This is a genomic window from Azospirillum doebereinerae (assembly GCF_003989665.1).
Lineage (GTDB): Bacteria > Pseudomonadota > Alphaproteobacteria > Azospirillales > Azospirillaceae > Azospirillum > Azospirillum doebereinerae.
Map to the genome: position 1 here is coordinate 115343 of NZ_RZIJ01000013.1, position 94005 is coordinate 209347.

Genomic DNA, 94005 nt, shown 5'->3' on the forward strand with positions numbered 1-94005 from the left:
ATCCAATGCGGACACGCCCGATACGCTCTTCAGGCTGATGCCGGAGCTGTAGTAGTTCACCTCGCCCTGGCTGTTGTAGGACGCTCCCCAAAGAATGTTGGTTTCGATCACGCCATTGTAGAGCCGTGTTTCAAGCGTAAGACTTCCACCACCTTGGAAGCGGATTTCCGTTTCGGTCGAGGCGGACGCGACGGCGCCCCCGAAGCTTTCGGAAAGGTCGATCTTGTCGATGCCCGACTGGAAATCCAGGATCGCTTCGTCGGTGCGCGGGGTGCCTGGATACAGGGGGCGCGCCGGACTGTCGCCCCTTTCGTACAGGAACACGTCGGCTCCATCGCCGCCGATGAGCACGTCGGCGCCCAGCCCGCCGATCAAGGTGTCGTTTCCCGCTCCACCGATCAGCGTGTCGTTGCCATAGCCGCCCCGCAGCGTGTCGTTGCCGCTGCCGCCGGTCAACGTGTCGTTCCCTGCGGCACCGAGCAGGCTGATGTTGCGCTGGGCCATGCTTCCATCGATCGCACGGCCCAGATAGTGGGCTTCACGCTGCTCGCGCACACCGGCCAATGCGTAATGCTGCAGCCCCGACTGGAAGGAGCCGCTCTGGACAGCCGCCGCCACGTCCGGGTGCCGCCGAAGGTAGTCCGCCTCGTCGAAGGCGGTGCCGCTGGCGTTGCGTCCTTCGGCCTTGCCCCACAGGTCGTAATGCGCCTTGCCCGATGGCAGCGCACCGGAAAAAACCGCGGCTGCAACATCGGGGTTCTTGGCAAGATACCCATCTTCGCTGAACGCTTTGGCTGACGGCAGACGTCCCTGGAAATTTCCCTCCGTGAGAAAATTCTGGGTAAAATACAGCGCTGGGGTGTCTCTGGTCAAAAGATCGGGATTTTCCACTTTGTAATAGGCGGCGTCGAAATAGCCGTATGGCGAGGATAGCCGGCCTTCATCCTTGCCCAGGGTGGTGTAGTGCTGATAGCCGGTCTGGTAGACGCCGGCCCGCACCGCTGCCGCGACGTCCGGGTTGGCGGCAAGATAGCTGACCTCGTTGTATTCCAAAGTGCCGCTGCCCCAGCGCCCTTCGGCCGCACCGATGCGGAGATAATGGTCGAGGCCACTGTTGACGAGCCCGTCTTGGACGGCGTTGGCTGCATCCCGATACATGGCCAGATAGAACTGCTCGTCGAAAGCCGCCATCGCTATCCCCCCCCGACAGATCGGACGTTGCACCGGTTGTCCCCGCAGGGATGGTTCTGTTATTAAACCACAGGTTGCTTTTTGAAGGCCAGCTATGCTTTCTGGCGCCCGCCGAAATCATCTCGGGTCAAGAGCGGGGAAGCCGCCGCTCCAGCCGAGTGGCTTTTCGGACGCTTGGCTCATGCGTGAAAATGCTGGACGGTGCGCCCGTCCTGCCCGCATTCAAGAGGGCGGACAGGGCCGGGGCGGGGCGCATCGACCGTAAGCCGCAAGAGACCGACACCGCGGGAGCGATGCGGCCGGCGGCGGTTTTCGACAACGGGATGGTTGCCCGGACGTGAGTTCCGGTGGCCTTTACAGCCGCCACAGCCGGACGCCGTCCGGCGTCGCCGCGCGGTCCAGGCAGGCGCGGACGTCCACCGCCAGCCCGCGCCCGTCCTTCAGCAACCCGGTGATCAGCGGCCAGCCGCCGCGCCGGAACTCGTCGTGGGCGACGGCCAGGATCACCGCGTCGGCGGGGGCCAGGGCGTCGGCCGGAGCCAGTTCCAGACCGTATTCGTGGCGGCAGGCCTCGGCGTCGGCGTGGGGGTCGTGGACCGCCACCGCGATGCCGAAGCTCTCCAACTCGCGCACCACGTCGATGACGCGGGTGTTGCGGATGTCGGGGACGTTCTCCTTGAAGGTCAGGCCGAGCACGGTCACCCGCAGGTCGCGCCCACCCTCCTTCAGCAGAATCTTCACCGTTTCCCGCGCGATGCGGGACCCCATCGAATCGTTGATGCGCCGCCCGGACAGGATGACCTCCGGGTGGTGGCCGACCTGCTGGGCGCGGTGGGTCAGGTAATAGGGATCGACGCCGATGCAGTGCCCGCCGACCAGACCTGGGAAGAAGCGCAGGAAGTTCCACTTCGTCCCGGCGGCGGCCAGCACGTCCTGGGTATCGACGCCCAGCTTGTGCAGGATGACCGACAGCTCGTTCATCAGCGCGATGTTCAGGTCGCGCTGGGTGTTCTCCAGCACCTTGGCGGCCTCGGCCACGGCGATGGAGGGCGCGCGGTGGACGCCCGCCTTGACGACGCTGCCGTAGACCGCCGCGACCGTGTCCAGCGTCGCCGCGTCGGAGCCGGAGACCACCTTCACGATGGTCTCGAAGCGGTGCTCGCGGTCGCCGGGGTTGATGCGCTCGGGCGAGAAGCCGACGCCGAAATCGGCGCCGAAGCGCAGGCCGGACTCGCGCTCCAGGATGGGCACGCACTCGCGCTCGGTGGCGCCGGGGTAGACGGTGGATTCGTAGACAACGATGTCGCCGCGCTTGAGCTGGCGCCCGACGCTGCGGGTCGCCGACAGGAGCGGCCCCAGATCCGGCAGCTTGGCGTCGTCGATCGGGGTCGGCACGGCGACGATGTGGAAATCGGCCCCGGCCAGAGCCGCCGGGTCGGCGGTGAAGTTCAGCCCGGCTTCGGCGAGTTTGTCGGGTTCGACCTCCCCGGTGCGGTCGCGGCCTTCGCGCAGCTCGGCGATGCGGCCGGCGTCGATGTCGAAGGCGACCACGGAGGCTCCGGCGCGGCCGAAGGCGACGGCGACCGGGAGGCCGACATAGCCGAGACCGATGACGGAAATCCGGCGGGGGTGGGTCATGATGGAGGTCACGGTCGATTCAGTGGAGACGGCGTGGCGGGAGATTCCCCGCCCGGACGCACAAACTCAACACGAATCTTCCGGAAGGCGCGGCTTATCGGTGGCCGGCCGGGGCGATCAGGCGGCGGCGCTCATCATTGGGGCGAAGGCGAGGTAGGTGTCGCGCTGCTCAGTGAGGTTGGCGAGCAGGTCGGTCAGGCTGTCGCGCAGGAAGGCGTCGTCCGTCGCGGCCAGCTTGCCCTGCACCACGGCGATGAACCCGTCGAGCACGTCCAGGTGAAGGGCGGCGGCGCTGACGATCTCGGAGGCGATGGCGGTCTTCATGATCTGGGGCTTCCTGTGCGTGGCGGGCGTTGACCGAAGGAGCGGCGGCGGCGGAAAGGATCAGGCGGCGGTCGCCATCGGGACGGCGAAGGCCATGTAGCTGTCGCGCTGCTCGGTCAGGTTGGCGAGCAGGTCGGTCAGGCTGTCGCGGGCGAAGGCGTTGTCGGTCGCGGCCAGCTTGCCCTGCACGATGCCGACGAACTGGTCGAGGATGTCCAGGTGCAGGGTGGCGGCGCTGAAGATCTCGGAGGAGAAAGCGGTCTTCGTCATGGTCGTCATCCCTGCGTTTCAAGTGAAGACCGGTGCGGTCTCGATGAACTCATTGAGCCATCCGGCCAGTTAACGAGGAGTTAACATCGCCTTTTGGTCCTAGGTCCATTGGTGATTACCACCTTCATGAAAGTTAGGTGAGAAAGTATTTCTTGGAAGGGTTACCTCTTTCGGATTTTCGAGAAGCGATGCTTCCGGTCAGGACTGGCTCAGCATGCAGGTGCGGTCGTTCGGCATCGGCAGGACCATCGGTTTGCCGTCGGGTCCCTTGCCCACAACCTCGCGCCCGCCGGCCGGCTTGTCCCGGATGTCCGGATCGGTGATGCGGCCGGACACGCTCCACTGGCGCGTCGCCGGGTCCTGGCAGCGGAGTTCGTAGCTGCCCTTCATCGGCTCGGCGGTGGCGGATCCGGCCGCGAGCAGGGCGGCCAGAAGGAAGGCGGCGGCGATGCGGGTCATGCGGGGTCTCCCAGTGCGTTGGTGGGGGCGGTGGCAAGGGTGGTGGGCGGCTGGGCGACGGCGCGGGCGATCTCGGTCTGCCAGACCATGCTGACCAGCGCGATCTGGGTCAGCAGATGCATCTCGCCCCGGCCGATCCCGGCGAGCAGCTCGTCGTGGGTCAGGTGCAGGATTTCGGTGTCCTCCAGGTCGTCGGACAGCGGCTCGGCGACGCGGCGGCAGCCGGTGGCGTGGAACATGTGCGACACCGCCCCGCCCTGGTTGGCGTTCACCATGTAGCCGCCGAGGTCGGTCCAGGCTTCCGCCTCCATCCCGGTCTCCTCCAGCAGTTCCCGCTTGGCGGCGTCCAGCGGATCCTCGCCGGGCGACAGGTGGCCGCCGGGAAAGACCAGCCCGACGCGGCGTGTCCCGTGCCGATACTGCCGGTAGACGACGATCCGGCCGTCCTCGGTCTCGGCGAAGACGCAGGCGAAGGACGGCATGTCGAGTTGGTAGTAATCGTCGATCCGCCGGCCGTCGGGCAGTTCCACCGTCTCGACCCGCAGCTTCAGGAACGGGTCAGCGTCGACCAGGTCGCGGCTGTCGAGCACGGTCCAGGGGCGGTGTCGCGTCATGCGCGGTCCTTATCGGGCGTGGTTGCGGGACGCCCGAGACCTAACCGGAGCGGCCGGCCCGGCACAAGCCCCCGGACGGAGAGGGCGCTTGGCAAGGCCGCTCCGGGTCTGCAAGGCTGTGGCGGTGATTAGGAAGGGTTTGGCCATGGCCTCCGCGCCGGACATCGAGCATCGGGTTCTCTACCGCGACCCGCATTTCTACGCCTCCTTCCCCTCGGTGGCGATGCGGGGCGACGGGACGACGCTGCTCGCCTTCCGGCGCGCCCGCGACCACCGCTGGCTGCGCGGCGAGGCCTACCGGCGCAGCGAGGACGGCTTCAACCACGTCGACCATCTCGACGCACGCTCGCAGACCGTGTTGCTGGCGCTGGGTCCCGACGGACTCCCGCAAGGCGAACCGTGGACCGTTCCGCCCGACCCCCAGGCGGCCGACCAGGACGCCAGCCTGCTGGTGCTGCGCGACGGGCGCATCCTGCTGGCCGGCTTCTGCTGGTATCCGGTGCCGGCGGAGGACGGGCAGGCGCTGCGCGACCTCGGGCTGGGGCTGGTGGGCAGCCCGCTGAAGACGGGGGACCTCTACCTGTTCTGGGGCGGCTACACCCGCCACAGCGACGACGGCGGGCGGAGCTGGTCGCCGCACCGCTTCCTGCCCGCCCTGCCCGGCCACCCCGACCTCGTGCCCGGACAGCGCCCCTTCCACGGCGGCGCGGTGCGCGGCCGGGCGGTGGAGGCGCCCGACGGCACGCTCCTGCTGACCGGCTACACCCATCACCCGGTCACAGGCGTCTACGCCAGCCACCTCTTCGCCTCGGCCGACCGGGGGGAGAGCTGGCAGCACCGCTCCGTCATCGCCTTCGATCCGGAGGGCGAGGCGGGGTTCTGCGAGACGGCGCTGCATCTCGACGCCGGGGGAGGATTGACCGCCTTCCACCGCACCACCGGACTGGAGGATTCCCTGGCGACCTCGCGCTCCACCGATCTGGGGCGGAGTTGGGAGCCGTGGCGGCGCCACGCCGTGGTCGGGCACCCCTACGACGCCTGCCCGCTGCCGGACGGCCGGCTGCTGGTCTGCCGGGGCTACCGGCACAAGCCCTACGGCATCCGGGCGCGCGTCTACGACCCGCTGACCCAGGCCATCGACGACGCGCCGGAGATCATTGTTCGCGACGATGGGCCGGCGCCAGACCTTGGCTACCCCTGGGCCGGCGTGCTGCCGGACGGCCGGGCGATGATCACCTGCTACATCGCCGATTCCCTGGGCGTGCGCGGCATCGAGGCCAGCCTGTTCGCGCCGGGCTGAGGGCGGCATGCGGTCGCATCCGGGACGGGCGCTGCGCCCTGGACCGCCCGCCGCGCCGCCGCTACCCTGCCCGCCATGGACAACTCCCCCCGCGCGCCGGGCTTCGCGCCCGCCAAGGCCGTCCCCGGCATTCCCCCGGCCGCTTACCACGACCCGGAGGTCTTCCGGACGGAGGAGGAGCGCCTCTTCCGCCGCTGCTGGGTCTTCGCCGGCTTCACCGACGACCTTGTCCACCACAACGACTACCTGACCCGGCGGATCGGCGGGCTGGACGTGGTCGTGCAGAATTTCGACGGGGAGCTGCGGGCCTTCCGCAACGTCTGCACCCACCGCTTCGCCATCCTGAAGCGGGAGGCGCGCGGCAACGGGATGCTGCGCTGCGGCTATCACGGCTGGACCTACGACCGCGACGGCGTGCCCTACGGCATCCCCGGCAACGAGGCGCAGTTCAGCCTCGACAAGGCGGCCCGCTGCGTGCGGGCGCTGACCCCGGTGGCGGTGGCGACCTGCGGGCGCTTCGTCTTCCTGCGGGTGGCGGCGGACGGCCCGCTGCTGGAGGACTGGCTGGGCGTCTACGCCGAGGTCCTGCGCCACGCTTCGGAGGTCTTCGTCCGCTCCTTCGACGAGCGGGAGGCGGTGTGGGAGGCCAACTGGAAGATGGGCGTGGAGAGCGTGCTGGAGGTCTACCACGCCGACATGGTCCACCCGACCACCTTCCGCAAGCTGGTCAAGGGCGACTGGCGCTGCGACTACGATGGGGATGCACGTGGAGCCGGGCCGCATTCGCGCGGCGTCACCTCCGTCTCGGACAAGAGCGCCCGCTGGTGGGACGGGGTCTCGCAAAGGCTGGGCTTCCGCCCGAGCGGGTCCCTGCGCGAGTACGACCACCTGCACATCTTCCCCAACCTGGAGATCGGCTTCACCCGCGGCGCGGTGATGAGCGTGCAGACCTACGACCCGCTCGACCCGGCCCGCTGCGCGCTGCGCCTGCGGCTGTTCCTGGCCGATCCCGCCGGGCTGGAGGGTGTCGGCACGGCGGCGCGCCGGCTGATCGAGGATACCGCCCGCGACCTGAACGTCGCCCTGCTGCGCGAGGACCAGGAGGAGTCGGAGCAGGCCTTCCGGGGCGTGCGGCAGGTCGATTTCCCGGCGATGCTTGGGCTTGGCGAGGAGCGCATCCAGCATTTCCACACGGTCTGGCGCGACGCGATGGAAAGGGCCTGACCCGTCCGGTCCGGCGGTGAATCACTCCCAGACCCGTCCGTCCATGTCCTCGTAAATCCGGAAGCGCCCGCGCGTGGCGCGCCAGTCCTCGGCCAGCATCTCGAAGATGTGCAGGTCGATCTCCTGCCCGCCTTTCACCACCTGCCGGGCCAGCACGCCGACCGGACGGTAGCCGATCAACGGCTGGCCCTTCAGCAGGCGCGGGCTGTTGGTGCCCAGGATGTGGTTGACCACCTTGCGCAGGCCCATCGCGTAGAAGACGTGGTTCAACATGTAGGCGAAATTCAGCGGCGCCGCCCCCGTCCGCCCGGCCCGTTCGCCCATCAGCACGCCCAGCGTGGCGATCCCCCAGGCGGGGTCGGTCACGGTGATCGAGACGTGGCCCGCCGGCGCCCCGTCGACGCAGAGGATGCGGTGAACGTAATCGTCGCGCGCCTCGCAGCGGCGCAGCCACGCCTTCTGGCGCTCCACGTCGTAGGGGACCTCGGACAGCATCTGGCCGGCGATGTCGGGCCGGGTGCGCCAGTCGAGCAGGAGCTGGGCGTGCTCCTCGGTCGGGACGATGAAACTGAGGCCGCTCACCCGCAAGGCTCCATCACGGGGGACTCGGCCAACTGCGCCAGAATCGCCACGTGGAAGTCCAGGATGCGCCGCTCCCGCCGGCCGTAGACGCCGTTGCCGAGGATGCCGGGTCGGCCCTGCTGCACCGCCTCGCAGACCGGGCGGTCCTCATTGATCACGCCCGTGGCCGACTCCAGCAGATAGGCGGCGGCCGAGCGGTGGAAGGCCCGCTCGCGCGGCGTCTCCAGCTGGGTCGTCGGCAGGAACAGCTGCCACCGCAGCACCGCCGCGTCGGGCGCCACCGGATCGACCCGGTGCGGGATGACCGTCGCGCCGTAGAACCCCGCCAGATAGAAGTTCGGGAAGATGAAGATGTGGCGGTAGGTCGCTTCCTCGGCGAATTTGGCGAGGCGCATCTTGGCGTCCAGCTTCGCCCACCAGCCGGCGGTGCCGTCGGCCAGCCGCCAGCATGAATCGCTGTTGGCGCCGAAGCGTTCGGTCTTCAGGTGGCTCTGCCAGTCCGGGTGGACGGCGGGATGGATCGTCTCCGGATGGACGGTGGAGCCGTGGAAGTCGTCCATCGTGTTTTCGATCAGCGCCTTCCAGTTGGCCTGGAAGGGGATGCCGACCGGCGGCTCGGGGTTCACGCAGTTGACCGACATGGTGGCGAGCCGTTCGGCGTAGGGGTGCAGATGCTCGGCGAGGGTCGGGCCGCCATCCTGCGCCACGCGGGCGAAGACCAGGGCGCCGCAGCGGTCGACCTCCAGCGGGCGGGCTTGGGCGCCGTCGAGGCAGACGCCCGACAGGCCGGCGGTGTCGCGCCGGACGGTGAAGCGAAGCCCGGCCATGTCGGCGGTCAGCTCGGCCGGCGAGGCGCTCGCGTCGAGCACGCCCATGTAGAGCCAGCAGCGGCCGAAGACGCGCTCGCGCTCCAGGGCGAGGCCCTCCTCGGTCCAGAAATGTTGGTGCGGCAGGAAGCCACCCGCTTCGGGGAAGAGCGCGGTCATGCGGGCCGCTCCGTGTCGGTGTGGGCAGGCAGGAAGTTTCCGGTCCGGGCGAAGCGTTCGGCCGCGCCGGGTGGCGGCAGGGCCTCCAGGCGCAGGGCTTGGCCGGGGCGCAAGGCGACGCGCAAATTGGCGGCCTCGAACCGCTCCCAAGCCTCGCCGGAGCCGTCGTCGAGACCGTCCCCGGTTTCCCCCGGTTCGCCGGACCGGGGGAAGTCCTCCGACAGAGCTGACAGCCGGGCGAACAGGCCGCTGCCCAGCTGCTCCTCCAGGCTTGGTCCCTCGGTCGCCACGCGGACGAAGACCAGCCGGCCGCAGCGCGCCAGCGAGGCCGGATTCAGCGCCAGCCGGCGGCGGCCCTCCGCGTTAAGCTGGAAGTCGGTCGGGTTGAAGGGCAGCCCCACTGGCACGCCCTCGGCGTCGAAGGTCCAGCCGTGGTAGGGGCAACGCAGCGGGCCGCAGCCGGACGGATCGTCGTGGATGACGGCGAAGCGGTGGGTGCAGACGTTGCGGAAGGCGACCACCCGTCCCTTCAGGTTCTGTGCCACCAGCGGCACGGCGCCGACGCGGGTGGTGACGAAGGCGTTGGGCACCGCGAGGTCGTCCTCGGTGCACAGGTAGAACCAGCGGGTGTCGGGCATGGCCTCGGTCATGGGTAGTCCGGTTCGGGGGGCGGGAGGTCAGGCGGTGCGTCCGCCGTCCACGGTGACGATGGACCCCGTCATCCAGCGGCTGGTGTCGGCGAGCAGATAGGCGATCATGTGGGCGATGTCGTCGGGGTGGCCGAAGCCCAGCGGCTGGAGCGTGCGTAGATGCTCGTACTGTTCGGCCGTCAGTTTCTGCTTGCCGCGCTCGATCAGCTCGGTCTCGACGATGGAGGGGACGACGCAGTTGACGCGGATGCCGTCGCCCAGCAACTCCACCGCCAGCCCCTTGGTGGCAGCGATGATGCCGCCCTTGCTGGCGGCGTAGACGACGTTGCCGGGCGAAGCCGCCGTGGCGGCGGTGGAGGAGATCAGCGCGATCGCCGCCCGCTCCGCGTGGCAGCCCTTCTGCCGCAGCCCGCGCGCGAGGGCGAGCGCGCTGCCCAGGTTGGCCCGCATCACCTCGTCGAAGAAAGCGGCGGAGAAGATGCGGATCGGCCGCAGGGTCTGGATGCCGGCGCAATGGGCGATGCCGTGCAGCGGCCCGTAGGCGGCGGCCTGCGCCTTCACCCAGCCGGGCACCGCCTCCAGATCCGACAGGTCGAAGGGGGCGGCCGCGTGGCCCTTCCCCGCCAGCAATCCGGCGGTCTCCTCCAGCCGTCCGGCGTCGCGGCCGTTCAGCAGGACCCGCGCCCCCAGCCGCGACAGCATCACCGCCGTCGCCCGGCCGATCCCGGCCGAAGCCCCGGTCACCAGCATCAGGCGGCCGGACAGGTCCATCGGGTTGTAGACGGCGGTCATGGGCGGCGTCATGGGCGGCGGAATCCGGTCACGTGGAGGATGGGCGACCTTAGCACAGGCGGTCTTTCCGTCACGGTATAGAGGGTTCGATATTTGCCGGTCGTTAGGGCATTTTGTCGTAGGCTGGCCTCCGGTTCCGACCAAGCTTCCTCTGGAAGCTCCAATACGTAAGGACATGATATCATGAAAGCGATCGTCGACGGTGTCCGGATCGCGGGCTTGCGCGCCGTGGTGCCGCCGCAGCGCCATTCCTTCGTCGAGGATCCCGGCATCTTCACGCCGGAGGAGGTGAGGAAACTGGCCGCGACCATCGGCGTCCACGAACGCCGCGTCCTGCCCCCGCCCTACTGCGCGTCGGACCTTTGCGTCGCGGCGGCCGAGGGGCTGATGGCCCAGCTCGACTGGGATCCGGCCAGCGTCGAGGTGCTGGTCTTCGTCTCGCAGGACGCCGACTACGTGCTGCCGGCGACCGCCTGCATCATGCAGAAGCGGCTCGGCCTGCCGACCAGCGCGGCGGCCTTCGACGTTCCGCTGGGGTGTTCCGGCTACGTCTACGGGCTGTGGATCGCGTCTCGGTTGCTGGGCGGCTCGACCGCCAAGCGCGCGCTGGTGCTGTGCGGCGACAACGCGACGCGCCACCTGCACCCGGAGGACCGCGCCACCCTGCCCCTGTTCGGCGACGCCGGCTCGGCGACCGCCCTGGAGGTCGATCCGGACGCCACGCCGATGCCGGTGGTGATCGGCACCGACGGCGCCGGCGCCCCCCACATCTTCGTGAAGGCCGGCGGCAAGCGGCATTCCCTGATCCCGCCGGTCGCATCCGCCGCCACCGCCCGCGACCCGGAGGCCGAGGCCCGGCTGGAGCGCGAGTCCCGCCTGACCCTGAACGGGGCGGAGGTCTTCGCCTTCACGCTGCGCGCTGTCCCGCCGCTGCTGCGCGAAACGCTGGAGCACGCCGGCACCGACGTCGACGGCATCGACTGGTTCGTCCTGCACCAGGCCAACGCCTTCATGCTGGAGCACCTGCGCAAGCGCGTGAAGGCGCCGGCCGGGAAGTTCGTGATCGACATGCAGGGCTTCGGCAACACCAGCTCCGCCTCCATCCCGCTGGCCATCTGCAACGGCCTGGGAGCCAGCGTGGCGACCGGCCGCCGCCGGACGCTGATGGCCGGCTTCGGGGTGGGGTGGTCCTGGGGCGCCATGGTGGCCGACATCGGGCCGATTCCGGAGCCTCGGGTGGTCGATCTGCCGGAGGGCTATCCGGTGCTGGTGGTGTGAAAGCCGTTCCGACGACTTGACTGAAGCGCCTCAACCGTCAACTGATTCGCGGTTTTCTGGCCGATGGTCCTTCAAAGCAAGGATCAAAACCGGTCTGGAGGCAAGCGCAGATCAAAGACTTCAGCCCGCCAGACCGGAGTTGCAATAGGAACTCCAGGCTTCTGCTGGAAAAAGAACCAAGGGGATAGTGGGAAAGGGTTGGATATGCAGGAAAGGTTGAACTTCCCGTCGATAAATCTGCCGTCTCTTTCAAAATGGTTCTCTATTTCCAAGATTAGGGCAAAAATCATATATTTTACTTGAAATCCGTGATGATAATTTTTAATGCTTTTCAAAAGAAGGCTCGTTCAGAATGCGCATTCTCATGGTCAGCATGGCCGATCGGGGAGGTGGAGCGGAAAGAATTGCGCTCCGGCTTACCGTCGGTTTGCAAAATGCAGGTCATGAAGCGGTGCTGGCTGTTGGTTTCAAGCATCTCGCTTATCCCTGGGTGCATCCTCTGTCGCGAGATCGCAACCAACCAGCCCGCAACCGGGATGCTCCGCCCCCTGCCGGCCCGGACGACCGCAAGTGGTCTCTGCGCGCCGGAGTTGAAGATTTTTTCTATCCTGGGAGCTGGGACCTGTTGGAGGCCATGGATGGGTGGCCGGATCTCGTCCATCTGCACAACCTCCACACCGGTTATTTCGACCTCCGCGTTCTTCCCTGGTTGAGCGCGCAGGTTCCCGTGGTGATGACCCTTCACGATTGTTGGTTGTTGAGCGGGCATTGCGCCCATCCGCTCGGCTGCGAACGGTGGCGTGGCGGATGCGGGGCCTGTCCTGATCTGTCGATCTATCCACCGCTCCTCCGGGACAACACGGCAAACAACTGGGCGCGCAAGCGTGAAATTCTGGCCTCCAGCCGTTTCTCCCTGATCGGACCATGCGACTGGCTGCGCAAGCGGGCGGAGGACAGCCTTCCGAAATCGTCTCTGCACGTCACCGCTACCGTTCCGAACGGCATCAACACCAGCGTCTTCCGGCCTGCCGATCAAGCGGCGGCACGCGCGCGCCTTGGGTTGCCCAAGGATGCCGCTATCGCGCTCTATGTCGCCAATGGCGGACTCGCCAACCCCTGGCGCGATCCAGAGAGCCTATGCCAAGCCATCATGGCCGCAGCGATCACCCTGGCGCCGCGTCGCCTCATCCTCCTCGTCGTCGGCGGCACGGCGGAGGGAGGGGGCTTTACCCCGCCGCAAGACATAGAGATCTGGCAGTGCGCCTTCACGGATGATGCCAGTCAGCTTCTGGATGCCTATCACGCGGCCGACCTGCTCGTGCATCCGGCATGGGCGGACAGCTTTCCGACCGTGGTCCTGGAGGCCATGGCCTGCGGGCTTCCGGTCGTCGCCACCGCCGTCGATGGGATTCCAGAACAGGTCATTGCCGGGGAAACTGGATTGCTCGTCCCGCCCGGTGAGGGCCTGAAGCTCGCGCAGGCCATCTTGACGGTGTTGCAGAATGACGCCATGCGGAGCCGGATGAGTGTGGCTGGGCGTCGCAGGGCATTGGAACATTTCGATGAGCGTGTGATGATCGACCGCTATCTTGCACTCTACGCCGATATTCTGGCCTCATCCGGAGGCAGCGCATGAATCGTGACCGCCGCTGGATCGAAATCCTGTCCGATGCCCTTGCGGACGGACGCCCCGTTAGCCGCGTCTTTGGTCTCGACCGGGGCCGCCCCATCGATCGCTATTACATAGAGAACTTCCTCAGCGTCCACGCGCCGGCAATCCGGGGTCGGGTGCTGGAGGTTGGAGACGCCACCTACACACGGCGTTATGGTGGCGAGCGGGTGACGCAGGCCGACGTTCTTCACGCCACGGGGGACGGGACCAAAGACGTCATTGTCAGCGATCTGGCCACCGGCGCCCTCGAAATCGCCTCCGAAACCTATGACTGCATCATCCTGACGCAGACCCTTCATTTCATCCATGATATGCGCGCCGCTTTGGAGGCGTTGCGGCGCATCCTCAAACCGGGCGGAACGCTGCTCGCCACAATGGCCGGCATCACGCAAATCAGCCGCTACGACATGGATCGCTGGGGAGACCAATGGCGATTGACCATCCGTAGCGCGCAGGAACTGTTCGACGCCGTCTTCATCGGGGACGGCGTGAGGATCGACCGTTTCGGCAATTCCGTTGCCGTCACGGCCTTCCTCAACGGCCTCGCCATCGAGGACATGCCTCCCGGCAGCCTCGATCCGATCGACCCCGATTATGAAGTTACGATCACCGCCGCCGTCACAAAGGCCCAACTGCCGCCAAAACCGCGCGCCGGCAACCCAGGGCGCGCGGTGGTCCTGATGTACCACCGCGTCGCCCTTCTGGAAAGCGACCCACAGCTCCTGGCGGTAAACCCGGAGCGTTTTCGCGAACACATGGCGGCGCTGCGCAGCATCGGCACTCCGGTCCCCCTATCCCGAATCGCCGATGGGCTGCGCACCGGCACCCTGCCCGAGCGGGCCATCGCCGTGACCTTCGATGACGGCTACGCAGACAACCTCCATGTCGCCAAACCTCTGCTGGTGGATGCCGAAATTCCGGCCACAGTGTTCGTTTCCACCGGGACGCTGGGAACGGCGGCGGAATATTGGTGGGATGAACTGGAGCGCCTCATCCTGCTGCCCGAGCACCTGCCGTCGACACTGCACCTGAAGATCGGCAACGGGATGATCGAAGCTGATCGGATTGGGACATCTCCACCGGAAAGAGGGGGATGGAATGTCCTGGATAAGGGCAGCCCGACGCCGCGGTCCGCACTCTACCGAAAGCTTCACGCCTGTCTCCTTGGCCTGAACGAGGCGGACGAAAGAATGCAGGCTCTTTTGGACCTTGCCCATTGGTCCGGTTGCCCTCTGCGTGGGCGTGACTCACACCGTCCGCTGGATGGTGACGGCGTACGCTCCCTGGCGAGGGAGGGTCTGATCGAAATCGGAGCGCACACCGTTTCTCACCTGAATCTCGGACGCCTTGGGCTTGCCAAACAGCGGGAAGAAATTCTGCGGAGCCAGAAACATTTGGCCAGTGTCGTCGGCCGCCCGATCCGCGCCTTTGCCTATCCTTTCGGAAATTCCGGCAGCTTCGATGCCGGTACCGTCGCCTTGCTGGATAAGCTCGGTTTCACCGCCGCCGTCACCACGCGTCCGGATCCGGTCCGGGACGGGGATCATCCTTTGCTGGTGCCCAGGCTGTGCGTCCGTGATTGGCCGACAGAGGAACTGGTCGCAAGAATTGCCGCATGGCTGGACTGACTGCGAGATTGTCATGAACGGCGATATGACCCTATATACGGCCCGATGATGCACAGAGATTGCAGCTTTCTTAGGAAGACAAAGAAATGAAAATTGAAACAGACTCTCTCGACGACCTGAGAAGCATTGCTATGCAAGCTCCGCGCAGGCAGTCAGGGATTTTAGTATTCAGAAATTTTGAGATTGAATATGATGATTTGCTGTCGTTGTATATGGAAATAAAAAATATATTCGAGAATCGAATTTATGATTTTCGACCTGTTCCCGAGCGCTCCATGGTGATTGTGGACGGTGGCGCGCATCTTGGCCTTGCTGCCCTGCGTTTCCACAGCCTCTGTCCGGAAGCCCGCATTCGCTGCTTCGAACCCGATCCAGGGATTTGTGCGATGTTGCGGCGGAACTTGGCACGCAACGGGCTCGCTAGCGTCGAGGTTGTGGAAAGCGGGTTGAGCGACTGCGAAGGCTTGAGCCGTTTCGAGGCCGACGGCGCGGATGGGGGCCGGATGATCGACGCCTCGGCTCCCCCGTCCGGGTCGATGACCATACACTCCGAACGTCTGTCCGCTCACATCGCGGCGCTGGGTGGACGGCTCGACTTTCTGAAGCTCAACATCGAAGGCATGGAACTGCCCGTTCTTCGGGAGCTTGAGGCGGTGGGGCAACTCGCCAGCATTGACCGGCTCGTTCTCGAATATCATGGCTGGGCGGGGGGAGAACAGCGGCTCGGGCCAGTCCTCGATCTACTCGACCGGAACGGCTTCCGTTACCTCGTCCATGATTTCGACCATGAAACCAACGCGGCAAGCAAGCCGCCCTTCCGCAACGCGGGCCAAACCACATGGTTCGCTCTTGTCTACGGATCGCGGGTCGATGCACCCCTTGGAGAAACGAGGACTTAAAGATGAAGGGCCCCGCACCGGCCTCGGTTTTGCGTTGATTCAAACCAGCGCGGACCCAAGCCGGCCGATGCTACCTGCGGCATTCGATGGCTTCGCGGAACTGTTTTTCCACCAAGGCGGCGGTATGGGGAGTGAGTAAAAAAAGATTTTCTTTACCTTTGTCGCCAAGCATGCCCGATTGAGTCGAGCAACCGTCGGTGTATTCCACCCCGTCCACTCCGGTCGCGGCAGCCAGGGATTTGCAAATGCGTGTCGGTGTTTACAGGCAGGTTCCCATGTCGAGTGGAGGGGCCTTCCAATATGAGGCAGGCTTGCTTGACGCTCTGTCTGACATAACGGGAAGCGTTTCTTACGAACTGGTCTGCATCAACCATGCGAACGAGAGCTTGCGGGGCATTCTGCAATCCGGACAGTTGCGTTATGGCAACCTGCCGCTCCGGCCCCTGGGAGAGTTCCGGATTTCACAGCCCCCTCCGGAAAGTTTCCTGCAGGCTCCTCATGAGGATGCCTTGCCGGCTTCCTTCACCTTGTCGGACGAGATCGTGCCCGATCCCATCGTGGGAGAAGCCCTGAGGGATGAAGGCATCGATCTTCTGTTTTCACTCCATGCAACGACGGCCGGTCCTGACTCCCTGCTCCCTTTCATCGCCCCAATCCATGACCTTCAACACCGCATTCAGCCTGAATTTCCAGAAGTGAGCGCCGGTGGAATTGCCGAAGCGCGCGAAGCGACTTTCCGGCGCATCTGCCGCTACGCGACCTTGGTGCTGGTCGATTCCGATGCAGGACGGAATGATGTGCTCCGCTACTACGGTGATTTGATCGATGGTGACCGTATCCGTGTCCTGCCCTATTTTCCGCCTGCCAGACGGGTACCGTCACCGGGGCCAAAGGACATCGCACGGGTCCGTAGCCGTTACTCCCTGCCCGAGCGTTTCTTTTTTTACCCGGCCCAATTCTGGAAACACAAGAACCATCGCCTGATTGTCGAGGCTCTCGCGCTTCTCGAAAAGACGAAAGGGGAACAGCTTCACGTCGTGTTCGCCGGCACTTACACGGAGCGGGAGCGGGCAAGGAATTTTCTTGAGACGATGGCGCTTGCCGAAAATCTGGGCGTGCTTGCCCGGGTCCATTATCTGGGCTTCGTGCCCGATCGGGATATTCCGGCCCTTTACACACTGTCGGCCGGCCTCGTCATGCCCACCTTCTTCGGGCCCACCAACATGCCGCCACTGGAAGCGTGGAGTTTCGGCCGCCCGGTCATCATCACCGGGCTGCCCAGCATCCGCGCGCAGTTGGGGGATGGCGCCCTCTACATCGATCCGAGAGAACCGGCCTCATTGGCCCAGGCAATGCTTGCCCTCTGGCATAACGATGCTTTGGCCGAAAAGCTGGTAGCCAATGGAGCCCAACGCCTCGCCCTCTATTCCTACGAGGATTTCGCAAACGTTGTGCGCACTATCCTGGATGAGGGCGTCGACCGGGTCCGCCGGAACCGCAATCCGGCTTACCCGGTCACTTGGGCCCAAGCGTGCACAGAAAGGGGCGAATGATGGCTCTGTCTTGCTTCGAGGCACTCTTCCGTTCCGACTGGTGCACGCCATGGAGCGTGGCATCGGTTTTCCGGCATGCGGATGACGTTTGGAAAATGGGTTCGGATTTCATCCTGACCCTGCCCGGATTGTATGAAGAAGGCAGGGGATGAGCCGGCTTCGCTTTTTGCAGATCGACAGGCTCTATCCAGCCTATCTGCGCCAATTTTATACGGCTCACCAGAATTTGAGGGATGCCTCCTCACAGATCCAACAGGCTGCACTTGCCAACGACCACGCCGACGCCGTTCATCGCATCGCTTTTCAATTGGAAGAACTGGGATACGATGCGCATTGGCTTCCGGGAAACGCCGTTTCCCTTCAAGCCCGCTGGCTTGCCGAAAGCGGTTCCTTTGCCCGGGGCATGACTCTCCCCGCCCTTGGGGAAGCGGACATGGTGGACGTCGTGCGTCAGCGCATAGACGAAACCGCTCCGGACATCCTCTACATCACCGACACGCAGGTCTTCGGCAGCGCAATGGTGCGGCAACTGCGCCGACGCCCCTCGCTCGTTGCGGGCTTCCACGCCTCTTATGTCAGTCCCGACCTCGATCTTTCGGCCTTCGATCTTATCCTGTCGCCGCTTGACGGTCTGCGCGACGCCGCAACCCGGATCCACGGGGCCAAGGCGTCGGCTTTCTTCATGCCCGGTTTCCCACGCCGCCTGCTCGACAGGGCAGAGCCGGTCGCCCGCGTGCACGACGTCTTCTTTTCCGGCCAATGCACCGCAAGTCAGCACCCCCGCCGCAACCGGCTGCTGGCCACGGTCGCGGCGCATGCCGAACACGCTGGGTACAACTATCACTTCTGCCTATCCGGCGATATTTCCATCCTGCCTTCGCCGCTGCGCGACGGTTGCCGGCCGCCGGTCTACGGAAACGCGATGCTCCAGGGCCTGCGCAGCGCCCGGATCGCGTTCGACGCCCGTGGAGAGATCACCCTCGGGCAGCCGGGCTTGGCTGGCACCATAGATCTCGCGGGACGCCAAACGGCAAACATGCGGATATTCGAGGCGACGGGTTGCGGCGCCATGCTGTTGACCGAACCCTTTGATAATCTTCCCGAATTCTTCCGTGCGGGTTACGAGGTAGAAACCTACGGCTCGGAAGAGGAACTGATCGACAAAATCACCTATTACACAAATCATCCTGAGGAGCGCGATGCCATCGCCAGCCGGGGGCAGGAGCGTTGCCTGAAGGATCATTCCCTTGAACAGCGGGCGATCGGTTTCGACCGGCTGATGCGCGCAGCACTGGACGGCCGTTTCCCAAAGGCCTCCGGTCACCAATAAGCAAGCCGTTTCATGCCTGTGTCGGATCCATGCGCTCTCCCGCTGGCGTCTGCCGCCGCCGGATTGAAAAGGAACGATGCCTTCCGTTCCAGAAGAGCAGCATCGGCGTTCGCTTCGATGATCCTGCAAACTCCTGCGACGGATGGCTTGATCGCGCCGACGGGCTGCTGGCATGATGCGCGCAACGTCCTTCCCGGAAGGGTGCGATGACGCTGGCGAACGTGCAGGGCAGCCCTTTGTGGGTGGGAAACGGACATCTGGATGACCAAAGGCACGGCCATGCCCTCCGGCGATACTGACAGCAGCCCGGACGCCAGCATCTCCCAGGATGTCGTGCAGCGTTGGCGTGAGGCCATCCGCCGGGACACCTTCTGCAATTATCACCACCAGATGGGCGTGGCCCTCCTCGCCCAGGGGGAACGCGCACCCGCTCTGGCCGCGTTTGAACGGGCCGTGGCAACGGATCCCCAGCGTTTCTCGTCCGCGCGGCATCTCGCCCGCCTCCTGGTCGACGATGGCCAGCCGGACCGCGCGCGCGTGGTCCTTGAACAGGCCCGCGCGCATGATCCCGCCGCCGATGCACTGGCGCTGGTCGAGGACGCGGACGATGCCTTCGATGCTGGAAAGGTGGACCAGGCGATCGCGCTTATGCGGGAGGCGCTTGCCATGAGCGCGCAGGCCGCGGCCCATAGGCCGGACAGCCTCGTCAAGCTTGCCGGGGAATTGCGGAATCGCGATCACCTTGACGAGGCGCTCCGATGGTGCGACCTCGCGACCCCCTCCGCGCAGGATCGTGGGCACTTTCACTACCAGCGTGGCCTGATCCTTATGACGCAGGGGCGTCATGACGAGGCTGAGAGCGAGGTCCGTGCCGCGATCCTTGCGGCGCCCGAGCGGACGCCCGCCCGGTTCCTTCTCGGCCACTACTCCCGAATTGGGCTCGAACTGGACGCCGCGCTCGAGTTTTACGGCCAGGTTCGGGACAGCAGCGATCCCATGCGGCTCTGGGCCGGCCTGATGACCGCGTATACGCTTCTGTTGGCAGGCCGTCGCGGCGAAGCGATGGCAGCCTGCGAGGCGGTGCGCCTGCTTGATCCCGGTTTTGCGTGGGTCGCCGTTTATCGTGGCCTGACCCATCTTGCCATGGACTCCTTCGAAAAGGCGGCCGCGGATTTTGAGGAGGGTTCCAGGCACCTTCCAAATTACATGCTGCCGCGTTTGGCCTCCGGCATCCTCAAGATTGCTCAAGGCTGTTTCCGCGAAGCGCTCGACGATCTTCCCGACCAAGCCGGGGATCTCAATAATCTAGCGCTGGGCCGTCTCGGGCGGGCTCTTGCCTTGCTCGGGTTGGGAGAGGTTGCGGAAGCCGACCAACTGATCCGCAAGGCTCTGGCCGAAGAGCGACTCTTGATTGCGGCATCGCTCCGGCTGCTCGGACGGCATGGCGAGGCGCTGGGGCCTCTGTTGTCCGCAGCCGGATACAGCGAATTGATGGGGAATGCCGCACGGCCTAGCACCAACGCTTCCTAACCGTTTTTCCACAACGGCACGCTCTGGATTCGCATGATGTTCGGCTTGGCTTCCGCATCATGGCGGCGACGGTCGGAAACGGTGGTGTTCGGACTCCCGCAAGGAAATGCCGTTGCTCCAGGTCGATGATGCCCTCGCTCCCCGGCAGGCTGGCGATGCGGTGACCGTCGCCAGCCTGCCGGGAGAGGTCCGCTTTCAATTTTCGAGCTTGGCGCTGACCGGTGTTCTGAGCCGAAGAGTGTCGACGGGGCGCTTCGCCCGACAGGTCGCCGTCAGAGAAGGGGCGGAAAAACGGCGAAAAGACATTTGTTTACCTTTCTGGCCAACAATGTCGCGGGCGTTTCGATGTCCCGTCCAAGCACATCCGCTTGTCGTCGCCGATGAGCAGCCCGGAGGTTTGAACAAGGGTGCGGTGTTTACAGACAGGTCTTTCCTGTAGAGCCGGGGGATGCCTTCCGATGGGAAACCAATGTGGCGCGAAGTGACTAGGAAGAGGAAGTGATGGGGATTTTCAGTGGTCCTTACGCCAGCCTTGCGGTAGCCGAGGCGCGCTCTCAACGATACGACGATGACCGAATCGTTTCCAGATTGGTGGAAACGCGGCTGGCAAGCCTCCAATGGGAAGGGATGCTTCACCCTCTGCACCAGCAACTTGCGGCAGCTCTCCTGGCGGGCGCGCTGCGTGGAGGTTCGGCTGAAAAGCCGTTGCGCGTCTGCGACTTCGGCGGCGGTTTGGGAGCCGCCTATACGATTCTGGACGCGATTCTGGGACCCAGCATCGAACTCGAATGGGATGTCGTCGAAACGCCTGCCATGGCACGCGCCGGGAGCGCACAATTCGCCCAGAAAGGTCTGCGCTTTTACGAATCGATCGACGCTTTGGGAGACAGGGAACACGATGTCATCATCGTGTCGGGCGTATTCCAGTATCTGCCCGAACCGATGGAAAACCTTTGCGCAGCTTGCCTGCCGGCCTCATCACCATATGGTCGTGAACCGCTTTCCGATCCGCGAGGGCAGCGAAGAGGTCTTGGAGGATGCGTGCCTCGTTCAGGATATGACGCTCATCGAAAACGGCATGTTTGTGCCTCATTGGGGCTTCTCTCGACAACGCTGGCGAACCGTTTTTGGCACCACCCATGACACCGTCTATCATTGGACGGATGGCTTCAATGGATGGCATTCGCTCGACGACGGCAGTGAAATGCGGTTCATCGGCCTTTTGCTCGCTCGACACCCCTCTTCTTCAGCTTGAACCGCCAAATTATGATCGAAACGGTCGAACACCAGGAAAAAGCCCTGGAAACCCTCGCTCTTGCGGTGTCCGCGAGCCTGGGAACCGCCGCCCAGCTTTTCCAGCGGCCTGGCTTCATGCGCCAACAAGCAGGAAAGACGATCGTGCCGCATGATCACAATCCATCGGGTTGCGAATTCGGCTGCAACCAGAAGGCCCTTCTGTTGATGCGTGGAGTTTTGCGTGTGGATTTCTGCGAGGACGATCAGGCATGCAGGTACAGCCCCCTCCCTGCTGCGCGCAATGTTTCTCCGCTGGTCTCGGGCGGGCATGATGTTCGGGTGATTGAGGATATCGGGATGAAGGCGCTGATGCGACGCGAAACGGGCGGATCGCAACCGACCATGCGGTGGTTGGCGGTTCATGGATGCGAGGGGATGGGGGTATGAGGATTTTGGCGCTTGGCGCGCATGCCGACGATGTCGAACTGGGATGCGGCGGCAGCTTGCTGCGCTGGGCTGCGGAAGGGCATGAGATCGTCCTCTATGTGGCTACGGATTCCGCCTATGCGGACCCCGATGGCAGGCCCGTCCGCACCGCCAAAGCGGCGGCGCGCGAGGCGGAAGCCTCCGCCCGCCGCTTGGGTGCCCAACTGGTGATCGCTCCCTTTCGAGCTTTGGAACTCACCTTCGCGGAGCCGCTGAACACGGCACTGGCAGCGCTGTTCGAAGAGGTGCGGCCGGATCTGGCGTTGGTGCACCACAGCGCTGATACCCATCCCGACCACCGCGCCCTGTCTCTGGCCACGTCGCACGCCAGCCGTCGCTGTCACCGCCTGCTCGGCTATGCCAGCAACTGGTATGTAAGCCCCGAGGTCTTCGATCCCAGGATGTCGGTGGACATATCGGAGACGCTTGAGGAAAAGCTGGCGCTGATCGAACTCTTCGAGTCCGAGAACGGACGAACCGGCGGCGTCTGGCAGGAACACGCGCGCGCTCTGGCCGCAGTCCAGGGACGGCGCTGCGGTGTGCGTTACGCGGAAGCCTTTCAAGTCGTCAAATATCGTCTTTAGACCGAGCCGGTGGAGCCTTCTGCAATGGCCCAATACCCCATCACGTTGTCGGACGGCCTTGAGACGATCGCCGCGTCTCTTCAGGAGATCTTCCATACCCGGACACGCCAGGACACGATGCGCCATGCGCTGATGCTTCTCGATGCGATCGCGCGCCACGCCGACGGAGACACCGTCACCGTCATGACCAAGAACGGGGCGCTCGATCTCTATTTGCCTGCCGATCCCTTGCTCAAACTGGTTCGGGACAATGAGCGCCTGCGGAACCGCCATGCCGGAGAGCGCTGCTTCATCGTGGCGAGCGGCCCGAGCCTGAAGCGGATCGACCTGAAAGCCCTGGCTGGGGAAACGGTGATTACCCTGTCGCGCGGGTATTCGCATCCCGATTTCGACGCCATCGCACCGCGTTACCACTGCGTAACGCGCATTTTCCGTGAGCACTTGAGCGATACTAAGATCAGAGATTTCTTTATTGATATGGATAGAAGAATTGGTTCTGCTGAGTTATTCTTAAGCACATCGGAAGAACCGATTGTCCGGGAGAATGGAATTTTTTTGGGGCGTACTATGCATTACCTGCATCAACTGGACGATGTGCCTGTCCCTGTGGATGGCCGGATGTATGATCTTTGCCGTTGCCTCCCCAGCGTCCAGTCCGTTCCCGTGCTTGGGCTGATGATTGCAATGTATATGGGTTTCCAGGACATCTATCTGCTAGGTGTCGATCACGATGAGGTTTGGACACGGACCTACTATTATGCCCATGAGCCAAGCTTCAAGTTCGTTGATCCTTCGGTCGGAGCGAACGGCGAGGTCGTAACGACGACATACGACCTCTTGCAGAACTATGCGGTTCTGTGGCGAGAGTACCGGCGGTGCCGAATGATGGCCGAAAGGAACGGGTGCCGCATCTACAACGCATCGCCAGAAAGCGCGCTGGATGAATTTGAGAGAGTGGATTTCGGCGGGTTGATGCTCTCGCCCTCCCCCCGCCTCCTCGTGCAGGAATCATAAGGCATGCTGAAGATGGAAGCACTCCAGACGCTTTCGAGCGAACCGCGCCCGGCATCCGATCCGACGTTGATCGGGCGCCCCTTTTCTGTCTTCAACATCGAGTTGACCAACCGTTGCCCCTTCAAATGCGTCATGTGCGCCCGGACCAACAACATGACGCGCCCGCAGGGCGTGATGGATTTCGCCTTGTTCCGGAAGATCATCGACGAGTATGTGGAGGCAAATCCGAAACGCGCGGCATCGTCGGAATGCTGGCTCCACCATTTCGGAGAGAGCCTCGTCCATCCGGACTTCGATCGTTTCATCGCTTATGCCTCGGCCCGTGGCGTATTCACGGCGCTGTCGCTGAATCCCTTGGTGCTCAAGCGGCCCTTGGCATTGGCGCTGCTGCGCGCCGATCCCGGCAAGCTCTATTTCTCGCTCGATGGCCATGACGACGCGTCGTTCGAGAAAATCCGCGGCGTCAAGGACGCCTATGAGCCGTCCGTCCGGAATCTCCTGAATTTCCTGGCTCTGAAGAAATCCTTCGGATCGAAAACTCAGATTTTTGTCTCGATGATACATTTCGGCCTTAACGCAGACAGCATCAACCGGATGCGTGAACACTGGTCAAATATGGATGGAGTCGATCATTTTCTGGATAAGGAGTTCATCACTTGGGATGGTAATGCGCAGGATGTCAAAAATCTGAACGAGCATGGCCCGGTGCCACAGAAAGACCATGTGACCTGCCAGTTTCCCTGGGACAAGATGACGGTGACCTGGGATGGGGACGTGGTGCCCTGCTGCTACGATTACGACAAGCGTTATGTCTTGGGCAATGCGTCCCAACAGTCTCTGTCCGAGATATGGAACGGTGAACCGATGCGACACTTGCGCCGGGAGTTTCTTGATAATCAAGTTGATAACCCTTTGTGCCGGAACTGCGAGTATCTTCGGGCCTGACGCATTGCCGCTGATGACCCGTCGACGGGGACGCCCGTTGAACCGCTTCGTAGAGGATTCTTCATGCCCGTCGAATTGGACGATCTTACTCCCCTGTTTCGTCAACTGCGCGCCTTGGCTTGGCAGCAACACCGGGAACGCCTGTCGATCGCCGACCGCCAGCTCATGCTGACCGCCAGCACGATGAGCGAGGCGCTGCGGGCGCGTCGGCAGATCCGGCATCTCTCCGATGTCGAATTCCAGGTATTCTCGCAGATGGGGGAGGACGGCATCATCGAATGGCTGATTCAGAATCTTCCAATCCGCTCCGAATCATTTGTCGAGTTCGGTGTTGAAGACTATAAGGAGAGCAATACTCGCTATCTTCTGCGCCACAGGAATTGGAAAGGCTTTGTGATTGATGCCAGCATTCAGAATGTGGAAGAAATCACCAAGGATTCTATTTTCTGGAGACATAGCCTCATCGCGAAATCTTATTTCATTGATCGAGAAAATATTAACGACATTTTGAAAGAATCTGGGTTTAACGAAGACATCGGCCTTCTCAGCATCGACATAGATGGAAACGACTATTGGGTGTTCGACGCGATAGAGACCGTCAAACCGGACATCGTGATTTGTGAATACAACGCGGTCTTCGGCGACCTGCATGCGGTGACGGTTCCGTATGATCCGGCGTTCCAGCGTCGGATCGCCCATCCATCCTGGCTGTATTTCGGGGCTTCGATCCGGGCGCTCGAAATGGCGGCGGCGCGCAAAGGCTATGTTCTGTTGGGCAGCAACCTGGCCGGTCACAACGCTTTCTTCGTCCGCGGCGATCTCGCTTCCACCCTGTCCATCGAGGATCGCCGGGCGCGCCCGTCCCTGATCCGCGAATCCCGCGACGAGGATGGGGCGCTGTCCTATGCGGACGGACTCGATCGCGCGGCGCTGATCCGCGATATGCCGGTTCTGGACCTTGAAACCGGCCAGACTGTGGCGTTGGGAAGCTTCGGGGCACTTTACGGCCCTGATTGGCACGCGCGAATTGCCAGCCCGAAGAGCTGAACCGCATATGGCAACGCCAAGCAACCTTTCCTGCGCCATCCTGACCCCACCCGATGACAATGCCCGCCTGGACACGGCCCACCGGTTGCGCCGGGCGCTGGAGCCGCACGGTTTCGCCACGGCGGTTCTCTGCGATGCCGACTCGGTCCACGACGGTGGGTTCGATTTCGTGGTGGCGATGACGGCGCTCCAGCCGAAACTGTCGGCCTGCCCGTCCTACGCGCTGTTCGACCGGGCTGATTTCGCCGACGTGCCGGGAGCCGAGGCGATGGGGCGTCTTCTCAGCCATGACGCCTATTTGGTCACCGGTCCGGCGGAGGAGGCCTATCTGGCGGACGTGCTGTTCGGCACCCGAAAGCGCGGCAGCCGGATCCTGCCCTGGCCGGTCCTTGCCGTTCCGGCCGCGCTTGCAGCCCGCCGGTCCGAAGTCCTTCTGGTGCCCTTCTCCGCGCCGCCGTCCCCTGAGCAGAGGGCATTTCTGCAGGCGCTTGCAGCGCGGCGGGCCGTGCGGGTGGTGGCGTTCGAATCCGCCGCCGGGGCGGTGAGCGAGGCGCTGGACACGGCGGTCGAACCGGTTCCTGCCGACGGCCGCGCCTTGAGCGTCCTGGCGCAGGGGCATGCCGAGGCGCTGCTCCTGCTTTCCACCTTGGCCTCCTGCCGCCTTCCCTTCGCCTTGCTGCGCGCGACAATCGCCGAGGCGGGGTGCCGCCTGCTCGACGGAACGGTGGACGCGCCGGTCGCGGTGCTGCTGCGGAGAATCGAAGCGGAGGCGAAGGAGGTCGAGGAGCGGAAAGCGGACTCGGATTCCGCCGCACAAGCCCTTCGCGCGCTGCACGAGGCCACGCTCGAGGCCAAAGGCTATCGGCCCGGCCCCACGGCCGCCGGTCCCGAGCCTTCCGTCGCCTATCTGGTGCGGACCGGTGGGCGGTCGGCTTGGTACCTAAAGCGCGCCCTGACCAGCCTCGCCGCGCAGGGATACCCGGCTCTGCGCGTGGTCCTGGTCGTGTGGCAAGGATCGGAGGAATTGGACGGGGTTCTGGGGCAGCCTTGGCCGTTCCCCATCGTCGTCGTCCATGATACCGGCGCCAATCGGAGCCGGACCCTAGCGACCGGGTTGCGGGCCATCGCAGACAGCGACGCCGCCTATTTCGGGATCCTCGACGACGACGACGAGGTGCATCCCAACCATGTCCGCAGCTTGTTGGCCTGCCTGGAGCAGCGGAGGCGTCTGACGGTTCCGAGGGCCGAGGTTGCTTATGCCGGCTCTGTGGAGATCGTGGAGGATCAGAAGGCCGCGCCTTTGCCACGCCACCAAGTTCCCCTGCCTGTGCCAGCACGCCGGCTGCGTCCCGGAGCCTTCTTCTTTCCCAATCCTGCGCGCCTGTGGAGTCCTGCCGTCCATATGCCGCCCCATGCCTTCCTGGCCGCGACGCGCCTGATCGACGACGACATGCTGATGGACTGCCGGATGCCAGTGGGAGAGGACACGCACCTCCTGAACCTCCTGGCGGAGCGCAGCGACTTCGCGTTCTCCTGCGAGGTGACTGCGGTTTATCACTTCCACGGGGAGGGCCAATCGAGTTGGTGGGAGCGTCCGGTGGAGGACAGGGTCGCGGAGCGCCTCGGCCTGCGGGTTCTGGGCCGGGTTTCCGCGATGCGGGCGATGTATGGGGGCGTTCCCTTTCCATCCGTCGACCACCCGCTGGGAACCGGCGTTCCCGAAATCCTCTTCGTCCCGCCAGCCGAGGCGCGCCCCGCGACTGACGGTCCGGCGGTGTCGATGGGGGACGGCGTCGCCAACGGGGAAACGCTGGTCCTGAGCGTGGGCGGCTACCAAGCCCTGTGGTATTTCGACGGTCTTCCGGACGAGCGGCCGGCGAGCGTGCGGCTGCCCAATGGCTGTGGGCTTCGCGTCGATGCTGTCCCGGCGGTGCTACCAGGGCGGCGGAGCTGGCGCATCGCCCATCGCTTCCTGGTGGAGCGCGACCTGCGGCTTGCTCCCGGTGAACTGCGCCTGGAATGGCCGGGCGGTCCTTATCCCGCACCCTTGGGCCTGCGCGTGGAAGCGGTTGCGGAAGGCTGGCGCCTGCCCTGGAGCCGTTTCGCCGAGACGTCGGGCCGAATCTGGATTTTCGGTGCCGGCAGCGCGGGCCGGGCGGCCCTGGGACATCTGACTAGGCTTGGGCTTGCGAGCCGCATTGTCGGCTTCATCGATTCCCACTGTGGTGGCCACATCGACGGATTGCCGGTCCGTCCGCCGTCGGATCTCGAAGCTCCCTCCGCTCAAACTGATGTGATCCTGATTGCCAGCCAGCACTGGGAAGAGATCAGGCGCCAGTTGGCCAAGGCGGGGCGGCGGGGCGTCTACAGCAGCCATCCGATCAATCCCGCATGCCTGTGGTTCCTGCCGTGAGCCCGCCATCCGCAAGACTGCCACGCTGTGTCCACATCGTCGATCCGATGATGATCAACAGTGTCGGCCATCACCATCACATGGTCGTGGATTTGCGGGCGGAACTGGCGGGGCGCGGGTGGGACGCGAAACTGTATGCTTCGCGGGATTGCGATCCCACCATCCGGGCGATGGCGGCGGCGGCCTGTTTCGATCATCTTCCGCGGATCCGAATCTATCCGATGCCCGAAGCCGACATCGGCGCGGTCAATTACCGGTTCCAGCAGAGTTTGGAGAGCATCACCCCGCGGATCGAGCCCGGCGACACTGTGTTCGTCACCCTGGCCGGCCATCGGAACCTGTTCGGCATCCTCGGATGGTTGGAGGCGATGGAACCGGAGCGCCGGCCGCGGGTCGCGTTGATGCTGGCGGCGGCGGAATGCTTCGTTGACTTCAAAGACACGGTGCACAATCGCAACAGCCGGATCTTTCAAACCGTCTGCCGGGCCATCGCCGGCCTTTTCATCGGAACGGGGATGCCGGCGCCGCTGTTCTTCACGCCGTCGGCTTTCTACACGGACCATTTGGCCAGTCTTTTCGGTCCGGACGTTGCGATCGGCTCCTTTCCCTATTCCTTCCAGCGCTCGACCGGCGTCGTGGCGGCGCTCGCCGTTCCGCCGCGGGTCGGGCTGTTCGGCAACACCGGTTGGGTGCAGAAAGGGCTGGAGCGTTTTCTGGAGGCGGCGCAAATCCTTCTCGCGGAGAGGGAGGGTGTCCGGTTCTTCACCCAGATTGACTTTTCACTTGAACCCGCCGCAGCTTCCGCCTCGGCCGGTGGGCGGCTCGCCGGTTATCGGGATGTTCTCGACCATTCCGCCGTAACCGTCTCATCCGGTCCGCTGGAGCCGGCGGATTACGATGCGCAGCTCAGTCGTTGTGCCCTGGCCGTTCTGCCCTACGGGCCGTCGTACCGGAGAATGCACTCGGGGATTCTGTTCGAGGCGTTGCACCGCGGAAGGCCGGTGGTGCTGCCGGCGCATTCCCAGGTCGCTTGCGACGCCGCGGCTTTGGGGATTGCCATGCCGGTCTTCACGGAATGGTCGGGAGCCGGAGTGGCGGCCGCCATACGGGATGGGCTGGACCACTACCCCCTCTATGAGGCTGAGGCACGTAGGGCATCGAACCTTGTGGACCGGCTCCCTTCAGGTGGCGAGCGGCTGGCGGCTCTGTTGACAGGCACGGAGGGGTTATGACAACTCTCTCTTGTTGCTGAAAGTTTGTTCCGACTCCCGCCTCGCCTGAAAGAGGGTATTTCCACCGCGCGAAGGGCAGGTTCGAAGGGAAAGAATGGCTAAGCTTCGCTTCTTGCAGGTCGTTGAACGTCGTCCTGCTTATTCGCGCCAATTCAATACGGCTCGCCCGAATTTCCTGGATGTGCGCCTGTTTTCCGTGTTGCAACGCGGGTGAGCATGCTTTCTCTCTTCTCCACCCCCAAGCCTTTTCATGGGCATATCGGGCTGATCCAGCGGAACGCCGTTGCGAGCTGGGCGCGGCTGTCCCCCGGTGTCGAGGCCATGCTCGTGGGAGACGATCCCGGGGTAGCCGATGCGGCGCGAATGTTCGGACTGCTCCACTTGGGCAGCGTGGCGTGCTCGGCGTGGGGAACGCCCTTGGTTTCGGACATCTTCGCCAAGGCGGAGGATGCAAGCCGGTCCGCGCTGATGGCTTACGTCAACGCCGACATCGTGCTGTCGCAAGCGTTCACGCGGTCGGTGGAGAGTCTGGCCGGATTGCCTCAGCCCTGGATCGCCGTCGGCCGCCGTTGGGACGTGGATATCACCGAGCCACTCGACTTCACGAACGGCTGGGAAGAGCAGCTGCGGATCCTGGCGCGCAGCCGGGGGCGCCTGCACGAGGCGACCGGCATCGATTACGTCGTTTATCCAAAGGGGCTTTACCGCGGCATCATGCCTCCCTTCGCCATCGGCCGGGTGGCTTGGGACAATTGGATTCTCTTCTTTGCCCGGACGATGGGCGCGATGGTCATCGACATGACCGACGCGGTCGATTGCTGGCACCAGAACCACGATTACGCTCACATTCCCCTGGCGCCTGGGGAAACCGATCCTCACGCCACGGACGAGCAGAACGTTGGCCGCATGCTGAGCTTCGTTGATCGTATGGCGTTCACAATTGACGATGCCACCCATGTTCTTCTGCCGGACGGCGGCTTGGTCGAGGCTCGTTCGCTCGGACGGAACCCGCGCGATCCGGGAACGGTGTGTCTTCCCCATGGAGCGCTTTGGCTTCCCATGCCGGGCGAGGTTGGAACCGGTGTGTGCGATAACACCTACGAACCCGGTGTGACGCGGTTCCTGGCCCGCTGCCTGCAGCCCGGCATGACGGTTCTAGACGTTGGCGCGCATCATGGTTGCCATGCCTTGGCCGCGGCTCGGGCGGTGGGACCGCAAGGGCATGTCGTCGCCTTCGAGCCAAGCCCTCGCGAGCTTTTGGTGCTGCGCATGCACCGTGCCCTGAACCGCCTGGACAATCTTGAGATCGAGGCTCTGGCAATCGGCGGCCATGAAGCAACCATGATGCTCCACATCAACCGGACGCTGGAGAATGGCCGGAACGCCTTGACCCCGCCTGCCGGGGCTGCACGCCTCCGTCCTTGGCCGGTGTCCGTCACCACACTGGACGCTTGGTGGCAGACCCACGGCCACAACCCCATTGATCTGATCAAGATCGATGTCCAAGGCGACGAAGCCTCGGTCCTTGCCGGCGCGCGCAAACTGTTGCGTGCCCGGAAGCCTGTCCTGATTTTCGACGGAGCGGCCCCTCGCGCAAGTGTGGCCGTTGGTCTGGAGGAAGAGGGTTTCACCCTAAAAAATCTTCAGTCAGATGGTTCCACCACGCCGTTCGAGACAAACTCCAATGCACCATTCCTGGCCATTTCTAGGGGAAATCTTTTGGCTGCTCAATATTGTTATTAAATTATATCGATTTAGTATTTATATGAAATTTAATATTCATAATTACTTTAATAATCGGAATAAATTTTTTATGTTTACTTCATGGTTTCTCTGATTGGTGAGCAAGGAAAATTTATTCTTCCATCGTTTCCCTCAAGGTTGCCGCCAAGCGCCGGAACGTCTCCTTCCGCCCCGAACTCCGCCGCCACGCCAGGGCGATGCGGCGGCCGGGACTGCCCTCATCCAGCGGGCGCGCCACGAGGTCCAGCCCGCGCAGGATGCCCGAATCCACCGCCATCTGCGGCAGCAGCGTCACCCCCAGCCCGTTGGCCGCCATCTGCACCAGCGTGTGCAGGCTGGTGCCCTGGAAGGTGGTGTTGCGCGGCGCGCTCTCCAGCGCACAGGCAGCGAGCGCGTGGTCGCGCAGGCAGTGCCCGTCCTCCAGCAGCAGCATGTCTTCCCGCGCCACCTCGGCCGGGCGGGCCGTTTCCCCGCTGCTCAGCCGGTGGCCGGGTGGGCAGACGAAGGAGAAGCGGTCCTCGGCGAGGTCTACCGTCTCCACGTCGCCGCCCACCGGGTAGGGCAAGGCCAGCAGGGCGGCATCCAGTTCCCCGGCGTTGAGCTGGGCCAGCAAGCGGGCGGTCTGGTCCTCGCGCAGGTACAGCTTCAGGTCGGGAAAGGCGGCGCGCAGATCCGGCATCACGCGGGGGATCATGAACGGCCCGATGGTCGGGATCACCCCCAGGTGCAGCGGCCCCGCCATCGGGTCGGCGGCCGAGCGGGTGATGTCCACCAGATCCTCCGCTCCCTTCAGCAGGACACGCGCGCGGTCGGCGATCTCGCGGCCGAGCGTGGTCGGCATCACCGAGCGCCGGGTGCGTTCGAGCAACGGCGTGCCCAGCAGTTCCTCCAACTCCTGGATGCCGGCGCTCAGCGTGGACTGGCTGACGAGGCAAGCCTCCGCCGCTTGGCCGAAATGGCAGCGGTCGACGACGGCGACGAGGTAGCGGAGCTGGCGCAGGGTGGGCAACGGGGTCATGCCGGTATAATTGATCGTTTTTTCCGATCACTGCAATCGGTATTTTGTGTTTCTCTTGATTACAGATTTCCCCTATTCCTCCAACGGTCAACGAACCAAGGGGATGTCGCGCCGGTCCAAGGAACCTCGTCATGCCGCCCGAAGCGCCCGCAGGGGCGCCGCCGCGGCCGCGATGCCAAGCTGGCGCGTCTTTCATTCATTGCTCTTCCGGAGAACACTATGTCCTTGATCAACACCGAAATTAAGCCGTTCAAGGCGACCGCCTTCAAGAACGGCAAGTTCATCGACGTGTCCGATGCCGATCTGAAGGGCAAGTGGTCGGTCGTCTTCTTCTACCCCGCCGACTTCACCTTCGTCTGCCCGACGGAGCTCGAGGATCTGGCGAACAACTACGCCGAGTTCCAGAAGCTCGGCGTCGAGATCTACAGCGTGTCGACCGACACCCACTTCTCGCACAAGGCTTGGCACGACACCTCGCCGGCGATCGGGAAGATCGAGTACACGATGGTCGGCGACCCGACCGGCAAGATCACCCGCAACTTCGAGGTCATGATCGAAGATGTCGGCCTCGCCGACCGCGGCACCTTCGTGGTCGACCCGGCTGGCAAGATCCAGATCGTCGAGATTACCGCCGGCGGCATCGGCCGTGACGCCCTGGAACTGCTGCGCAAGGTCAAGGCCGCCCAGTACGTCGCCGCCCACCCGGGCGAGGTCTGCCCGGCCAAGTGGCAGGAAGGCGAGAAGACCCTCGCCCCGTCGCTCGACCTGGTCGGCAAGATCTAAGGTCTTTGACCGGCGGACGGTCCCGCATCCGGCGTTTTCCGGATCCGGGGCCGCCCGCCTCCCCTCTCCTCTCCTCTCCTCTCCTCTCCTCTCCTCTCCTCAACCCCCTGCCCCGCCCGGACCAACGCCGACGTGCGCACCGGTTCGCTCCGAAAACAACAAGCTCGGGAACCATTGCCATGCTGGATGCCACCCTCAAGACCCAGTTGAAGGGCTATCTTGAGCGAATCACGCAGCCCGTCGAACTGGTTGCGTCCCTCGACGACACCCCCAAGTCCCAGGAGATGCTGGGCCTGCTGGAAGACATCGCGTCCCTCTCGGACAAGATCACGTTGCTGCGCGGCGACGACGCGCGCACGCCGTCCTTCGCGATCCAGCGCGCCGGCACCGACATCGCCGTGCGCTTCGCCGGCCTGCCGATGGGCCACGAATTCAACTCGCTCGTCCTGGCCCTGCTCCAGGTCGGCGGCCACCCCTCCAAGGAGGCGGCGGACCTGATCGCCCGGATCAAGGATCTGGACGGCGACTTTCGCTTCGAGACCTACTTCTCGCTGTCCTGCCAGAACTGCCCCGACGTGGTGCAGGCGCTGAACCTGATGAGCGCGCTCAATCCCCGGATCAAGCACGTCGCCATCGACGGCGCCCTGTTCCAGGCGGAGGTCGAGGCGCGCCAAGTGATGGCGGTGCCCAGCGTCTACCTGAACGGCGAGCCCTTCGCCCAGGGCCGCATGGGTCTGGAGCAGATCGTCGCCAAGCTCGACACCGGCGCCGCCGCGCGCGCCGCCGAGGCGATCAAGACCAAGGCCCCCTTCGAGGTGCTGGTGATCGGCGGTGGCCCAGCCGGCGCCGCGGCGGCGATCTACGCCGCGCGCAAGGGCATCCGCACCGGCGTCGCGGCGGAGCGTTTCGGCGGCCAGGTGCTCGACACCATGGCCATCGAGAACTTCATCTCGGTGTCGCACACCGAGGGGCCGAAGCTGGCGGCCGCGCTGGAGCAGCACGTCAAGGACTACGACGTCGACATCATGAACCTCCAACTGGCCGAAGCGCTGGTGCCGGCCCCGGTGCCGGGCGGTCTGATCGAGGTGAAGCTGGCCAACGGCGCCACGCTGAAGTCGCGGACGGTGATCCTGTCCACCGGCGCCCGCTGGCGCTCGATGAACGTGCCGGGCGAGGCCGAGTACCGCAACAAGGGCGTGGCCTACTGCCCGCACTGCGACGGCCCGCTGTTCAAGGGCAAGCGCGTGGCGGTGATCGGCGGCGGCAACTCCGGCGTCGAGGCGGCGATCGACCTCGCGGGGCTGGTGGCGCACGTCACCCTGATCGAGTTCGACAGCCAGTTGCGCGCCGACGCGGTCCTCCAGCGCAAGCTGCACAGCCTGCCCAACGTGACGGTCATCACGTCCGGCCAAACCACCGAGGTGCACGGCGACGGCGCCAAGGTGACCGGCCTGTCCTACAAGGACCGCGTCGGGGGCGAGCTGCGCCAGGTCGATCTGGAGGGCATCTTCGTGCAGATCGGGCTGGTGCCGAACACCGAATGGCTGAAAGGCACGGTGGCGCTGTCGCCGCGCGGCGAGATCGAGGTTGACGCGCGCGGCCAGACCTCGCTGCCGGGCGTCTTCGCCGCCGGCGACGTGACCACGGTGCCCTACAAGCAGATCGTCATCGCCATGGGCGAGGGCTCGAAGGCCGCGCTGTCCGCCTTCGATCACCTCATCCGCACGGTGCCGGCCGAAGAGGCCGAACTGACCGTCGCGGCGGAGTGACGACGCGCTGAACGCAACGCCCCGGACCGCGGCATCGTGGTCCGGGGCGTTCGTGTTTCCGTCCTGACCCGCGCAGCGGACCGGCCGATGGGTTGCCCGCAAAGCCGCTTACGGCCGGCCGTCGCCGGTCCGGAGGGCCTGTGGAGCTTTCGCATCGCCGAGCAGGCCTTCGTCCCGTGCCCGGTCCAGCAGCGCCTTGACGCTCGACGGCGCCCAGGTTTTGGCACCGGTCGCGGTGAGTACGCCCTGGCGCTCCAATTGCCGTCCGATGCGTGCCAGGGTGAGCTTCTTCCCATCCCCGGCGGCGTTGTGGATGGTGGCGACCAGTTCCACCAGAGGTGGCCGCAGAAAACTGGACAGTGGTTTAAGCTATTCCCGTCGATGAGAAGGACGGGGTTTGATGGGGAAGGTTACGCGCAAGCGTTACCGCGCTGATTTCAAGGCGAAAGTCGCTTTTGAGGCGCTCAAGGGGGATCAGACCCTGGCGGAATTGGCTGCCAAACACAGCATTCACCAAACGATGATCGCGACCTGGAAGCACCAGGCGATCGAGGGGATGGCGGCGACGTTTTCCGGCAAGGGGGAAGCGGCGAGCCCTGGGGTCAACGAGGCCGCCCTCGAGAAGCTGCACGCCAAGATCGGCCAGTTGGTGGTCGAACGGGATTTTTTGGTCAGGGCCTCCGGTCGATGAGTGTCGATCGTAGGCGGCAGATGATCGAGCCTGAGCAACCGGGATTGCCGATTGCTCGGCAATGTGAGCTGCTGGCGATCAGCCGATCGACATTTTACTACACACCGGTTGGGGAAAGCCCCGCCAACCTGGCTCTGATGCGGCTGATCGACGAGGCCTTCACGGAATGTCCGTTCTACGGCGCCCGTCAGATGGTCCGCCATCTTGGGCGCCAGGGCCATGCGGTTGGCCGCAACAGGGTGTCCAGGCTGATGGCCAAGATGGGGTTGTCGGCGATTTACCAGAAGCCGAAGACCACCGTACCGCACCCAGGACACAAGATTTATCCGTATCTTCTCAGGGGCTTGGTGATCGATCGGCCGGATCAGGCGTGGTGCGCCGATATCACGTACCTGCCGATGCGGCGCGGTTTTCTGTATCTGGTGGCAATCATGGACTGGCACAGCCGCAAGGTGTTGGCCTGGCGGCTGTCGAACACCATGCACGCGGATTTCTGCGTCGAGGCATTGGAGGAAGCCCTGGCCCGGTATGGTCGGCCGGAGATCTTCAATACCGATCAGGGTAGCCAATTCACCGGCACAGCGTTCACCGGGGTGCTGAAGGAGGCCGGCATCAAGATCAGCATGGACGGGCGCGGTCGCTGGATGGACAATGTCTTCATTGAAAGGCTCTGGCGCTCGATCAAGTACGAATGCGTCTATCTGCACGCCTTCGAGACCGGATCGGAGCTACGGGCCGGCTTGTCCCGCTGGGTCGGGCTTTATAACGAACGACGCCCACATTCGGCGCTTGGCGGACGCACGCCCGACGAAGCGTACCGGGGAAACGAAATTGCGCCGTATCCGGGGCATGCCCCGGATACGGCATCCATCCAGTTGGCGGCATGACAGACAACAGGGAATAGCTTATTCAGGCCGCCAATCTGTCCAAACAAACGGGGCCACCTCTCTTCGCCATCGGCCTCGCGTCTTGTGCCATGCAGATCGAGCAGTCTCGTGAAGGCCGCAGCCAAGCGAACATCCGGGGGAACCTGCGGGGCTTCTGTCATGGGTTGAGCACTGCACGAATGGTGGGCTTCTAAGTGTATACCTGATTGGAAGATTCCATCCAAACGTCATTGTGAATGCATGGCTTTCACGCCACCGTTCAGAGTGATTCCATAGCGTTCGAAATCACAGCGCACGACGCATCTCAGCGGCGGCGCATAACCTTTTCGGTGACGTTGTTCTTCCAGAGGTCGGCGGAGCGCATGTAGCGGCGGGCCACCTCGACCGATTTGTGGCGGGTCTGGCGCATGACGTCGTGGAACTGCGCCTCCGCCTCGGCCGCCGCGGTGGCCAGCCCGGCGCGCAAGGAGTGGCCGGAGTAGTGGCGCGCGACGCCGCCGGACAGGGCGCCGAAGGTCTTCTCCAGCAGCCCTTGGTCCCCGGCGCCGACCGCCTCGGCGCTGTCCTTGACCAGCCGCGCCACCGCTTTGTCCGACAACCGCTTGTCAATTATCGCTCCGCCCGCCCGCAAGCCCACGAACAGCGGCTCCTCGCCATAGCCGGCGGCGCGGTGCCGCATCCAGCGGTGCAGCGCGGTCGGCACGCACAGCGCGTCGTCGTCGGAGGCCCAGATGGCCACCGCGTCGCCGGCCCCGATTTGGTCGGTCTTGGAGCGGCGGATGGTCAGCACGATGCCCTTGCCGTCGACGAAGGCGACGCTCGCTCCGCCGCAGCGCCCCGCCGAAGCCGACGAGCAGCAGGGCGCGGTTGCGCAGGCCGAGCGGGCCGTTGGGCTGGGCGCGCACCAGGTCGGCGAGCAGGGCCGAGGTGAGCGGGGTGGCTTAGCGGGCCGGACGGGTGCCCTTGCGGCGGCTGATGCCGTCGAGCAGGAAGGCGATGCTCGGGTGGCTGGGGTCGAGGGAGAGGTCGACCAGCCGGTGGGCGGTGACGACGGCGGCGAGGTGGACCTGCAGCGTGGCGACGGCGAGGCGCTCGGCCGCGGCGGTCAGGTACATGGCGACGAGGCGCGGGTCGCCGGACAGCGCGGCGACGCCGAGGCGGGCGCACCACGCCTCGTACTGACGCCAAGCCGAGCGGTAGGCGCGCAGCGTGCCGGCGCCGCGGGCCTGGGTGGCGTAGGCAGCGGCCTGGGACACGAGGGCGCGGATCTCGTCGGCGCGGGCCGGGTCGAAAGCGCCGGCCGGAAGCACCAGCTCGCCGAAGAGGCCGGTAGCGATGACCAGACCGCCGGCGGTGCCGTCGGGATCCTGGAGGAGTGGGGTGAGGCTGTTCAAGAGGCACCCTGCCTTGTCGGTCCGTCGGCGCGGTCGTTGGTTTCGCCGACGATTCTCGCTGAGGTAGCTGTATTGGAACTTTCGCTCGTTTTCAGTGTCCAAAAAGGCCGCTTGTCGGACGTAGGCTAAAACCGAAGGGGAACGCCCCTCCGGTGTGCGTTCGAATGGTCTGGGTCAGGTTGCTCGGCGGCAAAAAGTCGGGTGCCGGGGCACTGCCATCCGCACCGATGGCCGACGCCGATTCAAATACGACCCAAGCGGGCGGGCAAAATTCGCCTGATCAGCCCGCAGATTTTGGCGTGATTAGCTCTGCAAAGCAGAACAGAAGGCCATCCGGAAGACCAAAGAACCCGAAATTTGCCTGATTAGCCCAGCAATGACACACGCTCGCACTATCGCTGGCCCGGCGATATTTTTAAGGATTGCGCAGGCTGACAACTGTCCGGTTGGAAATCAGCGGAAAAATTTTGACCGCCAAGCCGGCCACAGTCCTCTCCGCAGGCAACGAGACAAGATGCCAAACCGGATGGTCGGCTGGTAAGCGCCGGCCGAGGCGGTCGAAAACACGCCCCGTGCTGGACAGGGGGCGAGCGCCTGAAGGGAACTGTTGTTTTTCAGCTGGTTGAAGCGGATGCGAAGGGGCTTCGACCAGCTTTTCGCATGAACCGCTGACATTTTGCATGAACCGGTTTGCAAAGCTGCGGCACGCGAGGCCCCAAACCCCTCAGGATCCGGCTTTTCGCATCAACTGCCTGACAACGACATTCAGGGCCGAAAGCGAAGGGCGGCCGCTTTCACCCGTGAGAGCGGTGACCTTCAGCCTTGGGATAAGGAAGAAAAACTCATGCTCTGTATAATCCTGGTCTATGAACCAAGCCTTTTCAAAGGGCTGGACGTGAAAAATCGCCACGGGGAGGGACAATCCTCTCCATGGCGATGAGGGCGTTTCGACGATGGCGGTGGGGATCCGGGCTCCAGCCCGCAGAACGGAGCGGCGTCAGCCGGTGCTTTGGCTGGCGGCCAGCTGGCGGAGGGCTTGGCCGGCGTCGGCGAACACCCCGTCCCAGTCGCCGGGGGTCTCCTGCTGGAACAGGCGCATCGACGGGTACCAGGGCGTCGTGGAGCCCTTGTCGCCGTAGATCCAGTACGGCATGTACTGGAGCAGGTTCCACACCGGACGGCCGAGCGAGCCGGCGAGATGGGCGACCGAGCTGTCGGTCATGATGATCAGATCGAGCCGCTCCAGCGCCGCCGCCGTGTCGGCGAAGTCCTGGAAATGCGGCCCCAGCGGTGTGATCAGCGTGGTGGTGCCAAGCGTCTCCAGCTCCGCCTCCGGCGGTCCCTTCTGGAGGCTGAACAGACGGACCTTGGGGATTTCCAGGAAGCGGAGGAAGCGCGACAGCGTCGTGGCGCGTCGGGTGTTGTCCTTGAAGGTGACGCGGCCCGACCAGATGATCCCGACGTTCAGGATGCCCGGCGTCTTCGGCACCAGGGTGGCGGCCTTGGCGCGGGCATCCGCCGGGACGCTTACCGGGGTGGGCGGCGGCACGCTGTCGACCGTGGTGCCCAGCCGCTCGGGCAGGCTCATCAGCGGGCAATAGACGTCGTAGGGGGGAAGCTCGGACCCGGCCGGGATGAAGGCGTCCACGCCGGGCAGCCCGTCGAGCAGGCGGCGCAGCTCGGGATGGCATTCCAGGATGACCCGCCCGCCCCGCGCCTTGACCAGCGGCACGTAGCGTGCGGTCAGCAGCGCGTCGCCGAAGCCCTGTTCGGTGTTCAGCAGGATGGTGCGCCCGTCGAGCGGGCTTCCGTCCCACAGCACGCCCGGCGGCTTGCGGTTCTGATAGCTTGGCAGATCCAGCCGGCAGTCGTAATCGCGGAACCCCTCCTCGTAGCGGCCGAGCTGGAGCAGGGTCAGCACCCGGTCCCAGCGCAGGGACACGTTGCCGGGGGCGACCTTCAGGGCGTGGTCGATGACCTGGACGGCGCGCTCGAACCGGCGGGCGTGGCGCAGGGCGACCGTGTAGTTGACGACGTGGGAGAAGGCGCCCTTCGACAGCGTGACCGCTTTTTCATGGGCGGCGATCGCCTCGTCGTATCGCTCCTGATCGGCCAGGACGTTGCCGAGGTTGGTCCAGGCCCCGCTGTGTTCGGGATCGAATTCCAGCGCGCGGTGCTGGCAGGCGATGGCCTGCTGGACCTTGCCCTGCTGGCGCAGAAGGGAGCCGAGCGCGCTCCAGACATTCGGGTCCCTGGGCTGTTCCACGAGCATGCGCTCCAACAGCTCGATGCTCAGGCCTTGGTCCGGCGCCGAGGCCGGCTTGGGCGCAACCGCGGTCTCGGTCACCATGATGGAAAAGCCCTGGAAGTGGCGGTTGGTGGGAGGGGATAGACTCACAGCCGGGCGAAGTCAAACCGGCGAACCCACCCTTCGGCGGGTTGTTCCGGCAATAACACGGGCGGTGATGCAGCCGTGCCACGCCGCACCGACGGCGTCAGCGCCGACGCAGATCCTGGAGGTCGATGTCGTCGACCCGGTAGCCGGCCTGCCGCAGGGCGCGCAGCACGATCACCTTCTGGGCGGTGCCCTCGCGCGCGGCGGCCTGGCGCAGTTCCTCGATAAGGTAGTCGGGCAGCATCGCCTGCCATGGGCGTGTCGGGGCCGGACGGACGAGGCGGGGCGGCTCGGGGATTTCCGGGGCGGACGGGGCGACCGCCGCCTTGGGCGGAAGGGGGGCAGCGGGCTCGCCCGGATCGGTCGGCAGGAACCCTTTCTTCAGGCCGTATTCCCGGATTGGGTCGATCTCCGGGCTCATGTCAATGCCGCCCAGGGGGGGGCGGGTGGTCTTGGGGGGCATGGCTCGGTTCCGGTGTCGGGCGTTATGAAGCCATGAAACAAAGCCATGATTTTATGAAAGTCAAGCGTCACAGTGACGGCATCTATAATGCCCTATTTTTCATGACATCATATCAGAGCATGACGTCATGCCGCTCGTGCCACCAACGGGTTGCAGGGAGCGGCGTCGAGGAAATCCAAGAACTCGTCGGTCATGGCGCGCACGTTGTGGTCGGCGTTGCTGGCCGGGTTGACCTCGCCGGGGCCTTGGCCGGTGTAGCTCATCTCCTTGATCAACGAGCGCTCGATCAGCTCGGTGCGGAAGGTCGGGACGCCGTGTTCGGCCAGCAGTTCGCGGGCGTGGCGGTCGACGCGGGACTCGATGGCGGCCTGGGTGCGGACGATGACGACGCTCGACACCGGGGTGTGCTTCAGCACCCCGATGGAATCGGCGACGACCTTGAAGGTGCGCACCGCCTCCTTGATGTCCATGAAGGACTGCTGGGTCGGGATCATCACCCCGTCGCTGACCGAGAAGGCGTAGAGCATGGTCAGGTTGCCGAAGCCCGCGAGGTCGATCAGCGTGTGGTCGTGCCGGCCCGCCCGCTCCTGCACGATCTGACGCACGTTGGCCTCGGTGACCTCCTCGACCACGGTCACGCCGGCGTCGCGGCGGCGGCGCGCCCATTCCGCCAGATGCCGGTTCGGATCGCAATCCAGCAGCAGGACGCTCTTCTCCCGGCGGCGGAGTTCGGTGGTCAAGGCCATGACGAGGCTGGTCTTGCCGACGCCGCCCTTGGTGGAGGCGAAACTGCTGATGCGGGTCATGGGCGTTCCATGGGGGCCAATTGACGGATGCGCCGCAGAGTAAGGCGCATCAAAGGGATTAGGGAAGGGATTTCACGATATGAAGGCACCGTATTAAATGGTATCATGATAACATTTAATGATTATAAATGCTTGTGCTGGCTGTTCGCCAAAAGACCCATGGAATGCTATGCCCCTGCAAACGAGCGCGATTGTTCGTTACCAAGCAGGAGATCGGCAGAATATTTCCATATCATGAAATATGGGAATGTTAAGAAGTCCTGCGCTTTCCTCCTTCCGGGCGGCCGCAGTGGAAAAGGGCTGGCCGTCGGCATGGCAATCACCGTATCTTGATGATTGCGGTGGCAAAGTGATTCGGCACGATTTTCGCCGCTTGTCGCTTCGCAGTGGTTGAGAGACACAAACCGTCAGGAACAATCGCCCCATGACCAAGCTCGTTGTCCGGCAGGGGCCTCTCAGCACCAAGATGTATTGTGCCATCGGCATGGTCGCGGTGTCTTGGGCGCATCTGGAAGAGGTCATATCTTTCTGCCTGTCCCGGCTCCTGGGGGTCGAGCATGTGGAGTTCCTCACCATCAGCGCCAACATGCAGGTCAAGGCGCGGCTCGATTCCATCAAGGCGCTCGCCGGGCAGAAGCTGTCGAACCAAGCCGCCGCACAGACCATCGAACTCTGCGAGCAGGCGATCCAGCTCAGCAAGGAGCGCAACCGCATCCTACACGGCTCCTGGCTCCAGGGGGAGACGCCGGACGTCGGGATCCGCCTGAACTACCGGGCTTATGGCCGCGTCACCTACGACAGCCCGGAGATGACGGCCAAGGAGATCGCCATCGTCGCCAGCTCGATGAACGAGGTCGGCACACGGATGATGCTCAACCTCCAGCAGCTCGGCCTGTACGATCCCAGGACGCCGATGAAAGCCCCCGCCCCGGCGGCTGCCGAACCCCCGGTCTCCGCCGCTTCCTGATCCTGACGGCCGGCGCCCGCGGGGCACTGCCAAGCCGGCAGGCCGTGCGCGGTTCGACTTCCGCGCCACGGTATGGCAGGGTCCGCCCCTTCCGGGGTCCGTCCCCCTTCCCAAGGTTCGCAACGATGCCGGCTGCCCTCCAGAAACCCCGGACGCTCATCAACGTGGAGATGGACGAACGGACCGTCCTGTTTCCGGACGGGAAATTCCTATCTCACATCTCCGTGTTCGAAGAGGATGGGCGGGTGCGGCTGGAGGCCGTGTTCCTGTTCAACGAATCCCGTCAGCCGGCGGACATCGCCACGCTCGATGTCGAGGACGCCCGCGAACTGGCGCGCGCGGTGATGGACGGCGTGTTTCAGGGCCGCACCCAGCATGTCCTGTCCGATGCCGCGAAGGTCGCCCTGATCTTCAATCCGAACGGCTTCATCCTGCGTTTTGGCGAAGGGGCGGCGCTGCGCGAGCTGTTCATCGCCTCGCCCGCCATCATCCGGCTCGCCCAAGGGCTGCTGCGGATGGTCGACCGGCTCTCGGCCGCTCCGGCCCATTGACGGTGCCGGCCGGCTGCCGGTCCTGCGTTACAGGAGGACCGGGGCGTCCCACGGATCGAAGGGAACGAGCGCCCCTCGGGCCGGATCGGGGCGGACGAAACCGCCGCACCGGTCGTTCAGCATCGCTGCGGTGAAGGAAAAGCTGCTGTTGGACACCGCCAGCCGGTGCGCCCGCGTCAGCACCAGGAAATCGGTCAGGAACTCCGCGCCCGGCGGCGGCGGAACCAGATCGGGCTCGGTGAGCGGGGCGAAGTCGGCGAAGCCGGCCGCCGTGGCCGGATCGTCGCTGGCGACGTAGAGGCGGGGACGGTCGAGGGTGGGCCAGAGCGCCGCCAGCCAATCCCGGTACCAGCCGTCCGGCGGGATCCAATGCCCGTCGCTGACGAAGTCGCCGCGCCGCAGGTGGATGGCGACCAGTTCCCCCCCCACCTCGTCCAGGCGGGCCTGCAAGGCGGCGGCGGCAGCGGCGACCGGGCCGTGCCAGCGGAAGAGGTCGCGGAAGCGGTCGCGGTGGCGCGCCCAGCGCCCGGTGGGTCCGCAGAAATAGCCCCAGAAATCGGCGTCGCGATGGATGTCGCCGCTCTCGCCGGTCAGCGAGGCGACCAAATCCGCCTCGTCCTCGCGCACTCCGCGCAACCCGGAACCGGGCAGGGGATCGTCGAAACCGAACAGATCCCGGCCGATCCAGTCCGGGGCTTCGACCCGCAGGCCGTGCGTCTCGCCGTAGAGCCGCAGGAAGCCGTATTGGAGGAGCTGGTTGCCGAAGCGCCCGTTCGCGCCCAGGCTCGTCATGGCGACGCGCCCGGTCATGGCGTCCGGCGCCTTCGGTGCCGGCGGCGGACCGATCGCCCGCCGGATCCGCAGCAGCGACCGCCGCGTGGCCGGAAGAGCCAAGCCGGGCGTCAGTCTCGTCATCCGGCCGTAGAGGGTGATCGCCTCGTCCCATGCGCCCCTGCGCTCGCAGAGCTGGGCGCGATGCAGCAGGACCGGGGCGTGGCAAGGAACCAGCGCCAGGACGCAGCGGTACAGCCGGTCCGCCTGCTCCACCTGTCCCGCCCGATGCGCATCGAGCGCGCGCTGCACCACATCGTCGAGGGTCATGATCTGGGTTCGTCACGCATCGCCGCCGAAAGCGCATGAGTATAAGGCGGTGGGGCGTGCCGCCACTGGAATCCGCGCGGAAACTCCCAGGCCCGCGCCCGCGCAAGCGAGCGCCGGGGTCTGTGGCGACGCGCTTGCAACCCCGGGACGGATCGGGGACAAGGGAGGCTTCGCGTCGGTGTTTCGTTCCGCAGGTGGTACTCCCCATGACGATCGGCCCCCAGGATGTTCGGCCCGCCCTCGACCATTGCCGTGCCGGGCGTCCGGACGAGGCCGAACGGCTGTATCGCGACCTCCTGTCCCAAGGTGCCTTCACCGTCGACGCCATGGCGCCGCTCGCGGAACTGGCCCGTGTCCTGGGGTTGGCCGAGGATGCCGCCGCGTGGTCGGGCCGCGCCGTTCGGCTGACTCCCGACCGGAGCGAGGCCTGGACCGAGCGTGGGCTGGCGCTGCTCGCCGGCCCACGGGCGCAGGATGCCCTGACCGCCAGCCGCCGCGCGGTGGCGTTGGCGCCGCGCTCGGCCCCGGCGCTGCGCGCCCTGGCGGTTGGCCGGTTGCGGCTGAACCAGCCCCAGGAGGCCGGGGAGGCCTGCGCCGAGGCCCTGGCGGTTCAGCCCGGCTATCCCGAGGCGTTCGCCACGCTGGCGCTGGTCCGCATGGTGGAGGGCCGGGCGGATGACGCCGATGCGCTGTTCCGGCGGGCGACCGACGGCAACCCGACCCTGGCCGACGCCTTCGGCAACCACGCCGCCCTGCTCGCCCGGCTGGGCCGGGAGACCGAGGCGCTGGAGAGGGCCGAGCGCGCCATCACCCTGCGTCCCCGGCTGGCTTCGGCCCATCACTTGCTCGGCACGCTGCACCGCCGGGCCGGGCGGCGCGACCGCGCGGAACTCCACTTCACGGCGGCCGCCGCCGACCCGCGCCATCTCGATGCCCGGCTGGCCTTGATCGCCCTGCGCTGCGAGGAGGGGTGTGCCGACGATGCCGTACCGCTGGGGCTGGAGGCGCTTGCCATCGCGCCGGCCGACGCCGACACACCTTTCCAGATCGGGACCCTGTTCCTGCGCCATGGCCGGCGCGACCTGGCCGTCCCCTATCTGCGCCGCGCCGTCCGGCTGTCGCCCGGAACATCCCGTTTCTGGACGGGCTTCGCGCTTGCCCTGCGCGGGGTCCGCGTCGCCGGAGCCGACGCCGAATGGCGCGCGGATCTGACGTCGGCCTTCGCCCAGCCCGGCGTCGATCCCGCCGATCTGGTGAGCGTCGTCTCCGGCGTCGTGATGGCGGAGCCGGCGGTGGCCCGGCTGGCCGAGGTCGCCGGCGATCCCGCGGCTTTGGAGGCGCTGCTGTGTTCCGGCGGGCTGACCCCGCTGGCCGGCGACACGTTGCTGCACGCCCTGCTGTCGGGCGCCGTTGCCGCCGATGCCGGAATGGAGCGGATCGTCACCGCCCTGCGCCGCGCGCTGCTGGGGGTGACCGCCGGGCCGGAGCAGCCGCTCGACCTGTCCTCCTGGGGGCATCCCTGGCTGACGCTGTGCGCGCGGCTCGCGCATCAGGGATTTCTCGGTGAATACGCCCTGGCCGAAAGCCCGGCAGAGACCGCGGCGGTTACCCGGCTGGAAGACGGGATACGGCAGCGGCTCGACCGGGGGGAGGCGGTACCGAACCATTGGATCGCCCTTTTCGGCGCCTACCGTCCGCTCCACCATCTGCCGGCGCTTTTGGCGGAGCGGTCCTGGCCGGACGAGATCGCGCGGCTTTTGGAACTCCAGGTGACGGAACCGCTGGACGAGGCGCGGCTGGCCGCGGAGTTGCCGGCCCTGACCCCCATCCGCGACGGCGTTTCCATCCTGGTGCGCGGGCAGTACGAGGAGAACCCTTACCCGCGCTGGACCGCCACCGGGCTGCGCGACACGCCGCTCAGCCTGTCGCGCACCCTGCGCACCCTGTTTCCGCAGGCTCCGGTCCCAGACCGTGCATGGCCCGAGCCGGAGGTGCTGGTGGCCGGCTGCGGCACCGGGCGGGAGGCGATCTGGGCCGCCCGGCACATCGAGGGGGCAAGGGTGCTGGCCGTCGACCTCAGCCGGCGCAGCCTGTCCTACGGCGCCCGGCAGAGCCGGCGGCTGGGCGTGGGGAACGTCGCCTTCGCGCAGGCCGATCTGCTGGAGCTCGGCGGGATGGGGCGGCGTTTCGACCTCGTCCACAGCGTCGGCGTGCTGCACCACATGAGGGATCCGCTGGCAGGCTTGCGCGTGCTGACCGGGCTGCTGGCGCCGGGGGGCGTGATGAAGCTGGGCCTCTACAGCGCCATCGCCCGGCGCCCGATCCAGGCGGTGCGCGATTTCGCCGCGGCGCGCGGTCATGGCGCGACGCCCGAGGGGATCCGGCGGCTGCGGCAGGACATCCTCGCGCTGCCCGCCGACGACCCGGTCCGCTCCGTCGCCTCCTCACCCGATTTCTTCACGGTCAGCGCCTGCCGCGACCTGATTCTGCACGTCCACGAGACCCAGGCGACCCTGCCCTGGCTGCAACAGGCGCTGGACGGGCTGGGGCTGGTGCTGCTTGGGTTCGAGTTCGAGGATCCGGCGGTCCATTCCCTCTACCGCCGCCGCTTTCCGGACGATCCGGCGATGACCTCCTTTGCCGCCTGGGGCCAGTTGGAGGAGGAGTTCCCGGCCCTGTTCGGCCAGCTCTACCAGTTCTGGGTGACGGGACGGGAATGAAGGCGGATTGGCGGCACGGGGTCCGCGGGAGATGTGACGTGCGAGCAGCCACGCCCGCAAAATAATAAAACATAAAGTAAAAAAATTAAAGTAAATCATGATTTAAAATCATAAAATAACGTTTACCGTCCCGGCGCCGGCGATCCCGCCCGGCGGCTCCGCCAAGCCGTAGGCAAAGTTTCAGTCTTTCGACTAAAGTGCGGCGCCTTGCGCGCCCTGCGCAGCAACCCTCGCCCGCCACCCCGCCTTCGCCGGAGATTTGCATGCAGCCGCCGACCCTGGACAGTCTGCCCAATCCGCAGGTCCTGTTCTGCGGACTGGCGAGTCCCGACCATTACCCGCGTCCGCTGTTTTCGCAGCGGGAGATTTTCTGCGGCCCCGATTGCCAGACCGCCACCGACGGCGACGGCTTCGTCACCATCGCGACGCCGCCGGGCGACTTCGACATGGCGGCGCTGGTCGCCCGCCTGCCGGCGCATCAGAAGCCGGAGTTGATCGTCGTCAAGGCCGACGCCACCCGGCGCAACCTGGCCCGCAACCTCGACCGCATCCCCTGCTCGAAGCTGCTCCTGGTCGGCGACACCCATCACTTCACGGCGCCGGTCCAGACCCTGATCCAATACGCCACCGCTGAGACCTTCGACGCCATCGTCGTCGACCACACGCGCCATCACGCCCATTTCTTCGTCGAGGCCGGCTTCGACCGCGTGTACTGGATCCCGGCGCTCGACTACGCGCTGCGACGCCGCGACATCCCGCCCGCGCCGACCCATGCGCTGACCTTCGTCGGGCAGATCGGCGCCTTCCACCCCTACCGCCGCCATGTCCTGACCGAGGTGCTGCGCGCCGGCCTGCCCCTGCAGACCCTGCGGGGAACGCCGGAGGAGACGGCCGACCTCTACGCCGCCTCGGCCATCACGTTGAACTGCAGCCTGAACGGCGACCTGAACCTGCGGGTGTTCGAGGCGCTGGGCAGCGGCGGGTTCCTGATCACCGACGCGCTGTCGCCGGACTCCGGGCTGGAGCGGCTGTTCGTTCCCGGCCGCCACCTCGTCACCTACCGCTCGCCGGGCGAGCTGGTCGAGACCATCCGCCACTACCTCGATCATCCCGACGAGGCGCGCGCGATCCGCGCCGCCGGGCAGCGGCATCTGCTGGACACCCAGGGGCCGATGGTCAAGCGCGTCCAGTTCTACAGCCTGCTCGGCGGCGGGCCGGTCGACCCGACGCTGGTGGTGACGGCGCGTCCGGCTCCGGTCGCGCTGCCGGGACGGGGGCACGCCTTCCGCCATCGGGTGGCTGCCTACGAGGCCGTCCAGCACCTCCACCTGCGCGCGACCCGCCTGTCGGTTCTGGTCGAGCCGGGCGATCCGCTTGGGATCGCGGCGGCCGTCGCCGACCTGCCGCGCGTCGCGACCGTCGAGCAAGGCTCGACGGAGGTGGCCGGGCCGGCGCTTCCCCCGCCCGAGGGTGGCGAGGCCATCCGGGAGGAGCGGGTCGCCGTTCTGCCCTGGGGGAAAGGAGCGGGAGGCATCAAGGAGAGCATCGACCAGTGGCTGTCGGCAACCGCCGTGGGTTTCGTCATCGCCGGGGGGCAAGGGTGGAGCGAGCGGACCGCCGCCGCCGCGGGGTTGGCTGAATGGGGTTTCGTCCCGGTGGAGGGGACGCCCGGTCTGCACCGCTGCGCCGACCGCATGCGCTTCGTCGAGACCTCGGTGCGGCTGGCGCCGGCGGCGACCGCCCGCGGCCGGGTGGCGGCCTTGCTGGAGACCGTCGCCACCCCGGACCAAGCGATGATGGCGGCCCGGTTGGCGCAGACGCTTGGCGACGGAGTGTTGATGGAACGCTGTGTCCACCGCTGCATCGCGCTCGACCGGCACCATGACGATGGACTTCGGGTGCTGGCGGCCTTGGCCGAGGCCTCCGGACGGTTCGGCGACGCCTACATCCTGACCAGCGAACGGCGGCGCGCACGGGGTGGGCGGGGCGGGGCTCTGCCGGGCGCCCCCGATGCCGACCGGCTGGCCCGGCAGGCGGCGGACGATCCCCGCATCGCCCGGTACCGGGCCCTGACCACCCTCGCCCCCATTCCGGCCGGAACCGGGCGTCGCGTCCTGGTCGTCACCAATCTGTTCCCGCCCCAGGAGTTGGGCGGCTATGGCCGGAAGCTGTGGGAATTCTCGGCGGAACTGCTGCGCCGGGGGCACGACGTCCGCATCCTGACCGCCGATGTGCCGGAACTTGCCCGTCCCGGCGTCGCCGGGACCGAGGATCTGGAGAAGCGGGTGGAACGCGGGCTCGGCCTGTACGGCTATTGGCGGGATGGCCGGGCTTTCAACCATGAGGACACCGGGCGCTGCGTCGCCATCGTCCGGGAGAACGCTGTCCGGATCCTGGAGGCCGCCCGCCGCCACCGCAGCGAGGTCTGCATGGTCGGGAACCTCGATCTGGTCGGCCACCAGTTCCTGACCGCGCTGACCGCGCAGGGCATCCCCGTGGTGCATTGTCTGGGCAACCAGCATCCCGGCTATGGCTTGGAGGACGCGCCGCGCTCGCCGCTCTACCGGCCGGGGCCGGCCAGCCATTGGGTGGAGGGGCGGCTGAAGGAAAACGGCTTCGGCTTCAAGGAGACCTCGGTTCTCTATCCCGGCGCCCGGGTCGATTACTTCTACCGGCCGATCATGCCGGCACAGGACCGGCTGCGCATCGCCTTCGCCAGCCTCTACGTGGTCTACAAAGGACCCCAGATCCTGTTGAACGCGCTGAATCGTCTGCACCATGCCGGCGTCGACTTCGACTGCGTCATGGCCGGAGAGGCGCCGGACGCCGATTTCCTAGAGCGGTCGCAAGCCTTCTGCGCGAAGAACGGGTTGTCCGGCAAGGTCCGCTTCCAGGGCTTCCTCGACCGGCAGGGGATGGCCGACCTGTTTGCCCGGACCAACGTGCTGGTCTTTCCCAGCCTCTTCCAGGAGCCGTTCGGCATTTCCCAGGTCGAGGCGATGGCCGCCGGGCTGACCGTCGTCACCAGCGCCACCGGGGGCAGCGGCGAGATCGTCCGCGACGGCGTCGACGGCCTGCATTTCGCGTCCGAGGATCATGAGGATCTGGCGGCAAAGCTGCGTGGTCTGGTCGAGGACCCTGCCCGGTGGGCGCGTTTGGCCCAAGCCGGGCGCGAACGGGCCTTTGGCTTTGCCGTGGGCCGCAGCGTGGACCGCATCGAGACCGTCTTCAACGAACTGCTGCTCCGCCGGGCCTAGGAGCATCGCGAAGAAAGGACATAAAAACATATCATGATTTTATGTCCTTTCTTCGTCCTTCGCTTTCCTGTTCACAGCCCGTCCGCGGATCCTGCCGGTCCGAAGGCTCGCCGGCTCAGTTCGGGCGGTTCGTCCAGACCCGCCACATCTCCCGGAAGGCGCGTTCCATGGCCAGGGTGAAGCCCTTGTAATCGGTCAGCGGCGCCGCCTCCAGGCGGTTGCGCATCCCGGAACGCAAATCCACCAGCCGGCGCGGGTCCCCGGCCAGGGCGAGCGCCCTGGCGATGTAGTCGGCTTCGTCGGTGGCGATCAGCTCGCCCAGTCCGCAGTTGGTCAGAAGGCTGGCGCCGACCCGCGCGACATGGCCGCGCCCGGCCAGCGTCAGCACTGGAACCCCCATCCACAAGGCTTCGCAGGTGGTGGTGGTGCCGTTGTAGGGGAAGGGATCCAGCCCGACGTCGATCCGGTCGTAGGCCCGCAGATGGCCGTCGGCGGCCGGGATCCGGGCCAGCAGGGTCAACCGGTCCTCGGCGATGCCATGGGCGGCGAACAGGGCGACGTAGCGCTTGCGGGTCTCGTCGTCGCCCATCTGCCGGCTTTTCAGCAGTAGGCGGGAGGAGGGCACCCGCTTCAGGATCTCGGCCCAGACCCGCACCACGTCCGGAGTCACCTTGGAGGTGTTGTTGAAGGAGCCGAAGGTGACGAAGCCGTTCTCCAGAACCGGCGGGCGCGGCTGGGCGCCGACGTCGACCGGCGGCAGGTAGCAGTGGAAGCCGTGCGGCAGCCGCACCAGGGTTTCGGCGCTGAGATGGTCATGGGCGCCCACCGGGTCGGCGACGCCGTCGGTCAGCCGGTAGTCGATGGCCTGCATGCCGGTGGTGTTGGGGTAGCCGAGCCATGTCACCTGCACGGGCGCCGGCTTGCGGGCGAACAGGGTGAGCCGGTTCTCGGCGGTGTGGCCGGCAAGATCGACCAGAATGTCGATGCGGTCGGCCTTGATCCGGGCGGCGGCGGCCTCGTCGCTCATCCCGACGATCGGGATCCAGTGATCGGCCATCGCCTGCAGCCGGGCCGTCACCACGTCGGAGCGCCGGGAGCAGGGATAGCAGAACACCTCGAAAGCCGTCCGGTCGTGCTCGCGGATCGCCGGCTCGGCGAAGAAACTGACCGAATGGGCGCAGAAATCCGGCGACACGTAGCCGATGCGCAGCTTGCGACCGGGATCGCGGTCGTTGGGATGGCCGCCGGTGGGCAGATGCGGCTCGGCGTGGCGCTCGGCCCAATGGCGGTGGACCCGATAGATCATCTCCAAAGGCGCCTCGGCGGTGTAGTTCAAGGCCAGCAGCAGATTGGAATGCATGATCGCGTGGGCTTGGTGGATCGCCAGCCCCTTCTGGAAGACGGTCACCGCCTCGGCGATCCGTCCCTGTTCCTTCAGGGTTTCGCCCAGATTGTTGTAGGGCTCGGCCATCTGCGGCGCGTTGCGCTGGGCGGTGACGAAGCAGTTCAGCGCCTTGGTCAGTTCAGCCCGGCTCTTGAAGACATCCCCCATGTTGCAGAGCGCCGGCGCCATGTCGGGGTTCAGCCGCAAGGCCTCGGTGTAGCTGGCCAGGGCGCCGTCCTCGTCGCCGAGGCTGCGCAGCACGTTGCCCAGGTTGAAATGGGCCTCCGTGTAATCGGGCTTCAGCTCGATGGCCCGGCGGAGCCGCGCCTGCGCTTCCTCCCAACGGCCCAGATCCATCAACAGGCAGCCGAAGTTGCTGTGAACATGGGGGTCGTTGGGCGCCTGGTCCGCCGCATGGCGGTAGCAGACGATCGCCTCCTCGTGCTCGTGGCGGGCACGCAGGATCATCGCGAGGTTGTTGTTGGCGTGGGGATGGTTCGGGATCAGCCCCAGGACCGCGCGGTAACCGGCCTCGGCCTCGGCGACGCGTCCCGCCTTGTGATGCTCCAAGGCCGTTCCAAAATCGGCGGCGGCACGCGGCGCGAAGGCTCCGGCGCTCCGGGCGGCCGCCGGTGCGGGGATACGCTTCGCCTTGCCGGCCGGCTTGTTGCGGGACGTCTTCTTCATGGCATCACCCAGTGTCGGCCCGTGCCGGAGCAGAATGCCGGCACGGAGGTATCGGCGCGGAAACGGTCAGAGCGTCTGGATGGCGGGCTGGCCGCGCAGATCGGCGCCGGCCCCCAGGCTGTCGAGGTACCAGCGGTAGGTGCTGGCGAAGCCTTCCCGCAACGGGGTGGGGGCGGTCCAGCCGAGCGCGGTCATGCGCCCGACGTCCAGCAACTTGCGCGGCGCGCCGTCGGGCTTGCCGGCGTCGTAGCGGAAGCCGCCGCGGTAGCCCACGATGTCGGCGATCAACTCGGCCAGACCGCGGATCGACACCTCGCTGCCGGTGCCGATGTTGACGTGCTGCTCGTCCGAATAATGCTTGGCGAGATGGACGAGTCCGTCGGCCAGATCGTCGGCGTAGAGGAATTCGCGCAGCGGCGATCCAGTGCCCCAGATCTCGACGCTCTCCAGCCCCTCCACCTTGGCCCGGTGGATCTTGGCCAGCAGCGCGGCGGCGACATGGCCGCCCTGGAGGTCGAAGTTGTCGCCGATGCCGTACAGGTTGGTCGGCATGGCCGACACGAAGTCGCAGCCGTGCTGGCGCCGGTAGGCTTGGCACAGCTTGATGCCGGCGATCTTGGCAATGGCGTACCACTGGTTGGTCGGCTCCAGCGGGCCGGTCAGCAGTTCGTCCTCGTTCATCGGCTGGGCGGCCAGCCGGGGGTAGATGCAGGACGACCCCAGGAAGACCAGCTTCGCCACCCCGGCCCGGTGGGCGGCGTGGATGATGTTGGTCTCGATGACCAGATTGTCGTAGAGGAAGTCGGCTGGCCGGGTGGAGTTGGCCAGGATGCCGCCGACCGTGGCGGCGGCGACGAAGGCCACGTCCGGGCGGCGGTCGGCGACCCAGGCTTCGACCGCATCCTGGCGGCGCAGATCGAGCGCGGCGCGATCGGCCGTCAGGACCTCGCAGCCTTCGCGGGCCAGCCGGCGCACGATGGCGGAGCCCGCCATGCCGCGATGCCCGGCCACCCAGATCCGCTTGCCTTCCAAAGAGAATTCCACCGACTTGCTCACCGATACCGTCCTTGCCAACCGGGAGAACGGCCGAATTCCTAGCATCTGGCAGGGACCGGGTCCAGGCATGATGATTTCGGACAAAAAACAGCGGGCTGGAGCCCAAGGTTTGACCGGGTGGGGATCGCGGGTATAAAGGCCGGATCCCTTTTCCGTTCTCTTGCCGATCGGGCCCTATGGTCTCTCCCTCGCAGGCACTTGCCATCGCCGTTCAACATCACAAGGCAGGCCGTCTCGGCGAGGCGGAGGCGGTGTATGACGCCATCTTGCGGCAAGTGCCCGGCTTCTCGGACGCGCTCTATCTGTGGGGGGTGGCGCGCGGCCAGCGAGGCGACCGGCCGATGGCGGATCTGCTCTGCCGTCAGGCGGTTGAGCAGAACGCCAAGCTGAAGCTGTTCGATACGGAATTGGGGGAGCCCATCCGCGGACGTGGCGACTTCGATCATCTGGCCCGGCTGTTCGCCGCGGACATCGCGCTGCGGCCCGGCTGCCGTCTGGTCGCCCGGACAGGAGGCACCGAAGCCGATCTGTCGCTGCGCCCGTACCTGTCGGGCGTGACCCTGTGCTGCATCGACACCTTCTATCATGACTACGCCCTGGTCGCTCTGAAGAATTGCTTGGCCCAGTGCCGCTTCGACGACGTGCTCTTCCTGACGGACCGCGATTTCGGACTGCCGACCATCCGGTCCCGGGTGATCGACCGGCTGCCGACCTCGGAGGCCTACAGCCATTTCGTCCTCAAGGAGCTGCATCGGCACATCGAAACGCCCCATGTCCTGATTGCCCAATGGGACGGTTTTGTCCTGGATGTGCGGCTGTGGTCGGAAGAGTACCGGGCCTACGATTACATCGGCGCCCGCTGGACGTTGTTCGACGATGCCATGAACGTCGGCAACGGGGGCTTCTCGTTGCGTTCGCGCCGCCTGCTGCAGGCGACGGCCGATCCGGACTTCACCCAGATTCATCCGGAAGACTACCACATGTGCCGGACCCACCGGGCCCTGTTGCAGGAGCGTTACGGCATCACCTATGCCCCCGCCGATTTGGCCGACCGTTTTTCGGTCGAGCGGATCGCTTCCGGCGACGAGGTGGCGAACCCGATCGAGACCTTCGGCTTCCACAGCCTGTTCCGCATGCACCGGGTGATCGATCCCGACCAGTTGGAGAATTTCCTGGACGATGTACCGCCTTCGACCTTGAAGGGAGGCAGCATGATCCTGCTCGGGGCCTCCTACCTGCACACTGGCCGCCCCGTCCAGGCGAGGGCCGTCGCGTCGCGCATCCTGGCGCTGGAACCGGAGCACAAGAACAAGGACGTGCTCATGCAGATCCTGGAAGCGCATTGAGGAGGGGGCGATGACTCGTGAAAAGCGGACCGCCCGGACCGCCATCGGTGTCCGCAGGCTAGGCACGGCCTCCTGATGGCGGGCGTCGGTGTCATCCTGCAGGCCCGGATGGGGTCGACCCGGTTGCCTGGCAAGGTGCTGCGGCCACTCGCCGGCGTTCCCATGCTGGGGAGGATTCTCGACCGTCTGGGGCGTTGCCGTGCCGTCGACCGGCTGGTCGTGGCCACCAGCGACCGACCGGCCGACGATGCGGTGGCGGCGTTCGTCGCCGACCGCGGCGTTGGCCTGTTCCGGGGGTCCGAGACGGATGTGCTGGACCGCTATCACCAATGCGCCGCCGCCTTCGGCTTCGACGTCGTCGTGCGCGCCACCGGCGACAACCCGTTCGTCGATCCCGAGGAAGGCGACCGTCTGATCGCCTTCTTGTTTGAACAGGGTCTCGACTACGCTTGCGCCTTTCCCGATTTCGGCAGCGGGCTTCCCGTGGGGGTCGGGCTGGAGGTCATGACGGCGGAGGCGCTGTCCCGCTCCTGGCGTCACGGATGCGACGCCAACCATCGTGAGCACGTCAACGAATACATACAGGAGCGCCCAGCCCTGTTCCGTCAGGCGGTTCCGGGCACGCCGCCCGACAAGCGGGCGCCGGGACTGCGGTTGACGGTCGACACGCCGGAAGATTTCCATCGCGCCGAAACCCTGCACGCGGCGTACGGCGCCGAGCGCGGAGAGGGCGAACCCGACACGCCCTGGCTGGTGGCGGCGGCCCGCACCCGGGGCTGGGTGTCATGATCGTCGGCTTTCTCACCGGTGGAGATCCGGTGACGGGCATGGGTCATGTCTTCCGCTGCCTGGCATTGGCGGAGTTGTTGCGGGAGACCGGCGTCCCCGTCGTCTTCGTGATGACCGGCGACGAGGTGGCGTCCGCGCTGGTGAGGGAGCGCGGGCTGGGGCCGGTGCTGCGCTGGAAGGATGACCCTCTGCCCGACGGCCGTTGGGACGCGCTGGTGGTGGATCAACTGAGCAACGATCCCGCGCTCCTCGCCACTCTGAAGAGGCGGGCCGGCCGGTTGGTCGTGCTCGACGATACCGGCCTCGGCCATTGGGTGGCCGATGTTGCGGTGAATGGGCTGTATCGTTGCCCTATCCCGCGCCCGGCCGGAAACCGGACCGTCAGCGTGGGCGGCCTTGCCTATCTTGCCATAGCTCCGGGCTTCGGCGCCCAACCTTTCGAGGTCCGCCCCACCATTGCGGCGCTCCTGCTGACCCAGGGCGGGAGCGACACGTATGGCCTGACCCCCTGCCTGTTGCAGGAATTGCGGCCTTGGCTTGCCCGCCATCCCGATGTGACGGTCCATGTCCACACCGGCCCGGCTTTCCATCATGAGGCGGCATTGACGGCGGCCTCCGCCGGGTTGCCGGTGGTCCAGCACCGGCGGCTGCCCGACATGGCCGGCTTCATGGCGGGGATGGATGTCGCCGTTGCGGCTGGCGGCGTGATGGCCTGCGAATTGGCTGCCGTCGGAGTGCCATCGGTCCTGACGACCGGCGAAGAGAAGGAATTGGAAACGACCGCCGATCTTGCCCGTCATGGTGGTGCCGTCGATCTCGGCCGTCATGGCCCCGACACCGGGCAGCGTCTGGCGGCGGCGCTGGATGATCTGAGCAGCGCCGGCCGCCGGCGGGCGTGCTCCGGAGCGGCGCGGGCGACCGTAGACGGGCAAGGCGCTCGCCGGTTGCTCGATCTGATTCTCGGACGTGGATGAAGAGGGCGCCGGTGACGGCGCAGCCGAATGATCCTATGGGAACCGTGGAGGAGTGGGGCGGAGGCTGATTGCCGGCTGGAAACTGTCGTCGATGTTTTCTCGACTGGGGCAGGGGTAATGTCACCAATGCGAGGGCCGTCTTCTGGCTTGCCGGCGGTGTGTGGCTGGAGACTGGAAGAAATTACGTCATCAAAAGCCGTGCCTTCTCCCAATTGACAGTCGTCCATCTTTTCTCTTAAATAGGTTTATTCGGTTTCTATTGAACGCAAACACAACGGCTTGATTATTCATGCAGAACGTCAACATTCCGGTTCCTGACGACGTCAACCGAATTCTGAATGATCTGACCCGGCATTTTCAGACATCGTCGGATGCGGAAACCATTCATCATGCCTTGCGGCTTTCTCAATTGGTGGCATCCTGTTCAAGCGACGGCGTGGCGCGGATGGTCAATTCCGAGAACAAGATCGTCTCGGTTCGACTGTCGGCAAACCCATATGCAAGCATACTGAGCGAAAACGCCCGTTTTCGTGACGTTCACGCCGGACAGCGCGGCTTTATTCTATGCAATGGCGAGAGCATAAAGCAACAGGATTTGACCCCGTTGCGCAATGAAACCGTCATGACAGTATCGAATGGCTATTTTCATACCGATTACGAGATTATTCGGCCCCGATATCATTGCTTGCCGCAGATTACTTATACATCGATCTGGACTCGAGAGACCACGGTGTCTTGGTTCCGTGAAATGCACGCTCAATTATTGTCTGAAGTTATTTTCCTGAGTACTTCAGAGTGTGCGCTTGTTCAAGAGGAAAAGCTGTTTCCGGGTCGTGATGTTCGTTACGTCGATATGCGTTTGGGCATGGCAATGCCAACGGATGGTGCGATTTTCGATATCACGCGTACGATCCCGTCAATCCAGTCCTCCCCAATCCTTTGCCTGATGCTCATGATGTATATGGGGTTCAAAGAGATTTATCTGATCGGCACCGATCATGATCAAATTCAGAAGGGGGTCTATAAATATCCTTTTGAACCAAGAGCGGTAAAGGATGCGGATCACAGTGTCGATGCGGCCGGTCGGCCCACCGAGTCCATGTTTGATCAAATGACCAGTATGATCAGTCTCTGGGCGCAATATCGTGTCATGAAATCTTTGGCGCATCGCAATGGTATTAAAATATACAACTCCTCCAATGGCGGTATGTTGGACGAATTTGAAAGAATATCGTTAGAATCTCTTTTCTAGTTTATTGTGGCATGATCAAGCACTTTGATAAGTTTTGCTTGATTTTATGTTATAATGGTTGCAATGACGCAAATGATCTTGGCTGATTTGAAGGGAAAGCAAAAATGACAATCGAAAACTATTTGCGCCCCCTTATGGAGATTTTTTGGCTGCGACCAGAAACAGCGGCTTGGCGCGCTTGTGATTGCTTGGCATTGCATGAGGTGGAATTTACTGGTCCTATTGCTGACGTAGGTTGCGGCGATGGACTTTTTAGTTTTACACGCGCCGGTGGGCGGTTGAATTCAGCCTACGACATGTTCTCAACCGTAAACGAGCTGGAAGAATTTTTCGACAAGGTCGATATATATGATCATTTCGATGAGAATACTACTATTCCTATAGTGACTGAAAAGCCGTTGTATAACATTGATGTTGGAGTCGATCAAAAACTATCCCTTCTCAAGAAGGCATATTCTCTCGGATTGTATAATGAAGTCCGACCGGCTGATGCCAATGAAAGTTTACCTTTGGAAGATGGAAGATTTTACACAATATATTCCAATATTGTTTATTGGCTTGATAATTATAGAAATACTTTGCGTGAGATGCGTCGCGCATTGGCTGAGGATGGTCAAATTATCCTGCAGCTTCCTAATATTACGATGAGAGATTATTCCTTTTTTCAACGGCTCTACGTCCGCACCGGGGATCCTTCATGGGAATGGCTGCATCTTATTGATCGCGGACGAAGTGATAATATCCGCCAATGCGGGGTGACGCCATAGAACGGGCGGAAATATACGCTAAGCGGACAAAGCAGGAACGGTTCTTGCTGTCCATCAGACCTCCGTTTGACGGGCAGCGAGCAACTGGAGGTGGATTTCCGGTTTGCATCCTATGCCCGGTCGTTCTGGCTCAGCCTCTACGATTCCGAAAGCTGACATCATCGCCTGCCGAGCTGCTACAGCGGTCGCGCTCCCCATTCCAACTTATCTGGATTCCTGGCTATCCGGTTTTCGGTCTTGCCAGAAATACTGAAATCATTATCTTGCCACTGTGAGCATCGACGCATGTGTCCGCGAATAAGGGGATTTCGGATGGCTGGCAGCTCGGATAGTGGCGGTGCGGCCGACGGCGATAATAAGACGCTGAACTTCAAGGTAAGCCTGGATTTCAAGAAGGAGTTCAAGGGCTTCGCGGTGTCACAGGGCATCACGATGACTGAGCTTCTCAAGGAAGGATTCGCTCTCTCGAAGAAGAAGCGAGAGAAATGACTGCCCGCGCCGAACAGTTTGCGGCTGCGCCTTGGGACGCGCCGCAGCGATGACGATTCCCCCCCCCGACGACACTTTCGCGGCGGCACAGTGGCTGTTTGCCATTGGCAACGGCAACCTCCCGCTCACCGAAGGGCTGGTCGCGGTCGACGGCTTCAATCCAGAAGGGCAATTGCCCGACGTGGTGTCCGTCGTCGAGCGCGCGCAAAGCTACGGCGCGCGTGCCGTGCTGTTCGAAGCGGAGCGCCATGGCCGCGCGCCGGTCGCGCAGGCGTTCGTGTTCAATCAGCAGGACCATAGCGATGACGCCGAATTTGCCGAACTCCACAAGCGTCTGTGGAGCTGGGGTGGCGTCCCGCTCATCTATCGAACCGGTCCCGGCGTTATCCAACTCTTCCGCTGCGTCCACGAACCCGACTTCCTGGGCGATGACGACATCCCGATCATCAACCCGATCCGGACGCTAAAGGTCGGCGCCGACATCGCCGCACGGGAGATTTGGTGGGATTTCGACCGTATCCATAACGGTGCGATCTGGGACGATCCCGACGCCTGCGACCTCATGCTGTCCGCCTCGAAGTCGGCGCATCGCCAGCTCGTCGCCGGCGTGCGGGCGCTCGCCATCCAGCTTTCGAACAGCGGGCTCCTTGATGGGCGGCTGCGCCGGCGGCTTCTCATCCTCTCGCTGCTGATCGCCTATCTCGAAGAGCGGCTTGTCCTACAGCCCGAGGATTTCGCTGCGGCGCTACCCGGCGCCGAGCGCTTCTTCCAAGTGCTAGCCAATGGGCCGGCTCTCGTCAAATTGCTCGAGACGCTGGAGGAGCGCTTCAACGGCCACGTCTTCCGGCTAACCGATGCGGACCGCAACGTGCTCAGCTCAAGCACCGAACTCGGCCGTTATGCCCGCTTGGTCCAGGGCTATGAGGACGAGAACGGCCAGATCAGCTTCTGGCGCCTCTATTCGTTCCGCGACCTCCCCGTCGAGCTCATCAGCAATATCTACCAGCTGTTCGTGAAGGACGCATCCAGCTCGATCTACACACCGCCTGCACTCGTGCGGCTGATGCTCGAGGAAGTGCTGGATTGGGGCCGGATCGACAAGCTGATGGCTGGCGACGGTGTCATATTGGACCCAGCATGCGGATCGGGTGTGTTCTTGGTCGAAGCCTATAAACGGCTCGTCCTTCACTGGCGGTCGCGCAACGGCTGGGGCCGACCGGGCGTCGACGTGCTGCGCAAGCTGCTCATCCGCGTTCATGGCATCGATCTCGAAGACGGCGCGGTCGAGCTCGCGGCGTTCAGCCTGTGCCTTAGTCTTTGCGATGCGCTGGAACCAATGGAGATCCGTGCGAGCATCAAACTGTTCCCGCAGCTCGCCGGCGAAACATTGCACCACAGCTGCTTCTTCGACGCGAAGCGGCGGTCCCTCGTTAACTCCCCCGTCTCAATCGTGATCGGCAATCCGCCATTTGAATCCGTGCTCACGACGGACGGCGCGAAGCGAAGTGCAGCAGCCTATGGCGAGGAGCACGGCCAGCTAGCCGACAACCAACTGGCCTATCTGTTCCTGCACGACGCGATGGGCATGCTCGCTCAGAACGGCGTCCTTGCGATGATCGAGCCGGCGGGCTTCCTCTACAACCGAAATGCACAGAACTTTCGGCGGGCATTCCTAGAGCAGTGGCGCGTGCGCGAACTGCTCGACTTCGTGTCGGTCCGTGGCATGTTCAAAAAGGGCGCTGCCGACCCCAAGATCGTGGTCGTCATCGCCGAGGCGACCAAGCCCGAGGCGAATAACCGTATTCTTCATGCCGTCTTCCGTCGCAGCGGAAGGGCGACCGCCGAGCAGGGATTCGACATCGACTATTACGATCTCCATTGGGTCCGGAACACCGAGGCCAAGGAGGCCGCTGATATATGGCGCTCGAACCTCCTCGGCGGTAGCCGTGTACGCGATCTGGTTCAGCGTCTTCGGCAATATCCAACGCTGCGAGATGCCGCCATACGTCACGAGTGGGACTTCGGTGAAGGCTTTATTGCAGGTGGCCGAGCCGTTTCTCGGTCTGCAGAACACTTGATTGGTCAGCCGCTGCTTCCAACGGAGTCGCTCTCTGACACAGGAATTGACGCCACCTATCTGCAGAAAGTGCCAGATCAACCGATCAAAGGCCCTCGTTCCGCGAAACGTTTCACTCCTCCGTTCCTATTGGTAAAAGAAAACGAGGACATTCACCATGGGCTTTGGAACGGTCACTATTTAACCTACAAGCACCGCATCATGGGTTTTGCTGCAAAGGAACACGATCTGCCCAGACTAGAGGCGATCGAGGCATGGTTGCGCAAGGAACGAACCGTTCTCAGGGCGTACATTGCGGGGATTAGCGCCAGTCTATTTGTGCAGCGTGCCAGCGCAATTCTGCAAGCGGACATTCTTGCTCTCCCGTACCCCGATGACGAAGACCTCGACCTGAGTGAAAACGAGCGCATCGTCGCCGAGGATATCGTCGACTTTCAGCGCGACTTCATCCGGCTCGGGACCGGCGCCAAGGTCATGCAGAAGGTGCCAGAGGCAGCGCTCGCGACCTTCGATGAGGTACTCACCACCCAGCTCGGCCAAGTCTATGGTCGCAAGCCACTAAGTCCCCTATCCGCCTATCATTGGGCTGGCGCGGTCTGCAAAGCCTATGCTTTCGGCAGTGGCGCCGTGGACTGGTCGGGTGCCGAGGAACTGCGCGAGAGGCTCGATGCCCTGCTGTGCGAGCGCCGAAAGTCCGGCCTGAACATCACTCGCATCGTCCGCCTCTACGACAAAGAATTCTTGTTCCTGCTGAAGCCCGATCGGCATCGCTTCTGGACTCGGTCAATTGCCCTGCGCGACGCCGACGATGTGCTCGCTGACCTCCGAGCGCAAGGCTACTGATATGCTGGCAGACGAAGGCAATACCACGGCCCATTTGGGCACACTCACCGATGATCTGCTGCTGCCCAAGGAGTGGATCTCGTCTCTCATCGCGTTTATCGCCGGTGCCCTTCCGGCATGGCGCGACGACCCCCGCCGCGCGGAGGAGACGGCCGAAAACCAGCTTACGAAGCAGCTATGTGGTCGCCTTAACAGCCTGTGTCGCCATACGCCCGGGTGGAACTTCTTGCAGTTCCGCCGCGAAGAACCCGACGAGAGCGATGGCCGCCGCGCGATCGACTTGGTGGCAAGCCCGGCCGGCACCATCATCTGGATTAGCGGCCGCAGCTATGACGATTTTCAGTACCTGCTCCCAATCGAGTGCAAGCGTCTGCCTACTCCGGAAGGCAAGGACCGTGACCCACGCGAATATGTGATCACCGGTAGCAGCTCCACCGGTGGGATTCAGCGCTTCAAGGCGGGCCATCACGGCGACCAACATGAACGCGCCGCCATGATCGGGTATGTCCAGGCGAACGACGTTACCCATTGGCACAAGACGGTGGGCACGTGGATCGACGACCTCGCGACCAACTCGGTCACTGGATGGTCGGTGGCCGACAAGCTCACGCTTGCAAGCCACGACAAGACGACGCGCGTCGCCACGCTCGCGTCGACCCACGATCGGACAAAAGGGATCACGTCTAACATCCAGATCGACCATCTCTGGGTAGAAATGTGCTCCACCCGCGACCAGTCTACTTGAGGAACGACCTCAAGAGAGGATCGTGGTTTGGGCTGGCAGGGCATCCTTGCGCTCGGGCTGTCAGATCGCCTCTTGGGGGCACGACGTAGAATGGGCGAAAAATCACGTTAGGCTGGCATTTCGGAAGCGTATTGCCCTTTTGCCTCCCTGTCCCGCTTGACGATTTCCGCCACCGTATTTTTGCTGAGCCCCAGTTCTCTGCCGATCAGTCGATAGCTTCGCCCCGCCGCGACCAAGGCCAGCACCTTGGGCGCGAGCCGGTCTGACTTGGGCCGCTGTCCCGGCTTGCGCCCCAGAACCTTGCCCCGTGCCCTGGCGGCGGCCAAGCCCGACCGGACCCGTTCGCGCAGCAGGTCGCGCTCGAACTCGGCGATTCCGGCCAGGACGGTGGCCATCATACGGCCGGCAGCACTCGCCAAGTCGAAAGTCATGCCGCTCAGCGCGATCACCGAAACACGCCGTGCCTCCAACTCTCGCAAGGTTTCCAGCAAGTCCAGCGTGCTCCGTCCCCAACGCGACAGCTCGGTCACCAACACGACGTCGATGTTCCGGGCCTGGGCAAGCGCCATCACCTTTCGCCGTTCGACGCGGTTGAGTTTGACCCCAGAGCCGGTTTCCTTGAAGACGCCGATCACCTCGTAACCTGCACGGGTAGCAAAGGCCAGAAGGTCGTGTTCCTGCCGCGCACAGGATTGGTCAGCCGTCGAAACCCGGCAATAGAGCGCGGCTCGCTGTCCCAATTGAACCCTCCCGGCGGGATGGCCTTGAAAGCCGTATTCCAGCTAGGGTCGCAGCCATCCAAAACAGACTATACTCCAACTGGGACAGTCCCTCCATGCCGCGCCGCCGCGTCCTCACCGACGCCCAGACCACCGCCCTGTTCGCCCTGCCCACGTCCGAGCCGGACCTGATCCGCCATTACACCCTCGGCCCTGACGACATGGCGGTCATCGCCCGGCGCCGCCGGCCGCACAACCGCCTTGGCTTTGCCCTCCAGCTCTGTGCCCTGCGTTATCCCGGTCGGCTGATTCGGCCCGGCGAACTGGTCCCGCCGGCGATTGTCGCATTCCTGGCAGGTCAGCTCGACGTGGATCCGGACGCTCTTGCCGACTACGCAATCCGCGCCCCGACCCGCTACGATCAGCTGGACGCGCTGTGCGAAGCCTTCGGCTTCCGCACCTTCACCCAACCCGACCATAGGGAACTCTCGGCGTGGCTGGTGCCGATTGCCCTGGCGACGGTCAGCGCGATCATGGTCGCCGAGGCGCTGATGGCGGAATTGCGGCGCCGACGCATTGCCGCCCCGGGGACCACCACGATCGAGCGCATGGTGGCCACCGCCCTCCTGCAGGCAGAACGCCACGCTGCCGCCAAGCTGAACTCCATCCTGTCTCCGGAACACCGCTCGGCATTGGACACGCTGCTGGACAACCATCCAGGAACCGCGGTCAGTTCCCTGACCTGGACCCGCCAACCGCCCGGCACGCCCGGTCATCGGTCCATGGCGCGCTTGGTCGATCAACTCCGGCATCTCCGGCAGGTGGGGATCGACCCTGCGGCGACCGATGGCGTTCATGCCGACCGGATCCGGCAGCTCGCCCGCGAGGGAAGCCGCCTGACCGCCCAGCACCTCCGGGCGCTTGGGCCGCTCCGCCGCCACGCCGTCCTGGTGGTGACGGTGCTGGACACGATCACCCGCCTCACCGATGAGGCCATCGGCCTCTTCGACCGGTTAATCGGGCGGATGTTCCGGCGGGCCGAACGGCGCGCTTCGGCCGAACTCCAGAACAACGCCCGGTCCATGAACGACAAGGTGCGCCTGCTGGTCAAGCTCGGCGACGCCCTGATCGAAGCCAGGAAAGCCGGAATCGACGCGTTCGCCGCGATGGACAAGGTGATCCCCTGGGACCGGTTCGCCGAGGTCGTCGCGGACGCCAAGGGGATGACCAAAGACGATGGCCCGGACTACCTCGCTCTCGCCGAAACGAACCATGCCCTGCTGCGGCGGGTCGGCCCGCTGTTTCTGGACGCCTTCGAATTCCAGGGCATCGCCGCCGTGGCCGGGCTGCTTCGCGCGGTCGCAACGCTGCGCACCTTCTATGCCGGCAGTCGGCGAACCCTGCCGAAGGACATCCCGACCAATTTCATCCGACGGAGTTGGCGGGCGGTCGTCCTTCGCGACGGCGCGATCGACGGTCGGGCCTTCGAGCTGTGCCTATTCGCGGAGCTTCGGGACCGGCTGCGCGCCGGCGATGTCTGGGTGGTCGGCAGCCGGCAATACCGAGCGGTGGAGGACCAGCTCATCCCAAGGCCCCTGTTCACCACCATGCAGGCGGCCGGCCCACTGCCGGTGGCGGTGCCGACCGACGCCACACGCTATCTCCAGGATCGGAAGGGGATGCTGGAAGCGCGGCTGCGCGAGGTCTGCGACAAGGCCGCCCAGGACCAGCTTGTAGATGTGCGCCTCAGCGGCGACACCCTCAAGATCTCCCCGCTGCAAGCGGCGACGCCGGAAGACGCGGAACGGCTGGCCGACCAAGTCTATGCGTTGCTGCCACGGGTGCGGATCACCGATCTCCTCGACGAGGTTGCCGAGTGGACTGGCGCCGCCGACTGTTTCACCCATCTGCGCACCGGCCTGCCGGCCGAGGACCGTCGCGTCATCCTGACCGCCGTGTTGGCCGATGCCACCAATCTTGGACTGACCCGCATGGCCGAGGCGTGCAGCGTCGCCAGCTACAAGCGGCTCGCCTGGACGGCGGGGTGGCATGTCAGCGAGGACGCCTACGGCCGGGCCCTGGGCCGGATCGTGGCGGTCCAGCAGGCGCAACCACTGGCCGCTCACTTCGGCAGCGGAACGGCCTCCAGTTCCGATGGCCAGCACTTCCCGCTTGGCGGGCGAGGCGAGGTGACCGGCGCCGTCAACCCCCACAAGGGCTCCGGCCCGGCGATCTCCTTCTACACCCACGTCTCGGACCGTTACGCGCCCTACCACACCAAGTCGATCTCGGTGGCGGAGAGCGAGGCGGCCCACGTCATCGACGGCCTGCTCTACCATGGCGCGGACATCGGGATCGCCGTCCACCATGTCGATGGAGGCGGCGTTTCGGACCATGTCTTCGCATTGTGCCATCTCCTTGGCTTCCGCTTTGCGCCGCGCATTCCCAACCTGCACGATCGGCGCCTTTACACCTTCGGGCCGGCGGCAACCTGGCCGACCCTGGAGCCGTTCATCGCCGGGCGGATCGACGAGGCGCTGATCCAAGCGCACTGGGAAGACTTGCTGCGGTTGGCCACCTCGATCCGGACCGGCACCGTGCCCGCGTCGCTGATACTGAAACGGCTCGGCTCCTATCCTCGGCAGAACGGATTGGCCTTGGCGCTTCGGGAGATCGGACGCATCGAGCGGACTGCTTTCAGCTTGGAGTGGTTGCAAAATCCGGCACTTCGCCGCCAAGCCACGACCGAATTGAACAAGGGGGAGTCTCGCAACGCGCTCGCCCGCGCCGTCTGCTTCCACCGCCTTGGACGCATCCGCGACCGGACGCCGGAGAGTCAGCAGCACCGCGCCGGCGGCCTCAATCTGGTCGTGGCCGCGATCATCCTTTGGAATACCGTCTACATGGGACGGGCCATCGATGCTCTGCGCGCCGACGGCGAACGCATTTCCGACGAACTGTTGAGCCATCTCGCGCCCCTCGGATGGCAACACATCAACCTGACCGGCGACTATCTCTGGAGTGCGGACCGGGTGCCGGACACGTCGGGATACCGTTCGCTACGCGCTCCAATCCAACTCCTGGCCGCCTGATGTTCCCGCTTTGTCCGCTTAGCGTATATTTTCGCCCGTTCTATGGCGTCACCCGAATGCAAAACTTATGCTGAATGGAAGGAGATTTTTTCTGATGAAGGTTTGAGGATCGTCCATCACCGAAATTATCTCTCGAAGAATATTCTTGAAGCCTGGGATATCGGGTTGCGCCCAATCTCTCCCTTCTTGATCGAGATGGCAAACGTTTTGCCGCCGGAGAAACGTCTTGATATAAAAGAGCGTTGGGTAGAGGCGATGATGCCTCTGGTGTCTCCATTTTGCTTGATGGAGAATTCCACTGACGAAATCCATCCACCAGGATTTCATTTGTTTGTCCTGAAGAAGATTAAATAGAAGCATACAGCGCATTTCGTCAATTTCTGGTTGCTATTTTTCCATGAAGTGCTTGCGAGAAAAGTGAATCGCTTTCTTGCCGGTCCGGGCATTTGCCTTCGGGGGCATTCCTGGGGGAAAAGATTGAGATAGAGGCACCAAGTTGCTATTCGATGGGGCGACAGCAAGAAGGCGGAAACAGACGATGCGTGTTGGGATCTTTCGCTCCATGCCTTGGTACGCGGGCGGTGCGTTCCAATACGAAAAGGTTCTGCTCGACGCGCTTGCCGAGGTAGCGCTCACCAGCGCCGACGAAATCTCCTGCCTTGCCCGTCCCGATGAGAATCTCCACAACCTGGTGGTCGATGGCGGCCTGTCCTACAGAGGGTTGCCTCTGCGGTCCCTGGGGGCGGCGTCTTTCCAGCAGCGGCCGCTGGAAACCTACCTCAATCAGCCCCCTCAGGTGATGCCGGCGCTCGATTCGAACGTCATCTACCTCGACCGGGGCATGGCAAAGCTGTTTCGTAGCTCCGGGATCGACTGGGTGTTCCAGCTTCAGCCGAGCGAGACGGCTTTTTCCGCACTCGTGCCGTTCGTGATGCCGATCCATGACCTGCAGCACCGCCTGCAGCCGGAATTCCCAGAAGTCAGTGCCCACGGGCAGACGGGGTATCGCGACTATCTGTACCGGAACGCCTGCCGTTACGCGACGCTCATCCTGGTGGAGTCGGAGCATGGAAAGCAGGATGTGCTGCGTTTCTATGGCGACGCCATCGGCGAGGACCGCATCCGCGTCCTGCCCCTGTATCCGCCGATCCGGCAGGGAGGAATGCCGAGCGAGAGCGACCTGCAGAGAGTGAGGGCCAACTATGGCCTGCCGCCGCGCTATTTCTTCTATCCCGCCCAGTTCTGGCGCCACAAGAATCACCGGCTGATCCTCCAGGCGCTGCGTCGGATCGAAGAGGAGACGGGAGAGACGATCCCCCTGGTTCTGTCCGGTACCTACGTCGATCCGGTGCGCGCCATTGCTTTCAAGGAGATGATGGATTTCGCCGTGGAGATCGGCGTTCGCGACCGCGTCTCCTACCTGGGATGGGTTCCCGATGAGGACATGCCGGCCCTCTACAGGCTGTCGGCGGGCCTGGTCATGCCGACCTTCTTCGGCCCCAGCAACATTCCGGCCCTGGAGGCCTGGAACTATGGACGGCCCGTCATCACCTCGGACATTCCAGGTCTGCGCGAACAGACCGGCGATGCCGGTTTGCTGGTCGATCCACGGTCGCCGGAGCAGCTGGCGGCCGCGATGCTGCGGCTTTGGCGCGACGAAGCGTTCGGCAATGAGCTGGCCGAGCGCGGGCGGCGGCGTCTGGCGGCCTGTGACTGGGCGGATTTCGTCCGGCAGGTGGGCGGCATCGTCGCGGATGCCAGTGCGCGCGTCCAGGATGGCCGAAGCCCGCGCTATCCCGCGGCGGAGCTTTGATCCTGTGCGGCCGTTCCCATAAAAGCCTTGTATCGGCGCCGATTTCGAAAGAAGGATGAGCGATCGACGATTCCGTTTGCCGTTGGGTGTGTGGGACTATGATCGAACGTATCGAATTCGACGGCAGACAGCTGGCTTTGATCGTGCGCAGCAGCTTTCACGAGACCGGAATTCATTTCTTCACGGAAAGCCATCTTTCCCAACAGCTTGCCTATATGCGGCATCCGCTCGGCCATGTGATCCAGCCGCACATCCACAACCCGGTCCCACGTGAGGTGCAGTACACCCAGGAGGTCCTCTTCCTGCGCCGGGGACGGCTCCGGGTGGATTTCTACACCGAGGCGGGTGTCTATCTGGAAAGCCGTGAACTGGGGCCGGGTGATGTCATACTGCTGGCGACCGGTGGTCATGGCTTCGAGACTCTCGAAGAGGTCGAGATGATCGAGGTGAAGCAAGGGCCCTACGCCGGCGATGTCGACAAGACCCGCTTCTCCGGTATCGACGGTGCCCAGGCACGCATAACCAAACCCTGAGTGGGAGTGTCGACGTCTTATGATCCCGGTTTCTGAACCGCTCCTCGGCGAGCGCGCCCTCACCTATGTTCAGGAGGCGGTCAACTCGGGCTGGGTGTCGTCCGACGGTCGCTTCATCACCGAATTCGAACGGCTTTGGGCCGAGTATTGCGGCGTGCGGCACGGAGTGGCCGTGTGCAACGGCACCATCGCGCTCGAAGTGGCGGTGCAGGCGCTTGGGCTGGAGCCGGGTTCCGAGATCATCATGCCCAGCCTGACCATCATTTCCTGCGCGTTGGCCGTGATCGAGGCCGGCTGTGTGCCGGTGCTGGTCGATTGCGAGCCGGACAGCTGGTGCATGGACATGGCGCAGGTCGCCGCAAAGATCACCCCACGCACCAGGGCGATCATGCCGGTCCACATGTATGGCCATCCGGTGGACATGGCCCCGCTGCTGGAGCTTGCGGAGCGTCACGGCCTTGCGATCGTGGAGGACGCCGCGGAAGCGCATGGCGCTGAATACCATGGCCGGCGGGCCGGTGGCTTGGGCACGCTGGGCTGCTTCAGCTTCTACGCCAACAAGATCATCACCACCGGCGAAGGCGGGATGGTGGTGACGGACGATGATGCCCTCGCGGAGCGGATGCGCAGCCTGCGCAACCTCTGCTTCCGCCGCGACCGCCGCTTTCTGCACACGGAACTTGGTCACAATTATCGGATGACCAACCTCCAGGCGGCCATCGGCGTGGCCCAGGTCGAGCAGATCGAGGATCATCTGCAACGCAAGCGGCGTATGGCCGCCCTCTACCAGGACCGCCTCGGCGACCTGCCCCTGTCCCTGCCGGTCGAGCGGCCCGGCGTGCGCAACGTTTACTGGATGTATGGAGTGGTGCTGGACGATTCCGTGCCTTTCGACGCCGTGGAGTTCGCCCGACGCCTGCGCAGCCGTGGCGTGGACACACGCCCCTTCTTCCTGGGCATGCACGAGCAGCCGGTCCTGCATGATCGCGGGCTGTTCGTGGACGAGCGCTACCCCGTTACGGAACGGTTGGCGCGGCGCGGCTTGTACCTTCCCTCCGGCCTTCCTCTGACCGAGGAGCAGATCGATACGGTCGCCGTCGCCGTCCGGGAGGTCCTGTCATGACCGGAGTCTTTGGAGAGGGTTACGCCGCCGCTTACGACAACCTCTACCGGAGCAAGGATTACGAAGGGGAATGCGATCTCATCGAGCGCATCCTGGCCGAACACGGCGGCGGCGGCCCTCGCCGTCTGCTCGACCTTGGCTGCGGCACCGGCGGCCATGCCCTGCCCCTGGCCCAACGCGGCCACAGGGTTACCGGGGTGGACCGGTCTCCAGGCATGCTGGTGCAGGCGCGTGAGAAGGCCGGTCAGATGACGCTGCCGGCCGGGGTGGACTCCCCGGCCTTCCATCAGGGCGATGTCCGCGACTTGGAATTGGGACGCCGGTTCGAAGCGGTCCTGATGATGTTCGCTGTGCTGGGCTACCAGCATGAGAACGCCGACCTCCTTGCGGCCCTTGCCACGGTGCGGCGGCATCTGGAGCCGGGAGGCCTGTTTGTCTTCGACGTCTGGAACGGCGCGGCGGTTCTGTCCGACCGGCCGGGTCAACGGATCCGGACGGTCCGGGAAAACGACGATCGCATCGTGCGCACCACCGAGACGCGTCTGGATGCCGTGCACCAGCGCTGCCATGTTCGTTTCAACCTGTTGCGCATCAAGGGTGACCGGGTCGTCGACGAGCAGGACGAGGAGCACGTCATGCGCTTCTTTTTCCCGCAGGAGCTCGGTTTGGCGCTTGGCTTCGCCAAGCTGCAACTGCTCGACCTGCGCGGCTTTCCCGACTATGCGGCGGCGCCCGACGAAAGGGCTTGGAACGTCATCGGCGTCGCCCGCGCTGTGTGAGGATTGGCGCGACGCCGGAAGATGCTCCGGCGTCGCGCGCGCCTGTCCGGCCGCTGGTGAGCCGACGCTTTGCCGCCCCGGCGGGGCCGCGCACCACGGCCGGGCGCAGAACGGCGCATCAATACGGCCGTTTGCCCCCGCGCTGTTTTCGTAAAATCCCGGCAGACTCCCGCCCACAATTGAGCAAAACATCCAGACATGACAAAAATGGCAGAAAATCTCCATGTTGCTGCGGATAAATTGGATGTGAAAATTCCTGAATTTCCAATATTATCCCAGCATCACTAAAAAATTCTGGCTTCATATAATTCACAGCTCCGGTACCAGAAATGTAATGCGTCCCATCAACCGCTTGCAATAGCGCGATTAGCCGTTCATTTTTTCCGCCTGAGCATTTTAATTTGGAAGATAGAATGATTTCTGTCTTTATTTCAAAAACATCAAGGAAAAATCTTATGAATTCTTCGTTGAATTTTGAGAGAGATGTTTCCCCGTTTTTATACATGCTGAATATGATTTCAGAAAATTCAGTATAGAATTTTGCCTTTCTATAATTTTCATAGAGCTTGTTGGCGTGGGCTTCAGACCATTTTTGTCGGTCTTTTGACAGTTCCATATTCATGATAAGGGTGCCAAGACTGGCGGCCTGAACCGGCAGTGTAAGCCATGCCGCTCCATTAGCGGTCTTTATCTTGTCACGATGATGCCAGCCATGCTTGCTGAATTGAACGTCATCAAGAATAATGAATACGTCGCTATCAATAAGTCTGTCAAAAAATCCAAGATAAGGCAGGAAATCTGGTTGGTGAATACAAACGCGTCTCATGCCGGGGGCTTTCGTTGTGGCCTGAAGGGAAAAAGTGACGCTTCCCGACGAATCATTCGCCTAGGGCTGGACCTTCACAAGGGGTACGTTCCAGCTCCTGCAATCGGCCACCGAACATAGACCGCTTGCCCAATCGCCACCAGACCCTCCGATCCTCGCCGACCAATCCCTCCACCCTGAGGAAACGCCCGGGCTCTGGCCGCACCGCGCCATCGAGAGACGCCTCATGAAGCTCGTGGCTTTGACAAGGAATTTTTCTTGAGTTACTGCATCGGTCTGGAGAGCTTTTCGGGTGTCGATCATGAGAACGGTAGCGCTTGGCGACAAAAGGGTGGGGCCGGGGCAACCGGTCTACGTCATCGCAGAAATCGGTGGCAACTTTATTCGAGCCGAGGATGGATTCCGTCTGATCGACTTGGCCATCGCGGCCGGCGTCGACGCCGTCAAGGTGCAGACTTTCCGCGCTGAAACCCTGACCACGCGCTCCGCCATCTTCGACATGGAAAACACCGGCGTGGTGTCCCAGTGGGAGTTGTTCCGGAAATTCGAGTTGAGCGACGCCACCCATCGCGAGGTGTTCGACTATGCCCGCTCGAAGGGCATGTTCATCTTCTCGACCCCGACGCATTCCACCGACGTCGATATGCTGGAAGGGCTGGGGGTGCTCGCGCACAAGATCGGTTCCGACGATGCCGTCAACATACCGCTGCTGAAGCATGTTGCCCGCACCGGCAAACCGGTCCTGCTCTCCACCGGCATGTGCACCATGAGCGAGGTGCGGCGTTCCGTCGACGCCATCCTCGAGGAGGGAAACGACCAGCTGATCCTCTTCCATTGCACCACCAACTATCCCACCCATGCCGAAAGCGTGAATCTGGGGGCCATGGTGGCCATGCAGCGGGAGTTTCGCCTGCCGGTCGGCTATTCCGACCACACCTTGGGCACCGATGTCAGCTATGCCGCCGCTGTCCTCGGGGCAACAATTCTGGAATTTCACTTCACCCACGACAAGAACGCCGAAGGCCCCGACCACATGCTGTCCAAGGACCCGGCGGAGACGGCGGAATTGGTGCGCAAGGTGCGTGTGCTGCCGACCATTCTGGGGGACGGGGTGAAGCGCCCGATGGCGACCGAAATGAACACCCGCCGCAACAACCGCAAAAGTCTTGTGCTGACGGCCGATGTGAAAGCCGGTGAAAAGATCAACCCTGCAAACATGACGATCATGCGGCCAGGTTACGGAATTCCATGTGAGCATTATTATTCCATTCTTGGGAAGACTGCCGGTCGTGATTTGAAGGCTGATGACGTATTGAATTGGGAAGATATATTCTGATCTAACAATTTTTGTCAAATATTCTTATGAAGACATCAGTGTAGAATTTTATATTGCTTCTGCTAAATTTTCATATTTCCGAGTTAGGCTTTTTCTGGGCTGGTTGATTGTTTTTGTTTGCGCTCTCGGCTTGCGTTATTTCCACGAATTTTCTTTTTGCCTGCAGGAAACAGCGCGGAGATGTGTCTCAACGAGGGTTGAAAATTCGAGATGCCAAAGGCTATGGTCTGATTAACGTCGGTGCGGTGCATCGGCCCGGCATCAAGATCGTCAATCCTTCCATTCTGTTGACCGGCTCGACGGTCTCATGGACGGGGTATCCTGAGGCCGGTCAATTCAAGGAATGGGCATCGTGAGCGACGGTTTTGTTCTTGTGACCGGTGCGGACGGCTTCATCGGTTCACATCTGGTCGAAGCCTTGGTCAAACGGGGCAAAGCCGTCAGAGCCTTCGTCCAGTACAATTCCTTCAACAGTTGGGGCTGGCTCGACCACGCGCCGCCCGAAGCGTTGCGGGGCGTGGACGTGGTGGCCGGCGACATCCGAGATTTCGCCTCCATCCGGGCAGCGATGAAGGGGTGCGACACGGTTTTTCATCTGGCAGCGCTGATCGCCATCCCTTACTCCTACCAAGCACCGCAGACCTACATCGACACGAACATCACCGGGACGCTGAACATCCTGCAGGCGGCGCGGGAACTCGGCGTGTCGAAGGTGGTCCACACATCGACCAGCGAGGTTTACGGGACCGCGCGTTTCGTTCCGATTACCGAGGAGCATCCGCTCTGCGCCCAGTCGCCCTATGCGGCCAGCAAGATCGGCGCGGACCAGATGGCCCTGGCCTGCCATCTGTCCTTCGGAACCCCGGTCGCCATCGCCCGGCCATTCAACACTTACGGCCCTCGGCAGTCGGCCCGCGCGGTGATCCCCACCATCATCACCCAGGCCTTGTCCGGGCGCCCGGGGATCAAGCTTGGGGCCGCGCACACGACCCGCGACTTCAATTATGTCCAGGACACCGTGGCCGGCTTCCTGGCGGTGGCGGACAGTCCGAATTCCATCGGGCAGACCATCAACATCGGCAGCAACTTCGAAATCTCCATTGCGGAGACGGTGGCCGTGGTGGCCGAGGTGATCGGGGTTCCGCTCGACATCTTCTCCGAACAGGCGCGCGTCCGTCCGGCGGACAGCGAAGTGGAAAGGCTGTGGGCGGACAACTCCAAGGCCCGGGTGCTTCTGGGCTGGGAGCCTCGCTACGGCGGCCGGGCGGGGTTCATGCGCGGCATTGCCGAGACCGTGGACTGGTTCCGCGACCCCAAGAACGTCGCCAGCTACAAGTCCGACAGGTACAACGTATGACGCAAGCCGCCGATTTCGAAGCCGTCTGCATCGCGCCGACCCTGTCCATCCGTGAGGCGCTCGATTGCCTGGACAGGGGGCACAAGCGGATCCTGCTGATCCTTGCCGACGACCAACGGTTGCTTGGAGTGGTGACCGACAGCAATTTCCGGCGTGCCATGCTCACCCCGGTGGACCAGAGCCTTCCGGTATCGACGATCATGACGACGCAGCCGGTGGTGGCCGACGCCGGCATGTCAGCCGACCAGATGCTGTCGCTCATGGAGCGCACCCACTGCCACGAGTTGCCGGTCGTCGGTTCCGACGGGCGGGTGTTGCGTCTGGTGCTGATCGAGGAGTTGCTCGCCCTGCGCAGCAGACTCCACGAGAAGACCGCCGTGGTGATGGCGGGAGGGTTGGGGGAACGGCTGCGTCCGCTTACCGAGGAAACACCGAAGCCGATGCTGGCGGTCGGCGACCGGCCCATCCTGTTCACGCTGCTCGATCAGATGCTGTCGGCCGATTTCACCCGCATCTACCTGATGCTGAACTACAAGGCCGATGTCATCATCGATGCGGTGTCGAAGATACCGCGTTACCAGGGGGTCGTGCGCTTCGTCCGGGAGACCGAACGGCTGGGTACCGCCGGCGCGCTTGCGCTGCTGCCGGAACGGCTGGACAGGCCCTTCATCGTTGCCAACGCGGATCTTTTGACCAAGGTCCCCTTCGACGATATGCTGCGCTTCCACGCGCGGGAGGACAACGAGATCACCGTCGCCCTGAAGGAAGTGCAGTTCAAACTGCCTTATGGCATCGCCACCCTGGAGGGCACGCGGATCACCGCCTTGCTCGAGAAGCCGACCCTGACCCATTTCATCAACGCCGGGGTCTATGTCATGTCGCCCGCCGCGTTGGCCCGCATTCCACCGAACATACGCTTCGATGCGACCGACCTCATCGCCGGCGCCATCGCCGACGGCGAACGGATCGGTTCCTTCCCCGTGCACGAATACTGGATCGACATCGGCCAGCCGGCGCAGTTGCAACAAGCCAACCAAGATTATCACTCTGTTTTCGGTAGCCGCGAGCAGGATCAATAGAATGTCGTACATTCCGATCAACAAGGGCCAGTTCACCCTGGAAACGCCGGAACGGGAAGCGGCATTCGAACGTCACCGCGGTGCGGGATGCGAGGAGGCCTACCGGGAAAACCGCCGACAGTGGGCGGAGTTTCCCCGGACGCGGCATCTGGCCGACTATCCGCTGCACGTCGATCTGGAGCTTGCTTCGCTCTGCAACCTCCGCTGCCCGATGTGCTACACCATCACCGCGGACTTCCGGCGGCGGGTGAACGCCAAGCTGATGGACTACGACCTGTTCACCCGGCTGGTGGACGAATGCGCGGCTGGCGGGGTCTACTCGATCCGGCTCAGCCTGCGCGGCGAAGCCTTCCTGCATCCCCGCATCGTCGATTGCATCCGCTATGCCAAATCCAAAGGCATCAAGGAGGTCTCGACGCTGACCAACGGCGGCCGGCTGGACGAGGCGATGTTCACCGAGATCATGGAGGCGGGCCTCGACTGGCTGACGGTCTCCATCGACGGCATTGGAAAGGTCTATGACGAGATCCGTCGGCCGCTCAAGTTCGACCGCATGGTCGAGAAGTTGGGAAACTTCAAGCGCATCAAGGAAGAGGCCGGCCAAGTCAAACCGGTGGTGAAAGTCCAGACCGTCCTGCCGGCCATCGAAGCGGATCCCCAGGCCTATTACGATATCTTTGCGCCCATCGTCGATCTGGTCAGCGCCAACCCTCTGATCGGTTACACCGACGACACCAGCAACTTGCCTCGGGTCCCTGATTTCAGCTGCCCGCAGGTCTACCAGCGGCTGGTGGTGGGCGCCGACGGCCGCTACATGATGTGCTCGAACGACGAGCGGCAGGAGGTCGACATCGGCGACGCCAACGTCCAGACCATCCACGAGGTTTGGCACGGCCCCGAGATGACCCGGATCCGCGAACTGCACGCGACCCATCGCGCTTGTGGCAAGCTCGTCCCCTGCGCTCAATGCTATCTGCCATTGCAGACCTACGACGATGCGGTGCAGGTGGGGGGGCGTTCGGTGGTCGCCCCGAAATATGTGGATGGAAAGACCCGCGTGTCGGATCTCGACACTCCGGAGCGCTGGAAACGCCCTGCGATCACAATATGACGCTCGTGAAAGGGGGAGGGGAGGCATCCAAACCCGTGCTGGTGACCGGCGCCACCGGTTTCGTCGGACGGGCGCTGGGCGTGGGGCTCGACGCCGCCGGGATCGGGTGGATCGGGGCATCGCGCGCCGGCGGTTTCGATCTGGAAGACGCCGCCATTGGCGCGCGTCTTCCGGATTGCCGCATCCTCATCCATTTGGCCGGCCGTGCAGGCGTACCGGAAAGCTGGGACCAGCCTGCGGCGTACCATCGGACGAACACGCTGACCACCTTGGCGGCCCTGGAGCACGCCCGCGCCTGCGGTGCCGGGTTCGTGCTGATGAGCAGCTACATGTACGGCGTCCCGCAGAGGCTGCCGATCGACGAAACCCATCCGGTGGACTGCCGCAACCCCTACGCCCACAGCAAGCATCACAGCGAGTTGCTGTGCCATGCCTATGCGCAGGATTTCGGGGTCCCCGTGACCATCCTGCGGCCGTTCAATATTTTCGGTCCCGGTCAGGGGACGAACCAAGTGATTCCGCACATCCTCGCCCAAGCGCTGGACGAACCGGTCATTCGCGTCAACGACCTGGCGCCCCGCCGCGACTATCTGTGGATCGGCGATCTGGTGGACGCGCTGTTGCGGGTCATTTCAGCTCCCACCCACGTTTCCGGACGTGGCCCGGCCGTCTACAACCTTGGAAGCGGCGTCAGCCACAGCGTTGCCGAGATCGTCGACGCCGTCGTGTCGCTGGTCGGCCCGCGCCGCATCGTTTGTGCCGACACGGCGCGGCTGAATGAGATACCCGACTGCGTGTGCGACGCCAGTCGTTTCCGGCAAGCCTTCAACTGGCAACCGATGACCGATTTGCCAGTCGGCCTGCGCCTGATGCTGGATCATGCCGGCAATGGGCCGATGAGGTGAACAGACCTCTTGTGTGCTGAACGGGTGTGCCGTCACCCTTCTCTCAAAGCCGTTACTGCTTCAGCTGCTTGCAAATTTCATAGGGCATGGGACGATGAATCGTTACAGCGGTCTGTACAAAAGCATCAGCGATGCAGTGGATCACTGCGATCCTGTTTTGCGTGAAAAGATGCGAGCAGACGCTGTCAATAGTTTTTCTTCAAGGACAAACATCGCCAAACCCAATAACTTCAAGATAGGAGAATGCGAGACACAGATGTTGATGTCTGTCATGGCCTCCTGTCCCTCTGAGAAAGATTCTCTCAGGGTTATGGACTTTGGTGGTGGGAAAGGAACCCACTATGATATTTTTTCCGCGGTTTATCGCGATATCCGTGTCGAATCGTGGGATGTTGTTGAGTTGCCGGAACTGGCCAGGGCCGGAAAGCGCAACTGCGAGCATGGTGCCCTCCGATTTCTTGAATCCATTGATGAAACGTCTTCAAGTTATCATGCGATACTTTCGAATGGATCCTTGCAGTATGTTGATGATCCATGGAAAATAATAGATAAAATAGCAAAAATCGATCACTCCATATGGTGCATAAATCGCCTTCCAATTCTGGTTCCGAACAACACGTCATACGTTGACGACCAGTATCACATCCAAAATGTTGGCCATCCATACAACTGGCAAATACCTGTTCGAGTTTGTGCACTCAATATCTGGATGGACAAAATATTGAAGAGCCATGATGTCGTGACATTCTGGGACTGCCCATTCGACGGCACCCATGCCCTTCCCAATGGATTGACTGCTGCCAGCATAGGAATACTGCTTCGTAAGAAATATTGATTAATATATGTGATAGGAGTATATTTACATTGATGGAAATTCCACTTATTAAAACAAAAAGCAACCAAAAGGATTTATAAAATGAGTGTATACAAGAGATTTCCAGAAATCATTGAGACTGCAAGCAGGGCATTCAATGGAGGGAAAACTTATTTTTCATTGGTCAGTGGCGATTCAATCAATGAAATTTCTTTTTATGGGATGAAAAATCCTCAAATTTTACGCAATTTGAACGATAAATACGAGATTACCGAAGATTTGTCGCTTGCCAATATTCTGATATTGAACAATCACGGACTGGATAACAGTTACCTTTGGCACTTGATAGACAAATCCGGCTTCTCTGGAACTCGGGTCATATGGTGCCGAGACAATCATCTTGGAGAAATGGCCAATCTAAGATCGGTGATCGGGGCGGACTTTGTGATTCCCGCGCATTCCAGCTGCTCCAATTACCTGCTCAACGCCCGCAGCGTGCGTGGACCGACCGTGCCATGGCAAATGCTCTACGAAACCGCCGAAATGGCAACCCGTCTAAGGCAGACCCTGGATTCTCCGCGGCAGGCCCGAGTGTTCGGTGGATACATGAGCTATGGCTTTGCTAAAAGAACAAATTTTTTGTCCGGTCTTTCCCAGCATGCCGATGTTTTCGACATCAAATTGAATTCTCGCGAGAAAAAAGATACCGAATATTTCAAAATGTCTCGTGAAGATATCTTGAATCAATGGCTGTCCTACAAGACGTCAATCGCTATCCCGATCAATGGCGATCTTTCCCCGCGAATCGCTATGGGGCTTTGCGCCGGACAGACTGTTCTTGTGTCGGACGAGATCCAGGATCTTGACATGGTGTTCCCGCCATCTCTTAGGGACGAACTCGGTATATTTAAGTTCAGTCCGTCTGCGGGCACAGAGGAACTCAAGTCCATCGCGCGCAAGGCTATGCAGGCCTACGACGAGGAGGGGCGCGAAGGGATCCTGAAGCGCCATGCCTATGCCATGGAGAACCACACCAATGAGCGCAGGATCCACACGATCCTGCAGTCTGTGGAAAAGATTGCGACCGGACAGCTAGCCGTGGTGATGCAGGCCTATCCTGATGGGGTGGGGATGACGGTCGACTACGGCAATCCGGACATCCGCATCGCCTTGTAGGGTTGTCCCGTTCCGGTCGCAGAAAGCGTCGTGTCCCCAGGCGATTGGAAGCTCCGGAAAGCGCTTGTCGGTTGACAGGTTCTGCCTGTCCGTTAGGAATGGCGGTGCCGGAGCGGCCGCCTTCCGGCTTTTATGGGTGCCGTGAACGATGAGCCAAGCAACGTCAGTCAACCAGAGCTTTTCCGACTATGTCGGCTCCAGCATCGACGTCCTGCGGAACACCGCCGAGACCCTGGGAATGGGACGGCTCGACGCGGCCATCGCCGCCGTCGCCACGGCCCTAGGGGAGAACCGCGCGCTGCTCGTCTGCGGCAACGGCGGTTCGGCGTCCGACGCCCAGCACATCACGGGCGAACTGGTCGGCCGCTTCCTGAAGGAGCGGCGCGGGTTGAAGGCCATATGCCTCAGCTCCAACGCCGCCGTGCTGACCGCCTGGGCCAACGACTATTCCTACGACACCGTCTTCTCCCGGCAGGTCGAGGCCTACGGCGAGACGGGCGGCGTGCTGCTCGGCATCAGCACCAGCGGCAATTCCAAGAACGTGGTCGCCGCCTTCGAGCAGGCCCGCGCGATGGGCATGATCACCATCGCCCTGACCGGCGAGGGCGGGGGCCGGCTGGCCGCGCTCAGCGACATCCTGCTCGACGTGCCGTCGCGCTCCACCCCGCTGATCCAGCAGGCGCACATCTGCCTCTACCACCATCTCTGCGAGCGCGTCGAAACGCAACTCGCGGGCTGACGCGGCAGGCCGGGCTCCCCTCCATGACGACCACAGCCGACGCTCCACCGACCGGAGAGGCGCTGCTCCCGCGCGCCATGGATGCCCACATGGCCGGCCGCCTGCCGGAAGCTGTGGCGCTCTACCGCAGTCTGCTGGCCACCACGCCGTTCGTGCCCGAGATCTGGAACAACCTCGCCTTCGCCCTCGCCGACCTCGGGCGGAAGGACGAGGCCGCCGCCGCTTTCCATGCCGCGATCACGGTCAAGCCGGGATATGCGAGGCCTTTGATCGGGTTGGGCAACCTGCACAACGCCGGAACGCGTCCGGACAAGGCCATCCTCCATTGGAGCCGCGCCTTGAGCCTGGAGCCGGGGCAAGGCGCGTTGATCTTCAATCTGGGGATTGCGCTTCAGGAGCAAGGAGCGGCACCGGAAGCCGCCGAGCGTTTCCAACAAGCGGCCGAAGCGCTGCCGGGCGACCCTCGGCTGGTCAGCCAGCTTCTGCTGTGCCTGAACTATCTCGACCGTCCGGGGGAACAGCTTCTCGACGACCATCGCCGGTTCGACGCGCTTCATGGCCGGCTCGACCAGCCCGATCCCCCGCCGCACGCGAACCCGCCCGACCCGGAGCGCAAGCTGCGGATCGGCTATCTTTCGGTGGAATTCCGCGCGCATCTGGGCGGCTATTTCCTGGCCCCTTTGTTCGATGGCCATGACCGCTCCGCTTTCGAGATCCACAGCTATTCGATCCTGCCCGAAAAAGCCGCCGACGGCCTGACGGCTTCCTTCAAGGAAAAGTCCGATGGCTGGCGCACCGTGGATTCCCTTGGGGACGAGGCGCTCGCCGCCCGGATCCGCGCCGACGGGATCGACATCCTGGTGGATCTCGCCGGGCATTCCGGCCTGAACCGCCTGCCCGCCCTGGCCCGCCGCCCGGCACCGGTGCAGATGACGTGGCTGGGATACCCCAACACGACCGGCATGCGGTCGATGGACCACCGGTTGGTGGACGGGATCACCGATCCGCCCGGCGTCGCCGAAGGGCATGCGTCGGAGCGGCTGCTTCGGCTGCCGGCCCCCTTCCTGTGCTTCCGCCCGCCGGCCGACGCACCCGCCGTGATCCCCCTTCCGGCGGGAACGGCCGGGGTCGTGACCTTCGGGTCCTTCAACAAGTTGGCCAAGCTGTCCGACAGCACCGTTCGCCTGTGGGCCGCGATCCTGCGCCGGGCGCCGGGCGCCCGGCTGCTGCTGAAGGACAGGTCGCTGGACAACCCGGGCACCGCCGATGCCATCCGCGACCGCTTCCGTCGCGCCGGCGCCGATCCGGACCGGCTGATCCTGCTGGGCTGGGTGGAGGATCCGGCCGGGCATCTCGGCCTCTACAACCGGATCGACATCGCGCTCGACCCGACGCCCTACAACGGAACGATCACCACCTGCGATGCTCTGTGGATGGGGGCTCCGATGGTGACCCTGCTGGGCGACCGCCACGCCGCACGGGTGGGAGCCAGCCTGCTGAGTGCCGTCGGCCTGTCCGAACTGATCGCGGCGACGCCCGAACGCTATGTCGACATCGCCGTATCGCTGGCATGGGACCTCAACCGCCTGATGTGGTTGCGCAAAGGCATGCGGGAGCGGCTGCTCGGCTCGCCCCTGTGCGACGAGGCCCGCTTCGTGCGTGCCCTGGAGAGCGCCTACCGACAGGGCTGGCGGGACTGGTGCGCCAGGCAGGATGGCGGAGGCCCGGACCGGCCATGATCACCACCCTGCAGGATGCGGCCGGCCATGCCGTGCTCTGCTACGAGCAGGGCCGTTTCGAGGAGGCCGGCCAAATCTGCCGGGCGGTCCTCGAGGACCAGCCCGACCATTCCGGCTTCCTGGAATTCTTCGCCACCATCCGGACCGCGCAGGGGTTGCCGGAGATGGCGGTTACGCTCTACCGCCGCTCCATCGCCTTGACTCCGTTGCGGATGGCCACGTGGTGGAACCTCGCCACCGCGCTGGAGCGGCATCGTCGCCCGGACCGTGCCTACGAGGCCCTGAAGCGCGCCATCGCCATCGCCCCCGACCATCCGCAGGCCTACGCCAACCTTGGCGCCCTGCACCGGGCCGGTGGCCGCCGGCCCCTCGCCTGCCGGGATTTCAGCCGCGCCGTCGTCCTGAATCCGCAGGACGCGGCGACCCGGACCAGTCTCGGGCTGACGGCGCGCGAGAACTCGGAGGTTTCCCGCTCCGTCGCCGTCCTGCGCAAGGCCGTGATCTGCGATCCCGCCGCAGCCGAAACCCATCTGCAGTTGGCCCACGGATTGCGCGAGCTGTCGGAATTCCAGCCGGCGGCCACCGCCTACGGCCGGGCGCGGCGGCTCGACCCAGGCAGCAGCACGATCCAGGGCTACCAGCTTCTGCTGAAGCAGGCCCTGTGCGATTGGACCGGCTATGAGGCGTTGTGCCGGACCGTGCTCGACACCATCGACCACGCCACCGGGATCGCCATTCCGCTGGGAATCCTCGCCATCGGCACCACCGCCGCCCAGCAGCGCCGCGCCGCCGGTTTCTTCTACGACCGGATAGTGTCGCCCCTGGCGCCGCCCCCGGCCCGCCCCGCGCCAGCCACCCCGCGCGGCGACCGCCCGTTGCGCGTCGCCTACCTCTCGGCCGACTTCCATGAGCATGCCACCGCCTATCTGGCAGCCGAGTTGTTCGAACGGCACGATCGCGACCGCGTCACCCCGCTGGCCTATTCCTACGGTACGAACGACGGCAGCCCGATGCGGCGCCGGCTGGAGGCGGCATTCGCCCAGTTCTGCGACGTCCAGGCCGCCGGGGCCGAGGCCATTGCCCGCCGCATGGCGGAGGACGGTGTGGACATAGTGGTCGATCTCAAGGGCTACACCAAGCAGGCCCGTTTCGACCTGCTCGCGCGCCGTCTGGCCCCGGTGCAGGTCGCTTACCTCGGTTACCCGGGGACCAGCGGCTGCCCACACATGGACTACCTCCTGGGCGATCCGTTGGTGACGCCGCCCGAGCACCAGGAGCATTACTCGGAACGGCTGGTGCTGCTGCCGGACAGCTACCAAGTCAATGATCGCCGACGCCCCCTGCCGGACCGCACGCCAAGCCGGGCCGAATGTGGCCTGCCCGAGGACAGCTTCGTCTTCTGCTCCTTCAACGCCCCCTACAAGATCGCGCCGGCCCTGTTCGGCCTGTGGATGCGGGTTCTGAAGCGGGTGCCGGGCAGCGTGCTGTGGTTGTACGGCGGCGTGCCGGAGGCGATCGGCAACCTGCGGCGCGAGGCCGCCGCGCACGGCGTCGCGCCCGAACGGCTGATCTTCGCCGCCAAGGCACCGCTGGCCGAACATCTGGCCCGTTACCGTGTTGCCGACCTGTGCCTCGACACGCTCCCCTACAATGGCCACACCACGACCAGCGACGCCCTGTGGATCGGCTGCCCGGTGGTGACCTGCCTGGGCGAGACCTTCGCCTCGCGGGTCGCCGCCAGCCTGCTGGGAGCCGCCGGACTGCCAAGCCTCGCCACCGCGACGCTGGAGGGGTACGAGGCTCTCGCGGTGGATCTGGCCGGGGATGTCCTGCGCTTGGCCGGGCTGCGGCGCCATCTGGAAGATGCCCGCTGGCAGTCGCCGCTCTTCGACAGCGGGCGCTTCACCCGTCACGTCGAGCTGGCCTACGAGACCATGTGGCGGTTGCACGAGGCGGGACAGGGGCCCCGCAGCTTCGTTTTGCAATCTTCGGCTGCGGCCTGAGCCGGGCTTGAGCCGTGCCGACCCAGCGCGGGACAAGGAAACCGGGAAATCGCCCCCTCCGTCCAAGTCAAACCTCGCCGGTTCCGCTCCGGCGGCCAGCCTTCGTTCCCGGCCTTCGCCGGGATGGGAAACCGCAATCGTCTTCCACAACACCGAGACTGAAGAAAGCGGCCGGCAACATTCGCAGGAAGGTCGTTAGAAACCTCACCGTCCACGAAACCAAGCCTCTCAAGTCCAGACGGACGCATGGCAAGTCCCATCGCCTTTTCCGTACGACGAGAGGACGCTATTCGCCGTTGGAATGCGCCTGCATCATTTTGGGGGATGGCCCGGCCCGGCCCGCTTAGGAGTTGAACGCCGAGGCCTCATTGCATAGTGTGGCCGCCGTCCGCACGGCGAGTCGGCCCATGATCGTTTGGTCCCTGAACTTGTTCGAACGCGGCTTCGGCTTTCGCTGCTAAGGCGACCTATGACTTTGATTTCAGAAGCTCCCTGCGCGCATACGGCGTTGCGCTGTTTCGCCAGCATCGCCCGTCAGCGGGGCATCGACGTGTCAGCCGAACGGCTCCAGCACGATTTCGTCATCGGCAACGAGGAAATCGGCGAGCCAATGATGGAGCGGATGGCCAAGCAGCTTGGCCTGAAGTTCTCGGCGACGACCCTCGACTGGGACCACCTGGAATCCCTCGGTGACGCCTTCCCGGTCATGGTGCGCCTGCGCAACGGCAACATGCTGGTCGTCGTCGGCGTGGGCAAGCAGGGCGAGGTTCCGGTCGCCATCGTCCAGGACCCCCTGGCCGACCAGGACATCATGCTGCCGCTGGACCGCCAGCGTCTCACCGGCGCGTGGGGCGGCGAGGCCTTCCTGCTGAAGCGGCAATACGCGCTGAACGACGGCGAACAGGCCTTCGGCCTGCGCTGGTTCCTGGGCGAGATCTTCCGGCAGAAGCGCATCTTCCGCGACATCGGCATCGCCGCCCTGCTGCTCACCATGATGGGCTTGGCCGTCCCGATCTTCTTCCAGCTGGTCATCGACCGCGTCCTGGTCCACCAGAGCCTGGGCACCCTCTACGCCCTAATGGTCGGCATGGTCGGCGTCATCGTCTTCGAGACCTGCTTCTCGTACCTGCGCCAGTATCTGGTGATGCACGCCAGCCGGAAGATCGACACGCGCATGAACGTGCAGGTCTTCAACAAGGTCGTCAGCCTGCCGATGGACTTCTTCGAGCGCCGTCCATCGGGCGAGATCATCAAGAACATGTCGCAGGCGGAGCGCATCCGCAACTTCCTGACCGGCCAGCTCTTCATGTCGCTGCTGGACACGGTGTCGCTGGTCATCTTCCTGCCGGTCATGATGGCCTACAGCGTCCCGCTGGCGATGCTGGTCCTGGGCTTCACCCTTCTGATGGCGCTGAACATCGGCATCGTCATCCCGCTGCTCCGCCACCGGCTGAAGGCGCTCTACGACGCCGAAATCAGCCAGCAGTCCTTCCTGATCGAGAACATCCACGGCATGCGGACGGTCAAGTCCCTGGCGCTGGACGCTCGGCAGAAGCTGGAGTGGGACCATCGGGTGGCGCGCTCGGCCGAGCTGCGCTTCAACGTGGCGAAGGTCATGGTCATCAGCCAGACGGTCTCCGGCCCGCTGGAGAAGCTGATGATGGCCTCCCTGCTCGGCCTCGGCAGCTATCTGGCCCTCCAGGGCGAGATGCAGATGGGCGCGCTGATCGCCTTCTACATGCTGGCCGGACGCGTCGTGCAGCCGCTGCTCCAGTTCGCCCAGCTCATCCAGCAGTTCCAGGAAGTGTCGCTGTCGGTGAAGATGCTGGCCAGCATCATGAACCACCCGAGCGAGCAAGGCCGGGCCGGGCGCGGCCTGCGCGTGCCGCTGCGCGGCAAGGTGGAGTTCCAGGACATCCGCTTCCGCTACAGCCCGACCTCCTCGCCGGCGCTGGACGGTGTGTCCTTCACCATTCCGGAAGGCTCCATCTTCGGCATCATGGGCCGTAGCGGCTCGGGCAAGACCACGGTCACCCGCCTGCTCCAGGGGCTGCATTTCGCCGAGGAAGGGCTGATCCGCGTCGACGGCCACGACCTGCGCGAGTTCGACATCGACCATCTGCGGTCCAGCATCGGCGTGGTGCTCCAGGAGAACTTCCTGTTCACCGGCACCATCCGCGAGAACATCGCGGCGGCCAAGCCGGGCGCCACCACCGACGAGGTGATGCGCGCGGTCCGCATGGCCGGCGCCGACGAGTTCATCGAGCGCCTGCCCAAGGGGCTGGAGACCAAGCTGGAGGAAGGCTCGGCCAACCTGTCCGGCGGTCAGCGCCAGCGTCTCGCCATCGCGCGGGCTCTGCTGATCGACCCGCGCGTGCTGATCCTCGACGAGGCGACCAGCGCGCTCGACGCCGAGAGCGAGGCCATCGTCCAGGCCAACCTGATGAGCATCGCGCGCGGCCGCACGGTCATCATCATCTCGCACCGGCTGTCCAGCTTGGTGCCCTGTGACGCCATCCTGGTCATGGACCGCGGCAAGGCGGTCGATCTCGGCAAGCACGGCCAGCTCCTCGACCGCTGCCAAATCTATCAGCACCTCTGGCATCAACAGAACCGCCACCTTTAGGAGAGCGACCGTGACGACCCATCAGATCGGCTCGGTCCCGTTGGCCAAGGTGCCGGCGAAAGACGTTGCCAAGGGTTCCAAGAAAGCCTCGCCGGAAGCCGTCATCGGCCAGTTCCAGCGGGACACCGCGGCCATCGACGCCGCCCCCGATCCGTTTCTGGCGCGGATCATGGTGCATCTGCTAGCCTTGATGGTGATCTGCGCCGTCCTCTGGGCGGTCGTCGTCAAGATGGACCGCATCGTGATGGCGCCCGGCAAGATCGTGTCCCAGGAGGCCGCCGTCTTCGTGCAGCCGCTCGACACGGTGATGATCAAGACGGTCAACGTCCGGGCCGGCGACGTGGTGAAGCCGGGCGACGTCCTGGCCACGCTGGATCCCACCTTCGCTCAGGCCGACGTCGGCCAGCTCGACGCCCGGCTGGCGAGCGTCGACGCCCAGATCGCCCGGCTGGAGGCGGAGTACAACGACCAACCCTACCTTCCGGCGGCCGACACCGTGGGCAACACCGCCCTCCAGTTCGGGCTGTGGAAGGAGCGCCAGGCGCAGTACCGGGCCCAACTGCAGAGTTACGCCGAGAAGATCGCGCGGGTGAAGGCAACGATCATCAAGAACGAGACCGACCGCCAGCATCTGGCGGAGCGGCTGAAGGTCGTCCGCGAGATCGAGGGCATGCGGTCCTCGCTGGCGGCGTCGCAGACCGGCAGCAAGCTGAACATGCTGTACGCCACCAACGACCGCATCGATATCGAGCGCACGCTGGTCTACAATGAGAACGAGCTGGCGGCGAGCCGGCACGAGCTCCAGTCGCTCTACGCCGACCAGAACGTCTACATCCAGAACTGGAAGGGGACGGTGATCGAGGAGTTGGTCAAGCAGCGCAACGAGGCCGCCTCCCTGCGCGAGCAACTCAGCAAGGCGCGCAAGCGCGAGGAGTTGGTCAAGCTGGAGGCCGGGACGGAAGCGGTGGTGCTGGAGGTGTCGCCCAAGACCTCCGTCGGCTCGATGGCGCAGCCGGGCGAGCCGCTGTTCAAGCTGTTCCCGCTGGGCGCCGGGCTGGACACCGAGATCAGCATCGACGCGCGCGACCTCGCCTTCGTCCAGATCGGCGACACGGTGCAGATCAAGCTCGACGCCTACCCCTTCACCGACCATGGGGCGCTGGAAGGCGTGGTGGAGACGATCAGCGAGGACGCCTTTACCGACCGCAACAACACCCAGACCGGGGCGCAGCCCTTCTACCGCGCCCGCGTGCGGCTGACCAAGACCGAGCTGCGCGGCGTTCCCGCCCATTTCCGCCTGATTCCGGGCATGCCGCTCAAGGCCGACATCAAGGTGGGCGAGCGCCGCGTGATCTCCTACTTCCTGCGGCCGATCCTGCGCGGTCTCAACGAAAGCATGCGCGAGCCATGAGCGTGATCTCCCGTCTGTTCCGCAAACCCGCAACCGCGATGGCCGGCGAGAAGCCGGACTTCCGGCGCGGCCTGGCCGCCCAGGAGGCGGGCGACCCGACCACGGCGCTCCGCCACTGGCTGCCGCTGGCCCAGCAGGGCGACGTCGAGGCGCAGTTCCGCGTCGGCCAGGCCTACGTCCGCGGCGAGGGCGTGGCACGCAACTTCGGCGACGCCGCCCATTGGCTCCGCAAGGCGGCCGAGCACGGCCATGTCGAGGCGCAGTTCACCCTGGGGCTGTTCCTCGCCAACGGCGAGGGCGCGCCGCAGGAGAACGCTCCCCCGGTCCGCTGGCTGCGCAGCGCCACGCGCCACAACCGCGAGGCCGCCGAGGCCAATCTGGCGCTGCTCTTCCCGCACGGGCTGGGCGCCGCCCCCGACATGAACGAGGCCCTGTCCTGGTACGAGAAGGCCGCCGCCCAGGGCCATGCCGAGGCGGTCTACCATCTCGGCCTGTTCCACGCCTTCGGCCAGGGCGTGCCGCAGGATTACACCGCCGCCGCCCCCTGGTTCCGCAAGGCCGGTGATCTGGGCCACGCCACGGCGCAGTTCAAGCTGGGAACCCTGTACGCCCAAGGCAACGGGGTTCCCCAGGACATCGCCGAGGCGCTGTCGTGGTACGAGAAGGCGGCCGAGCAGGGCAACTCCAGCGCCCAGTTCAGCCTGGGCATGGCCTGGGAGCACGGGCAAGGCGTGCAGCCCGATCCGGAAAAGGCGGCGCAATGGTACCGCAAGGCCGCCGAGCAGGACCACCCGGTCGCCCAGCTCCATCTCGGCCTGCTTTATGCGTCCGGCCGCGGCGTGCCGCAGGACTACCGCGAAACCCTGAAATGGTGCCGGCTGTCGGGTGAGAAGGGCAATTCCAGCGCCCAGTTCAACCTCGGGCTGATCTACGCTCGCGGGCTGGCCGGCCAGCCCGATCTCGGCGAGGCGGCGGCGTGGTACCGCAAGGCGGCCGCGCAGGGCAACATCGGCGCGCAGGTCAACCTGGGCCTGCTGCTGCTCAAGGGCACCGGGGGGCGGCCGGAGACCGTCGAAGCGGTGGACTGGCTGCGGAAAGCCGCGTCCCAGGGCCATGTCGGCGCCATGCTCAGCCTCGGCTCGGTCTACGGCACCGGCCAGGGCGGGCCGGTCAACACACCGCAGGCCTGCATGTGGTACAGCCTTGCGATGGCGGCGGCCCCCGACGCAGAGCGCGGCCCGATCCAGGAGAAAGTGGACGCCCTGCTCCAGGAGATGACGAGCGAGGAGCGCCAGAAGACCGACCTCCTGATCGACGAATGGCGCCGGAGCGCACCGTCCGCCACGCCCCACTAAGGCGGCTGGACGGAACCGCAGGAAAAGCGGCCAGGACGATGTCCAGGGAGAGGGGGGCTTCGCGCGAAGCCCTCCTTTTTCAGGCCGGGACCGCGTCCATGGCCATGCCAGCCCGGACACGCAAAGCCTTCTCCACCCGAACCAGCACATCCGCCCAGACGCCGGGCCGGCTCTGCCGGAACAGCCGCATGGTGGGGTACCAGGGCGTGTCGTCGCGGCCGAGCATCCAGCGCCAGTCGGGGGCGTAGGGCAGCAGCACCCAGGTCGGGCGGCCCAGCGCGCCGCACAGATGCGCGACCGACGTGTCGACGCAGAGGATCACGTCCAGGTTGGCGGCGATCGCCGCCGTATCGGCGAAATCCCCAATTTCGGGCGACAGGTTGACCAGCCGCATCCCGGCGGGCGGATCGGCGGCCTGCCTCTCTGTCGGGCCCTTCTGGATCGAGAAGACGGTCACGCCGGGCAGGGCGGCCAGGGGCGCGAAGGCCTCCAGGCCCACCGACCGGTTGCGGTCGTTGCCGTGGCCCGGCGAACCCGCCCAGACCAGCCCGACCCTCAGCCCAGGGTAACGGCCGAGCCTTTCGGCCCAGGATGCCGCCATCTCGGGCTCCGGATACAGATAAGGCACCGGCGCCGGGATCGTCTCAAGGCCGGTCCCGAACAGCAGCGGCAGGCTGAGCAGGGGAACGTGCAGGTCGAACGCGCTCAGTGGGGCGGCGCCGGAAACGACCTCGATGCCGCCGGGCAGCCGCTTCAGCAGACGCCCGAGATTGGGCTGGACGCCCAGGACCGCCTTTCCGCCGCGCGCCGCGATCATCAGGGCGTAGCGGCAGAACTGGATGGTGTCCCCCAGCCCCTGCTCGCTGTGCAGCAGGACTCGGCGTCCCCCCAGCGGCTCGCCGTTCCAGCGCGGCTTGGGCAGGTTGGTGAGAACGGGGACGTCCTTGCAGCGCAGCCGTCCCTCGTACTCCCGCCAGCCCTCCTCGAACCGGCCGTCGAGCAGCAGCCCGATGCCGAGATTGCGGTGGGCGTCCGGGCTTTTCGGGTCGGTGCGCAAGGCGCGCCGGTACTGGACGACGGCCTCCTCCAGCCGGTTCTGGCTCTGCCGCGCGTTGCCGAGGTTGTTGTAGCCGGCGGTAAAACCGGGATCGCAGACGAGCGCGCGGGCGTGGCTGGCCGCCGCCTCGTCCAACCGGCCGAGTTCCTGCAGGGTGATGCCCAGGCTGGTGTGAGCCGCCGCAAAGCTGGGGTCGCGGGCGGCGGAGCGCCTCTGCCACCGCAACGCCTCGCCGGACCGGCCCAGTTCGCGCAACGCGATGCTCAGGTTGTTGCCGGCGGAAGGGTGGGCGGGGTCGAGCGCCAGGGCGGTGCCATAAACGGCCGCCGCCTCGGCGTAGCGTTTCCGGTCCTGAAGGCAGTTGGCCAGGCCGTTGCGGGTCTCCGCCGCGGCGGGTCCCAGGGCGATGGCGCCGCGGTACGTTGTCACAGCCTCGTCGAGACGGCCGAGCACCCTCAGGGAAAAGGCCAGCCCGACCAGCGGGGCATCGGAGTCGGGGCGCAGGGCGGCGGCCTGACGGTACTGGGCGGCCGCCTCGACGAAGAGCCCGAGATCCTGGAAGACGTTGCCCAGATTGAGGCGCGCTTCGACCAGTTCCGGATTCTGCGTCAGCGCCTCCCGAATCAGCCGGGCCGCCTCGGCCGGCTGCCGGCGCCGCAACGCGACGCCCATCAGATGCAAGGCGTCGGGATGGCGGGGCGCCACCTGCAGGATCTGCCCGTAGATGCCCGTTGCGATCTCCAGGCGCCCGTCCTGGTGGTGGCGCACGGCGATGGCGAGGGCTTCTTGAATCGTTGCCATGAAGGTATCCGTCGCTGCCGGTTCTGTCGTCGGACCGATGTGTTGTTTCAAAACCTTAATAAAGTGGCCTTCCATACTCGGCAAACTCTCCGAAAGGCAAGCCGAATGCCGCCGATCCTTTGCTTTCCACAGGAGGAGCGGAGGTGAATTCCGTGGCCGGAACACCCGCAGACCGGCACCACAGCGCATATTTCCAGCACCTGTTGCCGAAAATCCATAGCGATTTAATCATTTGATATCAAAGCTTTATTGAATATTTTGCAGTGCAGCAACAGGCCGACGCCAGGAGGGGCCGACCAGGACCCGATGCCACAGCATCGCTCCCGCAAATTCGATTGCACAATGCGTACCTCTTCGGATAGGAAAGGGACGCTGCATCAGGTCAGACCATGCCCGAATGCTGCCTGCTCGATGGCTGATCAGCGTCCAAGAAGTTTCCGTTCCGGGGTAAAAACGACATGGGGATCAAGTAAATGGCGACTATCTTTGTAACCTCGGGTCAGTCCATAACGGCGTCGACTCCTCCGTTGAGCGACACCCTTATCGGCACCACCACGAACGACGCCGCCACCATCAGCACGACCGATGGCAGCCTTCTGCTGGTGACGGGCATCGAGACCCTGATCGGTAACGCCATCGGCACTGACGTCGCCACCCTGGGCGGCACTTCCGGCAACACTATCCTCGTCGACCTGATTGAGACGTTGACGGGTAGTGCGACTCTGGATGTCGTCGGGACCTTCAGCACGGTCGGCGCCACGATCCTGGTTTCCAGCATCGAGACCCTGATCGGCAACACCGGCCTCGACGTCTACTCGGTGACCGCCGGCAGCACGATGCTCGTCTCGGCGCTGGAGACCCTGATTGGCGTCGGCAGCTCGACCGACATCATCACGTTGGGCAGCGCCGGCAGCACCATCGTCGTCGGCGCCCTGGAGACCCTGACCGGCAGCGCCGTCACCGACGTCGTCACGCTCGCGGCCGGCGGCAACACCTCCGTGGTGTTCTCCGTCGAGACCCTGACCGGCGGCGCCGGCGCCGACACCATCCTGCTCGGCGGCAGCGTCGGCAGCACGATCCTCGCCTCCAACCTGGAGAGCCTGGTCGGCGGCACCGGCAAGGACGTCGTCACGTTCGCGGCCGGCGGCAACAGCACGGTCGTCGTCGGGATCGAGACCCTGGTCGGCGGCACCGGCAACGACGCCGTCACCCTGACCAGCGGCGGCACGGTCCTCGTCTCCGCCCTGGAGACCCTGATCGGCGGTGTCGCCACCGTCGACATCGTCACGCTGACCGGCGCCGGCAACACGCTCCTCGTCTCCGCCCTGGAGACCCTGGTCGGCAGCGCCGGCAACGACGTCGTCTCGCTGACCGGCGGCAGCACCCTGAGCGTGTCCGCGGTCGAGACGCTGATCGGTGCGGGCGCCGGCTTTGACATCGTCACGCTGACCGGCACCGGCAGCACGACCTTCGTCTCGGCTCTCGAGACCCTGACCGGCACGGCCGGCAGCGACGTCGTCACGCTGGGCACGATCGGCAACACGCTGGCGCTGAACGCCATCGAGACCCTGACCGGCGGCCTCGGCCTCGATGCCGTCTGGTTCGGCTCCGCCGGCAACACCGTGCTGGTTTCCGGTGTCGAGACCCTGGGCGGCAACGCGGGCACGGACATCGTGTATGTCGGCTCCGCCGGCAGCACCATGGTCATCGGCTTCGTCGATGTCCTGGTCGGCAGCGACACGGCCATCGACGCCATCGCGCTGACCAACATTGCCGGGCCCAACACGCTCGTCATCCGCGGCGTGGAGACCCTGGTCGGCGGCAGCACCGCCGTCGATACCATCACGCTGGCCAACACCGGCAACACCCTGCTGGTCGCCTCCATCGAGACGCTGGTCGGCGGCACCGCCACCGACATCGTTACCCTCGGCGGCACGGCTGGCAACACCCTGCTGATCTCGTCGATCGAGACCTTGACCGGCAGCAGCGCCACCGACGTCGCGGTTCTCAGCGCCGCCGGCAATACCCTGTTGGCCTCGGGCATTGAGACCATCACGGGCGGGGCGGGCAACGATCTGGTGTTCCTCGGCACCGCTGGCGGCGCCCTGCTGGTCACCGGCACGGAAATCCTCGTCGGCGGCACGGGCACCGACATCGTCTCGCTGGGCTCCGCCGGCAATTCGATCATCGTCCGTGACCTCGAGACCCTGACCGGCGGCGTCGGCACCGATCTGGTCACGCTGGGCAACACCGGCAACACGCTCCTCGTGTCGTCCATCGAGAGCTTGGTCGGCGGCACCGCCACCGATGCCGTCACGCTCGGCACGCTCGGCAACACCCTGGTCGTCTCGGCGCTCGAGACCCTGACCGGCGGCGTCGGCACCGACGTCGTCAGCCTCGGCTCGGCCGGCAGCACGCTCGTCGTGTCGGCCCTGGACACCCTGACCGGCGGCGCCGGCACCGACATCATCCGCATCGGCGTCACCACCGGCAGCAACCTGCTGGCCTCGTCGATCGAGACCCTGGTCGGCAACACCGGCGCCGACATCGTCACCCTCGGCTCCGCCGGCAACACCCTGCTGGCCCTGGTGCTCGAGACCATCACGGGCGGTGCTGGCACCGACCTGGTGTTCCTCGGCTCGGCCGGCAGCAGCCTGCTGGTCAGCGCCGTCGAACTGCTGATCGGCGGTACGGGCACCGACGTCGTCACCCTGGGCGGCGCCAACAACACGATCATCGTCCGTGACCTCGAGACCGTCACCGGTTCCGGCGGCATCGACACCGTCACCCTGGGCAACACCGGCAACACGCTGGTCGTGTCGGCCCTGGAGACCCTGGTCGGCGGCACGGGCACCGACGTCGTCGCCATCGGCACCGTCGGCGGCGCGCTGCTGGTCTCGTCGGTCGAGACCCTGACCGGCAACACCGGCGTCGACACCATCACCCTCGGCTCGGCCGGCAACACCCTGCTGACCTCGGCGCTCGAGACCATCACGGGCGGTGCGGGCACCGACCTGGTCTTCCTCGGCACCGCTGGCGGCGCCCTGCAGGTCAGCGCCGTCGAGCTGCTGATCGGCAACACCGGCACCGACGTCGTCACGCTGGCCGGCAACGGCAACACGATCGTCGTCCGTGACCTCGAGACTCTGACCGGCTCCGCCGGCAACGATCTGGTCACGCTGGGCAACACCGGCAACACGCTCGCCGTGTCGGCCCTGGAGACCCTGGTCGGCGGCACGGGCACCGACGCCATCAGCATCAACGTCACCACCGGCAGCAACCTGCTGGTCTCGGCGATCGAAACGCTGACCGGCAACACCGGCGCCGACATCGTCACCCTGGGCTCCGCCGGCAACACGCTCGTCGTGTCGGCCCTGGAGACCCTGACCGGCGGCGCCGGCACCGACGTCATCCGCATCGGCGTCACCACCGGCAGCGACCTGCTGGTCTCGTCGGTCGAGACCCTGGTCGGCAACACCGGTGCCGACATCGTCACCCTCGGCTCGGCCGGAAACACCCTGCTGGCCCTGGCGCTCGAGACCATCACGGGCGGTGCTGGCACCGACCTGGTGTTCCTCGGCTCCGCCGGCAACAGCCTGCTGGTCAGCGCCGTCGAACTGCTGATCGGCGGTACGGGCACCGACGTCGTCACCCTGGGCGGCGCCAACAACACGATCATCGTCCGTGACCTCGAGACCGTCACCGGTTCCGGCGGCATCGACACCGTCACCCTGGGCAACACCGGCAACACGCTGGTCGTGTCGGCCCTGGAGACCCTGG

General features: G+C 64.5%; 79 protein-coding genes (1 of these 79 running past the window's edge). 54 read left to right on the forward strand and 25 right to left on the reverse strand.

The window, feature by feature from the left end; translation table 11 throughout:
- The 6 genes from EJ913_RS33045 to EJ913_RS17065 form a co-directional block, all read right to left on the reverse strand.
- Positions 1–1191, reverse strand: partial view of a M10 family metallopeptidase C-terminal domain-containing protein gene (locus EJ913_RS33045; RefSeq protein WP_126999996.1) — the 5' portion only. Its footprint begins 12 nt before the window's first position; 1191 of the gene's 1203 nt are visible here — the first part of the coding sequence; it begins with the start codon at positions 1189–1191; the stop codon falls past the left edge of the window.
- Between the two features lie 354 nt (positions 1192–1545).
- On the reverse strand, positions 1546–2829 hold the full coding sequence (locus EJ913_RS17045; protein ID WP_126999998.1) for a nucleotide sugar dehydrogenase: 1284 nt from the start codon (positions 2827–2829) through the stop codon (positions 1546–1548).
- A gap of 117 nt (positions 2830–2946) precedes the next feature.
- Positions 2947–3153: a hypothetical protein gene (locus tag EJ913_RS17050; protein ID WP_127000000.1), complete on the reverse strand. Its 207-nt coding sequence runs from the start codon at positions 3151–3153 to the stop codon at positions 2947–2949.
- Positions 3154–3213: 60 nt separating this feature from the next.
- Positions 3214–3423 carry a hypothetical protein gene (locus EJ913_RS17055; RefSeq protein ID WP_127000002.1) on the reverse strand — a complete coding sequence of 70 codons (210 nt, stop codon included), beginning with the start codon at positions 3421–3423 and terminating at the stop codon, positions 3214–3216.
- A 198-nt stretch (positions 3424–3621) separates the two neighbouring features.
- Positions 3622–3882, reverse strand: a complete 261-nt coding sequence (locus tag EJ913_RS17060) for a hypothetical protein (RefSeq protein ID WP_127000004.1) — start codon at positions 3880–3882, stop codon at positions 3622–3624.
- Complete coding sequence (locus tag EJ913_RS17065; protein ID WP_127000006.1) at positions 3879–4496, reverse strand: NUDIX hydrolase; 618 nt, start codon at positions 4494–4496, stop codon at positions 3879–3881. Before EJ913_RS17065 ends, EJ913_RS17060 begins: the two co-directional genes overlap by 4 nt.
- 145 nt (positions 4497–4641) lie before the next feature.
- On the opposite strand from EJ913_RS17065, the gene EJ913_RS17070 reads away from it, so the two are divergent.
- Both EJ913_RS17070 and EJ913_RS17075 read left to right on the forward strand, forming a co-directional pair.
- Complete coding sequence (locus EJ913_RS17070; protein ID WP_127000008.1) at positions 4642–5796, forward strand: exo-alpha-sialidase; 1155 nt, start codon at positions 4642–4644, stop codon at positions 5794–5796.
- A 75-nt stretch (positions 5797–5871) separates the two neighbouring features.
- Positions 5872–7020, forward strand: a complete 1149-nt coding sequence (locus tag EJ913_RS17075) for an aromatic ring-hydroxylating oxygenase subunit alpha (RefSeq protein WP_127000010.1) — start codon at positions 5872–5874, stop codon at positions 7018–7020.
- A gap of 21 nt (positions 7021–7041) precedes the next feature.
- On the opposite strand, the gene EJ913_RS17080 is transcribed toward EJ913_RS17075, so the two are convergent.
- The 4 genes from EJ913_RS17080 to EJ913_RS17095 are packed head-to-tail and all read right to left on the reverse strand — an operon-like array spanning position 7042 to position 10042.
- Entirely contained in the window at positions 7042–7602 is a 561-nt protein-coding gene (locus EJ913_RS17080) for a GNAT family N-acetyltransferase (RefSeq protein WP_127000012.1), read from the reverse strand.
- Positions 7599–8588, reverse strand: coding sequence for an RHO alpha subunit C-terminal catalytic domain-containing protein (locus EJ913_RS17085; protein ID WP_127000014.1), 990 nt, complete (start codon positions 8586–8588; stop codon positions 7599–7601). The genes EJ913_RS17080 and EJ913_RS17085 overlap by 4 nt, the downstream gene beginning before the upstream one ends.
- A complete protein-coding gene (locus EJ913_RS17090; RefSeq protein WP_127000016.1) occupies positions 8585–9238 on the reverse strand; it encodes a Rieske 2Fe-2S domain-containing protein in 654 nt (217 codons plus the stop codon). The genes EJ913_RS17085 and EJ913_RS17090 overlap by 4 nt, the downstream gene beginning before the upstream one ends.
- Positions 9239–9265: 27 nt before the next feature.
- A complete protein-coding gene (locus EJ913_RS17095; RefSeq protein WP_127000018.1) occupies positions 9266–10042 on the reverse strand; it encodes an SDR family NAD(P)-dependent oxidoreductase in 777 nt (258 codons plus the stop codon).
- A 171-nt stretch (positions 10043–10213) separates the two neighbouring features.
- Between EJ913_RS17095 and EJ913_RS17100 the strand changes: the two genes are divergently transcribed.
- Positions 10214–11308: a 3-oxoacyl-ACP synthase III family protein gene (locus tag EJ913_RS17100; protein WP_127000020.1), complete on the forward strand. Its 1095-nt coding sequence runs from the start codon at positions 10214–10216 to the stop codon at positions 11306–11308.
- Positions 11309–11391: 83 nt separating this feature from the next.
- On the opposite strand, the gene EJ913_RS31430 is transcribed toward EJ913_RS17100, so the two are convergent.
- Complete coding sequence (locus EJ913_RS31430; protein ID WP_148125277.1) at positions 11392–11643, reverse strand: hypothetical protein; 252 nt, start codon at positions 11641–11643, stop codon at positions 11392–11394.
- A 17-nt stretch (positions 11644–11660) separates the two neighbouring features.
- On the opposite strand from EJ913_RS31430, the gene EJ913_RS17105 reads away from it, so the two are divergent.
- The 3 genes from EJ913_RS17105 (at position 11661) to EJ913_RS17115 (ending at position 15507) form a co-directional block, all read left to right on the forward strand.
- The gene (locus EJ913_RS17105) at positions 11661–12944 is read left to right on the forward strand and encodes a glycosyltransferase family 4 protein (protein ID WP_127000022.1); all 1284 of its coding nucleotides are present in this window, start codon (positions 11661–11663) and stop codon (positions 12942–12944) included.
- Positions 12941–14608 (forward strand): polysaccharide deacetylase family protein, encoded by a 1668-nt coding sequence (locus EJ913_RS31695; RefSeq protein WP_185909816.1) that lies wholly within the window; start codon positions 12941–12943, stop codon positions 14606–14608. Before EJ913_RS17105 ends, EJ913_RS31695 begins: the two co-directional genes overlap by 4 nt.
- An 86-nt stretch (positions 14609–14694) precedes the next feature.
- Positions 14695–15507 (forward strand): FkbM family methyltransferase, encoded by an 813-nt coding sequence (locus EJ913_RS17115; protein WP_127000024.1) that lies wholly within the window; start codon positions 14695–14697, stop codon positions 15505–15507.
- A 70-nt stretch (positions 15508–15577) separates the two neighbouring features.
- Here EJ913_RS17115 and EJ913_RS31700 read toward each other — a convergent pair whose 3' ends face one another.
- A complete protein-coding gene (locus tag EJ913_RS31700; RefSeq protein WP_185909817.1) occupies positions 15578–15715 on the reverse strand; it encodes a hypothetical protein in 138 nt (45 codons plus the stop codon).
- Between the two features lie 103 nt (positions 15716–15818).
- On the opposite strand from EJ913_RS31700, the gene EJ913_RS17120 reads away from it, so the two are divergent.
- The 13 genes from EJ913_RS17120 (at position 15819) to EJ913_RS17180 (ending at position 30620) form a co-directional block, all read left to right on the forward strand.
- Positions 15819–17060: a glycosyltransferase family 4 protein gene (locus EJ913_RS17120; protein WP_185909818.1), complete on the forward strand. Its 1242-nt coding sequence runs from the start codon at positions 15819–15821 to the stop codon at positions 17058–17060.
- Between the two features lie 148 nt (positions 17061–17208).
- Positions 17209–18390: a glycosyltransferase family protein gene (locus tag EJ913_RS17125; protein ID WP_127000028.1), complete on the forward strand. Its 1182-nt coding sequence runs from the start codon at positions 17209–17211 to the stop codon at positions 18388–18390.
- A gap of 261 nt (positions 18391–18651) precedes the next feature.
- Entirely contained in the window at positions 18652–19920 is a 1269-nt protein-coding gene (locus EJ913_RS17130; protein ID WP_127000030.1) for a tetratricopeptide repeat protein, read from the forward strand.
- 112 nt (positions 19921–20032) lie between these two features.
- Positions 20033–20359 carry a hypothetical protein gene (locus EJ913_RS17135; RefSeq protein WP_127000032.1) on the forward strand — a complete coding sequence of 109 codons (327 nt, stop codon included), beginning with the start codon at positions 20033–20035 and terminating at the stop codon, positions 20357–20359.
- 62 nt (positions 20360–20421) lie between these two features.
- Positions 20422–21063 (forward strand): methyltransferase, TIGR04325 family, encoded by a 642-nt coding sequence (locus EJ913_RS17140; RefSeq protein WP_127000034.1) that lies wholly within the window; start codon positions 20422–20424, stop codon positions 21061–21063.
- Between the two features lie 123 nt (positions 21064–21186).
- Positions 21187–21603, forward strand: a complete 417-nt coding sequence (locus EJ913_RS17145) for a hypothetical protein (RefSeq protein WP_127000036.1) — start codon at positions 21187–21189, stop codon at positions 21601–21603.
- Positions 21600–22226: a PIG-L deacetylase family protein gene (locus EJ913_RS17150; protein ID WP_185909819.1), complete on the forward strand. Its 627-nt coding sequence runs from the start codon at positions 21600–21602 to the stop codon at positions 22224–22226. Before EJ913_RS17145 ends, EJ913_RS17150 begins: the two co-directional genes overlap by 4 nt.
- Before the next feature lie 24 nt (positions 22227–22250).
- The gene (locus EJ913_RS17155; protein ID WP_127000040.1) at positions 22251–23240 is read left to right on the forward strand and encodes a hypothetical protein; all 990 of its coding nucleotides are present in this window, start codon (positions 22251–22253) and stop codon (positions 23238–23240) included.
- Positions 23241–23243: 3 nt separating this feature from the next.
- Positions 23244–24185, forward strand: coding sequence for a radical SAM/SPASM domain-containing protein (locus tag EJ913_RS17160; protein ID WP_127000042.1), 942 nt, complete (start codon positions 23244–23246; stop codon positions 24183–24185).
- A gap of 63 nt (positions 24186–24248) precedes the next feature.
- Complete coding sequence (locus EJ913_RS17165; protein ID WP_127000044.1) at positions 24249–25232, forward strand: FkbM family methyltransferase; 984 nt, start codon at positions 24249–24251, stop codon at positions 25230–25232.
- Positions 25233–25239: 7 nt separating this feature from the next.
- Positions 25240–27645 (forward strand): glycosyltransferase family 2 protein, encoded by a 2406-nt coding sequence (locus EJ913_RS17170; RefSeq protein WP_127000046.1) that lies wholly within the window; start codon positions 25240–25242, stop codon positions 27643–27645.
- Between the two features lie 47 nt (positions 27646–27692).
- Positions 27693–28877, forward strand: a complete 1185-nt coding sequence (locus EJ913_RS17175; protein WP_127000048.1) for a glycosyltransferase family protein — start codon at positions 27693–27695, stop codon at positions 28875–28877.
- A gap of 216 nt (positions 28878–29093) precedes the next feature.
- Entirely contained in the window at positions 29094–30620 is a 1527-nt protein-coding gene (locus EJ913_RS17180; protein WP_127000050.1) for an FkbM family methyltransferase, read from the forward strand.
- Positions 30621–30732: 112 nt separating this feature from the next.
- On the opposite strand, the gene EJ913_RS17185 is transcribed toward EJ913_RS17180, so the two are convergent.
- Positions 30733–31638, reverse strand: coding sequence for a hydrogen peroxide-inducible genes activator (locus EJ913_RS17185; protein WP_127000051.1), 906 nt, complete (start codon positions 31636–31638; stop codon positions 30733–30735).
- 219 nt (positions 31639–31857) lie between these two features.
- Here EJ913_RS17185 and ahpC point away from each other — a divergent pair, with 219 nt between their 5' ends.
- Positions 31858–32421: an alkyl hydroperoxide reductase subunit C gene (ahpC, locus tag EJ913_RS17190; protein ID WP_127000053.1), complete on the forward strand. Its 564-nt coding sequence runs from the start codon at positions 31858–31860 to the stop codon at positions 32419–32421.
- Positions 32422–32600: 179 nt separating this feature from the next.
- Positions 32601–34190 carry an alkyl hydroperoxide reductase subunit F gene (ahpF, locus tag EJ913_RS17195; protein WP_127000055.1) on the forward strand — a complete coding sequence of 530 codons (1590 nt, stop codon included), beginning with the start codon at positions 32601–32603 and terminating at the stop codon, positions 34188–34190.
- A 108-nt stretch (positions 34191–34298) separates the two neighbouring features.
- Here ahpF and EJ913_RS17200 read toward each other — a convergent pair whose 3' ends face one another.
- Entirely contained in the window at positions 34299–34523 is a 225-nt protein-coding gene (locus EJ913_RS17200) for a hypothetical protein (protein ID WP_185909820.1), read from the reverse strand.
- A 67-nt stretch (positions 34524–34590) separates the two neighbouring features.
- Between EJ913_RS17200 and EJ913_RS17205 the strand changes: the two genes are divergently transcribed.
- Positions 34591–35768 (forward strand): IS3 family transposase gene (locus EJ913_RS17205; protein WP_244939391.1). Its coding sequence is split into 2 segments (ribosomal slippage): positions 34591–34864 and positions 34864–35768, totalling 1179 coding nucleotides; the frame shifts between segments, so codons are not numbered across the junction.
- A 304-nt stretch (positions 35769–36072) separates the two neighbouring features.
- On the opposite strand, the gene EJ913_RS17210 is transcribed toward EJ913_RS17205, so the two are convergent.
- The 5 genes from EJ913_RS17210 to EJ913_RS17230 form a co-directional block, all read right to left on the reverse strand.
- Positions 36073–36558, reverse strand: coding sequence for a site-specific integrase (locus EJ913_RS17210; protein ID WP_127000058.1), 486 nt, complete (start codon positions 36556–36558; stop codon positions 36073–36075).
- Between the two features lie 151 nt (positions 36559–36709).
- Positions 36710–37162, reverse strand: coding sequence for a site-specific integrase (locus EJ913_RS17215; RefSeq protein ID WP_127000060.1), 453 nt, complete (start codon positions 37160–37162; stop codon positions 36710–36712).
- A gap of 997 nt (positions 37163–38159) precedes the next feature.
- The gene (locus EJ913_RS17220) at positions 38160–39512 is read right to left on the reverse strand and encodes a tetratricopeptide repeat protein (protein ID WP_127000062.1); all 1353 of its coding nucleotides are present in this window, start codon (positions 39510–39512) and stop codon (positions 38160–38162) included.
- Positions 39513–39657: 145 nt separating this feature from the next.
- Positions 39658–40020: a hypothetical protein gene (locus EJ913_RS17225; protein ID WP_127000064.1), complete on the reverse strand. Its 363-nt coding sequence runs from the start codon at positions 40018–40020 to the stop codon at positions 39658–39660.
- A 125-nt stretch (positions 40021–40145) separates the two neighbouring features.
- Positions 40146–40826 carry a nucleotide-binding protein gene (locus tag EJ913_RS17230; RefSeq protein WP_127000066.1) on the reverse strand — a complete coding sequence of 227 codons (681 nt, stop codon included), beginning with the start codon at positions 40824–40826 and terminating at the stop codon, positions 40146–40148.
- Between the two features lie 424 nt (positions 40827–41250).
- Here EJ913_RS17230 and EJ913_RS17235 point away from each other — a divergent pair, with 424 nt between their 5' ends.
- Both EJ913_RS17235 and EJ913_RS17240 read left to right on the forward strand, forming a co-directional pair.
- Positions 41251–41793, forward strand: coding sequence for a hypothetical protein (locus EJ913_RS17235; protein WP_127000068.1), 543 nt, complete (start codon positions 41251–41253; stop codon positions 41791–41793).
- Positions 41794–41918: 125 nt separating this feature from the next.
- Complete coding sequence (locus EJ913_RS17240) at positions 41919–42344, forward strand: hypothetical protein (protein ID WP_127000070.1); 426 nt, start codon at positions 41919–41921, stop codon at positions 42342–42344.
- Positions 42345–42371: 27 nt separating this feature from the next.
- On the opposite strand, the gene EJ913_RS17245 is transcribed toward EJ913_RS17240, so the two are convergent.
- Positions 42372–43445 carry an alpha-1,2-fucosyltransferase gene (locus EJ913_RS17245; protein WP_127000072.1) on the reverse strand — a complete coding sequence of 358 codons (1074 nt, stop codon included), beginning with the start codon at positions 43443–43445 and terminating at the stop codon, positions 42372–42374.
- Positions 43446–43651: 206 nt separating this feature from the next.
- Here EJ913_RS17245 and EJ913_RS17250 point away from each other — a divergent pair, with 206 nt between their 5' ends.
- Positions 43652–46165 (forward strand): class I SAM-dependent methyltransferase, encoded by a 2514-nt coding sequence (locus EJ913_RS17250; protein WP_127000074.1) that lies wholly within the window; start codon positions 43652–43654, stop codon positions 46163–46165.
- A 263-nt stretch (positions 46166–46428) separates the two neighbouring features.
- Positions 46429–49422 carry a glycosyltransferase family protein gene (locus EJ913_RS17255; protein ID WP_127000075.1) on the forward strand — a complete coding sequence of 998 codons (2994 nt, stop codon included), beginning with the start codon at positions 46429–46431 and terminating at the stop codon, positions 49420–49422.
- Between the two features lie 115 nt (positions 49423–49537).
- On the opposite strand, the gene EJ913_RS17260 is transcribed toward EJ913_RS17255, so the two are convergent.
- Together EJ913_RS17260 and EJ913_RS17265 are read right to left on the reverse strand one after the other, a co-directional pair.
- A complete protein-coding gene (locus EJ913_RS17260; RefSeq protein ID WP_127000077.1) occupies positions 49538–51493 on the reverse strand; it encodes an O-linked N-acetylglucosamine transferase, SPINDLY family protein in 1956 nt (651 codons plus the stop codon).
- A gap of 66 nt (positions 51494–51559) precedes the next feature.
- Entirely contained in the window at positions 51560–52549 is a 990-nt protein-coding gene (locus tag EJ913_RS17265; protein ID WP_420797535.1) for a GDP-L-fucose synthase family protein, read from the reverse strand.
- A gap of 251 nt (positions 52550–52800) precedes the next feature.
- Between EJ913_RS17265 and EJ913_RS17270 the strand changes: the two genes are divergently transcribed.
- The 8 genes from EJ913_RS17270 (at position 52801) to EJ913_RS17300 (ending at position 61831) form a co-directional block, all read left to right on the forward strand.
- On the forward strand, positions 52801–53895 hold the full coding sequence (locus tag EJ913_RS17270) for a DUF5672 family protein (RefSeq protein ID WP_127000081.1): 1095 nt from the start codon (positions 52801–52803) through the stop codon (positions 53893–53895).
- A gap of 75 nt (positions 53896–53970) precedes the next feature.
- A complete protein-coding gene (locus EJ913_RS17275; protein ID WP_127000083.1) occupies positions 53971–54684 on the forward strand; it encodes a cytidylyltransferase domain-containing protein in 714 nt (237 codons plus the stop codon).
- Positions 54681–55658 (forward strand): hypothetical protein, encoded by a 978-nt coding sequence (locus EJ913_RS17280; protein WP_127000085.1) that lies wholly within the window; start codon positions 54681–54683, stop codon positions 55656–55658. Before EJ913_RS17275 ends, EJ913_RS17280 begins: the two co-directional genes overlap by 4 nt.
- A 289-nt stretch (positions 55659–55947) precedes the next feature.
- Positions 55948–56910, forward strand: a complete 963-nt coding sequence (locus tag EJ913_RS17285) for a hypothetical protein (protein ID WP_127000087.1) — start codon at positions 55948–55950, stop codon at positions 56908–56910.
- Positions 56911–57014: 104 nt separating this feature from the next.
- Complete coding sequence (locus EJ913_RS17290) at positions 57015–57677, forward strand: class I SAM-dependent methyltransferase (protein WP_127000089.1); 663 nt, start codon at positions 57015–57017, stop codon at positions 57675–57677.
- Between the two features lie 312 nt (positions 57678–57989).
- Positions 57990–58166: a hypothetical protein gene (locus EJ913_RS31705; protein WP_185909821.1), complete on the forward strand. Its 177-nt coding sequence runs from the start codon at positions 57990–57992 to the stop codon at positions 58164–58166.
- A 49-nt stretch (positions 58167–58215) separates the two neighbouring features.
- Complete coding sequence (locus EJ913_RS17295; protein ID WP_127000091.1) at positions 58216–61086, forward strand: HsdM family class I SAM-dependent methyltransferase; 2871 nt, start codon at positions 58216–58218, stop codon at positions 61084–61086.
- A 1-nt stretch (position 61087) separates the two neighbouring features.
- Positions 61088–61831 carry a hypothetical protein gene (locus EJ913_RS17300; protein WP_127000093.1) on the forward strand — a complete coding sequence of 248 codons (744 nt, stop codon included), beginning with the start codon at positions 61088–61090 and terminating at the stop codon, positions 61829–61831.
- 107 nt (positions 61832–61938) lie between these two features.
- Here the strand turns inward: EJ913_RS17300 and EJ913_RS17305 are convergent, their stop codons facing one another.
- Positions 61939–62571, reverse strand: a complete 633-nt coding sequence (locus EJ913_RS17305) for a recombinase family protein (protein WP_127000095.1) — start codon at positions 62569–62571, stop codon at positions 61939–61941.
- Between the two features lie 95 nt (positions 62572–62666).
- Here EJ913_RS17305 and EJ913_RS17310 point away from each other — a divergent pair, with 95 nt between their 5' ends.
- The 6 genes from EJ913_RS17310 to EJ913_RS17335 all read left to right on the forward strand — a co-directional run bounded on the left by EJ913_RS17310 (position 62667) and on the right by EJ913_RS17335 (position 69890).
- Positions 62667–65642, forward strand: a complete 2976-nt coding sequence (locus tag EJ913_RS17310) for a Tn3 family transposase (protein ID WP_127000097.1) — start codon at positions 62667–62669, stop codon at positions 65640–65642.
- Positions 65643–65684: 42 nt separating this feature from the next.
- Positions 65685–65996, forward strand: coding sequence for a hypothetical protein (locus EJ913_RS17315; protein ID WP_127000099.1), 312 nt, complete (start codon positions 65685–65687; stop codon positions 65994–65996).
- Between the two features lie 208 nt (positions 65997–66204).
- Positions 66205–67455 (forward strand): glycosyltransferase family 4 protein, encoded by a 1251-nt coding sequence (locus EJ913_RS17320; protein WP_185909822.1) that lies wholly within the window; start codon positions 66205–66207, stop codon positions 67453–67455.
- 98 nt (positions 67456–67553) lie between these two features.
- The gene (locus EJ913_RS17325) at positions 67554–67988 is read left to right on the forward strand and encodes a cupin domain-containing protein (protein WP_127000103.1); all 435 of its coding nucleotides are present in this window, start codon (positions 67554–67556) and stop codon (positions 67986–67988) included.
- Between the two features lie 19 nt (positions 67989–68007).
- A complete protein-coding gene (locus EJ913_RS17330) occupies positions 68008–69111 on the forward strand; it encodes a DegT/DnrJ/EryC1/StrS family aminotransferase (RefSeq protein WP_127000105.1) in 1104 nt (367 codons plus the stop codon).
- Positions 69108–69890 (forward strand): class I SAM-dependent DNA methyltransferase, encoded by a 783-nt coding sequence (locus EJ913_RS17335; RefSeq protein ID WP_127000107.1) that lies wholly within the window; start codon positions 69108–69110, stop codon positions 69888–69890. Before EJ913_RS17330 ends, EJ913_RS17335 begins: the two co-directional genes overlap by 4 nt.
- 118 nt (positions 69891–70008) lie before the next feature.
- Here EJ913_RS17335 and EJ913_RS17340 read toward each other — a convergent pair whose 3' ends face one another.
- Entirely contained in the window at positions 70009–70716 is a 708-nt protein-coding gene (locus tag EJ913_RS17340) for a WbqC family protein (RefSeq protein WP_127000109.1), read from the reverse strand.
- Between the two features lie 301 nt (positions 70717–71017).
- On the opposite strand from EJ913_RS17340, the gene EJ913_RS17345 reads away from it, so the two are divergent.
- From EJ913_RS17345 to EJ913_RS17405, 13 genes are all read left to right on the forward strand, one after another.
- On the forward strand, positions 71018–72052 hold the full coding sequence (locus EJ913_RS17345; protein WP_127000111.1) for an N-acetylneuraminate synthase family protein: 1035 nt from the start codon (positions 71018–71020) through the stop codon (positions 72050–72052).
- 352 nt (positions 72053–72404) lie between these two features.
- Positions 72405–73409 (forward strand): NAD-dependent 4,6-dehydratase LegB, encoded by a 1005-nt coding sequence (locus EJ913_RS17350; RefSeq protein WP_238519331.1) that lies wholly within the window; start codon positions 72405–72407, stop codon positions 73407–73409.
- Complete coding sequence (locus tag EJ913_RS17355; protein WP_127000115.1) at positions 73406–74488, forward strand: nucleotidyltransferase family protein; 1083 nt, start codon at positions 73406–73408, stop codon at positions 74486–74488. Before EJ913_RS17350 ends, EJ913_RS17355 begins: the two co-directional genes overlap by 4 nt.
- Position 74489: 1 nt before the next feature.
- Positions 74490–75599 carry a radical SAM/SPASM domain-containing protein gene (locus EJ913_RS17360; RefSeq protein WP_127000117.1) on the forward strand — a complete coding sequence of 370 codons (1110 nt, stop codon included), beginning with the start codon at positions 74490–74492 and terminating at the stop codon, positions 75597–75599.
- Entirely contained in the window at positions 75596–76504 is a 909-nt protein-coding gene (locus tag EJ913_RS17365) for an NAD-dependent epimerase/dehydratase family protein (protein WP_185909823.1), read from the forward strand. Before EJ913_RS17360 ends, EJ913_RS17365 begins: the two co-directional genes overlap by 4 nt.
- A 94-nt stretch (positions 76505–76598) precedes the next feature.
- A complete protein-coding gene (locus EJ913_RS17370) occupies positions 76599–77339 on the forward strand; it encodes a methyltransferase, TIGR04325 family (RefSeq protein ID WP_127000121.1) in 741 nt (246 codons plus the stop codon).
- Between the two features lie 81 nt (positions 77340–77420).
- The gene (locus tag EJ913_RS17375; RefSeq protein WP_127000123.1) at positions 77421–78494 is read left to right on the forward strand and encodes a glycosyltransferase family 1 protein; all 1074 of its coding nucleotides are present in this window, start codon (positions 77421–77423) and stop codon (positions 78492–78494) included.
- A gap of 148 nt (positions 78495–78642) precedes the next feature.
- Positions 78643–79233, forward strand: coding sequence for a D-sedoheptulose-7-phosphate isomerase (locus EJ913_RS17380; RefSeq protein WP_127000125.1), 591 nt, complete (start codon positions 78643–78645; stop codon positions 79231–79233).
- 23 nt (positions 79234–79256) lie between these two features.
- Positions 79257–80972, forward strand: coding sequence for an O-linked N-acetylglucosamine transferase, SPINDLY family protein (locus EJ913_RS17385; protein ID WP_127000126.1), 1716 nt, complete (start codon positions 79257–79259; stop codon positions 80970–80972).
- Positions 80969–82975 (forward strand): O-linked N-acetylglucosamine transferase, SPINDLY family protein, encoded by a 2007-nt coding sequence (locus EJ913_RS17390; protein ID WP_185909824.1) that lies wholly within the window; start codon positions 80969–80971, stop codon positions 82973–82975. The genes EJ913_RS17385 and EJ913_RS17390 overlap by 4 nt, the downstream gene beginning before the upstream one ends.
- Positions 82976–83525: 550 nt before the next feature.
- Positions 83526–85601: a peptidase domain-containing ABC transporter gene (locus EJ913_RS17395; protein WP_238519333.1), complete on the forward strand. Its 2076-nt coding sequence runs from the start codon at positions 83526–83528 to the stop codon at positions 85599–85601.
- Between the two features lie 10 nt (positions 85602–85611).
- On the forward strand, positions 85612–87012 hold the full coding sequence (locus EJ913_RS17400) for an HlyD family type I secretion periplasmic adaptor subunit (protein ID WP_127000130.1): 1401 nt from the start codon (positions 85612–85614) through the stop codon (positions 87010–87012).
- The gene (locus EJ913_RS17405) at positions 87009–88367 is read left to right on the forward strand and encodes a tetratricopeptide repeat protein (protein ID WP_127000132.1); all 1359 of its coding nucleotides are present in this window, start codon (positions 87009–87011) and stop codon (positions 88365–88367) included. Before EJ913_RS17400 ends, EJ913_RS17405 begins: the two co-directional genes overlap by 4 nt.
- Before the next feature lie 79 nt (positions 88368–88446).
- Here the strand turns inward: EJ913_RS17405 and EJ913_RS17410 are convergent, their stop codons facing one another.
- A complete protein-coding gene (locus EJ913_RS17410) occupies positions 88447–90225 on the reverse strand; it encodes a tetratricopeptide repeat protein (protein ID WP_127000133.1) in 1779 nt (592 codons plus the stop codon).
- 527 nt (positions 90226–90752) lie between these two features.
- Here EJ913_RS17410 and EJ913_RS17415 point away from each other — a divergent pair.
- The coding region (locus EJ913_RS17415) for a beta strand repeat-containing protein (protein ID WP_148125283.1) at positions 90753–94005 on the forward strand (3253 nt) is incomplete at its 3' end.

What these genes read in the sequence shown, in the direction of transcription:
- EJ913_RS17335 (WP_127000107.1), top strand. Translation starts at nt 69,108, where the DNA reads ATGACCGGAGTCTTTGGAGAGGGTTACGCCGCCGCTTACGACAACCTC.
- EJ913_RS17295 (WP_127000091.1), top strand. Translation starts at nt 58,216, where the DNA reads ATGACGATTCCCCCCCCCGACGACACTTTCGCGGCGGCACAGTGGCTG.
- EJ913_RS17115 (WP_127000024.1), top strand. Translation starts at nt 14,695, where the DNA reads ATGAAAATTGAAACAGACTCTCTCGACGACCTGAGAAGCATTGCTATG.
- EJ913_RS17310 (WP_127000097.1), top strand. Translation starts at nt 62,667, where the DNA reads ATGCCGCGCCGCCGCGTCCTCACCGACGCCCAGACCACCGCCCTGTTC.
- EJ913_RS17150 (WP_185909819.1), top strand. Translation starts at nt 21,600, where the DNA reads ATGAGGATTTTGGCGCTTGGCGCGCATGCCGACGATGTCGAACTGGGA.
- EJ913_RS17300 (WP_127000093.1), top strand. Translation starts at nt 61,088, where the DNA reads ATGCTGGCAGACGAAGGCAATACCACGGCCCATTTGGGCACACTCACC.
- EJ913_RS17230 (WP_127000066.1), bottom strand. Translation starts at nt 40,826, where the DNA reads ATGACCCGCATCAGCAGTTTCGCCTCCACCAAGGGCGGCGTCGGCAAG.
- EJ913_RS17125 (WP_127000028.1), top strand. Translation starts at nt 17,209, where the DNA reads ATGAGCCGGCTTCGCTTTTTGCAGATCGACAGGCTCTATCCAGCCTAT.
- EJ913_RS17390 (WP_185909824.1), top strand. Translation starts at nt 80,969, where the DNA reads ATGATCACCACCCTGCAGGATGCGGCCGGCCATGCCGTGCTCTGCTAC.
- EJ913_RS17365 (WP_185909823.1), top strand. Translation starts at nt 75,596, where the DNA reads ATGACGCTCGTGAAAGGGGGAGGGGAGGCATCCAAACCCGTGCTGGTG.
- EJ913_RS17345 (WP_127000111.1), top strand. Translation starts at nt 71,018, where the DNA reads ATGAGAACGGTAGCGCTTGGCGACAAAAGGGTGGGGCCGGGGCAACCG.
- ahpC (WP_127000053.1), top strand. Translation starts at nt 31,858, where the DNA reads ATGTCCTTGATCAACACCGAAATTAAGCCGTTCAAGGCGACCGCCTTC.
- EJ913_RS17105 (WP_127000022.1), top strand. Translation starts at nt 11,661, where the DNA reads ATGCGCATTCTCATGGTCAGCATGGCCGATCGGGGAGGTGGAGCGGAA.
- EJ913_RS17055 (WP_127000002.1), bottom strand. Translation starts at nt 3,423, where the DNA reads ATGACGAAGACCGCTTTCTCCTCCGAGATCTTCAGCGCCGCCACCCTG.
- EJ913_RS17075 (WP_127000010.1), top strand. Translation starts at nt 5,872, where the DNA reads ATGGACAACTCCCCCCGCGCGCCGGGCTTCGCGCCCGCCAAGGCCGTC.
- EJ913_RS17245 (WP_127000072.1), bottom strand. Translation starts at nt 43,445, where the DNA reads ATGACCCTCGACGATGTGGTGCAGCGCGCGCTCGATGCGCATCGGGCG.
- EJ913_RS17085 (WP_127000014.1), bottom strand. Translation starts at nt 8,588, where the DNA reads ATGACCGCGCTCTTCCCCGAAGCGGGTGGCTTCCTGCCGCACCAACAT.
- EJ913_RS17325 (WP_127000103.1), top strand. Translation starts at nt 67,554, where the DNA reads ATGATCGAACGTATCGAATTCGACGGCAGACAGCTGGCTTTGATCGTG.
- EJ913_RS17130 (WP_127000030.1), top strand. Translation starts at nt 18,652, where the DNA reads ATGACCAAAGGCACGGCCATGCCCTCCGGCGATACTGACAGCAGCCCG.
- EJ913_RS17170 (WP_127000046.1), top strand. Translation starts at nt 25,240, where the DNA reads ATGGCAACGCCAAGCAACCTTTCCTGCGCCATCCTGACCCCACCCGAT.
- EJ913_RS17070 (WP_127000008.1), top strand. Translation starts at nt 4,642, where the DNA reads ATGGCCTCCGCGCCGGACATCGAGCATCGGGTTCTCTACCGCGACCCG.
- EJ913_RS17090 (WP_127000016.1), bottom strand. Translation starts at nt 9,238, where the DNA reads ATGACCGAGGCCATGCCCGACACCCGCTGGTTCTACCTGTGCACCGAG.
- EJ913_RS17330 (WP_127000105.1), top strand. Translation starts at nt 68,008, where the DNA reads ATGATCCCGGTTTCTGAACCGCTCCTCGGCGAGCGCGCCCTCACCTAT.
- EJ913_RS17235 (WP_127000068.1), top strand. Translation starts at nt 41,251, where the DNA reads ATGACCAAGCTCGTTGTCCGGCAGGGGCCTCTCAGCACCAAGATGTAT.
- EJ913_RS17385 (WP_127000126.1), top strand. Translation starts at nt 79,257, where the DNA reads ATGACGACCACAGCCGACGCTCCACCGACCGGAGAGGCGCTGCTCCCG.
- EJ913_RS17240 (WP_127000070.1), top strand. Translation starts at nt 41,919, where the DNA reads ATGCCGGCTGCCCTCCAGAAACCCCGGACGCTCATCAACGTGGAGATG.
- EJ913_RS17315 (WP_127000099.1), top strand. Translation starts at nt 65,685, where the DNA reads ATGGCGTCACCCGAATGCAAAACTTATGCTGAATGGAAGGAGATTTTT.
- EJ913_RS17185 (WP_127000051.1), bottom strand. Translation starts at nt 31,638, where the DNA reads ATGACCCCGTTGCCCACCCTGCGCCAGCTCCGCTACCTCGTCGCCGTC.
- EJ913_RS17275 (WP_127000083.1), top strand. Translation starts at nt 53,971, where the DNA reads ATGGCGGGCGTCGGTGTCATCCTGCAGGCCCGGATGGGGTCGACCCGG.
- EJ913_RS17225 (WP_127000064.1), bottom strand. Translation starts at nt 40,020, where the DNA reads ATGCCCCCCAAGACCACCCGCCCCCCCCTGGGCGGCATTGACATGAGC.
- EJ913_RS17280 (WP_127000085.1), top strand. Translation starts at nt 54,681, where the DNA reads ATGATCGTCGGCTTTCTCACCGGTGGAGATCCGGTGACGGGCATGGGT.
- EJ913_RS17370 (WP_127000121.1), top strand. Translation starts at nt 76,599, where the DNA reads ATGAATCGTTACAGCGGTCTGTACAAAAGCATCAGCGATGCAGTGGAT.
- EJ913_RS17285 (WP_127000087.1), top strand. Translation starts at nt 55,948, where the DNA reads ATGCAGAACGTCAACATTCCGGTTCCTGACGACGTCAACCGAATTCTG.
- EJ913_RS17175 (WP_127000048.1), top strand. Translation starts at nt 27,693, where the DNA reads ATGATGATCAACAGTGTCGGCCATCACCATCACATGGTCGTGGATTTG.
- EJ913_RS17045 (WP_126999998.1), bottom strand. Translation starts at nt 2,829, where the DNA reads ATGACCCACCCCCGCCGGATTTCCGTCATCGGTCTCGGCTATGTCGGC.
- EJ913_RS17060 (WP_127000004.1), bottom strand. Translation starts at nt 3,882, where the DNA reads ATGACCCGCATCGCCGCCGCCTTCCTTCTGGCCGCCCTGCTCGCGGCC.
- EJ913_RS31705 (WP_185909821.1), top strand. Translation starts at nt 57,990, where the DNA reads ATGGCTGGCAGCTCGGATAGTGGCGGTGCGGCCGACGGCGATAATAAG.
- EJ913_RS17155 (WP_127000040.1), top strand. Translation starts at nt 22,251, where the DNA reads ATGGCCCAATACCCCATCACGTTGTCGGACGGCCTTGAGACGATCGCC.
- EJ913_RS17255 (WP_127000075.1), top strand. Translation starts at nt 46,429, where the DNA reads ATGCAGCCGCCGACCCTGGACAGTCTGCCCAATCCGCAGGTCCTGTTC.
- EJ913_RS17095 (WP_127000018.1), bottom strand. Translation starts at nt 10,042, where the DNA reads ATGACGCCGCCCATGACCGCCGTCTACAACCCGATGGACCTGTCCGGC.
- EJ913_RS17320 (WP_185909822.1), top strand. Translation starts at nt 66,205, where the DNA reads ATGCCTTGGTACGCGGGCGGTGCGTTCCAATACGAAAAGGTTCTGCTC.
- EJ913_RS17360 (WP_127000117.1), top strand. Translation starts at nt 74,490, where the DNA reads ATGTCGTACATTCCGATCAACAAGGGCCAGTTCACCCTGGAAACGCCG.
- ahpF (WP_127000055.1), top strand. Translation starts at nt 32,601, where the DNA reads ATGCTGGATGCCACCCTCAAGACCCAGTTGAAGGGCTATCTTGAGCGA.
- EJ913_RS17065 (WP_127000006.1), bottom strand. Translation starts at nt 4,496, where the DNA reads ATGACGCGACACCGCCCCTGGACCGTGCTCGACAGCCGCGACCTGGTC.
- EJ913_RS17410 (WP_127000133.1), bottom strand. Translation starts at nt 90,225, where the DNA reads ATGGCAACGATTCAAGAAGCCCTCGCCATCGCCGTGCGCCACCACCAG.
- EJ913_RS17160 (WP_127000042.1), top strand. Translation starts at nt 23,244, where the DNA reads ATGCTGAAGATGGAAGCACTCCAGACGCTTTCGAGCGAACCGCGCCCG.
- EJ913_RS17250 (WP_127000074.1), top strand. Translation starts at nt 43,652, where the DNA reads ATGACGATCGGCCCCCAGGATGTTCGGCCCGCCCTCGACCATTGCCGT.
- EJ913_RS17260 (WP_127000077.1), bottom strand. Translation starts at nt 51,493, where the DNA reads ATGAAGAAGACGTCCCGCAACAAGCCGGCCGGCAAGGCGAAGCGTATC.
- EJ913_RS17165 (WP_127000044.1), top strand. Translation starts at nt 24,249, where the DNA reads ATGCCCGTCGAATTGGACGATCTTACTCCCCTGTTTCGTCAACTGCGC.
- EJ913_RS31695 (WP_185909816.1), top strand. Translation starts at nt 12,941, where the DNA reads ATGAATCGTGACCGCCGCTGGATCGAAATCCTGTCCGATGCCCTTGCG.
- EJ913_RS17380 (WP_127000125.1), top strand. Translation starts at nt 78,643, where the DNA reads ATGAGCCAAGCAACGTCAGTCAACCAGAGCTTTTCCGACTATGTCGGC.
- EJ913_RS17340 (WP_127000109.1), bottom strand. Translation starts at nt 70,716, where the DNA reads ATGAGACGCGTTTGTATTCACCAACCAGATTTCCTGCCTTATCTTGGA.
- EJ913_RS17290 (WP_127000089.1), top strand. Translation starts at nt 57,015, where the DNA reads ATGACAATCGAAAACTATTTGCGCCCCCTTATGGAGATTTTTTGGCTG.
- EJ913_RS17145 (WP_127000036.1), top strand. Translation starts at nt 21,187, where the DNA reads ATGATCGAAACGGTCGAACACCAGGAAAAAGCCCTGGAAACCCTCGCT.
- EJ913_RS17375 (WP_127000123.1), top strand. Translation starts at nt 77,421, where the DNA reads ATGAGTGTATACAAGAGATTTCCAGAAATCATTGAGACTGCAAGCAGG.
- EJ913_RS17180 (WP_127000050.1), top strand. Translation starts at nt 29,094, where the DNA reads ATGCTTTCTCTCTTCTCCACCCCCAAGCCTTTTCATGGGCATATCGGG.
- EJ913_RS17355 (WP_127000115.1), top strand. Translation starts at nt 73,406, where the DNA reads ATGACGCAAGCCGCCGATTTCGAAGCCGTCTGCATCGCGCCGACCCTG.
- EJ913_RS17405 (WP_127000132.1), top strand. Translation starts at nt 87,009, where the DNA reads ATGAGCGTGATCTCCCGTCTGTTCCGCAAACCCGCAACCGCGATGGCC.
- EJ913_RS17140 (WP_127000034.1), top strand. Translation starts at nt 20,422, where the DNA reads ATGGGGATTTTCAGTGGTCCTTACGCCAGCCTTGCGGTAGCCGAGGCG.
- EJ913_RS17100 (WP_127000020.1), top strand. Translation starts at nt 10,214, where the DNA reads ATGAAAGCGATCGTCGACGGTGTCCGGATCGCGGGCTTGCGCGCCGTG.
- EJ913_RS17220 (WP_127000062.1), bottom strand. Translation starts at nt 39,512, where the DNA reads ATGGTGACCGAGACCGCGGTTGCGCCCAAGCCGGCCTCGGCGCCGGAC.
- EJ913_RS17050 (WP_127000000.1), bottom strand. Translation starts at nt 3,153, where the DNA reads ATGAAGACCGCCATCGCCTCCGAGATCGTCAGCGCCGCCGCCCTTCAC.